Genomic DNA, 115,343 nt, shown 5'->3' with positions numbered 1-115,343 from the left:
TATGGTGGCAAATAAGTATCTTTAGTGACTAACACTGAAAACTCTTTACCGGAGTTAATTGTAATCGTTGGCTTTAAATTCATCGCACGATCGGTGATCTTACCACCAACCTGTGATGCTGTTTGACCAAGACTTTGCAACACAGAGTTCTGTGCCACATTACCATAGTTCGCTGTACAGTTACCATTAGCATCACACACTGTTGCGTTAGATTGTGTCGCTACCTGTGCTGCTACTGCTGGTACATTAAAGACTGTTGACAACGCTGCTGCACCGATTAACTGCCCCCAGTGATTATCCACTTCATCAGCAAGACCAGAGACACCTGAACCATCCATGCCTTGCTGGTTTGGCAAGATGATCGATGTACCATCTGGGCGAATCAAACGAATAAATTTCACTTGAACACTCGTGTCTCCATAAACAGTACTTGAATTATATTGACCAATCAGCGAGCTCCCTCTTGGAATTAAAAGAACCGTACCGGTTAGAGTATCATAAACATCTTTAGAAACACGCGCGACAATGGTACCTGGCAAGTCAGATACAATCTTTGTCTGCAAAATCGCTGGAATAGAGTTACCTGCCATGATTACATTATCTGAAATAGGCTTTTGAATGGTGTTTTCATTAGTAATATCTTTTGCCGTTAAACCACCTTTCATAAAATTTTCACGCTGCTCTTCTGGTGTTTTGGCAGCCTGTTGACCGTCTTGTTTCGTTTTGTCTTGATTCTGACTATCTTGTGGGATTGGTCGTGGTGCGCCACCACCAAAGAAAATCGGCGCATTCATTGCTTCGCGATCCATGGGAGAGTAAGTTGGCTCTGCTGACTTTTGTGGACTTCTTGGTTGATTTTTTAAACTATTAATTTGTGTTTGTAACTCTTGCAATTGTGAACGCTGTTGATTAATCATACGCTGAAGTTCAGGATTTTCTTGCTGTACCATTTTAACAGGTTGATCCATTCCTAACCGCTTACGAATCGCTTGTGCATCTTTATAACTAGATAACTCATTAGAGACTTTAAGGCTAGTGCCTGAAGAGTTCGCACTAAGATTAGAGCTATTCATGCTCGTTGAGCTTTTTTTGGGCGCATTAATCGAAAAAATAAATGCCACAATAATAATTAAAAGCAAACCACCACCAACAACAGTGATTAGCTTTTTGTTTAGCTCTGACGATTTTGGCGGTGATGCCCTTAATCCCAGTTTATCTTGTTCTTTCTTAGCCATAATAACCCTTGATTATGCTTACTTTTGTGAAATCTCAACAACTGTTTCACCCGACTCTTTGGTGCCTGCTTTCAGATAGGCGTTCTTAATAACCGTATCAATCACCATATAGTCACCTTTCATCCGCCAGTTAAAGTTTGCCGTACCATATTCACCATCATTTGACTGAACAAATGGTACTGGCATGGTAGCATTACTTACCACTACCTCATGCGGGAACTTAATAAATGTCTGATGACCTGAACTAAATATCTGCTCTGGATACCATTTCGGTGTCTCACCTTTTAACATACTCCAATTATAGTTGAAACTCATGTTGGATAAACTTAAATCAAGCCCTGCGTTTTGCTGTGGTGGTGGTAACAACTTGCTATCACCAGCAGCGGCATTCATATCACCTAAATTACCCCCATTAAATCCTTGCACCATCGAACTTGGATATTGCCATTTAACCGATACCATCGCCTGATCTGGATCTACCGATTTTAAGATCAAATGATAAGTACGCTTATTGGTGGTAATAATCATTGAATTTGTCAAATCTGACTTTTGTGGTTTGATCAAAATATGCCAACGTAAATCTTTACCTTCACCACTATAGGTTGAAGCAATCTGCCAGCGAAGGGTATCACCAGCAGCTTGTGATATAATCTTCTCACCTGGCTCAAATACCACATCGGTAATATTTAAAGGCGCCGTATAGATCGTATACATTGCCCCGGGCATATAGCCATAGGTCATCATCGCATTGAAAAAGTCACTTTGATCTGGGAATTGCTGTGCGTCTTTATTCGCTTCAGCAACCGCTGCTTCTTTGGTTAGAGCCGGTTTCTGTACGGCCTTATCAGCTTTGCTATTTGGCACAGGACGAAGCTGACCTGGCATCGGTACTGGAATGTATTCACGCACCACTTTAGTCCCAGCGTCTGCAGGCTTTGCTTGCACAAATTTACCCGAGTCAATGTCACCTTGATAACTACTTGTTGCACAGCCTGCTATTGCAATTGCAGTAAGTGGTAATAAACAGCTAATTTTATTTAATTTCATTGACTTGATCCTTTTTCGCTAAATGAGAAGAAACCTATTTTTAAACCCAGTGGATTAATTACCATCTGATTTAATGTCTTCGGTGGCGTACTGGGTGAGAAGGTAAATATCCCACTATATGTTTTGACACTTTCTACACCACCATCTTTGTTATATGTCGTTGACTGGAATGTCACCTCAAAGCTATTATTACTTGCTTCATTGGCATTTGTGACCACCGTAGTAATTGTTTTATCACCGATTAGTTTAAGCGGATTAATCGCCTGATAGACTTGCTTTAGCTGATCTTCTGCTCTACCGGAAACCGCTAATAGAGCTGACTGCCACTGGCGATTCAAAACCACAGGGTCTAAAGGAATTTCCGTAATGTTTTTAATAAAGTCACTGACAAAAGCGATTTTTTGCGCAACAGTAGGCGTATAGCTTTGCGAAGCAGTTTGAACATTGACAACGCTCTCTTGAGGTTTTACTTCAGCAACATATACATACATTTGCTGACGATTCGCCTCAATAATAATGGCAAGTAATAACAAAACGCAAACGATCAAAATAGCAATTGCTGCCATCATCCAATTACGTGCTTGCTTTTTTGCACTACCAATGCGTGACTCCCATTCTTCATAAGCCTTTTGATAGTCTGTTTTTTGCACTTTCTGCGCCTTTTGCATTTCTTTTTCCATCTACAATAACCTTTCAATTGCTAGATTTTGAATATAGATTCCTAATGGATTAAGCTTTACTTGTTCCTTTGCTGTCAGGGGACGATGACCAAACTGCCCAGAGACTTCTAATATCGCCTTACCACTTTTATCCACCAATTCTCCACTAAAATTTAGCGCATTCACCCTAAACTTATCAAACGTTGCTGCTTCAAGATCAATTTTGGAAATGCCCAAAACACCTTGTTTTAAAGCAAGTTGCGAGTCCTCATCCAAGAAGCTATGATAAATACCACCAGCTTGACCATTCACAAGAAGCGACTTAATAAAACCGGCTAACACCGTTTGACTGACGGTATAATTAGGACTTAAAAATTCAGGAGGTGATTTTAAAAATCCTTTACTGGTGACTTGTTCAACCAATATCTTATAAGGAATGGCGTTTAAATAACCCACTAAAATCAATGACAAAATAAAGCTAAGGCTCACACCACAAAAAAAGACAACACGCCAAACATATGCCTTATGAATCAGCTGACCAATCGGTTTATCAAACAATTGATTTTGCTTCTGAAAAGGAGTAATGACTTCAGTTTGTCGATATGACAACACTTCTTTGCCAAAAGGAAATCCGCTAGGTTGCATCTATCCCCCCTTTATAGTGATCCTTGACAATCTCATATGCCCAATCAAGCCCTCTGCCATGAAGATAACTTTTTAAGAAATAATCATAGCCCTTATGTTGTGCAAGTATTTCTCTAATATGCTTACGATCTTCAGGACGGCTGACTGCACAAAAAGCCAATGCGATTGGACCAAGCCCCAAATCAAACAAGCAATTGCCTTTATGTGACTGGAAATAATACTGACGTTTTGGCATCGAATGTGCCAAAATTTGAACTTGCCTTAAGTTAAGCCCAAGGGACTCATAACCTTGTGAAACTGCTGGCTCCATCGCACGATCATTGGGTAAAAAAATGCGTGACGGACACGATTCATTGAGTGCTGATACCAGCGGTGACTTAACTGCATCATCCACTGATTGTGTAGCGAAAATAACCGATACGTTAAGCTTTCTTAATGTTTTTAACCACTCTTTAATTTTTGATGCAAAAACCGGGTGATCCAAGAATAACCATGCCTCATCAAGAATCATCAAACTAGGCCGACCATCAAAACGCTTCTCAAGAATATGAAAAATATAGGCTAACACGGGTGCAATAATATTTGGCATTGCCATTAAACGTTCCATCTCAAAGCACTGCCAATTAGCATCGCTAAAATGCTCTTCATCGCAATCTAATATCTCGCCATATGGACCACCTAAAACATAGGAATCAAGTGCCATTCTCAAGGCTCGGTCTTGCACGAAAGAACGAAGACCTGTCAGTGTACGCTGCTCTTTGGGCACTTCAGATAAGTTCATTAACGCAAGCCAAACTGTTTCTTTAACTTCAGGTGTGATTTCTACTTTTTCATTTTCTAAAAGCCCAATCACCCAGTCATGTGCCCAAACACGTTCCGTATTTTGATCTATTTCTGCTAATGGCTGGAAGACCAACCCTCCTTTACCAACATCTCCTACTTCATAGAAATGCCCTTTAACACCCTGCGTTAACGCAAAGAAACTGCCACCTTTATCAAAGATAAAAACTTGTGCATTGTCATAACGCAAAAACTGCGCCGCCATCACGTTTAAGAGTACCGATTTACCGGCACCAGTTGGACCTAAGATCATTTGATGGCCCACATCCCCAATGTGGTTAGACAATCTAAATGGGGTATTACCGGCTGTACGTGCATATAACAAAGGCGGTGCTTTTAAATGCGCATTAATTTCAGGCCCTGCCCAAACAGCTGAGAAAGGTAATAAATGTGCTAAATTCAAGCTGTGCATTAGCGGTGTACGCACATTAGCATTAGCTTGCCCTGGAATTGATGACAACCAAGCTTCAACTGAATTAATTGTCTCTGATACAGTCACAAAGCCAAGACCATTAACAACACGCTCTACTTCACGCTGCTTCTCATAGACTTTATCTTTTTCGGTATCCCATACGGTGACAGTTGCCGTGTAATAACCAAACGACACTAAATCATCTGACAGCTCAGAAAGTGCTTCATCAGCATCATTAGATTTTTGCACAGCAGCACTATCAACCATTGCACTTTCGCTTTTTGACATTACTTCCTTTAAAATGGTCAACCCACCTTTGCGCTTCGCAAACCACTGACGTTTATAGCTTTTAAGCACTTTCTCGGCATCGCTTTTATCTAATGGCAAAAAGCGTGTCACCCAGCGATATTGCAATGGCAAATGGTTTAAGCCATCTAAAATTGCAGGCACTGATGTCGTTGGGAACCCTAAAATAGAAATCGTTTTTAAATAGTATTGACCTAGCTTTGGTTCAAGTCCACCAAGTAACGGTGTATCCGCTAACACGCCATCTAGGTAACTGGGATTATCCGGCACATTGACTTTATGCGACCGTTCTGAAATACAATTATGTAAATAACTTAATGTCTCTTCATCACTTAGTTCTGCAATTTCATACATGTAATCTTGCATGATATCATACAACTGGTTAACCGTTGCTGAGAAATAATTCATGAGCTTCTTGTAACCTGCATCGTGCTCATCATCACCTTTCTTCTCTTTAACAAAAAGGCCAGAAAGCTTAGAAACTGACTCTTTTTGTGGCAAATATTGGAAGGTCAAAAAGTACTCGCTTTCGTAGTTTTCACCTTTGCGCTCAAAGAGATCTTTACGCTCAACATCGATTAACCAGCTCACAGGATCTGGAAAATAATTCTCTGAAGGATAGCTCATTGCCGCCTTGCGTCGTGCCTCGACATACAATGCCCAACCAGAGCCTAAGCGCTTCAAGGTATTGTTAAGACGCGCGGTAATTGATACCAGCTGCGACTGTGTTGAGGACTCCAAATCCGGCCCCCTAAACGCAAATGTTTTTTGAAATGAACCATCTTTATTCAATATCACGCCTTTATCGACAAGGACGGCCCAAGGCAGTAAGTCACTTATTCTGTCAGGCTTCTTCCTATACTCTGCGATATTGAACATATTAGCTATACACCATAATAATTTCGTTGTTTAACATGACGCACCATAACTTGAAAAAACTGTGGATCTTTCTTGGTCATCAACACGGCAACAGTATGCATAATTATGAAAATAGGAATACCATACCAAGACTGCATACCTAGAACAATAGCAGCCCCCAAAGTACCATTTAAAATAAAAAACTGTCTGGGCACACCCGCTGTTAAAAGTGGTGTTGTCAATGAATTATGTATTTTAATCACAAACCCAGGAACCGCCATTGTCATGCATCCTTTTTATTGATTGATTATTTAGTTCTATATTCTTTAAGCTATCAAAAATTAAAATATTAAACCTGACCCACGGTTAAACAGTCCAGAAATCAAGCTTGCCGCAGTAAAGGCAATTGCCAGCCCCATCACCACTTGAAATAGGCGTCTAACACCGCTACCACCCTCACCAAAGGCAATACCAAGCCCCGCAATTACGATACAGATCACACCTGCCATTTGTGCAATAGGACCTGAAATCACATCCATAATCTGCTGCAATGGACCGGTCATGGCTGAAAATGCATTATTTTGCGTATCTGTTGCAAAACTTACTGCCATAGTTAATGGCAACATCGACAATACAAACAGTGTACGCTTCAAAAACTCAAGATAATGCTTCATTCTTTATTTCTCCTTTTAAAAGGGTTCCTGACTAAATGTTTAAGGTTATATTAGTCAAATATATCGGCAAATCAAGAATTGGATGCTGCAAAATACTATAAATATGCGATTAAGCGATGTATAACTCACATGCATAAATAGCAATTTCAGACATTATCACAATGCCAAATGGACATTACATTCTCTTAACATTTCTGCTTTTGCACCAAGAAGATAAACATTAAGCAGTATTTTTTCAGCAGCAAGTGTGACATCGTAATCATCAGACTGTATATACAATTCAATGTTTTTAAGCTCAGCGTCATTAGATGATGCCATTAGCTCTGTGAGCAAGGCCTCCACTGTTGCTACTTGCCTCTGTGGCAAGGACAACTTGAATGACTTAATATTTTTATCAACATACTGTGCAATAGGCTCAATTGATAGTGCATTAATTCTTAATTGATCATTATACGCATCAATACTTACCTCACCTTCGACAATGACTGTTTCATCAATGGATATCAGGTGTTTGACTGCATCAAATAACTCACTGAAAATCACTAACTCCAATCGCTCACAACCATCATCTAACTGTAAAACCCCCATTAACCTACCAGACTTTGTTTTACGCTGCACCATAGCAACCACCACACCTGCCAGTAGGACTGATTCTTTACGTGTTGTTGGGGTAATACGACTTAATGGCTGTATGTTAAAGTGTTTAAGCCAAATTTTATCTTCATCTATTAAATGCCCTGATAAAAACATGCCTAATACTGATTTTTCAAAAATTAGCTTATCTTTAGTGCTCCAGATAGGAACGCTTATATGTGATATATCACGCACTGTATCATTTGAGGCGCAAGGCTCGCTAAAACCAAACAAATCAAGCTGACCACTGTTCTCCATCTGACTTTTTTGCTCTGCTACTTTCATTGCATCCTCAATCGTCGCAATAAGTGTTTGCCTATTTTCAGCAAAGCCATCCATTGCACCTGCATAGATAAGCGCTTCACACACACGCTTATTGGCTTTGCGTGTATCAACACGTGCGCAAAAATCATATAAATCTTTAAACGCACCACGTTGCTGACGTTCCTCTAAAATACCTTCAATTGCGGCAAAACCTACCCCTTTGATCGCACCAAGACCATAGACAAGCTCTGTATTTTGATTCACGGTAAAATAATAGTCACTGACATTAACATGCGGCAAAATGAGCTTTAACTGCATCTTTTGACACTCAGAAATAAAACTCACTACTTTATCGGTATTATCCATATCTGATGATAATACTGCCGCCATAAAAGCTTCTGGATGATGTGCCTTTAAGAAAGCAGTCTGATAGGAAATCAAGGCATATGCTGCAGAGTGTGATTTATTAAAACCATACTTCGCAAACTCTTCCATCAAATCAAAAATTGAGCTTGCAAGTTTTGCATCAATACCATTTTCAGCCGCTCCTTTTTCAAAGGCTTCACGCTGCTTTGCCATCTCCTCTGGATTTTTTTTGCCCATCGCACGACGCAATAAATCAGCACCTCCCAACGAGTAATTTGCCAGAATTTGCGCAATCTGCATCACCTGTTCTTGATATAAAATCGTACCATAGGTTTCTTCTAATACTTCTTTCAAATCAGGATGCGGGTAGCTAACTTCTTGTCTGCCATGCTTACGATTGACAAAGTCATCCACCATCCCTGACCCTAAAGGCCCTGGACGATACAACGCCACCAAAGCAATAATATCTTCAAAACAATCCGGCCTTAAACGTTTAATAAGCTCTTTCATACCGCGAGACTCTAACTGAAAAACACCAGTTGTTTCTCCATTTTGCAATAATTGAAAAGTTTTTTTATCGGTCATCGGTATCAAAGCGATATCAAGCTCAGAGTCATTTTGTAAATGCCTTTGTTTATTAACAATCTTCAAGGCATTATCAATAATTGTTAAATTTCTTAAGCCCAAAAAATCAAACTTGACTAATCCTACTTCTTCAACATCTTTTTTATCAAACTGTGTTACCAATTGCTTAGTACCCTCTTCACAGTATATCGGTGAAAAGTCTGTTACTTTAGAAGGTGATATCACAACCCCTGCTGCATGTTTACCAACGCTGCGCGTCAAACCTTCAAGCTTTAGTGCAATCTTAATAATTTCATCCGCCGTTTCATCTTGTTGGCACAAATCATGTAATGGCGTTTCAGGCGCACAAGCATCTTTAAGTTTAATCCCTAGATCGTTTGGGATCAATTTAGCAATCCTATCAACAAAACCATAAGGTTGTCCAAGCACACGCCCGACATCACGCACCACTGCTTTTGCCGCCATTGATCCATAAGTGATAATTTGGGAGACACTCTCACTACCATATTTTTGTGCGACATACTCAATCACACGATCACGACCATCCATACAAAAATCAATATCAAAATCAGGCATGGATACCCGCTCAGGGTTTAGAAAACGCTCAAATAACAAACCATAAGGAATAGGGTCAATATCAGTAATTTTAAGTGCATAAGCGACCAATGATCCAGCGCCTGAACCCCGCCCTGGTCCCACAGGTATATCATGATCTTTTGACCATTGAATAAAATCAGCAACGATCAGAAAGTATCCCGGAAACCCCATCTGACAAATGACATCGATCTCAACTTGCAAACGTGCCTTATAGCTTTCGATAATAGCAAGCTTATCCTCATCTTTTTTGCCCATCAGGATAAAGTCAAAGCGCTCTTGCAAACCCTTAAAAGATACTTCGGCAAAATACTCAGCCTCCGTCATCCCTTCAGGGATATCAAAGCGCGGCAAAACCGCATCACCTAGATTGAATGAGACATTAGCATTTTGTGCGATGTATACACTATTGTTCAAACTTTGTGGGATATCCGCAAACAACGCACACATTTCAACTGCTGATCGCAAGTATTGCTTAGATGTATACTGGCTTTTACGCGTTTGATCTAAAAGGGTATAACCTTGATAAATACCAACACGCACTTCATGCTCTGAATAATCATCTTCATTTAGGAAACGTACGTCATTGGTTGCCACAACAGCAACTTGATGCTGTTGCGCTAGCACAACAGCCTTTTGGATGTATTCCTCTTCGCCGTCATAACCTAAACGCTGAAGCTCAATAAAAAAATTCTCTTTCGGAATAATTTTAAGATATCCCTTTAAAACATGCTCTGCCTCAGTGTCTTTTTGTGATAAAAATGCATGTGCAATCTCACCCTTAACACCACCACTTAACACAAAGACATGCGTAAAGTCAAAACTCGCTAGTGTGCTTTTAGGCAGTACTGGGATACCATTGACCCTATTGGCATAAAGATAGGCATGTGAAATCAAGTCGACAATGACTTGATAGCCTTGATTATTCTTCGCAATCAACGTCAATGGATAATTAGCACCATCGACCTCAATCCAAATCTCACTGCCAAATATTGGCTTAATTCCGCTGGCAAGTGCAGCCTTATAAAACTTCACTGCAGCAAACATATTACACATATCAGTTAATGCAACGGCTGCCAACTCACGCTTAACACATTCCTCAAGCAATGGTTTAATGCGGATAATACTATCCATCAACGAGTATTCACTATGCAGTTTCAAATGAACATAACGTGCCGACATAATCCTACTCTCTACTGATTTTCAAATACGTTAGTAATGGTATCAAATTTAACAGACGCTGACCTATCTTTAAGCGCTTTAATTTTTAATTCATACGCTGAAACGACGAATTGCTGCCAATTGCTATTAAAAAACTTCAACTCTTCGTATTTAGATAATACTTCATTAACATAATGCATCACCCGCGGCAAATAACACAGATAATTGTTACGCTTATTTTGAATGTCTTGACGTGTGAAAATTCCCAAGCATTTTAAATGACGTTGTAGTCCCATCAAATCAAACCAACGTCTAAACTTAAACAAGGTTATTTCCTGGTTTAGCAAGCCATGATCTTTTGCCATGTGATAACATGACGCCACACTTTGATCAATAAACTGCTTTGGCAAAGTTAAATAGCAGTCTTTTAATACCGACACTAAGTCATAGGTAATTGGGCCATTGACCGCATCTTGAAAATCGATCAATCCTAAACTCTGATCTGACAAATACATTATATTTTTGCTATGGAAATCTCTAAAAACAAAGACACTTGGCTGCTCCAACACATTCGTCACAAGTATTTCCTGCAGTTGATGATAAGGTACTTCTAATGCTTCCAAGGTCTCAGCATCAAGTCCAAGCCATTGCCAAAACCATAGTTTCATCACACCCATCTCAGAGATAAATTTTGTTTTTTCATAATTAGGAAAAAGCGCCTTATCAATATGCCAAAATTTTGGAATCAACGACAATACGCAATCATATTGGCTAATATCTCCTTGGGTATGCACAGCATCATAAAGTTGAGTATCTCCAAAATCATCCAATAATAGAAAACCACTTTCCTGATCATAGGCATAGCATTCAGGGGTGCATAACTTGAAGTAACGCAAAAGACGTGTAACTCTAAAAAAGACATCAGGTTTTTCGCGATCCAAAGGAGCATCCATCACTACATAGCTTTTATTTTCTAGATTGACGCGATAATATTGACGAAAACTTGCATCACCAACAATCGGTACTAACGTTGGCTCTGTATTGGGAAATAGTGTTTTTAACCATTCAATAATCAGTAAAAACCTAGATTGCACGACTTTTTCCTAGAAATCTAACCACAACGCGATAGAATAGCAGTAGTTTTGGTTTGATGAAACCTAGAATTCCTAGCAAATAGGCAAAAGGATACTATTTATTCAATGAAAAAAAGAACAAATCTGCACCGAAAAATTTTGCCTTTGGCAATGCTTTGCGCTATTCCGGGTATTAGCCTTAGCAAAATCACGATTGAAAATCCTTTGCAAAAATCATGGCAATGTAGCGCCAAAGGCGACACGTGGAAATGTGTTGAAATCAATAACACCAATGCTGATTTATTCAAAAAAGGGGTATTGCCAAAAGAGAAAAAACAAATTATTGCAGATGCTTTGGGCTGGGTACCGACCAATGATCCCAATAATATTTGCGGTGGCTATTATTATCAAGCACCAATTAATAAAAATCCTTCAAATGAAGCCAAAATTAATGCTCAGCAATATCAATACGCGCGTAGCGGCACAATCACTGCCGAGGGCGCTGTTGAAGTCAACAAAGGCAATCAATATCTTGCTGCTGATAAAGCTGTTTTAAAACAAAATAAAGACAAAAAGATTGATCAAATTGATTTAACCGGCAATGTTAATTTAAGTCAACCGGGACAGCTTGCTATTGGTTCACAAGGACAAGCGAACATCAGTAGCAATACAGCAACACTTAATGACACCTATTATTTGATTCGAGTTCGCCAAAAACCTGGTGGCTCAATGGCTAATTTAACCGCTGATGAGGTTAATAATAAAGCTGATAATTTCACAGGGTATGCCCATGGTCATGCCAATAAAATCATTCAAAACAGCAAGACCAATTACACCCTAAAAAAAGCAACTTATGCTACAGACAGTCCGTATGGTAATGACTGGATGCTAGGTGCTACAACCATTGACTTAGATCGAAAATCCGGATTAGGTACTGCTTATAACACATTGTTTTATGTCAAAGATGTGCCCATTTTGTACTGGCCCTATATGACGTTCCCAATTGATAACCATCGACGAACAGGGTTCTTGTATCCAACAGCAGGTTATAATAACAACTCAGGCTACTATTTATCCACACCTTTTTACTGGAATATGGCCCCTAACTATGATTTATTGTTAACACCAACTATTTATAACCATCGTGGCATCTTGCTTGATGGCAACTTCCGTTATCTGACTGAAACACAAAATGGTAATCTTGATGTGCAATATATGCCACATGATAGACGTAATAATACTGATCGCAAGGCGCTTTCTTTTACTGACAATGGTCAATACGGCAGAAACTGGTCAAGCCACATCAACTACCAATATATTGGTGATAAAAATTTCTATAATGATTTTGATAGTGATAATATTGGCCTTTCAACGCAAACCTTGCTTGATCGCCAAGCCTCTGTGAGCTACAACGATCCACATTGGACTTTTAATACTACCGTACAATCCTATGATGTCATTGATGATACGATGTTTCTGGCGAACCGACCTTATTCAACCTTGCCACAAATCAATGCCAATGCTGCCTATCCTGGGCTTTTTCCCCATATGGACTTTAACTGGGACAACCAGTTTACTTATTTTGCAAAGCCTGGCTTAAATGGCGTATCACAGGTTGGTGGTCAGCGTTATTATAGCGCCCCTAAAGTAAGCTTCCCTTTGCAGAAAAGCTGGGGGTTTTTCACGCCATCAATTACCCTGTCTGAAACGGCATACTTCTTGCAAAACAGAAGTGCTGCAAGCACCACAGGATTTAGCCAAAATCAGTACCCTGAGCAAAGCATCATAAGAAGCTTGCCTATTATCAATATTGATACAGGCTTATATTTTGATCGCAAATTTAGTTTTAACAATCATAATTACACACAAACGCTAGAACCAAGGCTATTCTACACATACATACCTTATCAAAATCAAAGTAATATTCCGCTATTTGATACGTCATTAAATAATTTTAGTTATGCCTCTTTATTCCAGACAAATACCTTTACTGGGGTTGATCGCATTAACAATGCCAATCAAATCTCTTATGCCCTTGAAACTTCAGTCAATGATCAAGACACTGGCATAAACGTGCTAAATGCCGGCATTGGGCAAATTCTTTACTTTGCAGATCGTAAAGTTTCGCTGTGTTCTGGTACCAATGCTGATTGTGTTAATTCATATGTACCTTTTCATGATAGCACTACCTCTGATATTGCAGCATTTTTTAACTATCGCTTTTTGCCACACTGGCAGCTGATGACCTCAGCTACTTATAATCCACAGAACAACAATGTCGATTCACAAACTTATCAAGTCCAATACATGCCTGACAATAATCACATCTTTAATGTGGCTTATCAGAACATTAGAAATAACTACGCAGCGTTAACACCTGCACAAATTCAAGCTGGCACATTGCCTGACCCATTATCGCAAGTTACCTTCTCAAGCATTTGGCGCCTGACACCGCACTGGTCAGTCACAGGTCTTTGGAGCTACGCATTTAATTCAAGGCACACGACGAATATGTTTGCCGGCATTCAATACGATGCTTGTAGCTGGGCTGTACGTTTGTTGGCACAACGTTATGTCAATTCATCAAGTGACCCAAATAATCCAACCAATATCACAGGGCCATTGACTAATGCTTTTATCGTCCAATTTGAATTAAAAGGTTTAGGTGGTAGCAGTGAAAGCTCACTTGACCAGCGTCTGACCATGATTCCAGGTTATACACCAAATGGTGGTTTTAACTAACGCTGAGAAAAACTATTCAACACCTATACCCATCGTAAATCATTTTGCAGTGCTTAATCGCTGAAGAAGTTTTTGATGATTTTGAGTGATTGAAGTGCAGATAATAGCTAGAACTATTAACAAAATTCAATCACTCAAAAGTGCTAACAATTCAATAGCAGAAATAGTGTAAAATGGTTTGTGATGGGTATAACTATAGGTATATAATGCTCAATATTACTAAGCTTTGATTGACTTTTTCATGCACTTACGCACTAAATTTACAGCCCTTGCCAGCACACTTATACTTAGCTCTTTAGTATTTGCTGACACACCTCCTGCCCTGTTGCAAAAGCCTGAATCTACGCATACGCAAGGTACGGCGATCAAAGGTAAACACTTGATTAATGAAATTGTCGCTATCGTTAATAATCAAGCGATTACATTAGACCAATTAAATATTGAAGTGGCTAAGACCAAAGCACAGCTTGATAGCAATCCCAACGCACAAATACCAGATGACCTGACATTGCAACGTCAAGTCTTGCAACAACTGATCAACCAAACAATTGCACTACAAATGGCAAAACGCCAAGGTATTACTGTTTCAGATGATGAAGTCAACAACTCGATTGCCAAAGTAACGGCGCAAAACGGGATCACATTGGCACAACTAAAGCAGAAACTTAAAGCATCAAATTTAGACTACAGCACGTATTATAAAACAGTAAAAGAGCAGCTAATCATTAACAAACTACAACAGCGCGCAGTTGCAGGGAAAGTCTATATTTCACCAACTGAGGTTGATAAATACATCAAAAAGCATTTTAGTGATAACCAAACTGAGTATTTAGTTAACAATATCGTTTTATCATTACCTGATAACCCTACAATTGAAGATCAACAGAAAGTAATCACACATGCCAAGGAAATTATTCAATCCATTAAAGATAAGAAAATAACGTTTGCTGATGCTGCTAAAAAATACTCGCAAGCTGGCAATGCCAGTAGTGGTGGTTCATTGGATTGGAAAACTATCAACGCATTGCCTAGCATCTATCAAAATGAAGTTGAAAGCCTACAAAATGGACAAATTAGTGCACCATTTATTGCCAATGGCAGCGTTCAAATCATTAAACTTGCAGATAGTAAGACACCTGAGAGTGCCAAACATTTCATTGAGCAATATCACGTTCAGCAAATCGTTATTAACACTTCTCCTGTTGTGACGGATAGTGATGCTAAAGCCAAATTGATGCGCATTCTAACTGCACTTGATAATGGTCAATCCTTTAGCGATCTTGCCAAAGCAAATTCTGATGCACCTGATAACGCCGATAATGGCGGTGACATGGGATGGATTAGCTTAAATAGCCAACCGCCAGCATTAGCACAAGCAATTAAAGCGGCTAAGCTAAACAAAGTAAGTACACCTTTCAAAGTAAATAATAATTGGCAAATCATTGAAGTGCTTGCAAAACGTAAACAAGACGACACTGCCAATTATCAAAAAGAACAAGCAATGATGGCCTTGTTTAATGAGAACGCGCAACAAGCTTTGAAAACCTGGATGTTATCATTGCGCGATAGTGCTTATGTTGAAATTGTTGATCAAAACTTGAATCTTCCAGAGGCATAAAAACATAAACACAAGAGACATACAATGCACAAAGCCAAAAAGTCTTTAGGGCAAAATTTTTTACAGGATGAAAGCATTATTGCCAATATTGTTCATCAATCTGGAATAAAAGCAGATGATGATGTCATCGAGATTGGCCCTGGTCTTGGTGCATTAACGCGCCACATTCTCAAAATTACCCAAGCCATCCATGTTGTCGAACTTGATGAAGATATTATCCTACCATTAACAGCCGCTTGTGCAATGTATGGTAAGCTTTCTATTTGTCAGCAAGATGTCTTAACGGTTGATTTTAACACCTTTTACCACGGCAATAAAATAAAGCTCATTGGCAACTTGCCATACAATATCTCTTCGCCCATTCTTTTTCATTTAATCAAGTATGCACATCTTTTTAAAGATATGCATTTTATGCTACAAAAAGAGGTAGTTGACCGTGTTGCTGCTCCTCCCTCTGAAAAGAATTATGGTCGGTTAAGCATCATGCTGCAATACCACTTTAAATGTGAAGCATTATTCACCGTTCCGGCAACTGCATTTCATCCAAAACCCAAAGTGGAGTCACGCATTCTTCGCTTAACACCTTATAGCGAATTGCCATTTATCGCTGAAGATTACACGCTTTTTGCTAAGGTTGTTAAACAAGCTTTTCAGATGAGGCGCAAAACCTTGCGCAATAATCTCAAGGAACTTGTTCCTGCCAATGAACTGGAGAATTTACCTGTTGACTTGAACCTGCGCCCTGAGAATCTAAGCGTGGCAGATTTTGTTAAACTCAGTAATCACATAGGAGAAGCAGTATAAATGGCAAGTTATGTCATTGGCGATGTTCAAGGTTGCTACGCCGAATTGATGCAATTAATTGATAAAATACAGTTCAACCCAGACAAAGATAAGCTCATTTTTACAGGTGATCTTGTTAATCGTGGACCACAATCGCTTGAGGTCTTACGTTTTGTTAAGTCTTTAGGCAAATCTGCCAAAGTAGTATTGGGTAATCACGATTTGTATCTTCTTGCCATAGCTTATGGTTATTTAACAACCACTAAGAAAGATACACTTGGTCCCATTTTAGCGGCAGAAGATAAAAATGAACTGCTCAAATGGTTACGTCAACAACACTTTCTTTACAGTCATAAAAAGCACTTAATCACTCACGCAGGCATTGCACCAATCTGGTCACTTAAAAAAGCCAAGCGTTTGGGATTGGAGCTAGAGTTTGTGCTACAAACTGATATGTGCTTTCAGCTTTTTATGAGTAACCTATTTGGTAATGAGCCTGATCTTTGGCAAGATGATTTAGAGTCTATTAACCGTTGGCGCTGTATTGCAAATTATTTCACGCGCATGCGTTTATGTGATCAAGAGGGTCGCTTGGACTTCTCTTTTAAAGGTGAACTCAAAAACAAACCTAATCATCTTGATGCATGGTTTAATATTCCAAATGCCAAAATTGACGCTAAATACACACTTATCTTTGGACACTGGGCAGCACTTAATGGTGTAAGCAACAACCCGCGCTGCATTGCGATTGACACAGGCTGTGTTTGGGGAGGCAAATTAAGTGCATACTGTATTGATACACAAGAAATTCATCAGGTCAATGCGATTAGTTTAATAAAGGAGATTGAATAAATGGCAAAAATACTAGTTATTCATGGACCTAACCTTAACTTACTAGGTCAACGTGAGACAGACATTTACGGCACTGCAACATTGGATAGCGTAAATAACAAACTTATTGAACTTGCCGAGTCTAAAAAAATGTACTGCAGCTGTTTTCAGTCAAACCACGAAGGCACAATTGTTGATCAATTACAACAAGCCCAAGGTAATTATGATTTTATTATCATTAATCCTGCTGCTTATACACACACCAGTGTCGCCATCCGTGATGCGTTACTCGCCATCAACATTCCTTTTATTGAAACTCACCTATCAAACCCTGCCAAACGCGAGCTTTTCCGCCACCATTCTTACCTATCTGATATTGCTTACGGCATTATTTCAGGAATGGGCGCTACAAGCTATGAACTAGCAATGCATGCGGCAATTGATTACTGTCAACACAACTGCATATAGCAGTTTACAAACTTTAAAGTATGGAGCAAGCCTAAAAAGCAAAAACAACGCGTGACATTTCGATCATTTGCCGCAACAATGTCTGGTTGGAATGAGTTAAATAATAGTTAAATCTAAACAAAGGTTAATTAAAACAGATGGATATTCAAAAGATTGAACAACTGATTGCATTGATTGAAAAGTCAAATGTTAACGAAATTGAAATCAAAGAAGGCGAAACATCTATTCGCATCACCGGTAGTCAGCCGCAGCCAGTCCACGCTTTATCCCCTCAGCAATTTATTCATCACGCCCCCGCTGCTATGCCACAACAGCCTGCTGCTGTTGAGTCACAAATTCAACAAGCTACTCCTGCAGAAAAACCTGCTGACAGCCTACCACAAGGCAAACAAGTGAAATCTCCAATGGTAGGCACCTTCTATCAATCGCCTTCACCAGGTGCTGCTGCTTTCGTAAGCGAAGGCCAAGCAGTCAAAGCAGGTGATACACTATGCATTATTGAAGCAATGAAAATCATGAACCAAATCGAAGCAGATCACTCTGGCACGGTACTTAAGATTCTTGTTGAGGATGGTTCACCCGTTGAATACGATCAGCCACTTTTTATTATTGGTTAGATCAATCACTTATTGATAGAAACAAAAACAGTTTTAAACAGGTTTAATATGATTAAAAAACTCTTGATTGCAAATCGTGGTGAAATTGCACTAAGAATCCTTCGTGCATGCCGTGAACTAGGCATTAAAACCGTTGCCGTTCATTCGACAGTTGATCGCGATTTGATGCACGTGAAACTTGCTGATGAAACTATTTGTATTGGTCCGGCAAGTCCAGCACACAGCTATTTACATATCCCTGCAATTATCGCTGCCGCTGAAGTTTCAGGTGCTGATGCAATTCATCCAGGATACGGATTTTTATCAGAAAATGCTGACTTTGCCGATGCAGTTGAATCAAGCGGCTTTATATTTGTTGGCCCTAGGGCAGAAAGCATTCGTGTCATGGGAGACAAAGTAGCTGCGATTAAAGCAATGAAAGAAGCAGGTGTTCCTTGTGTACCAGGCTCCAATGGCCCTATTAGCAAAGATCCGCAAAAAAACCTTGCGATGGCTGATGACATAGGCTATCCAATCATGATCAAAGCAGCCGGCGGCGGTGGCGGTCGTGGTATGCGTGTCGTACGCAAAAAAGAAGATTTATTAAAGTTTATTGAAATGACACAAGCTGAAGCGAAAATGGCTTTCAATAATGACATGGTTTATATGGAGAAATTCCTTGAGAACCCACGTCATATTGAGATTCAAGTCTTTGGTGATGGTGAAGGTAATGCAATTCACTTGTTTGAACGTGACTGCTCAACACAGCGCCGCCACCAAAAAGTTATTGAAGAAGCCCCTGCTGTAGGTCTTACTGATGCGCAGCGTGCCGAGATTGGCAAACGCTGTGTTGATGCCTGTGAAATGCTTAAATACCGTGGTGCTGGAACTTTTGAATTCTTATATGAAAATGGCGAGTTTTACTTTATCGAGATGAACACGCGTATTCAAGTTGAACATCCAGTGACTGAATCGATTACTAATATTGATTTAATCAAAGAGCAAATACGCATTGCTTCAGGTGGCACCCTGACATTTAAACAAGAAGATATCAAAATTATAGGTCATGCCATTGAATGCCGAATTAACGCTGAAGATCCTGAGAAAATGATGCCTTGCCCCGGTAAGATTGAGATCTATCATGCACCAGGCGGCCCTGGTGTGCGTGTTGACTCACATATCTACTCTCAATATTTTGTACCACCTAATTATGACTCAATGATTGCTAAAGTGATTGTCCATGCGCGCACACGTGATATTGCTATTCAACGCATGCAAAGTGCACTTGAAGAGATGATTATCAGCGGTATTAAGACGAATATTCCACTACATCATAAGATTCTTGGTGAACGTGACTTCCAAAACGGTGGCACCAATATCCATTATCTTGAAAAAATGTTAGCACATGATAAAGCATAAGATATGTTGTGGAAAGAGCTATCCCTTACCTGCCTTAAAGCTAATCTTGAAGCATTAGAAGACTATCTCCTAGCACAAGGCGCCTGCTCTGTAACCTATCAAGATGCAAAAGACCAACCTATTCTTGAACCCAAAGCAGGTGAAAATCCTTTATGGGATGAGGTGGTTTTGGTTGCACTCTTTACTGAAGAATATCAGCTATCTGACATTGCTGCGTCACTTGATGAAAGTGCATTAAAGGCTAACGTTATTGGCAATATTCAAACACGTGAGTTTGCTGATCAAGATTGGACACGCACATGGATGGATGATTTTAAACCCATGCAATTTGGACATCGTTTATGGATTTATCCAAGCTGGTGCACACCAGAAATGCATACTCATGATCAAGTGAATATTCTTCTTGATCCAGGACTTGCCTTTGGTACAGGTACACATCAGACCACAGCATTATGTCTAGCGTGGCTTGAGCATAATATCGCTGCCAAAGATCGCGTGATTGATTTAGGCTGTGGTTCAGGTATTTTAGCCATTGCCGCCAAGAAACTTGGCGCACATGACGTCGTTGCCATCGACAATGATCCACAAGCGATTCTAGCAACACACGCTAATGCTGAGAAAAATGGTATTAATGCCAACTTTACTGCCTATTTACCCGATAAAGCGCCTAAGTCACTCAAAATGGATGTTTTGATTGCCAATATTCTTGCAGGTATCTTAATCGATCTTAAAGAAATTATCGCTGATTTTATTAGACCTCATGGCAAGCTTGCTTTATCAGGTATTTTACAAGAGCAAGCGGATGATATTATTGAGGAATTCTCACCGTATTTTGAATTAAACAAACCGATTTTCAAGGATGAGTGGACATTAATTTCAGGCATTCGCAAGTCATAATAAAGCATGAAAATTGGCGCCTTTAATTCAAACAACATTTTGTTCCTGGCACCGATGGCAGGTGTTACTGACTTACCATTTCGTAAGCTGTGTAAAGCATATGGTGCCGGTTGGGTCGTCTCAGAAATGGTCTGGTCACATACGCATCTTTATGAAACACCCAAAACACAACGTCGCATTGATCATAGTGATGAAGTTGCCCCCAAGATTATTCAAATTGCAGGCGGTGATCCTGATATGCTTGCTGAATCAGCTGTGTTAAATGTTGAGAAAGGTGCTGATATTATTGATATCAATATGGGTTGCCCTGCTAAGAAGGTCTGCAATAAATTAGCAGGTTCCGCGTTGATGCAAAATGAGCAACTGGTTGATGAGATTCTTTATACAGTGGTCAACGCTGTTGACGTACCTGTAACCTTAAAAATTCGTACCGGGTGGAGTAAAGATAATAGAAATGCCTTAAAAATTGCGCAAATTGCAGAAGATGCTGGCATCCAAGCGCTTACTATCCATGGACGCACGCGCGATCAGAAATACAACGGTGATGCTGAGTACGATCTTATTGCTGAGATTAAACAACGTATTAATATTCCCATCATTGCCAATGGTGATATCACCACACCTCAAAAAGCCAAAGAGGTGCTTGATTACACCCAAGCTGATGCACTGATGATTGGCAGAGGCGCACACGGTAACCCTTGGCTATTTCAACAAATCAATGATTTTTTGCACACTGGTAGCTATCAACAAACACCTAACTTCACACAAAAACTTCGTACCATCATCGAGCATGTTAAAGCCATGCATGCTTTTTATGGTGATTACATGGGTGTGCGTTTTGCGCGCAAGCACCTTACTTGGTATTTTGAGCAAGTCACAACGTTTGATCTGACAAAAGAACGCCAATACTTTAATAAATTAACAACCCCTGAAGCTCAGCTTAATTTTTTAGCCAACGATCTTTTAGCCTAAACGTTGACTAAGCGCCAGTCAAAGCCATTTGTCGTCTCTATATCACCCTTCGACTTTGCTCAGGGTGCGGTAAAGATTTAGTTGATGCCGAAAATGATTTCCGAGCGGTATAAAATCCGCTATCCTAACCCTTATAATTTGCATTACTCACCTAAAGTTAAAATGCTTATCAATTCTGACACAATTGCCGCAATTGCCACAGCACCTGGAAAGGGTGGCGTGGGCATTATTCGTATTTCCGGTAAAGATGCCTATGCAATTGCCCACAAGATAACACAAACGCCACTTAAAGCAAGACACGCCCATTTTTTACCATTTAAAAACACAAATAATGAAACACTGGATCAAGGCATTGCATTATATTTCAAAGCACCAAACTCCTATACGGGAGAGGATGTTGTTGAACTGCAGGCCCATGGTGGTCCTGTGGTGCTAAACCTTATCTTGCAAGCAGTTATTGAACATGGAGCGCGTCTTGCCAAACCCGGTGAGTTTACTGAGCGCGCCTATCTCAATGACAAAATTGATTTAGCCCAAGCTGAAGCCATTGCCGATATGATTGACGCTTCATCTGAGCAAGCTGCTAAATCAGCGATGCGCTCATTACAAGGAGACTTTTCTCAGCATATTGATACCTTGGTTGAATCTTTAATCCATCTACGTATTCATGTTGAAGCAGCGATTGACTTTCCTGAGGAAGAAATCGACTTTTTGGCTGATGAACATATCAAAACACAGTTATTACATGTACAAAAGAATGTTGACTTAGTACTGCATAACTCCAAACAAGGCGCACTATTACGCGAAGGCGTTGAGATCGTTATTGCAGGCAAACCAAATGCGGGAAAATCAAGCCTTCTAAATGCATTAGCTGGTAAGGAAAGTGCCATTGTTACCGATATTGAAGGCACAACACGCGACACCTTACGCGAATATATTCAGATCAATGGCATACCTGTACATATTATCGATACTGCAGGATTGAGAGTTAGTGATGATGTGATTGAGACCGAAGGTGTAAGACGCGCGCTAGAGGCAATTAAAAAGGCTGATCATATTCTCTTGGTCGCTGATATTAATGACACCAAGGATAAAAAGATCACGGAGCTTGCTCCTGAGTTTTTCACGCATATTCCATCACATATTCCAATTACCTATATTTACAATAAAGTGGATTTAAGTAATATCAACAGCGAAAATCACGACAATCACCTCTATATCTCGGCTAAGCATGATATTGGCATCAATAAATTACGCGATTATCTGCTTAAAGCAATTGGTTATGAACAAACAACTGAAGGCGTCTTTACCGCGAGAAAACGTCATATTAATGCCTTAACAAAAGCAAAAAATCATCTAGCGATGGCTTTTAGTCACTTAACACATAAAGATGGTGAACTATTAGCAGAAGAGTTAAATCTTGCACAAAAGCAACTTTCATCGATTACTGGGGAGTTTAGCGCAGATGATCTGTTAGGTGAGATATTCAGTAGTTTTTGTATTGGGAAGTAGACTCAAACACTACAGCATTTGATTGATACCGCCAACGTAAAGATAAAATAATTGCAGAAATAAGCATTGATATGATCCCTGCAATAGTTATACCAATCAATCCCCAGTTAAAGCTAAAGCAAAAAACATAAGCCAAAGGAATACCAATCAACCAGGCCATAATAATGCTAAGCAACATTGGAAAACGCACATCTAAAATACCTCTTAAACTACCAATTTTTATTTCGATAATGGTGTCTAGCCAAATCCTTGAACCCGTTAAGATTAGAATCATCGTGGCCAAACTCAAAAGCTTTGGATTAAACCCATGATTATATCCGGCATAAAGAACAATTAATTGATGCGGCAATAGTATAAACAAAAGCATAATGATCGAAGAAAATAATAACCCAATACATAAAATCACATTAGCATAACGTGAAATATCCGCTTTATTTTTAGCGCCATAGGCTTGTGATAATAAAATAGAGCTTGTTTGGGATAATGACAGAATGGGTAGTACTAATAGTAAGAAGTATTGATTAACAATTTGCTGAACTGCTAAGTCGGTGCTTCCTAACCAACCCACAATGATCGTTAAAGCAAGAAAACTCAATAGATCACTTACTGACTGTAGCGCGATTGGAAGGCCAATATTTAAAAGCTTTTTGATAAACTGTAACTCAAAAAAACCATGACCTTTAGAAGGTGAAAATAATGCATACTTTTTAAAGTAGCTGTTTGTCACAATGTAGAAAATATATATCGACAAACAGATAACTGCCCAAGCAGTATATGCAAAAGCAAGACCTTGTATTCCAAAATGCGGGAAACCAAGCTTTCCAAAGATCATGCAATAAGATAACAAAGGTATAATAAACAACCCCAGGAAACTCATGATAACGACTAATCGCTTGCGATCTACAGCAATCACAAATTGTTGCATCACAATCACAAACATAAAAATAGGGGCTGCAAAAACATATGCGTTGAAATATTGCTGTGCAATCTCTACGACTGCTTTTGGCTGCCCAAGAGCAAATAATAAATGATTAACATTCAACAATATGAGAACCACAACAATGCTTAAAGCGAATGCAAGTGCTAAGCCATTTCTAAAGCTTTTGGCACACAGCTCAATATTCTTTGCACCAAAGCCTTGAGCTGCCATTATACCAACAGCGGTAATAAGGGATGCACCCATCATAAAGATTACCCCCTGAATAGAAGTAATATAAGCACTTGCTGCTAACGCTTTACAGCCTAAGCGGGCTACCATGATCATGCCAATAAAGACTGTTAGCATTTGCACAAAGCGTGTCATACCAACAGAAAAACTGACTTGTAAAGTCTTTTTAATTAGTTGATTCAGAGGTGTATTAGATTGCTCCATGGTGTCGTAGTAACCTTAAGTAAAAATATTAATTGTTCTGAAAAATATAGCTAGCTCATGCTACCAAGAAGACACTAAGTTACTAACATACTGCTCATTGTTCACAAGCGGTGTAGGCAAAACATGAAATCGCTGCCATAATTTAGATGTATTTGATAATCATCAAATATCTAGACTAAGCCACATTGTTCATCTTAATAACATCCTTTATGTTGAGGGAGCACGGACACTTTAACGATGCTATTGTATTCAATGCTAAGTATAATGCAAGGATAGCAGCTGCGTAATAGCACTAGCGAATTGAATCAACTACAAATTCTGTGCTTTATGTTGTAGATAGTGATCAACAAGTACGATTGCCAACATCGCTTCAGCAATTGGCACACCACGGATGCCAACACAGGGGTCATGTCGCCCTTTGGTAATGACTTCACATTGAGCGCCATGAACATCAATTGAGCGACCAGGCACCAAAATACTTGAAGTGGGTTTAAAGGCAATGCTCGCCAAGATATCCTGTCCTGAGGAAATCCCGCCTAAAATGCCACCTGCGTGATTAGTTAAAAAGCCTTGGTCTTTAATGTATTCATCGCGATGCTCACTCCCTTTTTGCTTAACAACATCAAAGCCATCACCAATTGCAACCGCTTTAACCGCATTAATACTCATTAATGCTTTGGCAATATCAGCATCTAAGCGATCAAATACCGGCTCACCCAGTCCAATAGGTATATTGCGCGCAACAACGTTAACCTTGGCACCAATAGAATCCCCTTGTTTGCGAATGGACTGCATCAACTCCTCAAGCTGTGGAATCTTTTCAGGTTCAGCACAGAAAAAAGGATTTTGCGCAATAGCACTTTGATCTTTAAGCTCAAGCTCAATATCGCCAATTTGTGAAACATAGCCAAAAATCTCACTATTAAACTTCTCTTTTAATATCTTTTTGGCAATCGCTCCTGCTGCCACACGCATCGCCGTTTCTCGCGCTGATGAGCGTCCACCACCACGATAATCGCGAATACCATATTTATGAAAATAGGTAAAATCAGCATGTCCTGGACGAAACTGATCTTTGATCTCTCCATAGTCTTTGGATTTCTGATCCGTGTTCTCAATCACTAAACCTATGGGGGTACCCGTTGTTTTGCCTTCAAATACGCCTGATAGAATCTTTACTTGATCAGGCTCGCGTCGCTGTGTTGTAAACTTTGATTGCCCAGGTTTACGCCGATCTAAATCTACTTGAAGATCCTCCTCACTCAACTCAAGTCCTGGTGGGCAGCCATCGACAATCGCACCTAAGGCTAAACCATGACTCTCACCAAAGGTGGTGACCTTAAATAAAGTTCCAAATGTATTACCTGGCATCTTGATATCCCTTTGTAAACACGGATCGATAATTCACAAGCTCATCATAGGTCAATAAGAACACTCCGTCTCCTCCATCTTCAAAGTTAAGCCATGTGAATGGCACACTTTGAAAGGCTTCTTGCAAGGCATATTGGCTATTGCCAACCTCTACGATCAACACACCACCTTCATTCAGATAATCAAGTGCTTCAACTAAGATTTTACGCGTAATATCCAAGCCATCGTCACCTGAGCCTAATGCTAATGCTGGCTCTTTTAAATATTCTTGTGGCATCGAAGCTAAATCATTCATATCAACATACGGCGGGTTGGATATAATCAAATCAAATTTTTGCCCTGTTAAACTTGCAAATAAGTCTGACTGTACAGCAGTGACACGCTGTTCCATATCATGTTGTTTGATATTGCGCTTAGCCACCTCTAAAGCATCTTCTGAGATATCACTTAACACCACTTCCGCGTCAGGGAACACATGTGCTGTCGCAATACCAATACAGCCACTTCCAGTACATAAATCTAGCACTCGGTGCACCTTGTTATGATTCACCCATGGCTCAAACTCATTACGAATTAGCTCACCAATTGGCGAGCGTGGCACGATAACCCGTTGATCAACATAGAACTTCATTCCAGCAAACCATGCCGTTTTTGTAAGATATGGCAATGGCACACGATCAACCACACGTCTATAAACCCATTTAATTACTTTCTGACGCTCAAGATGCGTTAATCGCGCATCTAAAATGCGATTATCAATATCCAGTGGTAAGTAAAGTCCTTGCAACACTAAGTGCACTGCCTCATCCCACGCCGAGTCAGTGCCATGCCCATAAAAAAGCTCGGCTTCTAAAAAACGAGATGTCGCCCAGCGCAAATAATCACGGATTGTATGCAAATCCTGCGCCAATGCGTCGACATTAACATCCCCACCAAATATATCACTCATTTAACCTTAACTCCTTTTCCAAGTTGTCCCAGTGCCAACATCTTCAAGAATAACACCACTATTGTGTAATTGCTCTCTTATCGCATCTGCTTTTGCATAATTTTTCTCACGTTTCGCCTCTAATCTTTCAAATATTAACGCTTTAATGTCTTCAGCAGTTAGCTCACCAGATTTTGTATAGTGGAAATAATCATCAGCTTTACAGTGCAATATGCCCAACACCGAGGCTAACACCAACAATAACTTAGCAAAGCCTGCTGCCTTTTGCTGATCACTCGTACGATATTTATTGATTTCTTTGGCAATAGCGAATAATACTGGCAAAGCTTCTGGTGTATTAAAGTCATTATTCATTGCTTGTTTAAAGTCATTAACATATTGCTCTGCTTCAACTATTTCTCTAGTATTGTCAGTGATTTCAATACCACGCAATGCCGTGTATAAGCGCTCAATTGCTGCTTTTGCCTGATCTAAATTCTCTTTAGAGTAATTGATTTCACTGCGATATTGCCCAGAAATTAAAAAGAAGCGCACCACTTCAGGGTGATACTCGGCAAGCACCTCTTTGATCGTGAAGAAGTTATTCAATGACTTTGACATCTTCTCATCATCAACTTGTACCATACCAGAATGCAGCCAGTAATTGGCAAAACTGCAACCATTAGCTGCTTCTGATTGTGCGATTTCATTCTCATGATGTGGGAAACGCAAATCTGAGCCGCCCGCATGAATATCAAAATTCTCCCCCAAGAGCTTTTTAGACATCGCTGAGCATTCAATATGCCAACCGGGGCGACCTTGCCCCCATGGTGAATCCCAACTGGGCTCACCGGCTTTGGCAGCTTTCCACAACACAAAATCTAAGGGGTTTTCTTTTTGTTCATTACTTTCGATCCGTGCACCAACACGCAAATGCTCCAAACTCTGCTTACTTAATTTGCCATAGTCTTTAAATGCTTCAACGCGATAATAAACATCGCCATTGCCCGGTGCGTAAGCAAATCCTTTGTCAATAAGCTTTTCAATCATCTTACACATCTCAAAGATCGTTTGTGTTGCGCGCGGGTCAAAGTCAGGCCTTAAAATATTTAAACGATCTAAGTCGTCATACATACTTTTGATCGTGCGCTCAACAAGTGCATCAGTTGGCTCACCATTTTCATTCGCGCGCTTAATAATCTTGTCATCAATATCGGTGATATTACGCACATAAGTCACATCATAATGACAAAAGCGAAAATAACGCACGATGACATCAAAGGCGATCTGCGTACGTGCATGTCCAATATGACAATCATCATAAACCGTCATACCACAGACATATATTTTTAATTTTTGTGGGCTAATCGGCTGAAAAAGCTCTTTTTTTCCAGATAATGAATTGTATAGATAGATACTCATGAATCTTGCATTGGCATGGTTATAATAAGCTTATGTTACCATCGCCTTAGCAAGGTTGAAATACACAATTCACAATTGTATCATTTTATGCTTTAAGCTCTGGCGTCTGCTGACCGATATCATTATAAAATTCTTGCACAAAATCCTCAAAACGGTCTTCATCTAGCGCGTTACGGATATTCTTCATCAAGCGCTGATAGTAAGTAATATTATGAATCGTATTTAAACGCGCACCCAGGCTCTCTTTGGTTTTATCTAAATGATGCAGATAACTTCTTGAGAAATTTTTACAAGTATAACAGTCGCAACTTTCATCCAAAGGTGAGGTATCTGTTTTATATTGACTGTTACGAATACGGATAACACCGCTTTTCACAAACAAATGCCCATTTCTGGCGTTTCTTGATGGCATGACACAATCAAACATATCCACCCCTCGGCGCACTCCTTCCACTAAATCTTGTGGCTTACCAACACCCATTAAATAGCGCGGCTTATCTTCAGGCATCTGATGTGCTGTATGATCTAAAATACGAATCATATCAGGCTTTGGCTCACCAACTGACAATCCACCAATCGCATAACCGTCAAAGCCAATATCCGTTAAGGCTTTTAAGGATTGATCACGTAAATGCTCATACATTCCACCTTGAATAATACCAAATAAAGCTGATGGATTATCCGCATGGGCTACTTTACTTCTTAATGCCCAACGCATTGATAACTCCATTGACGCCTTTGTTTCAAGCTCTGTTGCTGGATATGGTGTACATTCATCAAAGCACATCACGATATCAGATCCTAGATCACGCTGAATCTGCATTGAGATCTCAGGATCTAAAAACACTTTAGCGCCATCTAAAGGTGAGCGAAAAGTGACACCCTCTTCGGTAAGCTTTCTAAGCGCCCCTAAGCTAAACACCTGAAAGCCACCAGAGTCAGTTAATATCGGTCCTTGCCACTGCATAAAATCATGCAAATCACCATGCATTTTGACAATCTCGGTACCCGGGCGCAGCCATAAGTGGAAAGTATTGCCAAGTAATATTTCAGCACCAGTTGCTTTAACATCTTCAGGAGATAAAGATTTAACCGCACCATACGTTCCTACCGGCATAAATGCAGGTGTTTGCACCTGCCCACGATCAAACGTCAAGGTGCCGCGGCGCGCCTTGGCACTTTTTTTTAATAAAGTAAATTTCATATTATGGCTATCACTATCAGCAATAAAGGGCTCATAGTATACCCATCACAATTCATTTTACAGAATTTTTTGCTTTGTATTTTGCGTGCTTTTGATGATTATTCTAAAATAACGATCATATCTTCCAAAGGACGCGCAATCACCGCTTGTGTTTCCGTCTCTAATATTGGACGCTGCATTAATTTAGGCGTTTTTAATAAAATTTTTACAATCTCATCATCTGAGAGCTTTTCAACGTTACTGATATTTAAAACTTTGAAATCATCATCTCCACGACGAATAATTTCATGCTTAGCAACGGTTAACTTCTCTAAAATGCGCAAGATATCTTCTTGAGATAACGGGGTATTGAGATATTCAATCACCTCAATTTCATAATGATTTTGCGTTAAAAATTCTAATGCCGCACGCGATTTGCTGCAACGGGGGTTGTGATATAGCTTATACATATGTTGTATTCTAAAGTTTACTTATTTGTAATACCGCAATGCTAAACTACCATCGCTTGATCAACAATAGTTTTTCCATTACATTATTTTGTGTAATCTCTTGAAACACTTGCCATATAAGGCTTTGAAAGTGGTAGCTACGACTGGACTTGAACCAGTGACCCCAGCATTATGAATGCTGTGCTCTAACCAACTGAGCTACGTAGCCACAACAGGGAGGAATATTAGCAAGATTGGTTTTGTTGTCAATGATTTTTTTTATTTTTATCCCACACCCGCAAAAGTAGCTGATAGATGCTGATTTTTTCTGGGATTGTGTCTATAATGTCCGCCTTATTGCTGCAGCAAGATTAAATGGCAAACAGTTTTATCACTGCTTCCATATCTAAAAGATGTTGTTGTAATAATGTATAGACGAAATACGAGTAAACACAAAGTAGGAACATTTTAGATGTCTGATGGTAGAAATAAACTGAATGATTTTTCATTATTAAAATCATTGGTCGGTGGTAAAAGCATCAAAGATAAAACAGATCGTTTACGTAAAGCACATGCGGCAAAACGCAATGAGACAAGTGACACAAAAACAACAAGCTCAACCCATAGGCCAAACACCGCTACCAAGCAAGCTCATCAGACAAGACAGGAGCGCGTCAATCAGCCACGCACACCGTTTCGTATGCCGCAATATGGCCAAAAACAACATGAAGAACTAATTGTAGATATGCCGGATGTTCAAGAAGATGAACTGATCATTGAAATCGATCTACAAAAAGAACTATATAAAGAAGAACAACGCCTATTTAAATGGCTTTGTACACGTTTTCCAAAATGCTTCAATCCGCGTGATAAGCGCCCTTTAAAAATTGGTATAAGTGACGATATTGAAGTCATTTATTATAATGAACACTTTGCACCCATCGATCCATATGTTCTGAAAAAAGTGATCAAGCGCTATGTAGGTGATACTCGCTATCAACGCTCAGTCCTTGATCACAAACAACGCTTTAACCTTTATGGCAAACCTGTTGAGACATTTAGTGATGATCATATTGCCTATGCTAAACAACGTTTAGATGAAATTGCTGAAAAAGCATACTTACGTTCTCAAGGTATTGATATTAAAACCTATTACCAACAAAAACGTGAACAAGAGCAGCAAGAACAACAAGAAAAGCAGGCGCTAGAACAAACTGAAAACAACAGCCAAACAACTGATGCTGACGCTCAAACTAACGATGCAAAAACGAATTCGTAATGTTTCTCTCTCTTTTATACATCTTCCAATTTTAATCTTTCATTACTACTGACTTAAGACAGTCAAAGTTACTAAGTACTATATGTTTAGCCACTACACTTTGATGACTTTTAGAATGCGATAGCTATTTCACCCATTTTACAGAATTTCTTGCCTTCTTTTTTGTAGCCTCTGCTTGTACTTGATTGAACACTTGATCAATAAATGCTAAATTGGACAAACGTTCTATTTATTATGCCTTTATTTATGACTAATGATAATGTATACACTAGCAAGCCAAGTATCTTACTGTTAAGCATTGTTAGCGTATTGCTTGGCTGTAGCTACTTTATGGCATCAGATATGTATGTCCCAAGCCTGCCAAGCATGAGTCATGCGTTATCTGCAAGCTCGAGTATGGCACGCATAACAATTGCTGCATTTTTAATTGCTTTGGCCTTATCTCAACTTTTTTATGGACCAGCTTCTGACAAATTTGGACGCAAGAAAATCATTTTTATTGGCGCAGGTATATATCTAATTGGCAGCTTAATCTGCATGTTTTCTTGGAATATTTACACACTTATTATTGGTCGAATCATTCAAGGGATAGGGACAGGTGCTTTGCTGTCATTATCCCGAGTCATCGTTCAAGATGCGGTAAGCAAGGATAAGTTTATTCATATCATTGGCTGGCTAAGTCTCTTTTATATGTTAGCTCCAGCGGGTGCACCAGTACTTGGTGGCTTAATTGAAACCTACTTTAATTGGCGTGTCAGTTTTCTAATGATGTTTATACTCGTCGCAATAATAGCTTTAATTATTGCCACACTTATGCCAGAAACTCACCCGCCACATAAAAGAAATATGAATGCCTTAATACCTAGACATTTGCTAACAAACTATCTTGAAGTGTTAAAGCATGCTCCTTTTGTCATATACACTCTTTGCATGATTGCTGGTTTTTCTGGAATTGTAAGCTTTTACACTGTGGGACCTTTTATCCTCATTAATAAATATGGTATGAGTCCACAGAGTTTTGGCTTTCTGTCTATTGCGATCATTGGCTGCTCCTTCATTGCTCGCTTATATATGTCAATAATTTCGCTTAAGAAGTTTGGCGTAATAAAAACACTCTTTCAGGGATTATCTTTAATGGTATTAGCCAGCACTATATTACTTATAAGTTCGACATTGGGATTTGCGCACCAGAGGATGCTAATCACTTGTGTGACACTTTATGCTATGGGCAGCAGTATAGTAGGTCCCACCGTTGTTGGTGTTGCCCTTTCCTTCTTTAGTCACAAAGCAGGCGCTGCTAATGCTGTTTATGGATTCTTGCAAATGTCTGGATTGTTCCTAGTAAGCTCAGTTGCCGCCATCATCCCTGCTGAAATTATTGGTTATGCACTGATTATTTTTGTGATGTCATTTGTCGCTCTAATGCTTTTGAGCATCCTTACTTTTAAGCAATATAGGATTTCACTGCATAAAACAGCCTGTGCTTAATAATTCTCTACATTCTCAACGCATAGACTTGACAAGCAAAAGTACTTGGCAGGATACTAATGCAATAAAAATATATATCTACAGTCACGTGATGTTGCCTATTCTTGATAAATTTTCTACCGAACATAGCAACTGCCAACAGTTTACGAAAGACCTAACTAACTCAGGCTTTCAAGGTGACATACAGCACGACTATGCCACCCGGATCAGCAGTTCAATTGATAACAGTATTTACCAGGTAATCCCAGAGCTTGTGTTGTTTCCCAAAGAACACGCCGATGTTCTGAAAATTTTCACCTTGGCAAATAGCAAAGACTACCAAACACTAAAGTTTAGCGCGCGCGGCGCAGGAACTGGCACCAATGGCCAATCGCTAACTTCTGGCGTCATTATCGATACCAGTCGCTATATGAATAATATTATAAAGATTAATCTAGAAGAAAATTATGTTATCGTTGAGCCTGGTGTTGTACTAGATCAGCTCAACGAGGCGCTTGCACCACATCAGGTGTTTTTCGCACCTAATTTATCACCAAGTAATCGCGCTACGATCGGTGGCATGGCAAGCACAGATGCCTGTGGAAAAGGATCACGCATTTATGGACGCACCAGTGAACACTTACTGGAATTAGAGTGCGTACTAAGTGACGGCGAGGGTGTGTCATTTGAAAAAATAGACGCAAATAACCTAAATGCACTTATTGCCAAACACAGCAAGCGTAATGGGCTATTAGCAGATATTTATCAATCAGTGGCAACAGAAGTCATTGGCCAATATGACAAAATCACCGCACAATTTCCAAAGCTTGATCGCTTTATGACAGGTTACAATCTTGCTAAGTGCTATGATCCACATGAACATCGTATCAATCTTAATTATCTGATTTCAGGCGCTGAAGGCACACTGGCATTTATTACCAAGCTTAAACTAAAACTCACCGCCATTCCAAGTCATAAAATCTTATTCGCCATTAGCTATAGTGACTTTGATCTGGCGTTACGCGATGCCAAAAGCCTATTAAGCTTAAACCCTGCGGCAATCGAAACCATCGATGATAATATTCTTAAAATTGCCAAAGAAGATGAGATTTACCCACAAATTCGCCCTATGCTTGAAGTGCATGCTAATCATGAAATTGCCGCAATTAATCTGATTGAGTTTATTGCCCATAGCAAAGAAGAACTTAGTACTTTAACACAGCAAGCTCAAGAATATTTAGACAAGCAAGAACGTCGTTTTTATCTTGCGACTGATAGTGATGAAATGGCTGTATTATGGGAGCTGCGCAAAAAAGGTGTTGGCTTATTGGGGGCAATGAAAGGTTCTAAAAAACCGATTCCATTTATGGAGGATACCGCTGTCCCACCTGAAAACCTTGCTGATTACATTGTTGAACTAAGAGCACTTTTGGATAGTTACAATCTGCGTTATGGGATGTTTGGTCACGTTGATGTTGGCTGCTTGCATATGCGCCCAGCTTTGGATATGAACGACCCGAAAGATCAAGCGCTGGTTGTCAAATTAACCAAAGAGGTCAATGATCTTGTTAAAAAATACGGTGGCGTTTATTGGTCAGAGCATGGCAAAGGCTTTAGAAGTGAGTATGTCAAAGACTACTTTGGTGACGAGCTACATACTTCTTTACAGAAGATTAAAAAAGCATTTGATCCATATAACAAACTAAATCCAGGTAAAATTGTTGTGCCTTTTGCCAGCAATGATGAACTGGTTAAAGTCAATGGTCCCTTTCGCGGCACCGAAGATGCCAAGGTTGATAGCAACACCCAAAAGCTATTCTCTGGCGCATTTGATTGTAATGGCAATGCCGCTTGCTTAAATTACCATCCTGATCAAGTGATGTGTCCATCAGCAAAAGTGTCACATAACTGGGTATACTCACCCAAAGGGCGTACCGCGCTTTTACGTGAATGGTTAAAACAACTTGCTGAAAAAGACTATCAACCCAATCCATTTTCTGTTGATTCATCCAGTAAAAAACAGAACGTCAATAAGAATGACTTCTCTTACGAGGTCTATCAATCGCTTGATAAATGCTTAGGTTGCAAAGCATGTGCAACCGCTTGCCCAATTAAGGTAGATATTCCATCGATGAAACCGATGTTTTTAGCAGAATACCACAAACGCTACAGGCGCCCATTAAAGGACTATGCGGTTAAATATGTAGAGCAAACAGCTAAATGGCAAAGCTTCTGCCCTTCTTTAATAAACTCAGTGCAATCAATGCCTGTTATAAAGTATTGGTTAGAAAATAAACTTAAGCTTGTTGACGCACCTCTGCTTTCTAAGGAAACACTAAAAGCAGGTCTTAGAAAACGCAATGCACCCAATTTTAGTATTGAAAACTTGAAAGCCCAAAAAGTGCGTAACACACACAAAATAGTCTGTATTGTTCAAGATGCGTTTACTAGCTTTTACAACGCTGAGGTTGTCTTGGCAGTATATGATTTATTGACAAAATTGGGCTTCTATGTTTTTGTATTGCCCTTTTATGAAAATGGCAAGGCTGCACACGTTAAAGGGTTTTTAGCTCACTTCCACAAAAAGGCTGCACGTGCTACTGCCTTTTATAATCAAATTGCTCGTTTAAATGTTCCACTCATAGGCATTGATCCAAGCATGACCTTGGTTTATCGTGATGAATATCGCACGGTGTTAAAAGACCAAGTGCAATTTAAAGTTGAACTATTACAAGAATGGCTTGTTAAACAGCTGCCAACCATAAATATTACAGCCAAAGATCATGCGACAACATTGTCTTTACTAGCCCACTGCTCAGAGCGCGCACTTGCCGCAGTATCGATGCTTCACTGGCAAAAAATATTTAAAGCCTTTGGCGCTAAGCTCATGATTGAAAAAGTTGGTTGCTGTGGCATGGCAGGCACTTTTGGACATGAAAAAGATAACCTTGCATTATCCAAAGAGATTTATGCTTCAAGCTGGCAAAAGAAAATAGATGTGAACAGTCAAAGCAAGCAATATCTTGCCACTGGCTTCTCTTGTCGCTGTCAGGTTAAACGTTTTAGTCACAAACAATTACAACACCCTGCTGCTCTTCTTCTAGAATTGATCAATTAGGTTCTGTGAACCAAAAAAACTACGTTGTACTGTGCTATTTCTGCTCATTTTCATTTTCTCCTTAAAATCAAAGTTAGCACTAGATATACTGCTTTAGCGTTGATGCAAATGATGTCATTTGAGTAAATTTTCAAGTGAATAAGTGAATATCTAAACACTCCTATCAAGTTCTTTTATTATACTTGGCCTATATGAGGTCACAACGTTGATTTCAACATAAACTAATGTACAATACAGGCAAATGAAATTATCAAGTGTAATACAATAACTAATGATATGGGTCAGGGAAAAATAAAACACACAGACTCTTTGAATTTATCGGTTGAAAACAGTCAAATTTTTCGAATAGGAAATCTCATTAATGATTAAGAAATCAGATCTTACTAAAGTTAATTTTCCCTTAGAAAGAGCTTGTTTTGGTTGTAGTCCAAACAATCACTTAGGCTTGAAATTGGAATTTTATTTAGACTCAAACAGAAAAATGTTTAGTTTTTACAAACCGAATCCTCATCATGTTAGCTGGGGTAAAATAATACACGGCGGAATTTCAGCTACCATCTTAGATGAAATTTCTGGCTGGATAGTTATGTTTTCAAAAAAAATGATGTGTGTAACATCTACATTTGAGATTAAATATCATGCACCTATTGTTATGTCAGATGAATACACAGTAACAGGAAAGATAATTGATGAACAAAATAAATCCATAATTGTTGAGTCAGAAATTCTAGATAATCAAGATAAGATATATGTTTCATCTACTGCAAAGCTCATTACTTTAAGTCCCAGAAGAGCAAGGATGATGGAGATTATATCTCCAGAGGATTATGATCAATTAGAAAATTTCTTTAAAACGATATAACCAAATAATTACAAGTCTTTGACAATCACCACACAATTCTCATCCTGAGAGTGAAATATAATAATCAATTTTTCTAAATGATTCTGAATACTACACTTACAGTTGATTGATTATATTAAGCAATTTAGCCACTTCCAAAACTAAATTTAACGCAATAACCGCTTTAAAAACATAGAGATATTCAACATAACAGAGCTTATATTCATTGCGTTTATTCTACAGACTGATTAATTAAGCAGCTTCCATGCACTTTTATCTGCAAATAAAGCTCTTAAAAGTTTGTTATTTAAAGTATGTCCTGATTTATAACAATTAAAATGTCCCAAAATAGCACCACCAACATAAAAATCACCAATTGCATCAAGCAGTTTATGTTTAACAAACTCATCTGGGTATCTTAGGCCTTCAGGATTTGCTATGCCTTCATTGGTGATACCTACGGCATTATCAAGCGAGGCACCTTTTGCTAGATGATTCGCATGCAAATAATCAAGCTGTTCAACAAAACCAAAGGTACGTGCTTTGGCAACATATTCTATATACTCATGTTTATCACCTGAAAACTCAACAACAAGAGGAGTTGCTGCAATCACTGGGTGATCCCATTTAATTTCAAAGCGATAGCTTGTCTGTTTACAGGGCAAAATCTCTGCAAACTTATCCTCTTCGCTTACGCGTATGGGCTTTAACACCTTGATAACTTGACGTTTTTTATCTTGTGCTTTAACACCTGTTTTTTGCAACTCTTGAACAAAGCTAATACTACTACCATCCATTACCGGTAACTCTGGCGCATCGATTTCAATTACCACATTATCAATCTCAAACATGCATAAAGCCGACATCAAATGTTCAATCGTTGAGACAGTTATGGTTTTATCATCAGGAGAGACAAGCAATGTACACATTACTGCTTCAGTGATATTAAACGGTGTAATTTTAATATCATGCACTACTGCTAAATCAGTACGACGAAAAACAATTCCCTGATCAACATCTGCAGGTAACAGGCGCATATTCACATTAACCCCTGAATGCAAGCCAATACCTTGAATTTCAATATTGTTATTAATCGTGTGTTGCAGCACATTTTCCTCCATGCTTTTGGCAATGATAAAGACTATATAAAATCCGGGCTAAAAAAGCTAATTAATAACACTATCAACACAATTAAACTAATTACAACATAGCACTTATTGTGCTCGCGCTTAAAGCTATAAGCGGTAATTGCGACACGTACGATAGGGTTGATTAAAATAAGTAATACACCTAATTGCAATAATGATTTAAGACTACCGTGAAATGCTGTTGAGATAATTAAATTGATATCTTCTAAGTGTTTAGGCTCACCGTGGAAAACATGAGATAAATGCATAATTCCATCATGATTAATAAGATAGAGCACTTCAGCAACAAAAACCACTGCGATAGAAATAATAATCGACACCATCATCACCATGACAATCATGGCTGACTGCGTTTTTTTCGACTTATTTGTATTTTCTGTCATAAGCGAACCCCTAAGCCATTTAAGATCATTTGCACACCAATAATAGCAATCAGTACCAAAAATACTGTCTTTAAGGTTTTCACTGGAATAATAGGCAATAGCTTGGCACCCAAAAATGCCCCTACGAAAACACCTAATGCAACCGGAGCTGCAAATAATGGTTCGATATAGCCGGCTTTAAGATAAATACCAACACTTGCCGCGGCTGTAATGCCAATCATAAAATTACTGGTCGCGGTGGTCACTTTAAAAGGGATTTTCATAATTTGATCCATTCCCAAGACTTTAAAAGCACCTGAACCAATTCCTAAAAGTCCTGATAATACACCAGCAATCCACATAACGACAAACCCAGGAATTACACCAACCACTGCATAAGATGCTATTTTGTCTTTTATTTGATAAGTATCTGGAAGTTGTAATTTTTGTGCAAGTTTACTGGATTCAATGACTGCATTTTTTGGCTTGTTCAACAATGAAATCATAATGTTTAAAAGTAGCATAATACCAAAAATAAGTGACAATATATCTTTATTTATGACGACAGCAAGGCTTGCACCACAGATCGCACCGATCGTTGTTGCTACTGACAAAAACATACTAATACGGATATTGCTTATCCCATCCTTAAGATAGGAAATCGCTGCCCCTGACGAAGTGGCAATCACCGATGTTAATGCCGCTCCCATTGCGTAACGAATATCAATACCAAATCCTAGCACCAAAAATGGCGTGATTATCACGCCACCACCAAGACCAGCCAATGCACCAAGAACTCCGGCAAACATTGAAGCAGCTATAACAACAAGTTCAAATACAATAAGCTCCATCTTTATGTCTCTATAAGATTACACTGTGCACGACATCTTTATGATAAATAGTCATTATTGGTATGCCGAAATGGCGGCTGATTCATCCAGTTTAAACCCCTTTGGATCACTGATAATTCTATAATCACCAGCAATGACTTCATTTGCAGTTATTGACGTGATTTCACCTAAGCCAGGTAACACTTTGCCAATATTGGCAATAGTGAACGTACCATTGCTTGCTTGCAGTACTAAGCCATAGCTATTAGCAGAATAAATTTTATAATTTGTTGCTGTTTTATCTGCCGTTTTCGGCATTGTGATGATCGGTTGTATATTAACGCTTTTATCATTTGATGCATTGTTGGCACTTACTTGTGCCAACTTAGCTGAAAATTGTTTTACCAAATTATCACTGACTTTATCTAAGCTTTTGGTCTGCTTTTGAATTTCATCTATTTTCATTTGTATTTGCTGTAACTGTGTTACCGCTTCAGTATTGCTGTTTAAAACCATCTGCTTTAGCTCAGCAATTTTGACATCAGCAGACTTTCGCACCTGCTCAGCTTCCGTATGAATAATGTTTGATAGGGTATTTCTAATGGTACCTGCTTGCTCCTCGATATGAGACTGCAGCACTTTTTGATGTGCTTGGATTTCTTTTTGATTACTGATGATAAACAATTGAAATACCAATATACACGCAATACCTACACCACCTAACACCATTAGCTTTTGCTGTTTTGTTAGTGGCGTTTTGCCCTTTTTCTGATTTGATACTTCAGTATCAAACGCATCATCTTCTATCTTTGAATCAGACGCTTGATCTGATGCTTTATTATTTAATGAACCAAATAACTTTTTCATTGCAGCTTAGTCCTTATTTATCAATGCCAATGCTAAGTATAGAAATTATTTCGAGCATCGCCTAGCAGTTGATGGTGATTTATGATTTTTTGTTTATACTACAGCAATACAAATTAGGAAAATGACTTGATAAGGATTTTAAAAAAATGAAATATAATTTTCTAATACGGCTGTTTCACTTACTGATTGCTATTGGTGTAATCTTACAATTATTTATTGGTTTTTTCTTTGATGGTTTGTTTGCTAAACTCAATGGCGCATTTTTTATGACCATACATAAATCGATTGGTTTATCTTTAGCCATATTGATTATTCTGCTACTCATTACCCGTTTATTATCAAAGAAAATCCCTTACCCAAAAGCCATGTCACCTTTACATATTTTTGTAGCCAAACTTGTACACATCGGTCTTTATCTTTGTGTGTTTTGCATGGCAATGACAGGACTTATTGCTTCGCAGTTATTCCAAAGTCAATGGCAATTTTTCTATTGGTTTAATGTGCCTATATTGTTACCACGAAATCCAGAGCTTGGTCGTGAAATCTTCAGCTGGCATCCTTGGGTTGCCTACATCCTACTGGCACTTGTTGTGCTGCATATTTTAGCGGCACTCTATCATAAGTATATTGCTAAAGATGGGATTGTTAAAAAGATGTTATAAGTCAAACTATAGCTGTTCCATTTATATTTTACGTATTAACAAACATCTGCTTTGGTAAAGCGATAACCCACCCCTGACTCTGTGGTAATTAATGGCTGCTTAGTGCAGGCGGCGAGCTTTTTCCGTAATTGTCCGACATAGATACGCAAATACTGTACCTCATCGGCAAAATACTCACCCCATATCTGCTGCAAGATTTGATTTTGCGTCAATAATTTTCCAGCATTCTGGCAAAACACACTCAATAATAGAAACTCTTTTTTCGATAGGTGAATCACTTCATCATTGATCATCACACGATGATCGGCGATATTAACACGCATATTTTCAAATTGATAAACAGCCTCTGATTTTTTACCTTCTGTTTTAAAAGAGTCGATAAGATCAAGGTTGCGCTTAATACGTGCAACTAGCTCAGGCATATCAAACGGTTTTCTAACATAATCATTGGCACCATTCTCAAGTGCTTTGACCACTTCATCACTATCACTTCTAGCAGATACGACAATTACCGGCACATGCATGTGCTTAACCCTTAGATTTGCCAACCAGTTTTGGCCATCCTGATCAGGCAACCCTAAATCTAATAAAATAAGATCAGGATGTTGTTGGTTTAAAACATCTGTGGCATGCTCAGCACTCACTGCATCATACACATCATAACCCAGCACTAGTAAGGTCTTTTTTAAGAATTTACGAATTTGTGCTTCATCATCAATCAATAATATTTTCTTATTCATGTGGATTCACTATGGGTAATTTAACAACAAATGTACTGCCTTTATTAGTCCCTTCACTGATAGCATAAATCTCACCATGATGAGCGCTAATAATATCTTTACAAATGGCAAGACCAAGTCCATGCCCTTTAGTATAACTATCTGATTTTTTGAGTCGATGGAAAATTGAAAATACACTCTCCAACTCTGCAGGCTTAAGTCCAATACCTTGATCACTCACTTCAATAACTGCCCAAGCACTCACCAACTTCAAACGTATTGTGATCTTACTATTTTCAGCACTAAACTTGACGGCATTGGCAATAAGATTAGTCAAAACTTGATCTATCAACATTGAGTCCCCATTGATAAAAAGTGCTTTATTCATGCATTGCAGCTCAAACTGATGACTTGCAAAGCGCTTTTCAGCAATAGCAAACCCCTGATTGATTAATGTGTTTAGATGCACGCTTTGCTTATTAATGGTGACACCTGCGCTAAACTTCAGCATCTGTAAAATATGATCGATATATTGATCTAAGCGCCTGCTTTCTTCTAAAGCAAGATCCAACATCTCAGCTTTATCTTCTTTGGAAAACATCTTCTCATAACTTAACACACTGGATAACGCCCCCGTGATTGATGCCAACGGTGTCTTTAAATCGTGTGACACTGATGATAGGAGTGTTTTTTGTAGTTTCTCTTGTTCTTTCAAAATCATAGCTTCCTGTTCTTGTTGCAATAAACGCTGCTGTAGCAACGCATTGGCAACATGTGATAGCATCGTTTTTATCAATATCTGATCAAATAAAAAAGCTTCAACTTTATATTCAAACTTCACACAAATAGCAATAATGCCAAGCATGCGCTCATCGACAATTAATGGCTCAAAATACCACGGTAATGCGCTGAAGGTTTGCGTGCTTTTACCACAGGCTGTTTTATTACTCCAACACCAATGCATTGCTGCATGCTCTTTATCACTGAATTGGCATGAATTAGGAATTATTTCATATACTTTGTGATCATCAGCAACGATAAACGCAAACTCATAATCAAAGTATTGTGCTAATGCTGCCAAAAATCGCTGATAAAATGACTGATCTTTTTGCTTGATCGTAATTTCATTTGAAAATTTATAAAGCATTGATAACGTTTTTTCACGTGAACGTAACGCCTTTAATGAGTGACGCATACGCGCAGTTAATTGACTGACGACCAGCACAACCAACATAAATATAATAAAGGTGATCACTTGCGAAAAGGTACCAATCGTAAATTTAAAATTAGGGGTCAAATACATATACATGTACATCACAAAGCTTAGAATTGACGAAGCAATCGACGCTTTAAGTCCATAACGATAAGCGCATAATATCAAAACTAGTACCAAAATAAGCGACTGCCCAGATAAACCGACAAAATTCATCCCAAAGAATATAAAAAGCCCTGCCACAAATGTAATTGCTAAGGCTTTAATTATATTCAGCCATGTTGCAGTGCCTCTTTGTTTAGCTTCTTTGAATCGTAAAAAAAGATCAGAAACTCGTGCTTTGTGCGTACTGACCACATGAACCTGCTTATGCTCACTATGACGAATAACATCATAAACAACTGAACCCAACAACCAATCCAGCCACTTAGCACGCTTTGATTTACCAATTACAATATCAGTGACATTGTGATCATTAGCATAGCGAATAATCGCTTTTGATAGACTACCACCTGAGATATGTTCTAATTGATAACCCAACTCAAGTGCCAATGTTTTATAACGCCTAATTTCTCGTAATTTAACACGCGATAGTTGCTTTTGTGGATTGTGGATAAATATCGCTAATAATCGCGCATTCGCGATCGTGGCAAGCTGTTTTCCTTTTCTAAGCAGCCTTGGCGTTGACGCATCATAAGCACAACAAACTAGAACACAAGGGGATGCGGCAATATTAGCATATGGGTCATAGAGCTTTTTATATGAGCGCACATCTTCACCAACATGCGAAGCGGCTAAACGTAGCGCATAATCTCTAAGTATCGCAAGATTGGTATATTGGAAATAGCGTGATAAGGCACGCTTTGCCATTTCATGATGATATACACGCCCCTCATTTAAGCGTTTAATAAGCTCTTCAGGCGTGATATCAACAATCATCAGCTCATCTGCAGACTGAATAAAACTATCAGGAACAGTTTCTTCAATCGTTACCTGAGTAATCTCCTCGACTTCATGGCTGAGACTTGCAATATGCTGGATATTAATCGCAGTATAAACATTAATCCCTGCTTCTAGAATTTCAATAATGTCTAAATAGCGCTTTTTGTTACGTTCCGTTGCAAGATTTTTATGCGGCAATTCATCTATGATCACCGTTTCTGGCTTACGCTGGATAATCGCATCAACATCAAGCTCATTAAATACTTTGCCTTTATAAGATATTGCTTTTAGCGGAATTTGCTCAAGACCGCTAACTAGGTCTTCCGTCTCTTTGCGTCCATGTGTTACCACCAAACCGATAGCCACATCATGCCCTGTGTGTTTGAGTTCTTGGGCACGCGTCAACATCGCATAGGTTTTACCCACGCCAGGAGCAGCCCCTAAAAAAATCTTTAATCGCCCACGCCTAGATTTTACCGACTTATTTGCAAGATTTAACAAAGCATCGACTTTGTGACCTTTGGGATTTCCATGAGGCTTGATGTACTCATTTGACATAGGATTTTCCCCTAAACAGCATATGGAATAGTTTAACCCAACTTTTGTTTAAATGTTTGCAGTGCTAAGTTTAATTTAAGCACATTAACCGTCGCTGGATTAAATAGATGATGCTCTGTATTATCATCAATCAGTTGAGTAACTTCAGCAACCGATAAATGATTGACCTTGGCGATATATGGCGCTTGATACTTAGCTGCCATCAATGAAATATCTGGATCTAAACCACTGCCTGAGGCAAATACTAAATCAGCTGGTATTTTGCTATTGCCATATTTTTGCTGTAAACCCTCGATTCGCGCCTGTACACTTTTAACTAAATTTACATTATTAAGTGCCATACTCGTACCACCTGAGGCAAGCCCATCATAGTTATTTGCTGATGGTCGAGATTGAAATAAATTATCCGCAAAATTTTGTCCAATCAGGCTTGAGCCGATAATCTGCCCATTGTATTTAATCAATGACCCCTGCGCTTGATCTTTAGCAAGGACAAAACCAATACCAGTCATAAGTAATGGATAAAAAATACCTAAGATAATCGTGAAAAAGAGCATTGCTATAAATCCACGACGCATTTCATAAAACATAACCATTCTCCTATACTAAGCCCACGGCTGTGATGATCATATCGATTAATTTAATGCCGATAAATGGCACTAAAATGCCACCTAAGCCGTATAGTAATAAATTTCTTTTAAGAAGCTTATGTGCACTAATACTAACATTTTTAACACCAACCAATGCCATCGGAATCAAAAATACGATAATGAGGGCATTGAAGATCACTGCCGATAAGATGGCACTCACCGGTGAATGTAAATGCATGATATTAAGTGCATTTAAGCTTGGGAAACTTGTCACAAATAACGCAGGAATAATCGCAAAATACTTAGCAACGTCATTGGTGATACTAAAGGTTGTCAACGCGCCACGCGTCACCAGAATCTGCTTACCAATGCGCACGATATCAATCAGCTTTTTAGGGTCTGAATCCAAATCCACCATATTGCCCGCCTCACGTGCTGCGGTTGTGCCACTTGCCATCGCAACCCCTACATCGGCTTGTGCTAAAGCTGGCGCATCATTGGTACCATCGCCACACATTGCCACTGTTTTGCCTTCTTTTTGCACCTTTTTGATGTAGTCCAGTTTATCTTGCGGTGAAGCTTGTGCGATAAAGTCATCAACGCCAGCTTCAGCAGCAATTGCCGCTGCGGTTAAAGGATTGTCCCCCGTGATCATCACCGTTTTAATCCCCATTTTTCTTAACTCATCAAACTTCTCTTTTATCGCGGGTTTAATCACGTCTTTAAGATAAATCACACCCAATAATTCACTATTTTGACAAACTGCCAATGGTGTCCCCCCTTCTTCAGCAATACGTTCAACCATCAAGATAAAGCTAGGACTTACGGTATCTGGCAAGTGATTACCCAAATGCTTGGTAATGGCACTTACCGCACCTTTACGAATATTAAACGCGTTATAATCAATCCCACTCATCCGCGTATAGGCTGAAAATGGAATCATCTGCGCGTGAGCTAAATCAATATCTTCACGCTTAAAGCCAAAGCGTTTTTCGGCAAGCTTGACAATAGACTTACCCTCTGGCGTCTCATCGGCTAATGATGACAACCATGCGGCATAGGCTAAGTCACGTTCACTAACACCATTAATGACTAAAAACGCTGTGGCAAATCGATTGCCCAGTGTGATCGTACCGGTTTTATCCAACAGCAATACATCAATATTTCCCGAAGCCTCGACAGCACGCCCAGAAAGTGCAACAACATTGGTTTTCATCAAGCGATCCATCCCCGAGATACCAATCGCGGACAATAACCCTGCAATCGTTGTTGGAATCAAAGTCACAAATAAAGCAATCAATACAACAACAGATAGTGTTACATGACTAAATTGCGCCATTTCATATAATGAACAAACAGCAATGATAAAAATCAACGTCAACCCTGATAATAAAATCGTTAAAGCAATTTCATTCGGCGTTTTTAAACGCTTGGCATTTTCTACCAAAGAAATCATCTTATCCAAAAAGCTCTCACCTGGATTAGAGGTAACACGAATTTTGATTTCATCAGAAATTACTCTAGTGCCTGCCGTGACGGCTGAGCTATCAGAGCCTGCTTCTCTGACAACCGGTTGCGACTCTCCGGTAATTGCCGACTCGTCAATAGTCGCAATGCCTTCGATCACCTCACCATCTGCCGGCATAAAATCATCGGTTTGCACCAAGACAATATCACCTGCACGTAATAACTCAGCAGCAAGCACTTCAATCTCACCACTCTCATTATAACGCCTGGCACTTAATTGTGATTTCGTGGCACGTAGACTATCTGCTTGCGCCTTGCCTTTACCCTCGGCAATACTCTCAGCAAAATTGGCAAATAACAGGGTTATCCATAACCATAAAGTGATTTGCAATGTAAAGCCAATCTCTTTACCACTAATAAAAGCTTGCACTAGATATAGTGAACATAGAATCGTGACGACATAAACACAAAACATCACCGGATTGCGATACATCTCTTTAGGATTACACTTTATAAATGCCGCTTTAATCGCCGGCATGATTAATGCTTTTGAAAAGATTGATCCATTTTGATGTGCCATTTTCATAAACTCCAAACTATAAAAAAATATCAATGATCTAAAAGATTAAAACGTAACATAATCAAGAATCGGCCCCAGTGACAACGCCGGAAAAATAGTAAGACCTCCGACGATCAAAATGGTAAATAACACCAATACGCCAAATAAAACACTTGTTGTTGACAGTAAGCTATAACCGGCTTGATCCGTGGCACGTTTTGTTGCAACCAAGCTGCCTGCAAGCATAATCACCGCAGCAATAGTCACAAAGCGCCCTAATAACATTGCTATACCAAGGGTGACATTAAAAAATAATGTATTGGCATTTAAGCCCGTAAACGCGCTACCATTATTATTAGCCGCAGACGTGTAAGCATATAAGATCTCGCTAAAACCGTGTGCACCTGTATTAGTAAGACTTGCATAAGTACTTGGTAACACGGCAGCAATTGCAGTAAATACAAGCACACAACATGGAGAGATAAGCACACCAAGCATCACCCACTTCATTTGTGTGCCTTCAATGCGTTTACCTAGTAAACTTGGGATCCTTCCAACCATTAATGATGCAATAAAAACGCTTAATAACATAAATAGTAAAAAGCCATACATCCCCGTGCCAACACCACCGATAATAATTTCACCAAGCGCCATATTGACCAATGCTACTGCTCCACCAATCGGTGTGTAGCTATCCAACATGCTATTGACACCACCGTCTGAAGCTGATGTTGACACCGTGTTATAAAGCGTCGATTGGAAAATGCCAAAGCGCATCTCTTTACCTTCAAGATTAGCTAAATGCCCAGACTGTCCATAGATATCAGCAATATGTGCACTCTGTGGATTTGGCATGCCTTTTAATTCAGCATAAGTCATTACAGTTAATGAGGTTATAAATAACACGCCCATCACCGACAAAATGAACCAACCTTGTTTGGTGTTTCCTACCCATTTACCAAAGGTATAGGTCAACGCAGCGCCAATGGCAAAGATACTTAATACTTGAATAAAATTGGTTAATGCCGTCGGGTTTTCATAAGGATGTGCCGAATTAGCATTAAAAAAACCACCACCATTAGTCCCAAGTGATTTAATCGCCTCTTGTGATGCCACAGGACCTTGCGGGATAATTTGTTCAGCGCCTGATAAGGTGTGCACATGCACGTAATACATTAAATTTTGTGGCACCCCTTGCAATATATAAACCATCGTAATGACGATACAAAGCGGTAATAAGATCCAAAAAATCGCCTTGCCCAAATCTGACCAGAAATTACCAATCGTTGCTTCATTACTTCTCGCAATGCCACGAAATAAAGCGATAGCCACCGATATCCCCACTGCTGCTGACACAAAATTTTGCACAGCTAATGCTGACATCTGTGATAAGTAACTGACACCAGTTTCACCGGAATAGCTCTGCCAATTGGTATTTGAGATAAAGCTTACTGCGGTATTAAATGCCTGATGCCAGGTCATATTCTCAATATGCTGTGGGTTTAAGGGCAAAAAGGCTTGCAGCATCAACATAGTAAATACAAACAAAAGCACAAATGCTGAAAACATGAACAGACTCAATAAATACTGTTTAGCGCTTTGCTCTTTATTAAGGTTAGCACCGATTAATTTGCTATACCCACGCTCAAGTGGTGAAGCAAACCAATCTAAAAACGTTCTTCGTCCATGATAAACATTGTAAATATATACCCCTAAGGGCTTGGTGAGAGCTAGTACTGCACCAATAAAAATAATGAATAACCAAATATTGTGATACATACTTTTACCTAAAACTGCTCTGGGAAAATTAAAACAATAATCATATAAATCGCTAATACAGCCATTACTACACCTGAAAATATTGTCATCTGAAACACCTCGCTTAATGTTGACAATAATTGCTCAAGCTAAATTGTACTGGTGGATAGAATAAAAATTCGATAGGACTTTTGTTGGGAAATATAAAAAAAATATAAATTCCTAATACACCACACAAAACGAATAAGTAACGTAAAACATAAAAATGTATTTAATTTACACAAACATTTGACACGTGCAACTTATTGATTTACCTTAATGTTCACGCGAACATTGAAATAGAATATATGATCACCCAAGAAGATATTGCCAAACAACTCCATTTATCACGCACAACAGTTGCACGCGCCTTAGCAGGTAATGCTAGCATTAAACCTCAGACGCGTGAAAAGGTTATTGCACTGGCAAAAAAACTAGGTTATCAAAAAAATCTTATTGGTAGTTCATTAGCCAGTAAGACACCTAAAAAAATTTATGCTTTCCTCATTGAATCAATCAATGAAGATTATTGTTTAGAAATGATTAACGGTCTAACAAAAGCCATAAATGAGTTTAAAAACTACAATTTCTCTCTCAAGATTATTAAGACAGATATCAATGCGCCTGATAAACAGATCAAACTATTGCAAAAGACGATCGAGCAAGAGTCTCCTGACGGCATTATCATCATTCCACAGCATAAAAACCAAGTGAATCAAATCATTCAACAAAATGCCAACATCAAATTTATGACGTTAGACATCCCAATCTCAAAGCATATCGCACATATTGGTAGCAATTATGTTAAGTCAGGAAAAATCACAGCAAATATTCTGTCCCCCTTGCTACGCGATAATGAAAAAGTACTGATACTTGATACTGAAAGCGACAACATTTCCTCTAAGCAATACCTACAAGGATTTTGTAGCGAAGCTAAAACAAGAAATATCTCTACTGAGGGTCCCATTTATTTTGACCATATCTTGCAAAGTACTGACATCCTCATAGATAAATATCTTACCGATAACGTCAAAGCAATTTACAGCAGTCGCTATCTTGCAGAAATTGTTACTGCAGTAAATAAAAAACGTCCTGATATTCACTTGTACATTATAAGTAATGGCATGAGTAGCAGTATCAAACAACTTATCAAACAAGGATATATTTTAGCAAGTGTTAAAGAGAATCATATTGAACAAAGCTATCTTGCCGCTAAACATTTGTTTTTGACTCTACATGGTGAATATCTTGATTTTAAGCATAACGTATTAGTCAAAAGTGAGATTATTTATAAAGAAAACTTAGCATAAAAAATTTTTCACCATAATGTTCGTGCGAATACTACGATGGAAAATCATAAAATTCAAAAAATGAATAACACAAAACATTAAAATGAGGTAAAAAAATGAAAGGCATATTTTCAGCCCTTATGGTGGCATTTGATGAACAAGGCAACATTGATGAAGGTGGACTAAGGGAAATTATTCGCTTTAACATTGATGTCCAAAAAGTTGACGGCTTATATGTTGGCGGTAGTACTGGCGAGAACTTTATGCTCTCAACTGCTGAAAAGAAAAAAGTATTTAGTATCACCAAAGACGAGACTAAGAATAAAGTCACCTTGATTGCACAAATCGGCTCACCTAATCTGCAAGAAGCAATTGAACTTGGGCAATATGCCACTGAATTGGGTTATGATGCAATTTCAGCTGTGACACCATTTTATTACAAATTTGATTTCGCTGAAGTCAAAGACTACTATCAATCAATTGCACATGCCATCAATAATAAACTAGTAATATATAGTATTCCCATGCTCACAGGCGTAAACATGAGTCTTGAGCAATTTGCTGAACTTTTTGCAATTAAAAACGTTATTGGGGTGAAATTCACCGCAGCTGATTTGTTTTTATTAGAGCGATTGCGCCATCAGTTTACGAATAAGATGATCTACTGCGGTTTTGATGAACTGTTGTTACCCTGCGCAGCTATTGGGATTGACGGCACCATTGGTAGCACCTATAACATCAACTGCGCTCGCGCTCGTGGTATATTAGAAGCTGTTGATAACGGACAATTACAACAAGCACGTAAACTGCAAAACGAATGCAATGACATCATTTCTAGCTTGCTAAAAGAGAGCTTCTTTCAATCGCTTAAAACAATGCTTAATCTTCATGGTGTAGGTGCAGGGGTATGCAAAAAACCATTTAAATCGATCAATGATAAAAGACGCAATGAGCTAAAAGAACTCAAGGCACAGTATTTCTAAATCTTAAATCGTTACAAAAGCTAAATCGCAGACTAAACACTGGAGTGTAAACATGAAAATAGAGCTAGGCATAGTCAACTATTGCGTGTTGATCATATATTTACTTGGCATGCTTGTCGTTGGTATTTATTTCTCAAAGCGTAGCGGCAAGGATACAGATAACTTCTTTAAGGCAGGAGGTCGCGTTCCAGGCTGGGCTGTCGGCATTAGTATCTTTGCAACCACACTAAGTGCGATCACTTTTATGTCAATTCCAGCACTTGCTTATCGCCAAAACTGGGTAATAGGTTTTAATAACTTAGCTATTGTTGCAATTGCACCTCTTGTGGTGATTTTTGCTGTACCCTTCTTTAGAAAGCTTAAAGTGACGAGCGCTTATGAGTATTTAGAATATCGTTTTAATGTCAAAATGCGTTTACTTGGCAGTATTGTGTTTATGATCTTTCATATTTTCCGTGTTGCGATTGTACTGTATTTACCAACTTTAGCTCTCGAATCTGTAATCAATATCAACCCTATTTTTTTAGCGGTTTCCATTGGTGTTTTATGTATTATCTATACTTTTTTAGGTGGGATAGAAGGCGTTATTTGGGCTGATGTTATTCAAGGCATTCTGCTCTTAGGCGGCGCGCTATTAATCATCGTTTTCTTGATTGCTAAAATCCATAATCCCGGGCATGAAATATACCACGCTATTGCCACGGGGAAGCTATTAACAAGAAGTAATTTTGATCTGAGTCTATTCCATGCGACAATTATTGGTATCTTTATTGGGGGAATCTTTAACAGTCTTTATCAATATATTGGTAGTCAAGATGTTGTACAAAGATACAATGCAACAAAAGATATTAATGAAACAAACAAAGCTATCTATTTAAATGCCAAACTTGCTTTCTTAGTTATTTTCATCTTCTTTGGCATGGGCACCTTACTTTTTATTTACTATCAACAGCATAGTGCTGATTTACCAGCGGGTTTTAATCTTGACTCTATCGTACCTTATTTTATTGTGACACAAATGCCAATTGGCATTGCAGGCTTTATTATCGCTGCCGTTTTTGCTGCAGCACAATCAACGATTTCAAGCAGCTTAAACAGTATATCTGCGTGTTTCGTTACCGACATCACCGAACGTTTTTTTAAAAACACATCAGAAAAAACAGCCGTACTAATCGCAAGATTTGTAATTATTATTGCTGGAGTTATTGGTACCCTCATTGCGCTGTATATGACGATAACCAATCAGGCACACCTACAGATTTTCTTTCAGTCCATTTTAGGCTTATTTGGTGGACCGATTGCAGGCGCGTTTATTATCGGTATATTCTCCAAGCGCGTTAGTGGTAATGCCGTATTTTGTGCGGTACTCATCAGTGTTATTATTCTTTATTTTGTGAAACAAACTGAGATTTATTTCATGTACTATGGACTTGTTGGTGTACTCTCCAGTGTGTTTTTAAGTTATTTACTGAGTTTTATTTTTCGCACATCCAAAACAGTGACAGGCTTAACATATGCAACCGTTGATGAGCCCATAGTGAATAACAAAATTACCTAAACAGCTAGCATGGAATCAAAAACTTCCTCAACACCGAACACCACAACATGATTTGTGATGGGTACAGCAAATATTTCATTATTTTTAAAAATTAGACGTTGACATCTAATCGGAAATCTATAGAATTCCTTTCTGTCGCCGACATGGCTCAACTGGTAGAGCAGCCGACTTGTAATCGGCAGGTTCCGGGTTCAAGTCCTGGTGTCGGCACCATCAAAAGCGGAGTGGTAGTTCAGTTGGTTAGAATACCTGCCTGTCACGCAGGGGGTCGCGGGTTCGAGTCCCGTCCATTCCGCCAAGATATCTAGATGTTTTTTTCAGACATACACCCACTTAAGATAATTGCTTAATTTGCATGTATTAAAATACCTGTTAGACTTTAACCCAATAGTAAATCACTGAAAGATATATGAAGTTAGCTAACGAAGATGATACCCTCAAACTACCGATCAAAATCCGAGATCACAAAGGACAACTAACAATCATCTATATTTCTTATTCAGATGATGGTATTACCTTTAGCTATCTTGAAATGTCAGCAACCTACCCTGAAGAGCTTAATATCCACGGCTGGCTTGAGTCTGTTACCAAAAAGAAGATTTTACATTTTCCTAAAAACCTTGATTTCATTTATGAGGAATGCGAACAAAACCCTGAGAATGTATTAAACATATTTCATCATTATTTCTCAGCAATTCGCTATTTGTGATAAGGATGACCTTGTAAAATTGTCCACGCGCGATAGATCTGCTCAACAAAAATAATGCGTACCAGCGGATGTGGGAACGTCATCTTCGAGAGAGAGATTTTCTCCTTTGCTAAGCGCTTAATCGAATCATCGATACCATCTGGACCTCCGATTAAAATCGCAATATTTGGCGTATTTTGCTGCCAGCTTTCCATTCTTTGCGCAAACGCATCAGTGCTGATAAGCTTTGACTGTACATCTAAAATAACCAAATGATCCTGCTCATTTAGTTTGGACAATGTTGTTTTCGCCTCCTGTGCCAACCAAGCATCAACAGAGCCCGTTTTTGTACGCTTGGCAATTGGTAATTCAATAACTTGTAGCTGAATTGAGGATCCGGTTAATCGTTTTTGATATTCATTAACACCCTCTTGCACCCACGCAGGCATTTTCTCACCTAAGGCAAGTAATTTAATCTTCATGGTTTGACTCGAGTAAAACAAAATGATTTGTCACGCGAAAACTCTGGATTAAAGACATAACCATCATAATCAAAGCCCTTAAGCGCCTCTACATTATTAATATTATGATCAATAATATAACGCACCATTTTACCGCGCGCACGCTTGGCAAAAAGTGCAATGGTTTGATATTTACCTTTATGAAATTCCTTAAAATCCACCTCAAGCCATGTTGTTTTAATCATTTTCTTATCAATCGCTTTACTATATTCATTTGATGCCAAATTAACGATCGCTTGGTGATTATGCGCCTTAATAATGTCGTTTAGTTTCTGTGTTAAAGTTTCTCGCCAAAAATCGTATAACAGTACACCATCAATATAAAACTTGGTCCCCATTTCCAAACGATATGCCTGAATTAAATCCAATGGTCGAATCAGCCCATATAAGCCCGATATCATCAACAAATGCTCTTGTGCATAATTGATTTGTGCTGGTGATAAGGTCAATGCATTCAACCCTCGATAAACATCTCCTGTAAAAGCAAATAGCGCCTGCTTGGCATTGTCTTTACCATAGTGTTTACTATCAAAGTTTATATACATATCAAAAACACCTTCAGCCAGCTTGGGGGATATTTTCATTAAACACGCAAACTCATCTGGTGTGTAATGTTTAAGCTTATCCACAAGCTGAGTAATTTGCTCAGCAAATAATACTTTACTAGTGAGACCTGTTGGTGCATTCTGACTAAAGTCCTGACTTTTTGCGGGTGAGATAAGGCTTAGCATAATGGTTTTTCCGTTTTGAAAGAATTTCCAACATTGTAACAAAACTCGCCATCAATAAAACATAAAATACCAATCGACAAAATATTCTGGTATAACAAGCAATTAAGTTTTCAAAAAACTAACGACTGACATGAAAATATTTTACCATTTTAAACTGACTCTTATGCTATTAATCATAACTCAGTTTGCTTTTAGCTACAGTCCTAAAGCAGGAGATTTATTCTTTCAGGATTTAAATTGTGGCAAATTATGTAACGCAATCACCAATGTAACCTATGGTTATGGAAACACACAGGTGTCACACGTCGGTATGCTTGTTTTTATTAAAGGCAAACCTGAAATTATTGAAGCCATTGGTAAATCAGTACACTTGACCTCTCTGCATGATTTTTTAATGCGCAGCGTTGATGAAGATAGTAAACCTCGCGTGATGGTCGGACGCTTAAATGCACAATACCAACCGCTAATTAAAAAGGCGATTAGCTATGCATTATCATGGCAAAGACGTCCTTATAACAATGACTTTAGCTACAACAATGAGCTTAAAACGTTTTACTGCTCACAGTTAATCTATGATGCTTTTATGTTAAGCAATAACAACACACCGATCTTCGCACTTAACACGATGACTTTTAAACAAAATGGGCAAACTCTGCCTGAATGGCAAAGCTATTTCAAAGACATTAATAAACCAATTCCTGAGGGTGATAAGGGTACTAACCCAGGTATGATGTCACGCTCCAAGCATCTTGAAATCATTTATCATTATGGTAAGTTAAGAAAGGCATAGAACAATTATTTTTTACGCTTAACAAACTATGAATGTTCTAAGTCAATTGTCATTGATTCAAGTATGTTCTTATGAATGATGCCATTTACCATAATTAAAGATAAATTATTCTTATTCTGAAAAAGCTCTGGATCTGACAAGGGATCTCCAGCCACAATTAGTAGGTCAGCATATGCACCCTCCTTTATAACACCAAGCTTCCCATCTTCTCCAAGCACCTTGGCATTATTGAGTGTTGCTGATGTAATAATATTTTGTAAACTATCAAATTGAGCACGCTCAGAAATTTCTCTAACCTGATAAGGCTGAGCATCTGGTCCCCATAAATCAGTTCCTAGCAAAATTGGCACACGATATTTTTTTGCCCATTGGTAGACCTCCTTTCCTCTCTCAATCGTATGTTTCAGGTTCTCTACAATTGATGGACTTAAGTTTTCTTTTTGAGCAGTTTCCACTCTCTGAATTAGTGAAATAAAAGTTGGATCATAATAAACATCTTTTTGAGCCATCAGCATCATAGTCTCTTCTTTAATAAAATTAGCATGCTCAATTGATCTGACTCCTGCCTCAAGAGCCATTTTAACTGACTCATCAGAATAGGCATGTGCCATTACATAAGTGTTTCTGGCACTTGCTTCACGCACAATTGCTTTTAATTCTTCTAGTGAATATTCATATTGTGTTGCATGTGCCGCTGATGGAAAGACCACGCCACCAGAAACGAATACTTTTATCTGATTTGCACCTTTCCTAAGCTCTTCTCTTACCGCTTTTGTAACCTCTGGTACACCATCAGCTATCTTAGAAAGAACGGAATGCGGCCCAATACAACCACAAGGATCATTAACTTCTTCAAGATTTCGAAAATCAGCACCACCTCCAGTCATTGTTAAAGCTTTTCCTGAAATATATGCTCTAGGCCCTATTATTTTCCCAGATCGGAGTAATTTTACTATGGGATAATCAGCCCCGCCTGCTTCACGAATTGTTGTAAAACCTGATAGTAATGTATTTTTTAAATATTGTTCTGCATATACAGTTATTTCTTCATCACTTGCATCCCTGTTTTTGGGTGTAAGATTTAGCCCTGTGATGTGAGAGTGGGCATCAATCAAACCAGGCATCACTACTTTATTATCAGCATCAATTATATTAGCATGAAGATTTGTAGGGAAATCCGTGCTTATTGCATCAATTTGATTATCTTTTATTAAAATCATTTTACCATCTACATATCCACTGCAATCTTCTTTCATAACTCTTGCATTTTTAATTAATGTAAAATTATTCGTAGACATTCATATACCCCTTTTTAGTTCTCACCTAATACTTAACTTATACGCTTTTATTTGTGATTTTTTGCTTTCTTATCCAAAGAAAATAAGAAAATTATTAGAATTAAGCAAATAACAGAAAAAATTAAAACAACACTCGCTAATGCGCTTATCGACCTAATCCCAACCCCGCCAAAAATAAAGGTACAAATACTTGATAACAAAATAAAGCATGCACCCATAAATGCATTTGCGCTGCCTGCTTTATGGGCAAAAAAACTAATGCAAAGCGCAAAAAAATTAGGAAAGACAACCCCTCCAGTCAACATACTGATAAACATAAATACACACAACATCCATAAATGCTGACCAAATATAAGTGGAAGCAATACCAAAACAATACACGATAGAATTGAAACAGGCATTGCAATATACATTTTATAGAGATTAAATGTTTCACTATAATGCAAAAAAAATCGATTGAGCATATTCCCGATAAACCAACCAAATCCCATTAAAAGCGCTGTCTTCCCAAACGTAATTGATGAATACCCTAAAGTATTTTCAATCACAAATACACCAACAACACTAAAGATAACAAGAAAGGAATACAGTAATCCTAAACATATCGTGCCTAATGCAAACCTACTATGGCATGCCATCTCAACATATCCCATAAAAATTGACTTTAACGAAAGCTGCGTTTTTTGCTTAATGGTTTCTCGATACATAGAAATTGTTAGCAAGCACATGACTACCCCATAAATGCTCAGAAAATAAAAAGGTGACTTCCAACCTAAATAATGCTGCAAGTACCCCCCAATAAATGGAGCAATTATAGGTCCTAATGCCCATATTATCGTCATATAATTTATCATCTTCTTATATTCACTGCCTGTGAAAACATCTGGAATAATTGCTCTGGCACTAACACCTACTAATGAAATAAAAGCACCCTGCAACACTCTGAATAATAAGAACAAATAAAAATTTGTTAATAACGTCATAATATAGGAAACAAGGACAAAACCAATTAACCCAATAAGTATTGGTTTTTTCCTGCCAAATCTATCTGTAATAGGGCCGGCGAATAACTGAAAAACACCAAATGATAATAAATAAAATGATATAGAATATTTGGCTAGCACCTCTGAGACAGCAAAAGCACTGGCAATCGCTGGTAAAGAGGGTGCATATAAATCAATACACAAACCTGACATCGGCACAATAAGAAAACAAACCAGCGCAAATTGAACTTCGTTTAAACGCACAAATCTCACCTCTATTATTGTTGATCTCTCCATTATAGAGTAAAACCTCTCTTATGATAATCTCAATAAAAGTTAATCATTTTTAACTACTGGTTAACAATTTCAATTAAAATCAACCAGATTGAACTTTATAAGATCTATGCATTAGCAATATAATGTCCTTAGCAAATGCCTCTCGTAAAAGCGGAGTCCTCAATAATGCCTGATCACTATTCTCTTTCATTAAGCAATATGGAAGCTTTTATAACTGTCGTGCGGCTTGGTTCATTTAGCAAAGCTGCCAAACACTTGGGTGTTAGCCCCGCTGCAATTAGCAAGACTATTCGACAACTTGAAGTAAGCATCGGTACAGCACTTTTGATGCGTACTACAAGAAGTGTGAAACCAACTTCAGAAGGACACACCCTTTATCAACAATTTAATAAAGTCATTGTTGAAATTGATATAGCAAAAGAAATTATTGAGCATATCAATGACACACCAAACGGCGTGCTTAAGATAAACTGCAATCCGATGTCTTATGAGAAATTTCTACTGCCAGTTATTATTATTTATCGACAAAAATTCCCTCATGTACAAATAGAGCTAATTCATCATGAACGCCCCATTCATTTCAATGATTTTTCTATTGACATCATCTTTGGTTCCAGCTGGATCATGCAAGAAAATATCATCGCACGAAAAATCATGACGACTCGGGATATCTTATGCGCATCACCTGATTATATTAAAAAGCATGGCTTACCTAAAACACTCACAGAGCTATTAAGAAAGCCTCATCAATTTATAAAACATGCTGGACGTCCACACTTAATTCGAGGAGCTGAGGAAATTGAACATCTCAACATTGCCATGATGATCAATGATATGGAGTTCATTAAAAAAGCGACTATCAAAAGTTTAGGTGTGGCACAATTCCACGAATATTTTGTTGAAAGTGAAATTAAAAACAACCAACTCGTTGAGATTTTATCAAATGAATATAATCCAGAGATTGACTTGTACATCTTCTACAAAAAGGATCCTATCGTCCTCCCTAAAGTGAGGCATTTTATAGATATTTTTTCGCGTTATTTCGACAGCGGATAAAAGCTTAAATAAACTTTAGCAAGCTTGAAATAATCCGATCCTTTTCATGCGCCAAATAAGTTTGGATTTCACTTTTCCCCCACACCACATCCGGCCAACAAAAATCGTCTTTTTTACGTCCGATTACATGAATATGCATTTGTGATACGACATTGCCAATTGTGGCAACATTGACCTTATCGACGTGTAAATCCTCTTTTAGAAAGCGGGATAATGTATTGATCAAGGCATTGACTCTTAGCTGCATATCCATATCAAGCTCAAACCATTCAATTGCCGTCACTTTAGGCACAATTATAAGCCAAGTCACAAGTGCATTGTTTGATAATCGTAATTGAACATCACCAAAATCTTTGATTAGACTACTAGAATCAGCCAGAGCTTTATCGAGCACAAAAGCTGTCATACATCTTCCTTATCTTGTCTAAATCCGCTTGTGTATCAACTCCAGGGGGCGTTGAAATCCTTGCTTCAGCAATTGCAATTTTTTGATTATGCCATAACACACGTAATTGCTCTAAGGACTCGATTTGCTCTAATGGACTTTTTTCCATTTGCGTATATATCTTTAGAAATCCTGCGCGATAAGCATATAAACCAATATGACGATAATGCTCTCCAAGCTTAATTTTCTCTTGATCAAACACACTGCGCTGCCATGGAATTGGTGCTCTTGAAAAATATAACGCATATTGCTCACGATTAAAGACGACTTTTACACAATTTGGATCATGTACCTCACTTTCATCAGCAATTTGCTCACACAAAGTCGCCATCATGGCTTGTGATCGATCTGCCAACAAATCTGCTGTTTGAATAACATTTTCCACGGGGATTAATGGCTCATCTCCTTGAATATTAACGATGATATCCTCATCAGCAATTGCTAATTTTTGTACCGCTTCAGCTAAGCGATCAGTACCTGATTGATGATCTGCTGCCGTCATACATACTGTAGCGCCAAAACTATGTGCTATTTTTTGAATTTCCTCACTATCCGTCGCAATCACGACTTGTTCAAACCCGCATTGCAATGCTCGTTCATAAACATGCTCAATAATAGGTTTACCTGCCAAATCAAGCAGCAACTTGTTGGCAAGACGACTGGATTTAAGACGCGCAGGGATAATAATATGGCGCTTACCCATAGTGTTTTACTTCTTCCAGTGTTAGTTTTTTCGCTTCTTCCAACAGCATTCGCGGCACACCATCAATAATAGGATAAGCCAATTTATCCGCTTTACATATAAGCATTTTGTTTTGCTTATCGTATATCAATGATGATTGACACTCAGGACACACTAAAATACTTAATAAACCTTGATCCATTTGTTATGCCTTAATTACAAAAATAAATTCATTATCTATGTTAAACTGTTCTAAGATATCATAACCATTGATCTTACACCAAGCAGGAATATCATGCTTGACACCGGGATCCGTGCATATCACCTTTAAGTGTTCGCCTTTACCCATTTTTTTTAAGGCATTTTGTGTTTTAATCACGGGCATCGGACATAATAAGCGACGCAAATCTAATTCAAGGTTAATTTCCATCAGACATACCACGCTTGCTCTACTTCATCAATATTAAAGGGCTTAACAGTATGCTCACGCGCAACACCATCAGGATAGGCAAAACGTACAGTCACTTCATCTGCATTTCGCCCTTGTGAGAAACGTGCAATGATTCTTGCGACAAATGATTCATCTTGAGGATCAAAACTGCCATCAATCAAAGTTAATGGTCCACCATGGCTTTCAACGGTAATATGCGGAAATTGACGCTTGTATCCATTTAGGAAGTTATTCTCACCTTCTTCGCGGGCAATAATCAACTTAAACTCAGGCTTTGGACGCAAATGTCTACCTACTTTTAGCAACATAATGTCATCAAAGTCATAATCACGCTTGTCATTACGCCCTTTCCACAAATCAACCAGCTTATCTGAGTATTGCTTATCTGTTAGAAAGCAACAACCACCGGCAGGTGTTGCATAATCAACAAAACCATAGGAACTTGCCAATTCAAACTGTGGCGTTCGATTGCGCCCATGAAAACCAAATAGTTTCTCACGGTCAACCCAACCTTCGCGCTCAGGTTTGGTTTCTGGTAGGTTTTTAGCACATAATGGACGCAGTAACAGATCATCAACACCTGATTGCTTTTGAATAACAGGCATTGTGTCTTTACGTTGAGACATCGGACGCTGGCCAATCACCTCACCAGTAATAATGAAATCAAAACCATTTTCTAGCGCCCATTCTTTGGCTTTTTTAACCATGAAAATCTTACAATCCAAACACGGGTTCATATTAGCACCATAGCCATATTTGGGATTTAATAGCACATCTTTGTACTCTTCAATTACATCGATAATATGTAGTTTTATCCCAAGTTGCTCGGCCACCCATAATGCGTTATTACGCTTTTCTTTGCTTTGATCCTTTTTACGAATAGCATGCGTATGTCCTTCGACACAAAACCCAGTGAAAAAGTTAATACCCTCCACATGAATTCCTTGATCAGCAATCACTTTGGTCGCCAACATAGAGTCTAAACCACCGGAAATAAGCGAAACCGCCTTATATTGCTTAGATTTTTCTGAATGAGAATTATGTAATGATGTCATTTATTTTTTTGTGTCTACTTTAAAATTTGCGCACATTGTACGCGCTATAGACAACTTTTTCATTATTCAAATGAAATTTTCTATTATTTTTTAACAGGACACACCAACCTTGAGATTACCATTGTTATCTAGTAAACCAAAATGCATATTGTATTGTGAAGTTGTATTCACTCCATACCAATCATCAAACATTGAATAGTAATACACGACAACTTTGTTCTGTTTTGCCCATGCAGAAATAAGCTCAAAGTAAGCATTAGCATTATCCAACCCTTGTTGGCACTGTTTTGGCTCTACAGGCACATTGACAACCCAACCATACGTTGTAGGCCAACCTGTCTCTGTCACAACAATTTGTTTACCGGGATATTTAGCAGCAACTTTTTCATACTGCTGTTTGAAACTGGTAAAAGCATCAGCTGGTGTTAAGGACTGACCATTTAACTGTGGTTGATTGTATTTATCCGGGTTATTCCAATCCCACTGAGGATATATATTAACCCCAATAAAGTCACTATCTTTTGCAATTTCTAAAGCAGCCAAATTAGTTAACCAAAAAGCTGTTGTTTGCGCTGTTCCTACTGGCACTAAAGGGTGATCAGTTTTCACTTGTTGTAAGTATTTAATGATTGTTGCTTTAGTTACTGAATCATAATCTTCGTTACCAATTAACACACCAATAACCGTCTGATTATTATTTTTCTTAAGATAGGGGTCTACAAATTTTTTATAATCTGATTCTACCCAACTTTTATTAACATACTGATCATCAATGTATAGCCCTAGCAAAACGCTTAGACCCTTGATATGATCTAGTTGATTTACCAGAACGACTCCTCCTCCATTATACGCAGCGTAATAGCTACGAATTGAATTAAAACTCCCGCCATCTGGCATTTTATAACCTTTAATATCATCTAAATCCTGATTTACTGAGTCAACTGACGGCTTTGTGCTTGCATGCAAAGCATTATAGGTTACTCCTATTGACTGATATGGTATCTGATTTGCCATAGCATGTGTTGCAGTAACAGACAAAGATGTTAATAACGACAATTTAATAACTGTTTGTTTCCATTGATTCATTTTTAAACTCCATTGTTATCAATACACCACACTATGAGATATAGCACAGCAATCATCTAATGCAATAATGCGGCGACAGAAATCTAAACAATAAACATTAATAAAACCTTAAGATACAGTCCAAACTCATATCAGTTTATAAACCTACTACAGAAAGAACATGATTCAAGTTACTAGAAAGCTGCTTTTACCCACTGAATCTCACCATTGGTAATACCAATAACATCAAAACGACATTCGACATCCTGGTAGTGTGGATATTGTTGCAAAAAGACTTGTGCTGTTTTGCGCAGTTTGACCTGTTTGGATTTTGTCACCATTTCTAATGGCGAACCGAATTGGGATGATGTACGCGCCTTCACCTCAACAAATATCAATACATCAGCGATATGACCAATTAAATCGATCTCACCTAATGGTGTCAGAAAATTCTTAACAATTAAGGTAAAGCCATTATTTTTCAAAAACTCTAAGGCTTCCTTTTCCGCCTCACCGCCAATAAATCGGCTCATCTAAGCAATGCCATTATGACGCAATAGCGCATCAACCGATGGTTTTTTTCCTTTAAACTGCTCAAATAGCTCTGCTGCAGGTGCAGAGCCTCCTTTTTCCAAGATAATTTGCATAAACTTATGACCAATTACTTTATTCAAAACAGACTCACCCTGTTCAAACTCAGCAAAGGCATCACTGGATAACACTTCAGCCCACTTATAGCTATAATAACCTGCCGCGTAACCACCTGCAAAAATATGCGAAAAACTATTTTCAAAGCGGTTAAACGCTGGCACTTCTAGCAATGCCGTTGACTGGCGCACATCTTCTATCACCTGATGAATATCTAAGCTTTCAACATTACTTTGATGCAGCTGCATATCAAATAGTGCAAACTCAAGCTGACGCAGCATTGCTAAGCCTGATTGATATTGACGTGAAGCCACTAGCTTTTGAAATAACTCTCTTGGCAAGCTTTCTTTTGTTGTGACATGTTGTGATAACAACTGTAACCCTTCTTCACACCAACAAAAATTTTCCATAAACTGACTTGGCAACTCAACTGCATCCCACTCAACACCATTAATGCCCGAAACAGGTAAATGCTCAACTTGCGTTAATATATGTTGCAAAGCATGCCCAAACTCATGAAATAAAGTTAACACATCATTATGCGTCAATAGTGCATCAACACCTTTTTTAGCAGGCATGAAATTACAGGTAACATAAGCCACAGGTGTCTGTACTGACTTATCCAGACGCTTATAGCGCGTACGACACTCATCCATCCATGCCCCGTCACGTTTGTGTGCTCTTGCAAAGAAATCGACTAAAATTGCCCCACGAAGTCGCTTATTTTCATCATAAAACTCATATAATTCTGTTTGAGGGTGATATTTATCCCAGACATCGCATTTTTTTGCTATCACACCATAGAGTGACAACAACACACTAAATAAACCTTTCATTACATGATCTAAGGGAAAATAGGGACGTAATTCTTCAGAGGTGAAATCATAACGCGCTTTTTTCATCTTATCTGAATAATACACGCTATCCCAAGGTTTAAGTTCATCATCTAAACCACGCGTTTTGGCAAATGCTTTGAGCTCTTGGAGTTCTTTTTGCGCATGCGGTTTTGCCTTAGCTAGCAAATCATGCATAAAATGCATCACTTCATCAACTGAGGTTGCCATCTTTGTCGCAAGCGAAACTTCAGCATAGTTTTCAAACCCCAGAAGGCGAGCTTCTTTTGCTCTTAAGCGCATAATTTCTTGCATAATCTTGACATTATCAAAGCTCTTATCCTCTGCTTGATCTGAGGCGCGTGTAACATACGCTTTGTAGAAAATCTCGCGCAACTTGCGATTGTCCGCTTGCTGCATCACGGAAATATAGGTTGGTGCGTCAAGTCCCAAAACAAACCCATCTTTGTCTTCTGTTTGCGCCTTTAAGCGAGCCTGCTCTTTAACATTGTCTGATAGGCCTTTTAATTCATCTTCATCTAATGTGTGATAATGCCACGCCATCGTCGCATCAAGCACATTATTCTCAAAATCACTCTGCAATTTGGCAAGCTTAGTTACCACTTGCTCAAATTCCTGACGCTTATCCCCTTTAAGATCTACGCCTGATAATTTAAAACTGCGAATAGCATCATTAATCGCCTTGATTTGCGCTTGATCCAAAGATTTATCATGCTGTAAAACATACTGATATGCTCTTAACATACGTTCATCTTGTGCCGTCTGCGTTGAATATTCAGAAACTTTCTCAACACAATGCTGATAAACCTCGCGCAACTGTGCTGTATTTTTAACCGCATTTAGATGCCCCAATGGACCAAAGGTCTTGCTAAGCTGATCTTCCGCCTCCTCCAAAGGATAGATAAAATTGTCCCAGGTATAATCATTCTGCTTAAGCAATTGCTCTTTTAAATCACGACAATATGTGATGCAATTTTCTACTTCAACCTTGGCATTATTGATATCTATTTGTGAAAATTTAGGTAAATCTAATGTCTCTACATCATGCATATGTATGTTCCTTGGCATAAATTCTTCATTCTGCTAAGGCTTTATAATACACTTATTTCACTGCGAAAAAATATGAAAAAAGCACTTATCAACAATGTCTGCTGATCTTAACACTTATTTGATGGGTTTTGTGATGTTTATCATCCCAATGCTATTTGCCATCACTCTGCACGAAGCTGCACACGCCTATATTGCCAAATTGCGAGGTGACCAAACTGCTTATCTTATGGGACGAGTCACTTTAAACCCAATTAAGCATATTGATATTCTTGGTACCATCATTCTGCCAACGGCAATGTTTCTGTTAGGCACTGGATTTTTATTTGGCTGGGCCAAGCCTGTACCGGTTAATTTCAATCACCTTAAAAAACCACGCCAGGATATGATTTTAGTGGCAATTGCCGGACCTTTAGCTAATTTCATCATGGCAATTATCTGGTTTTTGTTGTGGAAATTTGTACCGAACTTTGGCTTTCACCAAATGGCACAATTCGGTGTGGTACTTAATTTGATGTTAATGGTATTTAACTTGCTCCCCATCCCACCACTTGATGGCAGCCGCGTTATCAGCGCATTATTGCCTTATAAAGCGACCCTACAATACAACCGCTTAGAGCGTTGGGGATTTTTGATCGTGCTTTTGCTGCTATTTATCCCCTTTGGCCAATCAAATCTACTTGCAAGCATATTGTTACCACTTATTAACAAACTCTATTTATTCATTCAATTTATCATTTAAATTTGAAGGCCCAAGCAATGCAATTAGAACATGAAAAACCTGACACACCTATTTTTGTTAAACATTATAAATCTGGCGAACTGACACTATCACAGCAGACACTTTGCCACAGTGTAATCATTACACCAAAGCAGATTGTTAATGATAACTGGGCAGTCCAATTTATGGGTGAGCTTAATCTTGAAGCCATTGAACCACTGATTGAGCTTGATGCACATGTTTATCTTCTTGGCACCGGAGCAACATCACAGATTCCGCCACAAGCAATTATTGCAGCCTTTGCTCGCCTGGGAAGATCGATTGATTTTATGGACTCAGCAGCAGCATGTCGCACTTTTAATATCCTTGCAAACGAAGGACGTCACGTTGTTGCTGGTATTATTGTTTAATAAGCAATCATCATTAGCTATTAACACTGTGATATTCCCCATAAATCATTTTTTTCTACTTTTAATTAATTTTTTTCTAACCTACTTGATATCTTTTTGCCATGCGCTAGGATATAGTTCTATAGTAATTAGTGACTCTTATAGGTTCATACAACAGAAGGAAGACAAAAATGAGAAAAATTACACTGCTTGGCATTGTTTCCAGTGCCGCTTTACTATCTGCTTGCGCCACCTCACCTCAAGCCTCTGCGCCACAAAGCACAGATGCATCAGTCAAGGCGATGTCAGCACCAACAACTGTAAGCACAACAAAAACAGCAAGTAGCAACAGCGCATTGCCAAGCTCAACTGTTAAGTTAAGTGCTAAAGATGGACGTTTGGTTGCAAAAATCTACACCGACTGGAATAGCGCAAAACAAGGCGACCTTAAGCTTCACTGGGTTGCACCAAGACAATCGCATTGTATAAGCACCACTTTCCCAATCATGAAATATAAAGAAACTAATGATTACTCTTGGGCTTACAGAACACTTGAACACCAAAGTGCTAATGGCGCAATTTCATGCCCTGGGGTATGGAAGGCTGAAGTAGTTTACACGCCAACTAAAGCAGTTGTTGGTCAAGCTAAACTAAACGTTGCTGCGACTCAACAGTAACTTTCCTATCTATTAATACTTTTTAAATATTCACCCATAAGTGCGCACCGTACTTTGAGCGTAAGTCAAAGCGATGCACTGAGCATCAGTCGAAGTGGGTAGCTTGGGAAAATCTTCACAAACTACTTTACAAGTAAACACCGTAAAATGATTCACGATGGGTATACACAATCAAAGTGGGCAGAAATATGGTCATAGCTTTAAATTCTACAAAAAATTTAATCTGACCTTGCTATTACTCCTCTCAAAACTTAAGCATAATAATGTGTCTTCATCTAATTTTTGATGGAAATAATATAGCTCTTTAGCATTTCTATCCTGACATACACCATGTTCATCCACTTCAAAAACATAACGATTAAGACCATTGGCAATCCCCTTGCCGGTGAGTTTAAGACTTGCCTCTTTATATACCCACAACCAGTAAAACACATTTCGTCTTTCTATTTCATTTTGCTTGAGCGCAATCAGCTCATACTCACTCTTGGCAAAATATTGCTTTGCTATTTCCAACACATCCACTTTTTCTTTTTTGGTCTGCACATCAATACCAACACGTTGCCCTTTGCCAATTGCAATAACGACGTAATCACGCGTATGACTAATATTAAAATCAATTGCTTCATCAACAATAAAGGGACGTCCATTGCCAGTTTTCGAGAAATTTAACTGAGTTACATCAACATCTAAAAGCGCACTTAACAGCTTATAACGTAACCACTGCGATGCGATATATTCAATACGCTTTCGCTCAAGCTTCAAATCTCTGGCATCGTTTTTAATTTCAAGTGGTAACACATTAAGCGCTGCTGCCGCATCAAAGTTGTTTAAATTAAGAACATAGATATCAATCATCATTATAATTTTATTTATCAGATACACTTTAGCTTGATCATTAAATTAGAAATTTAAACGTAAACTTACAGAAATGAAAGTCTTTCACGCACTTGAAGTACCTTAAATATAGTGTTTAATCAAAAGCGACTACCCAACTGCATGCCGGCGGTATATAATTAACACAGTTTACTTAATTGGGAATATCCACCATGAAACAGAAACTACGCTACATTGCTGATGCCATCTTCTTTCTGGCTTGCATCACCTTTATTGCCACACTTACCTCTGTTTTTTACTTCAACAACTTTAGCATTATCGTTAAAGGACATGTTGTTTACTGGGTTTATGCAGCACCCTTGGCATTATTCTTATACGCTTTTTTACGTAACCAGTTATTAAGGGACAAGCCAAATAAAACAAATTCCAAAAATCCGCTTGAACCGACTCAAAAAACGAGCTAACGTAACCTCACACATTGCTTTTCACAAGATTCTAATATGAGAGTATCGCAAACCTTACTTGCCACAGAAAAAGAGACTCCAAAAGACGCCGAGCTAATCAGCCACCAATATATGTTACGTGCCGGCTTAATTCGCAAACTTGCCTCCGGGATTTATCAGTGGTTACCCACTGGCATGAAAGTATTACAAAAAGTTCAAACAATCGTCCGTGAAGAGATGGATAAAGCAGAAGCCTGTGAGATTTTAATGCCTAGCATATTACCTGCTGAGTTGTTACAAGAAACACATCGCTGGCAAAAATTTGGTCCTGAGCTTTTGAAAATACGAGATCGCCATCAACGTGATTTCTGCTATGGTCCGACGCATGAGGAGCCAATTGTTGACATTGCACGCAAAGAAATTAAAAGCTATAAGCAATTACCACTGAACCTATATCAAATTCAAACGAAATTTCGCGATGAAATACGCCCACGCTTTGGGGTGATGCGCGCACGTGAATTTATTATGAAAGACGCTTATTCATTTCATACCAACTATGATTGCTTAGAAGATACCTATCAGAAAATGCATCAAGCATATTGTAATATTCTAACGCGAATGGGACTTAAGTTTCGTGTCGTTAATGCCGATGCTGGCGCCATTGGTGGCAGCAAAACACATGAGTTTCAAGTTCTCGCCGCTGCCGGAGAAGACATCGTGTGCTATAGCAATCAAAGTGATTATGCGGCAAACATTGAAATGGCGGAATACTTAAAGCCAGATTTAACCACACGAAAGTCACCTTCACAGTCACTTGAGAAAATAGCAACGCCTGATTTAAAAACAATTAGTGATATTTGTCAGAAATTTAATTTACCTCCTGAAAAAACGGTTAAAACCATTATTATCAAGGATAGTGATAATACGCTTTTTGCTTTAGTGTTGCGCGGGGATCATGAGTTAAATGAGATCAAAGTCGAAAAGTTATCTCAAATCAACGCACCTTTTACTTTTGCCACGGAAGTAGAAATAAGCCAAGCATTTAATGCCAATATCGGCTCTTTAGGACCGCTTAATGCACCGATTACAGTAATTGTTGATCATAGCGCTGTCATATTACATGACTTTGTGTGTGGTGCTAATGAGGATGGTTTCCATTTCTTTGGTGTAAACTGGGATCGTGACATTAAAAACTATCATGCTGCTGATATTCGCAATGTTGTTGCAGGGGACCTTTCTCCTGATGGCAGAGGTACACTTGAACTCACAAGTGGTATTGAGGTTGGTCATATCTTCCAATTAGGTGATCATTACTCCAAAGCAATGAATGCAAATATTTTAGATGAGAATGGCAAGAAACAAGATCTTATTATGGGCTGCTATGGTTTTGGTGTCACACGTATCATTGCTGCAGCGATTGAGCAATCTCATGATAATAATGGTATTATTTGGCCAAGTGAGATAGCGCCTTATGATATTTCGATTATTCCAATGAATATGCACAAATCAAGTAAAGTATTTGAAATTGCCAATAAACTTTATAATGATCTTAGAGCCGCTGGTTTTGATGTTTTATTTGATGATCGCAAAGAACGCCCTGGTATTATGTTTGCAGATGCTGATTTAATCGGATCTCCACACCAGCTTATTATTGGTGAGCGTGGACTAGAAAATGAAACCATTGAATACAAATGTCGTAAAACACAACAAAAATCTGAGATTTCCTACACGATTGATGCGATTTTGCAAAAAGTATGCACCAAGCAAACCAGTAAAGCAAAGTTAAGCCCATGTTAATAAGTTGATGCAATTTAGATAGGGGATCTCGTTTGCAAACTATTTTGCTTTTACCTTATCCTCGCTTACAATAACACGCATTGAAAATACATTGCCATAGAGCTTTATTATGTCAAATGATCATCCTTTTGCTGCAGATGCACTAAAAACGATTAATCTAGAAATTGAAACACTTCAACACCTTAAAAAACACATTGATAATAACTTCATTGCAGCTTGCGAGTTGATTCTTAAATGTCAGGGCCGTGTGATTATTATCGGTATGGGTAAATCAGGACATATTGCTTCTAAAATTGCGGCAACCCTTGCTAGCACAGGAACGCCCTCATTTTTCGTGCACCCAGCCGAGGCGGGACATGGTGATTTTGGCATGATTACGCGTCAAGATATTGTCATTGCCATTTCAAACTCTGGTTCAACACCTGAGCTCACCTCATTAATTCCAATGATTAAACGCCTAAATATTCCACTTATTGCCATCTCAAGCAAACCACAATCAGCACTGTCACAAGCTGCAGATATCGCCCTTAATCTTGGGGTTGAAAAGGAAGCTTGCCCTCATAACTTAGCGCCAACATCCAGCACTACAGCAACGTTAGTATTAGGTGATGCATTAGCAATTGCGCTATTAAATGCCAAAAATTTTAGTGTTGAAGACTTTGCCAACTCACACCCTAGTGGCACATTAGGGAAACGCTTACTATTAAAAGTCTCTGATTTGATGAAAACAGGGGCATCACTGCCTATTGTGACTAGTCAACACACATTAGATGATGCTATTTTAGAAATCAGCTCTAAAGGTTTAGGGATGACACTTGTATCTGATGATTATAAAACATTAAATGGCATTTTTACCGATGGTGATCTACGTAGGATTTTTCAACAATCCCTTTACCAAAAGGGACTTAAAATTGCTGAGGTTATGGGCAAAAATCCCAAAATAATCACTGAAGATGCTATGGCAATTGAAGCGCTTAGTCTTATGAATCAATTGAAAATTACCACACTCGCTGTTTTAAATAATCAAAACGAAATTGCTGGTGTTATCCACATGCATGACTTGTTGCGTGAAGGCATTGCTTAAGTAGCTAACTTTAACTACCCCTCACCTGCGCTGCACAACCTCTCCCGCATGGGGCGAGGTAATCGTTGCTGCAACTTTTTTTTCATTATTGCTAACTTGAGAAATCCAAGACAAAAATATCATACTTTTTGATTTTAGCTTTCAAAGTCGCGACACTTATGCCTAAAACTTCAGCAGTATTGCTTAAGTGAAACCCTGTATACGCTAAGGTCGCCTCAATTAAACCACGCTCAATTTCTTCAGTGACTAGACTTAACATAAAACGTGGCTCATCTTGCGGATTACGTTTTGCCTCTTCATAGCGCATTTCAGCAATGGCATAAATAAATCTTTCTATATTACTACTCATGATGAATATCCTTATATAAATCTTTACGTTTCTTGTACTTTAAAGATAGAAGCAAATTTAAAGCTTGCATAAAGAGATCAACACTTTGATGCTTGAGTTTTCGCTGAAATCGCTGTAATCAAATTGCCATATTTTGATGTCGCATAGACGCACAGCTTTGCTATCATAGCTTGTATTTGAATTGAAATTAGCGACTTTATGATGCACTTAGAGAGAAAACAAAATGCCTTTAAACTCCACACAAACTACACCCCAGCAGGAGATCAGCCAACGGCAATTGTATCCTTAACTCAGGGTCTAAAAGAGGGTTTAAAGCACCAAACACTACTTGGCGTCACTGGCTCTGGCAAAACTTACACAATCGCCAATGTTATTCAAAATGTTCAGCGTCCTACGTTAATTCTTGCACATAACAAAACACTTGCCGCACAATTATATGCCGAGATGAAACAATTTTTCCCAGAAAACGCTGTTGAGTATTTTGTATCGTATTATGATTATTACCAACCCGAAGCCTACGTTGCTGCATCAGATACTTATATCGAAAAAGACTCATCGATTAATGAACATGTTGAGCAAATGCGCTTATCTGCAACTAAAGCAATTTTAGAGCGACAAGATGTGATTATCGTTGCCACCGTATCAGCAATCTATGGCTTAGGTGACCCTGAGCAATATATGCAAATGCTACTTCACCTTAAGGTGGGTGAAGAAATTGATCAGCGCAGTATTTTAAGGCGCTTAAGTGACATGCAGTATCATCGCAATGATATGGACTTCTCACGCGGAACTTACCGTGTGCGTGGTGAGGTTATCGATATTTTTCCAGCGGATTCCGACAAAGATGCTGTTAGAGTTGAGCTATTTGATGATGAGATCGAAAGTATTAAACACATTGATCCACTCACCGGCAAAATCACTGCCAACACCTATCGCGCGACAATATTCCCAAGCACACATTATGTCAGTTCAAAAGAACGCCAACAAAGCATGGTTGAAGAAATCAAAGATGAACTACGTGAGCGCGTTACTTATTTTCAAAAAGAGAACCGCCTAATTGAAGCACAACGTATTGAGCAACGGACATTATACGATATCGAAATGATTAATGAGTTAGGCTATTGTACAGGAATTGAGAATTATTCACGTCTTCTGTCAGCACGCGCCCCCGGTGAGCCGCCGCCAACATTATTGGATTATTTACCACAAAATGCATTTATTGTGATTGATGAGTCACACGTTACAATCCCACAATTTGGTGGCATGTATAAAGGAGATCGCTCACGCAAAGAAAATCTTGTTAACTACGGTTTTCGTCTGCCTTCAGCTTTGGATAATCGCCCACTAAAATTCCACGAATTCGAGGCCTTAGTTACCCAAGCGATTTATGTTTCAGCAACACCTGCTGATTATGAAAAAGCACACCAGCAGAATATTGCCGAACAAGTTGTGCGCCCAACGGGATTACTTGACCCATTGGTTGAAGTAAGGCCTGTCAGTATCCAAGTTGAGGATGCATTATCTGAGATTAACAAAGCAGTGCTCAAAGATGAGCGCATTCTTATCACGACACTAACTAAACGCATGGCAGAAGATTTAACAGATTATTTATCTGAACATGGTGTAAATGTGCGTTATCTTCATGCGGATGTTGACACCGTTGAGCGCGTTGAGATTATTCGCGATCTACGCATGGGCGTTTTTGATGTGCTTGTTGGTATCAATCTATTACGCGAAGGTTTAGATATGCCTGAGGTCAGCACGGTTTTAATCTTTGATGCCGATAAAGAAGGTTTCTTAAGATCAGAGCGCTCATTGATCCAGACCATTGGCCGTGCTGCACGCCACGTTAATGGTAAGGCCATTTTATATGCCGAGGTAATTACCGGATCAATGCAGCGTGCGATAGATGAGACAATGCGACGACGGAATAAACAACAACAATTTAACACTGAGCACGGCATCACCCCAACCTCGATTAAAAAGAAGATTGGTGATTTATTAGAGTTATCACCTGAATTTAGCAAAAAGACGGCAAAAAATAATGCACGTAAGAAAGTTAAAGATCTTGCAATTGATGAAATTCTTGGTGTCAAAGAAGCCGTAACTCTCGTTAAAAAACTTGAAAAACTGATGAAAGAACATGCACGCAATCTTGAATTTGAACAAGCCGGACAAATGCGCGATCAAATCAGAACCATTAAAGAAAAGTATTTATTGTAGGCACTTATTGATTTTATTTATAACTTAAATAGCGCTTTTTTCATAGAGTTTGAGAAAAAACCTACCTATCAATGGTTAATGTCTCACATTTTTATGCTACAATCTCTGCATCTTTAATAGCTATAACGGTGTACGATGCGATTTCTACTATGTTTTGCAACATTCATGGCAATGTTCTATAGCAGCGGCCATACAGCAGAACGCATAATCACAGAAATGAATATCCCGAACACGCTATCCTTTATTCCACAAATTGTAAGAAATCATCCGATTGTTGCGCTTGTTATTGCACTTATTGTTATCTCTTATCTTATATTAAGTATTTGCAAATTCCTCAAAAGCAAATAATACTAATCTGAAAGGGCACCGTCAACTTAATTCCCTCGCAGCTGATTCCCTTGAACTCATTGCAAGTTATTAATTTTTCTTAATGCCTTTAAAATTAAAATAAAGACTTGTTACCATAGCCTACTCATTCCATTCAGATGATACTTTCAAGGGCACCGTCAACGTTAATAGTTGCTTATATTAACGATGGCTATAAATGGTAAATTCTCCATAAGTTGTTACAATCCTAAATATTAATTCAAGTCATTGGCTATAGACCATGCTAAAACAATCATGCCAGCAAATAATGGATGAAGTGGCTACCCTTTTTTTAAAAAAGAAACACTCCATCTATAAAATTCTACTGATTTACAGCAAGCGCATCGATAAGCTATTGATAGAATATTTTCCGCAACAAATAGCGCATATTTCTCTGATTGCCATTGGTGGCTATGGTCGTCAGGATCGCGCTTTATATTCAGATCTTGATTTATTGTTTTTAGCAGAAAATGATAAGACATTAGAAAATACTGACCTCTTAGCATTTATTCAGCAATTACAAAGCTTGCCGATTAAAGTTGGCTATTCAACCCATAACATCAACAGTGTCCTGCAACATGCCAATCATGAGACTAACTTACTCACTGCACTTTTGGATGCGCGTTTTATCTGTGGTAATAAAACCCTATTTGATACATTTAAATCATCCGTTGAGCGCAAACAAAATCTCCCCGTTAGTCGAGACTTTATTTATATCAAATATGCTGAACAAGTTGCCCGTGATAGTAACTTCCCGATTAATCAACAACCCGATCTTAAAAATACCGTTGGTAACTTGCGCTACTTGCAGAGCATTCATTGGCTGTTGATTTACCTTCACCCCAATGTAAATCTACACTATCTTGTTGATCATCACTATATTACTAAAGACGAGTTAACAAGCTTGAGTAAGGCGCATCGCCTACTTTCTGCCATTCGTTTTTATTTACATATTCTGTATCAACGCGAGCAAAATTCACTACTCATTGACAAACAACTTATGATTGCTGAATTCTTTGGTTTCAAACACAGAAAGCCACATAAAAGTATCGAGCTATTCATGCAGCATTATTATAACAGCATTCGTCACGTCAAACTTATTAATCGCATCATTTTTCATGAATTAATGGCCGCACAAGTCGTCAGCAAGAATATCACACTTAGTGAGGGTTTTAGTATTCATGGCGGTATTTTAAAACATACACAAAATAACTATCCCACGCACATAAATAATATTCTGATACCTTTTAAATACTTCTGCCAACACAAGGAAGTTAAAACACTTGATGCACATATCGTTCGCAATACACTACAGCTGCTTTCGCAATTAGCTAAGAAAAATCTACGTGTTAACCAAACACTGCAGCAACAGTTTTTAGCGATCTTTACTTATCCATACAATATTAAAGGTGCATTAAGTATCATGATGGATTTAGGAATCGTTGAAAAGATTATTCCTGAATTCGCTATTAGCAAAGGGCAAATGCAATTTGACCTATATCATCAATACACCGTCGATCGCCATACGATTGAAGTCATCAGTAACCTACGCACTATGCGCACAACACGCTTTGAACAAGAGTTCCCATTAGCCTATCATGTGATGCTTAAGCATCCGGCGCAACGATTATTATATATTGCTGCATTCTTTCATGATATTGGCAAGGGTTCTGGTGTTGATCATAGTAAGTTTGGTGCACGCCTTGTGCAAAAATATGCTGAAATTTGGCGCTTAAAGCAAGATGAAATCCACCTTTTATCATGGCTGGTCAAACATCATCTAGCATTTTCAGGCATGATCAAAAAAGAAGACATTTATGATGGTGCGGTTATCACACAATTTGCTCAATTTTGTCAAAGCCAATATTATTTAGATAGTTTGTTCCTTTTGACCATAGCTGATGTTAAAGGTACCAATCCCAAATTATGGACACATTGGCAACAGACAATGTTTGAGCATCTGTATACGCGCACTAGTAAACTGCTCAGAAAATCCGAAAAACTTACGCTTAAAGAACAAGTTAGGGATACGCAAAGAAAGATTCTAGCACAATTAGAATACGCCGATCAAAACATGGTTAAAACATTATGGCAGAGCCTACCGGCTCGCTACTTTACAGAACAAGCACTAGCAACTTTAATATGGCAAAATCACATCCTTTGCCAACATGTGATCGATAATAACCATACTCGCTCAATCTACACACACTTTGATCATCGTTTGAATCAAACACTATTACTTATTTTAAGTACTGATAAAGAGATTAGATTATCATCACTATGCTATCTATTATACAAAGCCAGCATCAATATCACTGAGGCAAGTTTTTTTAAACTTCCCAGTGATAAAATGCTTTATCAATTTAGTATTACCAATTTAAATTATCATCCTTTACAAAACGAGCAAGAGCTGCTGTGGCTAGAGCAACATTTAAAGACACAACTCACACATCACAAAATAGATTATACACCAGCGAAGTCAAATGCATTCGTTAATGACAAATCGACCACAAAGCGTCTTAAAAAAAGTGTGCAACTACTAAGCCCTAGACATAAAAACTATAGCAAGGTAATCGTTAAATACCCTGATCGACCAGGCCTCTTAGCCGCCCTTTGCTATTTTTTTGAAATACATCATCTTCATATTGCGCGTGCACGGATCCACACATCGGCATTTTCGGTTGAGGATAGTTTTTATATTACTGATAGCAATGATCAACCAATCACCAAGCAAAGCAGACGTCAATTACTAGCGCATAAATTTTTGAAATATCTAAAGTCGTTAGATGAATAAACTATTCTATCCCACCCATACTAACACAATGGTAACCTGCATCGACATATACCACTTCACCGGTAATCCCACTGGCAAGGTCAGATGCCAGAAACGCTACGGTATTACCAACTTCCATAATATCAACATTACGCTTAAGCGGTGCAACTTGTGCATTGTAATCCAACATTTTTCTAAAGCTCTTAATCCCAGATGCTGCCAATGTGCGAATAGGTCCCGCGGAAACAGCATTTGCACGAATACCTTCGCTACCCAGAGATAATGCTGTGTAACGTACAGTTGCCTCAAGAGATGCTTTGGCAATCCCCATCGTATTATAGCTTGGCATGGCACGTTCAGCACCAAGATAAGTGAGTGTCACTAAAGAGCCTTTACGATTCTGCATCATACTGCGTCCTGACTTTGCTAATGCAGCAAAGCTATAGGCACTAATATCATGTGCAACTTTGAAACCCTCGCGATTAACCGCTGAAATAAAGTCACCTTCAAGCTGGTCAGCTGGTGCATAAGCTACCGAGTGAATAATACTATCCAAACCATCCCATTTTTTACCAAGTTCAGTAAATACATTATCGATCTGCTCATCATTGGTGACGTCACACTCAACAAGAGCTGCAGGATTGTAGTGCTCAGTAAGTTTCTCAATACGCTCTTTAAAGCGCTCGTTTTGATAGGTAAAGGCAAGTTCAGCACCTTCACGATGCATAGCTTCAGCAACGCCATAGGCAATCGACTTATTACTTAATAGACCGACGATTAAAACTTTCTTACCTGTTAAAAAACCCATAATGTTTCCTTTTATTTGATTTGCTTAATTGGCGCTTATTATGCAACAATTTCTTAAATTGCGCAGCACCTAACGTAGCATACCTGTGCGTTTGTGTTACCATATTGCGCTATAACCATGGAATACGACACTAAAAATGAATAAAACAAGAAAAACCGTTCATCCGCGCGCTCATACTGATGCAAGTACGTATGGCAACGTCCATTTTGACCAATCGCGCGCTACTTGGAATATTTTTAAAGTGATGTCAGAGCTTGTCGAAGGCTATGAACGCTTAGATGATATCCAGCCGGCTGTGAGCATCTTTGGTTCTGCACGTCTACCAAGCACATCCCCGCATTTTAAAGATGCCGAGGAAATTGCCCACAGATTATCTAATGAAGGCTTTAGCATTATTACCGGTGGCGGTCATGGCATTATGGCAGCAGGTAACATTGGCGCATCAAAAAGTGAAGGCTTGAGTATCGGCTTAAATATTCATTTACCTTTTGAGCAAGTGCCAAACCAACATCAAGATATTTCTTTACATTATCGTTATTTTTTCACACGCAAAGCCATGTTCGTCAAACACTCTATGGCATATATTGGCATGCCTGGCGGCTTTGGTACATTAGATGAGCTTTTTGATATTGCCACCTTAGTGCAAACCAAGAAGAAACGGCATATGCCTATTATTTTATTTAACACAGAATTCTGGGGCGGATTAGTCCAGTGGATAAAAACAAAGTTAGTTGCCGAAGGCGTTATTAGCGAAGGTGACACTGAACTTTTGATTATGACAGACTCCATTGATGAAGTTGTTGAAATCATCAGCGAACATCATCAACATAATCAACGCAAAGACATTGATAAGAAGCCTGAGTTTATTTTTTAACATCTAAAAGAATTAGGAAATCACTATGGATTATTTTCATCAAGCAGTGATCAATCTCTATCAAAATATTTATTATGTTATAAGTGCATTCACTGTAATTGTACACATTGTCTGCACATTAGCCATAATCCGTGATTTAAGCAATTTCACCAAGCATAACGTTACACCACAAATGATGCCAAACTTTGCTTGGGTTATCACCGTCCTCATTACTGGTGTTTGGGGCTTGTTTATTTACTGGATTATGCATCACTCAAGTCTCTCGCGGCGCTAGTAACCAGCATTGAAATTCAATTCGAAAAAAATCAAAAAGGCTGAAAACACTAACTCACCAATAAAGACTAAGGTACAATGATAGTGCCTGTTCCAAATAGACAATAAGCAAAGGACGTAAAATGCAACATAATACTGAGTTTCTTAAGTTGGTCAATGATGCAAAAACACGCATCAAAGAATGTGATGTTTTTCACATTAAAAACATGCTTGATAATGATACATTAGATGGCCTCTTAATTGATGTTCGTGAAGAGTCTGAGTTTGCAAACGCACATTTACCTGGAGCTCATCACTTAAGCCGTGGCATTATTGAAGTCAAAATTGAGCAATTGATTCCCAACAAACAGCAAAAGATGTATTTATACTGTGGTGGTGGTTTTCGTTCAGCACTCAGCGCTGACAACCTTCAAAAAATGGGCTATGACAATGTTGTCTCTGTCGATGGTGGCTTTCGCGCTTGGGCTGGCAATGGTTTTCCATTAACTACAAAAGATGCATGATGTTTCGTATTGGTCATGGCTATGATGTGCACCGCATCTCCACTGAGAATAAACCATTAATGCTCGGTGGAATTGAGGTTAATGCACCCTTTTGTCTTGAGGCACACTCCGATGGTGATGTAATTTTACATGCAATTACTGACTCACTCCTTGGTGCTGGTGCCTTAGGTGATATTGGTCAGCACTTCCCTGACACAGACCCCAAACATAAAAATCAAGCAAGCAAAGATTTTTTAGTGCACGCGCAACACGGCATCCAAGCACTGGGCTATCACATTGCTAATATTGACGTAACTGTTATCGCCCAAGTGCCAAAGATTGCCCCTTATATTCTTGCAATGCGTCAATGCATTGCAACACTGTTGCAGCTTGAATTAAATCAAGTTAACATCAAGGCAACTACGACTGAAAAGCTTGGGTTTACCGGCAGAAAAGAAGGTATCGCCTGCCACGCGATTAGCCTTATTTATCAAAACTAGGAGTAAATATGCTTATTTCATTCATTTTAGGCATTATCGCCGCTTTCATTATTGGTCTTGTTATTGGATTAAGTGTACGTAAAAGTAGCAAAAATCTCACGACTGAATTAGAGGAAACTAAGAAATTACTTACCCACTATCAGAACACTATTAACGAGCATGTGCATAAAACACATGAAATCATGGAAAATATCTATCAGCAATTCTCTGAGTTGCAAAAACACTCTCAAGAATATAGTGTTAAGCTCAATCTTGATCCATCAAGACAGTCTCTTTTACAACCTAAAGCCTATCGTGATAAAGAAAAAAGCCATCAACTAAACAATGAACCACAGTACCCTAAAGATTATGCTTCCGAGAACTCTAAAGGCGAAGAAAAACAATGAGTCAATCTGTTGGCAGACTCAAAACATACAATGAAGACTTTCTCGTTGAGGAAGTCTTTGACTTTGATTTAACGGGTGAAGGAGAACATATCTGGCTTTTTGTCGAGAAGAATGGCTTAAACACGAAAGATATTATCCGTGCTTTGTCACAATATACGAATCTTAAACAGCGCGATATTGGTTACAGTGGTTTAAAAGATAAACACGCAATCACCCGACAGTGGTTTTCCTTATATTATCCTGGAAAAACTAAGATCAATTTTGATCACTTTGATTTAGCAAACTGCAAAATTTTGCGCACTAACAGACACAACAAGAAACTCAAAATTGGCAGTCACAAAGCCAATCATTTCACCCTTGTTTTGCGCGACTTAACATTACCGTTTTCAAAGATAGAGCCAAGAGTTAAGCATATCGCGCAACATGGCTTTATTAATCTCTTTGGCGAGCAGCGTTTTGGCCATGATAACCTACAACAAGCGCATGATGTTATTGATGGCAAAATCACACTTAACCCTAAAGATCATGGTTTTTTATTATCGGTTATGCGCAGCTTTTTATTTAACACTTATGTTGAATTTCGCCAACAAAACGATACAGATCAAATAGCGCTAATCGGTGATATTGTAGGGTTTAGCAATGGCAATAGCGTATTTCAGGTAACTGCTGAAAATCAAAGTGAAATCCAACAACGTATTGAATCCAAAGACTTAAGTATTGCCGCACCCTTAATTGGCAAAAAGCAAAAGCTATTCTTTCGTGATGAAGCATTACGCCAATATCAACAATTCACGCAAGCACATAGTAAATTTATCGATTACTTGACAGTGCATAGTCATATGCAATTTCGCAGCATCTATGCTTATGCACAAAATTTAAATTACACGCATAATGCACCAGAGAACACCTTAACACTTACCTTTAGTTTAGGTACAGGGACATACGCAACCGCATTAGTACAAGCATTATCTGCATAACAGGGAGTATTGATCATGCCAGAGAATTATCCCATTGCTATCATAGGAGGAGGCATCTCAGGTGTCAGTTTTGCACACTTTGCAGCACTTCAAGGATATAAAAGCATTATCCTTGAACAAAGCCACAAGTTAGGCGGCTGTATTGAAACGTACCACAGTCCAAAAACACGCGATTTCTGGCTTGAGCTAGGCACACATACCATTTATAACTCTTACCAGCATTTGATTAGCTTTTGTCATGATAATGGGCTATTAAGTCATTTGCAAAAGCGCGAGAAACACCCTTTTAAACTACTAACATCACAAAACCAAATTGCGAGTGTTTTAAGTAAACTTAATCTTATTCGTATGGGGTTTGGGTTATCACTATTTAAATTGAGCAAGGCGGGAAATCGCACGATTGAACAATATTTTAGCTTTGTTTTTGGGCGTAACAACTATCAAAAAACCCTACGTTATTGCTTTGATGCCGTACTTTGTCAAAATAGCCAAAATTTTCCAGCTGATTTCCTTTTTAAAACCCGTAGCAAAGACAAAAGCCTGCCACGCAGCTTCACCTTTGACCGTGGCATGTCAACGCTATTTACAAAGGTAAATACTAAAAATACTCAAATCAACTTATCAACTGCTGTGAAAGCCATTACAAAACAAAATGATAGATGGTGCATCACCACTGATGATGGTGTGCTCACCGCAGATAAGCTGGTTTTGGCAACACCGTGGCATATTAGCCATCAGTTGCTTGCACAAACAAATCACCCACTTGCGCGTATTAAACATCAACCTGGTATTTCCAAGCTAACAACAACTGGTTTAGTCTTTGATAAAGACAAAATCAAACATATCAAACCCATCAATGGCCTAATTGGTATTAAACAAGATTTCTTTTCAATGGTAACACGTGACACACTAACACATGAGAAATATCGTGGTATGACGGTACACTTTAAAAACACAGATACACCCTACCAACAATTAATTGATATGTTTTTATCAAAACTTAATATTCCCAAAGATGCACTGATTGATATAAAGCACAAAGACAATAACCTACCGTGTTATCAATCACAACATCAAGATTTTATTGATGGGCTTAATAATGAACTGATAAAAGATAATAGCTTAGCACTAACCGGCAACTACTTTACCCGCTTGGCAGTTGAGGATTGTGTCAAACGCTCTTTTGACGAAGTCAAAAGGATCCTTCATTAAAAAATTAAAAGCGCTCAATTTTAAGACATATTTTTAAATGTTTTAATCCGCGAATCACGCGCGCCAAGTGCACACGATCTTTCACTTCAAGCATCGTCTGCACGATACCATATTGTGCATCAGACTCAAGGATATTAAAGCTTAAAATTTGCGCATCGTGCCGTGAGATATTAGCTGTGACTTTGGCAATTGCGCCTTGCACATTTTGCAAACTAATACGCAACTTCACTGGATAATAACCCGTGCAGTCTTTTGCCCATTGCGTTTCAATAATTTCATGCGTTTTTTTAAGCTTCAATAACTCATTACATTTGATTCGATGAATCATCAACCCTTTATCAGAAACCAAAACACCGGTAATTGGGTCTTCAGGGATTGGCGTACAGCAACTTGCCAATTGACGAAGATAACTATCATCAATCAGTAACTTCCGCTGTGAATCATAGCCCTTACTTTCTAATTGTTGTTTTTGTTCAACAAACCGTACAAAGGTGTTCGCTGAGAAATGCGCCTGTCCAATAGCGGCATGCAGCTCGGCAATGCACGGGAAATTAAATTCAACTAATGCCTCTTGTAATAGCTCTGCTGAAATGGTCGAAAAATCCATGTGATTTTTAAGTAGCGCTTGCGTTAGAATCTGCTGCCCAATATGTACAAACTCTTCATGTTCATGGCGCTTTAAAGCATATTTAATCGCATGTTTGGCGCGCGCTGTTTTAATAAACTCAAGCCAGGCAGGGTTTGGGTGTGCATTTGGTGAGGTAATAATTTCAACGGTATCACCATGCGTTAATACATAGCTAAGTGGTGTGATCCTGCGATTCACCTTCGCAGCAATACAATGATTACCAATATCCGTATGAATATGATAAGCAAAGTCAACGCAAGTTGCACTTTTTGGCAGTTCAATAATCTCGCCATTTGGTGTGAAAACATAAACCTCATCAGGGAATAAATCAAGCTTAACACTTTCAACAAAATCCGTTGATTTAGTAACGTGTTGCTGCAAATCAGAGAGTTTCTCTAGCCATTTTTGAGCATTATCATGACTTAATGACTTCGCCTTATAAATCCAATGTGCGGCAACCCCTTTCTCTGCTGTGTCATCCATCATTTTGGTTTTAATCTGCACTTCAATGGGCACACCATAGGGACCAAAAACTGTGGTGTGCAAAGACTGATAACCATTTGCTTTCGGTGTGGCAATATAGTCCTTGAAACGCCCAGGAATAGGGCGAAAAATCTCATGAATCGCACCTAAAATCATATAACAATCGCGTCGTGTTGGCGCAATAACTTTATAGGCATAGATATCCATAATCTCAGAAAATGACATCTCTTTATCACGCATCTTGCGATAAATGCTATATAGCCGTTTCTTACGCCCTGAAACCAGCTGTTCACTTTCTAAAAACTCAGCCAAGTGATGCTGTAATCTCTCCATAATTTTACGAAATAACCGATCGCGATGCTTTTGCGCATGTAATACTTTTGTTTTAAGCGTTTTATAGCGATAAGGATACATCGCTTCAAATGCTAGCTCTTCAAATGAATTTTTAATATGATGCATCCCCAGCCTGTGGGCAATAGGAGCATAAATCTCTAAAGTCTCTAATGCAATCCGCCGCCGCTTATCTGGTCTTAATGGTGCAAGCGTTGTCATATTATGCAGCCGATCGGCAAGCTTAATCAGAATCACGCGAATATCCTGTACCATTGCCAAGACCATTTTACGGAAGTTTTCAGCTTGCAACTCTGCTTTTGAGTGTGTTTCTATCTTGCTTAACTTAGTAACACCCTCGACTAATTGCGCGGTTTTCTCACCATAGCGCCTGGCTATAATCTCTGATGAAGTTTCAGTATCTTCAATCGTATCATGCAAAAGGGCGGCAATCACTGTTTCACAATCAAGTCTCATGCCCGCCAAAACACAAGCTACCGCCACCGGATGGGTAAAATATGGCTCTCCTGAGCTTCTAACTTGCAACTCATGCGCATCAGCACCAAACAAAAAAGCATCTGCCACCAAAGCACGCTGCTGATCATTTAGGTAACTGTGAATAATCTTATTCAACTTATAAAATAAAAACATCTGGCATAAGTGCTTTTTAATAATGATTTCAGTATAACGATAATTTACCTAAAGCCATACTGCTGCTGTGGCAAAACTAGCCAATTTCAATTTAAATGCATAAAATCCTGGTAAAAAATATTTATTTGTTTAGAATTACCCAGTTTTTAGATGCATATAAATATTTTAAGTCTATACTTTTTGCAAGGACTAAAAGCATTTTAAGCTTGGGGTTGTGCATGTGCTTTGCAAACGGTTGGTATAGGTTTAATCAGCTTTGGAAGATAAAGCGATATAATAAGGAGTAACTTTAACATGTTAATTTTAACAAGAAAAATTGGCGAGACTGTCATGATTGGGGACGAAGTAACAGTCACTGTTTTAGGCGTCAAAGGAAATCAAGTTCGTTTAGGCATAAATGCACCTAAAGAGGTGTCAGTACATCGTGAAGAAATCTTTGTACGTATCAAAGGTGAGCACTCATTAGGCGATATGGAATAATACATAACCATATTTGTAAAAAATGCTCAATTCAACTGGCAAAATTTTGTTACTCATTCAGACGTAAATATTTTGCAGTACTTATGTTTTATAGCTAAACTGATGAAATACCATCAAAAGGGGGAAGTCAGTTATGCAAAAGAAACTTTATATTATCGCAATAAGTATGTTGTTATTATCTGGTTGTGCGCAACTTGACAGTAAAAGTGAAACTGCTACTACTAATATAACAACATCACCGCCGTCAAAACCTGCTTCTGTCGCTAACGCTCCTTCCTTAGCAAAGGTAACTAAAACATCTCAAACAAGTGTTCCATCAGCAAATGCAAAGACGGTAAAAGTAGTTGCAAAAGCACATCAAACAAACACTCAAAAAACATCAACAATTGCTCGCGTTGTCGAGCATAATCAGCCAACGACCTATAAGGTAGAGATTGGCGATAGTCTATATAGCATCGCACGTAGAAATAACATTAGTCTGACCTGTCTTGCTAAAGCCAACAACATAAAAGATCCTAATCGCTTAGCGGCAGGGCAAAATCTCATCATTCCAAAACCAACTGATTGCTAAGCTTACCATGCGTCAATGTCTAAAGTATCTTGCACTATGCACAATAAGTGCGAGTGTCTCCTTAGGCTTTTGTCAAAACCTTAGTTTACAGCAGGCAGTACAGTATGCCATTGAACACGCACCAAGATTAAAATCACAGCAATTACAGCTTAATATCAGCACTTTGCAAAAAGAAAATACATTTGCTGCCTTTTTTCCAAAGCTTGATTTAGTTAGCTCATCAACAGCAAATGATACGACATATAGCGCAGTAAATAGCACAAGCTTTAATACCAGCAATACATTTGGCTTGGAATTATCAGAAGATTTTAGTCAAAATGGGATCAAAATTACCAACTATTACCAGGCCAAGATTCAAACAGCCATCGATCAACTAAACTATCGCTATACCAAAGATCAGTTGATTCAAGAAGTTGCTACAAATTTTATTCAATACTCACTCAGTGTACATAACCTTAAATTGCAAGAGATACTTTATCAGCAATATCAAACACAATATCTAACTGCCAACACCTTATATAAACAAGGACTTAAGTCACGATCAGATGAATTGAATTTAAAAACCCAGCTATTAAGTACTGAGATTACCTTAAAGCAACAAAAGCAAAACCTAAAAGTTGCCAAACAGAAGTTATTAAAGAGCATGGGTATTAGTGCTTTTAACCCTCAAGATCTCAATTTTAGCATATTAGCACTTCAGGATTTAAAAGATATTCCTAAAGCATTAACTCCCTTTTCTCAACAGTATTTCTATCAATACAAACTATTGCAATTGCAACAACAAAAAGATGATTGGAGTATCAATCAAGCAAAACGTAATTACTGGCCAAATACCGCATTATCGATCAATGGTGGTTATCAAAACCCCTATCCACAAAATGGCCTTTTTGGTGGCATTGGTGCACGCAAAGAGTTTAGCTGGAGTGCGACGTTAACCTTAAGTTTCAACCTATTTGATGGCGGCACTTTAAATCGCAATATTGTCATTGCTGAAGAAACCAAGCTTAAAAATCAATACAGTAACCAAAGCAATATGCTGGATGTGCAAAAAATGCTGGCAGATTTATTAAGCGACTTTAAAAATCAATATGAGACACTGCCAACGGCAATTGAACTACAAAAGTATGCTAAAGAAAGCTATGCCTCGGTGAAGCGTAATTTTCAAGCCGGCAGACAATCCTATCTTGATTTAATCAATGCATTAAGTAGCTTACAAACAGCTGAACAGACGATGCTTAATCTCTATGCGCAGTTATTAACTGATACCTATCAATATCATTTCTACAAAGGGGACATTGAGCGTTATGTTTTTAAAAATCATTAAATGGCTGGTGATTATTATTGTTGCGATTGCTATTGGCTATGTGTTTTATTATTATTTTTCTCCTAAGGAAAGTCATCGACTGGTAACAACAGATGTACCTTATACAGTCAGCAAAAAAACGCTGGTAAATAAAATATCCGCCTCAGGAGTTGTTAGCGCCAATAAAGAAACGGTAGTAGCAGCACCCTATGCTGGTTATATCCAAAAGATCTATGTCCACCTTGGTCAACACGTTGTTCAAGGCGACCCACTTGTCAGTATTGTCAGCTCACTACAATCGCCTGAGAAAGTCTACCCGATTAGAGCGCCCTATGCCGGGACAGTGGTATATATCAAAAAGTCTGAAGGTGAGTATGTCACCCAAGGTTCAGGCGGCACACAAAGTAGTGATTTTATTCTTAAAGTGGATGATTTATCTAAGCTTTATGTAACTGCAGATATTACCGAATCAAACATATTGCAAATGAAAAAAGGCTTAAAAGTAATGATCAAAGCCTCAGCTAGTAATAATATCCGTTTTACTGGCGTTATTACCAGTGTTGCCTTAGCACCTTCATCCAACAACTCAGGTGCATCGTTTAATAATTCAACTGAACAGACAACCTATCCAATTAAAGTGCTTATTACGACAAAGAATGCTAAGCTTTTACCGGGAATGAGTGTTATTTGTGATATTTATATTAATGAAAAGCAAGATGTCATTGCACTTCCCAAGCAGTATATTCGCATTAAAGATGGACATGATTATGTCAAACTTTCCAATGGTAAGATGCGCAAGGTTAGTTTAGGGATACAAACTACACAAGATGTTGAAATTACAAATGGTTTAGCAATAGGAGATCAAGTTGAACCAATCGATTACTTCAGTGGAGTATAGCTATATGCGCTTGGCATATGAGGTAAGTCAACTGAGTTTTAGCTATCATGCTGCGATGAAATCAACACCTGTATTATATGATATTAATATCAATATTCGACAAGGTGAATTTGTTGCTATTGTTGGCGCATCAGGCTCGGGAAAATCAACCTTGCTACATTTATTGGGTGCGATGCTTACATTTGAATCGGGTAATATCAAAATTCATGATGCATCACTAGCCCATGCTGATAGTCGTAAACTGGCACAAATACGTGCTAAACATATTGGTTTTGTCTTTCAGCAATTTCACCTGCTACCTAAGCTTAATGTGCTTGATAATATCCTATTACCGATGAACTACCCGATTAATATTGAGTATGATCGAAAAGCCTTAAGACAAAAAGCGCATGATATTGCCAAAGAGGTGGGTATTGCACATCGCTTGGATCATTACCCTAAAGAATTATCAGGCGGTGAACAACAGCGTGTAGCAATTGCCAGAGCCTTGATGCGTAACGCTGATATTATTCTTGCTGATGAACCCACAGGAAATCTGGATAGTCATAATACACAAAATATTATGGCACTGCTCACTAAGCTTAATCAATGTGGTAAAACAATTATTTTAGTAACGCATGATAAAGAAATTGCTGAATTTGCACCACGCACCATTGAGATTAAAGATGGTAGAGTACTTGCGGATATTAAAAAAAACAAGGAGAAAAACTCTTCTGCAAAGCAACATATGCAGGAAAATAAGGAAAATAAGGAAAATAAAGAAGATAAGCAAAATAGAGAAATCCAGCAAAAGCCAACATCAAGCACCAGTTATACACATGCTTTAATCATGCTTTTTGTATTAGCATGTCGCACATTGATGATCAAAAAAGGTCAAACACTGTTGACTGCTTTGGGTGTGATTATTGGTGTTGCTTCAATTATTGTCATGATGACGCTTGGCCAATATGCCAAAGATAAAATTTTAGCATCTTATGACAAATTAGGTGCAAAAACCGTGTTGTTTTATGCCTATAAGAACTGGATGCAATCAGCATCAGATCATAGCAACTCAGCATTTAGCCAATTATCGGTTAAAGATGATTTGACACCGATTAAACGCATTTTCCCACAGATCACAATGTTGTCGCCTTCAATCAGCAGCTATGCCACCAGTGTGGTTTTTAATAGTAACAAAGTGCATCAAAACCAGATTCCGATTCAAGGCGTTAACACATATTTTCTGCCTATTGTTAATACACCGTTAGCACAAGGCCATAATTTCTCGGCGTTGGATATTCAAAATGCAGATAATGTCTGTATTATTGGTCATGATATTAATCGTGCGCTTTTTCCCACGCAAAGCGCGATTGGTAATGTCATTCAAATCGGTAATTATGACGGCAGTTATACCTGTTTTGTCATTGGCGTGCTAAAGGAAAAATCAAGTGCAAGCAGTGACGCTTGGAATAATATCAATATGCAAATTCTCTTACCTTTTACGTATTTACAAAAGGTAAACTGGAGCTTTTTAGCACAATTTTATTTTAGTGTTGATGATGTGAGTTCTGTGATTCCAGTCAGTGATGCGCTTAAAAATTACTTCACAAGCAAATATGGCAATAGTGGCACCTTTATGGTGTCACCTGATATTGATCTTTTGCATAATATTCAAACATTTTTAAATATCTTCACCTTAATGCTTGCTGTAATCTCAATCGTATCTCTTATTGTCGCCGGTATTGGCATTACCAATATGATGCTGGCATCAATTTCTGAAAACTTATATGAAATTGGCTTATTAAAAGCCATAGGTGCAGGTGATCGTACGATTTTTTGGAGCTATCTTGTTGAAGCGATTCTGCTGTGTTTAAGTGGTGGTATTATCGGCTTTATTCTAGGTGTTGGCAGTTATGAATTAATCTTATATATCGCATCGAAATTCGTGCAAGAGATCCAGTTTATCTGGTTTATTTCACCATTTGCGGTATTACTGGCATTTATCTCTGTCGTCAGTTTGGGGGTATTAAGTGGCTTGCTACCTGCACGTAAAGCTGCATCTTTAGATGTTGTTAAATGTCTAAATCACTAAAAACCCACTTTAAAAACTTGACCTGTCTCAATGCCAGCAATTGATCTTAAATAAGCTTGGGCAGCGTCACTTGCAGATACTGATTTAAAACCAGGAAAGAAAGGGCCATAAGATGGTAATGCCTCAGTAATGACAGTTGGACTTACGGCGTTGATGCGCACCTGCTGACGTAGCTCTAAACTTGCGGCTTTGATATAACCTTCAAGCGCTGCATTAACCATCGCTGCAGAGGCACCAAGGGCAATGGGTTCACAGTTTAAAATCCCTGTCGTTAGTGTAAATGAACCATTATCATTAATGCATTTTAAACCTTCCTGCACTAAATTGACTTGCCCCATTAGCTTGTTATGAAGCCCAAGCATAAAATCTGCTTCCGTCATTTCGGCTAATAGCTTAAAGGTCACCTTGCCCGTGCTTGATACTAAAGCATCAAATGTACCAATCTTGTCATACATCGCTTTGATCGAGCCAAGATCTGCAATATCAACCTGAATATCACCAGAGCGCGATACTCTAATGATCTCATAGTTGTGGCTTTGTAATGTGTCACACACGCTTTGTCCAATGGTACCAGTGGCACCAACAACAATTACTTTTTTCATAAATATGTCCTCTTAAATTACATCATTAGGTTATAACAACTTTTCTATCTATCGACATCTCTATCAACATCAGTGGTCGCTGGCTGAGCATAAGTCGAAGTCACTATACGTGTCGAATTTATTAGCGCACCCTTCGACTTAAGCTCAGGAAGCAATTAGCCCTTTTGGGAGAAACTCAATCGCATTTCATAATCAAACATTATCATTATAATTATTGATTTATTTTTTTGATAGCCCTTTCTTTGCGCATCTATAAAAATTTCCCAATACAAGTAAACTCTTGCATTAAAAGAACTTCAATTTCTGCCACCAGTTTTTGTTATGAATATTTTTCTCTCGCTTTATGCGTTTAATTGCCAGAGAGGTTCTTAAATCATTTGGAGTTAAACGATGCGATGCAAAATCACGATTAGTCAATGGTGACTCTGCCACCTTAAACGCCGCATCAATAAGTTCAGAGCAAAACCATTTATCATGATCATCCATCCAATCACGGCGCCACAACCCAAGTCCTAAAGCTGATGAATAGTCATACTTCTTGCCAAGCTGACTATTTAGGAAGTTGGTAAGATTACTTTTTTGTGTATCGCTGATTTCCGTGCGCCATGTTTCTAGCATGTCTTGGGATTTGCGCAGGTCTTCATAACTGCGCTTGTAAACACCTAATGAACCATTACTACTATAGCAATCATCATCAATTCGCAACTCAACATGTGAAAAATGTGAACGTGTCACCCAACGTATACCATAACTTAGTGGGTGATATCTACGACCAAAGTAGATATGAATAATAGCCATGACGAAATCCTTGTTATGTTATCCATTAATCGCTTGGCAGCGCTTTAAAGTTTCCTTGCTATAGTTACACCATCCCCTATCGGTGTTAAAATAGATTCAACTCTTGCATCCGATTTAATATATGCATTCATTTTCCTGGTTGCTTCTATGCTCGGTCTATTAACTTCTGGATCAATCACTTTTCCATTTCTTAGCATATTGTCCAGTACAATTAAACCACCTTTTCTAATTAGTTTATAGCTTAGGTTGTAATACTCATAATACTCACTTTTATCCGCATCAATATAAACAAAATCAAAGCTATCACTATGACCGTCATCTATGAGTTTATACAAAGTTTTAATTGCTGGCGCTATTTCTAGTTGAACCTTATGATCTACTTTCGCTTCAATCCAATACTTTTTATATGCTTCTAAATTACTATCATCGACATCACAGGCGTATATTTTACCATCCTCTGGCAATGCCAAAGCTAAAGCTAAAGTACCAACACCTCTGAAAACACCAACCTCTATCACTTTTTTGGCACCAATCATTTTCATTAGCATTTGTAAAAATTGAAGTTGATCTGGTGCTGTAATCATTTCAGCATTATCATCATTTCTTGCCTGATCTAACATGTTATCTTGAATAGACGATAACTTTAACGTGTTATCTAAAATGTACTTATACAGTTCTTCGCTTTTCAGCAATGTTGATAAACTCATATTTTTTATTTCCTCCGGTAGTTATTTGTCCACGACCTAGACAATACATTAACCCGGTTAAGTTTATCACTTCTTAGCACAGTGTAAAGGATGTTTAATTCTTAGCAGCTAGCACCTTCTTGGCTTAGGATAACTAAAGAATCAAGTTAGCTATAGAGCTGTGCAAAACAGCTTTGAATGGGTTTATTGGTAGACACAAACCCTTGCTTTATTTTCCTTGTCAATCAATATGCATTTTGGGGGTATGCTATTTTTAAGCACCTAAAATAGCTTATTTCTCCTGGGGCAAGGTAAACTATTTTAAGCCGTTTGTGTCTTGCAAGTAATTATATTACAAAACAAAACCCTATACGAATAAATTATTTTTATAAGTTAAATAATTATTATGAATATAAAAATGCCCTATTTTTTTATTTAACCCTTGTCGCATATAGCTTGAACGTTTGCCTTCCTGATGCATTATGGTTTGTCGACGTCATGTAGGATGCAGGCAGTCTACAACCATGGATGGTAAGTTTAGGAAATAATAATACATAAAAAGCGTTTCGTTTTACAGAACCTAGTTTCTACGGCAGCTTTTCGTTATGATTGGCGAGATTTCATTTAGCAACCAAAGGATACGATACGATGCTTAAAAAAATTGGTGTGATATTTTCATTTATGCTGTTAGCGATGTCAGGCTTTCAGTTAGCTGAAGCGAAGCGTTTTGGTGGTGGTGCAAGCCATGGCTATAGTCGCTCAGCACCTACACAAACACACAATAGTACTGCTGCTGGTAACACTGCTCAGAAAAAAGGTGGCATGGGAACCTTTGGCAAGATTTTAACCGCTCTGGGGCTTGGTGCACTTTTTGCTTGGCTTTTTAGCGCGCATGGTATGACAGGATTGCTAATCGTGATTGCATTGATCGCACTATGTGTTTTCTTGATGCGTAGAAAAGCCATGCAACAACAAATGCAAAACAACAGTCATAATAATGCTTCACATAATCAAGCATCACCACTGCATACTGCTGCCAATGCCTTTACTACTAATGCACAAGAAACCTCAGCTGAGCACAATCAATCAACACAGCCAAACAATGGCATTATCAACGGCCAATTAGCTGATGGAACACCTGAGACAGTCTTTAATCACCAAGCATTAAACTTGTTTAACCAACTCCAAGCCTTAAATAACAAAGAAGGCCTTGAGAAGATTCGAAGTTATATCACTGAAGATCTCTATCACAGCGTATTAAATGATATCGAACACAACGATGAATTAGCGCAATTTAAAGATCTTAACTGCAAAGTGATTAGTTGTGATCGCCAAGCAAATCAATATATTGCAAGTGTTATGTTCGTAGGACAGGTTAAAGAAGATGCTCACAGCGACTGGCAAAACTTTGAAGAAATCTGGCATTTTGCGCGCAAAGATGGTGAGCATTTATGGCAAGTTGCTGGTGTTCAGCAATTCTAAGACAAATAACCGCAATATTTACAAGCGGTATAACGATCTTCGACACTAAACACCACAAAATGACTTAAGATAGGTAATAGCTACTATACACCTAAGAATGTCTTTATAGCTGCAGCAATAATTTTTCTAATTGGATTGATAGCAGCAATACCGCCGTGCTTACGACTGACGGTTCCGTCAACAGCAAGCTTAAATTCATTTGAAGCCACTGTATCATTGGTATCAAGAACCGCAAAAGAGCCAACCCCATTAGCAGAGAGGATATGCCCCGTTTGCAAATCTGTTTTATCCTTAGTATTCGCTGAGATAAACTTATTATACTCGCCATCTGGATCTCTTGGGTTAACAAAAGGCTTAAGTTTAGCAGGAAGCTTATTAGCAACTGCATTTAACAAACTGTGATCCCTAATAGCAACTACGCCTCCATTTTCTACAGAAAACAAGAATGACTGAATCGATATATGCGAATTGTTTTGCAAATAATGATAACTAGGATCCGTCAAGGTATTGGTTCTAGCATCAATATTCAACGCAGCTATGCCTAAGTTTGATGAATCCAACAACGTAATATTAGGACTTCTATTCACACTATCAACCGTAATTTCAGGGTTTTCAAGCGTGATAATACTACCAAACGCCAACTTACCTGAATCTGAAGATGCAAGAACAACTTTAGAATTCTGATCAACGGATGACAAGATAAAAGTCGAGTTTTTAGCTGCTATATGCGAGGATAGCCCAAGAGCGAATTTACCTGCTTCATTCTTTACTTTATTCTTTGCTAATAATGTATTGCTAAAACCTGAAAAACTTGCATGATTGACATCAATGTGCCCACCCATATCTGCTTCCAAAGCAACTGATCTAGCTACATTTGTCGTAAAGTTTAGATTATTAATCTCAACTTTAGGTGCATTGCCCGGGTTGACAATAACTGCCTGATCTGTGTTGATATTATCTGTTATTGTTGTTTGATTCTGATGATTATTTGTCTCACCTTGAATGGCAATATCTATAACAGGATATTTTAACTGTGAGAATGTTGGAATTGTAAGGCTACTATTTCTAGATTCGCTCTGCGTAAGCGTAAACTCTACTTTAACTGGATGTCCTGCCTTATAACCAGACTCTTCGACTTGTTGATTAATAAAATCAGCATTGATTTGACTTAAAGAGCTAACATTCAGCTTAATTGTATCAAGACTTTGATCACTCGCTAAAACTGCTTTTGTACTAAGACCAAACCACCCTTTTGTTTCAATATTAATTGTTGTTACATTATTTGGGAACATATAATAATGTAGCTGATTAGTTGCCCCATTAAAGACATACTGAATCTCGTTATTATTATTTAGCAAACATATCGACCACTGTTTTTTTGAATGACTTAACCACTTATAGTGCGTGTTAAGAAATGAAGCATTTTGCCGTGGTAATCGTATTAGTGGCTGACCAATACCATAAGTTGAATACAGAAGTCCGGATCGCAGATGTGCATTGTAATTAACAATAAGCTGTGATTCGCCTTGTGGGCAGCTGGCATTAGCCATTGCAACAGTTCCACCGAGCAATACACTAAGTATTGATGCTGATATTTTTTTCCTCATTTAAATCCCCCTTTTATAGATTGATATAATTCCAACATTGTAGTTATAAAACTACATTTTTATTGTAATACAAGAAATATAAATGTGATAAATAAATTTAATACAATCAGGTTGAATTTATTTCTATTATACTTAATAAATCAATTCTCTGCATCATAAACACCTTGATATAAATCGATCATTGAAACAGCTTTGCTATCATATTTTGTTATTGTAGAAGGCATGTTACTAAGATGGCATGTTAACTCAGTTTTTATCTGACAATCATAGGCATTTTCACATATAGGATTCCCACCAAGCGTTTTAAAAAAAACTTGTGGACTTGTCGTCGGATCATATTTTTTACCTTTGGCAATAAATTGTGTTTCTATTGGACTCCCTTTTATTGTTAATATTTCTGTTAGAGTTACTAAACATACATAGTTATGTTTATAGAAATTCAATTCGTCATGAGTAAAATTAAAATTCAATGTAATATTCTTAATATTCTTGGATAACTGCTTATCTCTATTTGTGATATCAAACTTGTTTTTATAGTAGACCACATAACCTTTTGGAACGGTTTTAGGAGGTGGTGATGTTGTGGAGAAATTTTGAGCCTTTACTACAGGATATGCCGCATACTTGCCACCCCTCGAAACTACCGTAGTACCACTACTAAAGTCAACCTGTGTTGTAAATTTTGACTCCATTGATAGGATTGGATCAGGTTTAAATATAACACTAAATTCTACATCTTGATGATAGCCCCCTGAACTGGAAGACGGCAAAGCTCCTACGTAACTCTTTAACTCAAGATTTAGTAAACTACTATTATGAATAGCCCCGCTAGATAATTTGTTTAACACATTGTTAAAGTCAGAGGTGGCAAAAGCGCCAGACCTATGCTTTTTCGTCGAATAAAGAATGGTATTCCCAGTATACGGAATTGGAAGTGGGAGCCCACTATTATAATTAGTAGCTTTACTAACAGCAAAGCCTTCATAATCTCCAGCACCTGAGGAACTGGACGCATGTGCCCAGTATGACTTTCCATCACTTTTCAAACCATCAATAGAAATATGGAAAGATATGATTTGATATGTATAAAGGGTATACACTCCAGTTTGATTAGCGTCAGATCCTACCCAATAAAAACCTGAACCCCCAAATGATAATTTTGTTTGATTACTATCCATAATTAAGCAGAGATATTCATTATTTGCAGAAGAAGATATAAAAGAGTACATATAACTAGTATCTCTAGCAGTGGCTGAAAGCGTATAAAACCCTGGACTACCAGTGTCATAGATCGGCTGCATCTCAAGTTTTTTAAGAACATTAACATTATTAGAGTTTAAAGGGCTGGGATTACTACCAACCTCCATCAAATGACAATTAGAAAACGCCGTTGCATCTAAAACTGATTCACCTGTGAAAGTTAAATATCTATAAGAGTAACTTAAATTTTGTAAAGAGATACAAAATAAAATAGCAATAAAAAACCTCAAGAACAAAATGCACCTCCCCATACTGCGCATAAATTTTCAGTATGATCTTGCGCATCACGGATTTGGAAACCAAGTCCATACTGATGATTAATCATCCGTCCTGTTGTACCAATAACTTCTCCTGCGTGAATTTCTTGACCTTCGTCGACATCAATAGCACTCAGATAATTATATGCTGATAAATGATGATCCGCATTTTGAACAATGACCATTTTGCCAAGTTTAGCCAGACCGACTCCTGCATAAATAACTTTACCTTGTGCTACAGCATATACCTCTGTATTGGCATTATTTGTTGCAATTAGACTTTCTTTTGAATGCGCAGATACTTCAACTGCTTTAATGCCTTTAACCGGTAGAAGCCACTGACGATTGCTTCTAAACGCCCTAGTGCGCGCATGAGCAATTGGCTTAGGTAGTTGCGCTATTTTATTAGGGTTATCTTGCTCTTTTACTGGGTTTGACACTTTTGCAACAACGACTGCTGTACTGGGCTTGGCAAGATGTGCATTAGATGGCTGCACAATCGTCGAGTTTGCATCTACTGCGCCTGATGCATTTAATGATTTATCAGAGACTTGTAATTGCTGATCTGAATCTAAATTTCCTTGAGGAATTTGCAGTGATTGACCAACCATAATACGATTAATATTCGTAATATTATTTTGCATCGCCAACGTATCAACATCCGTGCCAAACCTTGCTGCTATCTTGCTTAATGTATCTCCAGCAACAACGGTATAACTCTGTAGCTTAGAATGCCTTGAAGGATACTTAGCATAAGCATAGTGGGCATTTGCTTGTTGATACATTTGACTTGATAACGTTGAAATTGCTTGAAGTCTATCCATATCGGTACTGACATCATCTATCGATTGAACATTTGCAAACAATAAAATAGGCACATTTAAAAATGCCACACTCAAAAAACATGCAATTTGTCTTAACATTATAAAGCTCCTATTTTTAAGGTGTTTTGTACGCTTGAGGATCACAGCTCATCGTTGAGCATATATAAGAGTAACTATCATCAGCCAAACTATATGTTATACTTGATATAAATTCGTCTGGTGACTTGCATTTACTGAAATTAAGATCTGGAATCTTACCTGCGTCGTGCTGAGGTGAAACTTCTGTCTCCTGACAGGCAAAATGTGAAGATGTATTTGGCTCAGCTATTGAGTATGTAACACAAAAGCCAAACGATACCATGAGCATACATCCACTACTCGCCAATAATATATGTCTTATAATTTTCTTGCTTGATATTAGCATAACTGTCTCTCTCTTGAATAAATTTGATCAGTAGTGGCATTAAAAGCGTCTCTACTCTTAATGGATAATAAATAAAAAATACTTACGCATATAATCGCATAAAAAAAACCAAGATTTAAAAATAGATAAAATGAGATATAGCTTATAAAAAGTTGTCGCTTAAAAATCAAGGAATCAATAACGCACAAGGCCATAATAGCACACAGCAAGCAAAAGAAATAAAGTGCTATAGCCAAAATAATACTATAACTACAAACACCATAATCAATAACAACTAAAAATGCAGATAACGTAAAGACTGCTTCAACCAGCACATAGTCAAAAGCTATTTTGCACTGACAAGATTTACACCTTCCAAGTGTCAAAAAATAGCCAACAATCGGCAAGATATAATATGGCTTAATTGTCTTTTTACATTTTGGACAACGCGATGGACTAAATAAATATTCAAACCCATTCATTTGACCTAACAATAGATACTTAATCCGTGAAGCAAAGACCATCAAAGAGCCACTTAACACGTAAAAAATATAGCAGACCAATAAGCTTAACATATAATTTCCTAATGGCAGTTTGCACTTGATAAGCTAACTATCTCATCTTGGCATACCACTTGCGTAGGTTCGTACTTCGTTGTCGATAATGTGCCATCTGAATTAAAGTGTGGGTTCATAAAAAACTCTGTCATAATACAGTTTTTGATTAAATTACCAGAAGATATATGATCATTAATACCCTGAAAGTTAAATTGAGTCTGAGGATAAGACACTAAATGTGGAGTTTTGTGATACTGCGCACCAAAATAATCAATATCGCTTGGTTTATTATCTAATACAGCCTTAGCACAACTGGACTGACTTGGAGATGCTATCGAATAGATCGTATCCCCTAGCACCTGATCAAAAACAGATAATAGCAACGCACAAATAATAAATAAGGCTAAACTAAATTGATATTTCATATATTTCACCATCGACATAAACACTCGCTGACTTTATTTGGGACAAAAAGCCATAATAGCGCCTGATATTTGAAATTTTTTTGATCCCATTGAGGGACACGGATTAGTTGGCCCAACTTTACATAAGCCATTTGTCCCCATAATCATATATTGCAAGCTAGGAGATACCACACATGATCCTGAAGTAGGACATTTGCCACCCGCAGAAGTTATCGTTACAGTAGGATATAGTGCTGTAATCGGTAATCCACCAAGATTAACTTGTGAAATCAACACCATAAACTGTACTTGATCAGGAGTGCATGCGCCTGGTAAGTTTTTTATGTCTATCTTTTGTTCTTGTGGAGCGTAATTCGTAGAATCAAGAGAAATAGGATAGAGTTTAGTCCTATCATTATTAGCTTGGGTAGATATCACATAAGCTGCTGTCATCCCGATCCAACTCTTAACTGTTTTACTACAGTCAACTCTATTATCTATATGTGACTGTGGGACTCCGCTTAAAATACCAGTCTGATGCGTTTTATCGACACAGAACGAAATATCGACTTGTCCCTTATGTCCACTATCGCCTTTCATTGACACCAAAGACCAATAGCGGCCATATGTCTGATCTTTTGTAATAAATTTTTCAGCTTCCATCTTCTGAGTGAAATCAATTTTTGGTAGCGTCCCACTTTTTGACTGAGCATAATTTTTCACGGCAACAAATAGCTGATTAATCTCAGTAACTGAGCTTTGTTCTTGTGAAAATGAACGCGCTTTATTGATAAAGCTAAAAAAGATAACAATTAATAATCCCCCAATAACAATGACCAGTAGCATCTCCACGAGACTCATCCCATGCTGTCTTAGTTTGTTTCTCACCTCTCTCCCCTTTATCTTTATACTTACTTAAATATTTATCAGAACTTAAGCTACTTGCTATAGGTACGCATTTAATTGGTTGGTATAAATAATTTTATTTTTATCAATATCATATTTAGTTGCCCTACCAGGTGCTGTTTTCAGCTGGCAATCTCTCATTGTGTTACATAGGTAAATCACTGATCTATTAATATTAATCAACTTGAGATTATCTACCTCAATATAGAAATTAATCAATTCTTGTGGCGCTTTTTGAATATTTTTAGTCTTAAAGTGGTATATAGGCTTTTTAGTAGTGCCTTGTGTTTTATCTGGAAAATGCAGCTGCAATATTTGTTCAGTTTTATCTGTTATATAGCCACCCGTCTGCAAAGAATTAATGGTGCTCATTGTAGCCTTAGATAAACAATGTCTAGCAGAACCCCCATTAATAATACAGTTATGGTAATAGGCATTTACCCCCTCTAAAGCCTGTACAATAGCATAATCAAGTTGTGATATTTCGTTTGAAATTATGATGTCTCTTCGCAAAGATTCAATCCATCCAAAACCACTGGTAAGTACAAGAAAAGCAATAATTATAACAAGTAAACATTCAACTATGGTAAGTCCATGTTGATACTGTAGTTTTGGTTGCAGCAACATATAAACATCTCAATATATTTTTAATTTAATTCAAACAGTCATAGTAGTTTTATAAATTTCATTCATGGCTTACTGGAAACTTTATATTTTCTGCTAGTTCTTCTATGTCTATACTTATATAAATACCCTTACCCACTAACTCAAAATACCATATTATCTAAAGTCTTTCGAACCTTCCGCATAACCAAAATGTTTTGCAAACAATTATATCTTGATGAAAACGATCATTCTAAATTTAATGTAAAGTTATAGGTATCACCCGCTGATGAGCAATTTATGGTATTGCCTGTTGGTTGAAGCAAGCCACTATCAATCATAGAAGAGGCGAACATAGCTAATTTTCTACATAATCCCGACGGCGCAGATCTGCCAGATGTAGCTCCACCAGATACGGTTAACGTAGCTGTCGCCCCTGACGTTCCAGTACCTTTAGTTATATTTAAGTTTGCAATATATGGGTTCCCATAGGGATCAATTGTATGGGCAACACCCAAATCTGTTATCTGAATTGTAGTTATTGGAATATGTTTCATATTAGGACTATATAGATTCTCTGCTTGTGTAACTTGATCAGATAAATCCTCAATATACGTATTTATTCGTGCTGAATCCCTAGCATTTCCATAAAGGTAAAATGCAGCCACTAGAATAATTACCCCTATAATAATAGCTAAAAGGGTTTCGACAATTGTTAAACCTTTTTGCTTATTTCGCTTCTGCATTCTCATACTAATATTCATTATATCTCCTCTGAATAATTCTCTGTTTTGTTTGATTTTTTATAACCTAATTTGCCTCTAAGTTATTACAAGCTACTTAGTAGATAATTTATTTTTTTACAAATTATTTAGGAACTTTGTTACTTCTCAATTTTTAAGATGCCATATACTGACTTAACATATAAATTGCTAACATTCCCCATAAAATATTTACAAATGATAACCCAACAAGAACACCTCCTATTCGTTTAGCCTGCATAACCATTTTATTAACCAATTCACCACGCATATTTTTGCCAATCTGTTCACATTGATTTTCAAACTGATTGGTAATTGCCAATGATTTAAAAATCGCTGTTTCTTGCGGCGTAAAAAAAGTATTCGCAAAAGCCTCCTCTAGTGACACAATACCTTGCGCAATATTATGTTGTATTTTTCGGCACTGCATTTTGACATAGGGTGATCCTGATTTTAAAACCTTGTTGTTTGCCTCAAGAATTAGATTATTCGCTTTGAATAAGATCCCCAATTGCATCATATAATTAGCAGCATTCAATCGTTTATATAATTTAAATATCGGCAACTTATCAATCACTGAACGTTGCGTGCTAACAAAGAATCTCAATGTCAGATAAAGTGCAATCGCTAGTGCAATCAAACAAACAAGAACGACATAAAGACCACCATCTGTGTAAAAATGCCCCAATTGCAAATACCACGATACTGAAGTGGGCAACTCAGCAGCTGACTTGTTCTCTGGCAGTTGGGATAATAGCTGTGGAAAAATCGATAATACAAAATAACTTGTGAGCACGATAGAGCCAACGGCTAATGTCAGGCCATAAGTAATCTTACCCATAATCAACTTGGGTAAGGACGATGATTTACCCAGTGATTCAAGCATATTATGAAGCGCATGCGCAAAGTTGGCATTACTGCCACCTTCTCCTGCCTCGACAATATGCCCTGCCGTCTCGCCATACCAGAACTTAATCGCCTGTGAAAAGGCGATTCCATTCATTAACGAACGATTAATATCTCTATAGATATATTGCAATACCTTGTTTGTACAATAAGAAGGTAAAATAGATTTTAAGATAACATTGAGACTCAATCCATAATTAAGACAGTCATATATTACCGTCATAAAATTAAACTTATCTTTATGACTGAAGTTATATTTAATCCAGTATTTTTTTAGCACATCAAGTTTCATACAAATCCTCAAGTATTCATATTATATCTGCGATATCAACCGCATCTTCAACTGAAACATCACCTCTTAAGATAGGGTCAATCAGTTTGGCTTTAATATCTTGATTGTTTCTTGACAACTCTTCTTGCCACGTGTGCCAGTCGTTATTTTTGATATACTCAAACTCACGTTTACCCATATCTATTACCTCTGCAATCAATATTCGTCCCGAGATGCCTGTATTAGCACAATGCATACAATTTGAGTGTTCATTACGTTTGTAAATATTCTCGCCAAAATGTCTTATATGTAGTGGATTGTCATCTTTGACTTTACACTCTGAGCACAAGCGTTTAACTAAAGTCTGATAAACCAGGCACAATAAGAAATTAGGATCCAGTATGGAATATAGATCAAGCCCTAGATCCAATAATCTAAATACAATATTAATTGCCGAGTTGGTATGAATAGTTGTAATGACCAAATGCCCCGTTATCGACGCTCTTGACATAATTTTAGCGGTTTGCTCATCGCGCACCTCACCAATAACAATTTGATCAGGATCCATACGCAATGTCTGCCTTGTCAGCTCAAAGAAACCACCAAGCTCTCCACCTTTTGTTGGTACTTGTGTTGCATTACTGAGCTTTTTCTCAATTGGGTCTTCGATTGAGTAAACTTTACTTTTTTTCGGTAATTGACTAACTAACGAAGCCAAGGTTGTAGTTTTACCAGAACCGGTTGCCCCTGATACAATGATTGCACCTGCTTTTTTCCTGATTACTTTTTGCAAAACCTGCAGTTGATCTTCGGTATAACCTAGCTCAAGGAGACTTGGTATCTTTGTATCAACGGTTAATATCCGCATAACACAATCAAAATTTGGGTAAGGGTAAGCAGGGATACTTGCTAATCTTACCCGTATCATCTTATTATTCTTAAGCTCCAAATCCATCGATGCATCCATCGTGATCAGTGGGCTAAAATGCTCTTTTACATCATCACTTTCCCTATTAAAGGCGATATAACATATCTTAAAGGCATCATCTGTTGCTAACTCTCGATAAATAAGGAGCTCACCATTGATTCGAAACCTGACTTTTGACGTATCCTTACGCACCTCCATATGCACATCACTGACATCTTGCCTTACCGCATCATAGATAATCTCAAGGAGTAACTCACGTATCCTACTATCTTCATCTATTTCAAGCTGACTTTTATCCTGTAAATTTAATGCTAGCTGCGATGTATTAATGTCATAAAATTCATACAAATCAACTAAGCAACTTTGTGACACTACAATATACTTTTTCACCGCAATCGCATGCTTCGCCAGGATGTGCATGATCTTAATTTTGATCTCCGGCGTGCATTTATTATTCACAACAACCGTGCCATCCTGGAAAAGCAAGCAACTGCCCTCCCCAATATTAATACACCAATCAACCGTCTCTTTAAATAAGATCAGGTTTGTTGGTAGATCTTTAATATTGTCAACCAGATTTAAAAAGGTATTTTCTTGTAACATCTCTCTACCGCTAGTTTATAAAGTTAACATTCTCGTTGCATTGTAATTGGCATCAAATAGTACAACTAAGTGGCTAGCTATCTTTTTAACTTCAATACCATCAATCGTCTGACCTTGCCTCACAAGATAATCTTTGCCTTTTAAAGTCAGCAAAGCAGCATAACCAAGACCTTTATCATTCGAAATACCAGACAACGTAACCCTATTTAGCAGTGTTTGCGGTTGGTTATTCTCAATCGCAAGATTTGCGTGATTGTATTTTTGTAATAACTGTTGATTTTCAATTTGCATTTGTAAGTATTTATTCTGCTCAGTCATCAACTGCATCTTATAATTAAGCGCTGCGATTTCTTTTGATTGCTGTTCAAGTTTTTGAATTGTTGAGCCGCTATCGCTATTTGTCACTGCATATGCTGCATTTACAACCTGTGCCTGAGGCTTTTTAGCTATTTGTACATCATCATTATGCTTAGTCAAGCCACCTGTTGGTATTGTGGCGGACTGAACTTGACTTTGTTTAACCGTTGACATAGGCATACTGCTATTATCTACTGCAGGATTAGAACTAGTGGCAGCTAAACCAGACATAACAGCTGCTAAATATATGACTGGCACACACAGATTAATTTTTCTCATCATCTTACACTCCAAAAAACTCTATATTAATATCTATATCCCATAATAAATCATTTGAATTATCCAAAGGAGTTGAAGTAAAGCTGATCACTTTACTGGCAAATGATTGCGTACTTTGGATAATCGAAGCCACTTCATTCAAAGTTACTGCCTTAAGACTAAGCGTTAAATCTTCGGTTTTATAGCCTTGAAAACTTTTGACAACAGATAACTCATAGGCAATTTTATGCTTAAAATCTATCTTCTTAATAAAAGTAAGATAATCAATAACATTGTGATTGATCTCTGCTTTGTGCTTAAATAAATCACTGCTCTGTTCTTTATTTTGTTTCACCAAAAATGTAATAGATGCATGAGCTAAGCTTTTCTGATCATCCAACACAAGCGATAAGTGATGCTCTTTGGCTTTGCTGACAACATCTGACAATAACAGAGAGTCAACGAATTTAAATGCTAAGCCAAAGGTTATCGTGTTATTTTGATACGTTATAGAGTGTATGGTCGTCAACTCAGGATATGTGCTATTTATTTGACTGAAACCCTTAAAATAAGCTTTTACGATGTCATCTGCTAATATCATTGTGTCGACGTACTGATTATACATATCGACTACTTTTTTAGGTTTCGCTGTAAGCTTAGTCTTTTTGGCTTCAAAACGGTGCTGTTTAGCAATTTTCATTTTCATCGCTCTTAGCTTTGCAGCCATATCATCATTTGCGCTGGTGTGATGCGACAAAAAGTAATATCCAAAGACCAAAATTAATACAACAATAACCAGCAATATAGATAACTTTTTCTTATCCTTTAAAAATCCTACATTATGACCAGTGGCTATTTTTTTAAATTTAAACATGCCAATTGGTTTTAAGCTAGCCCCAATGCTTTGAGACAATTCAAACAGGTTAATTTCTACACCATTACCATTAATACCTGAGATAAGGCTCAGCTCATCCTCAGAAAGATTAAAGCTCTCTATCTCTAACGGATGTTCATCGTATCCTAGTAGAATATTGATTTGGCTAACACAAAATGCGATATTATCAACCTTACCTTCATATATTACCCGCCCACTTGCGATCGAGACAAGCGTAAAAAAACCGTGCTTATCTTTTTCAATGTATAGGTATTTTAAAGGTGATAATTTATATTCAAGAATTAATCCAGATAACAAATAGCCCGGTTTATCCGCATAATAAACTTTTTTAAACAGATCACTGTGACAATAATATTCATTATCTCCTGCATTATCGCTTATAAATTCCCTCAGCTGTGTTTTTGTTACAACATTACTTGGGATATCGATATCAAAATTAGGTAAAAGATACTGATTTTGTTTACTCTTAACACTCATACAACTACCTGTATACCATTATTGTTGAATATACGGGGTTATTAACAAGATGGTTTCATAAGTGTCTTGTTTGGTAGAATTTGAACCCAATATATTCGTTCCGAGATTTTTCAAATTGTTATACTCATTATCGTGGGAAATATAGCCTCCCATAAGTAAAGTTTGCCCATTATTTAGCATTGAAATTTGATTAAATTCTTTATTTTCAACAACTGGTAAATCAATTTCAGCTTGTTCCTTATCAACATTACCACTCTTTTTGATACCCTCAATGGTCGATAAGTCAACTGATATGCGCAAGACCACTTTATCATCTTGGATATGTGGCAAGATACTAAGTTTAATACCTGAAGAGATTGCACCCGGCTCTAAGCTTGCTTGTAGCAAAGGCCCCTCCCCACCTGAACTTGTGGTTGTATTTGTTGTCGTTACTTGTTTTACATAACCCGTTAGCATCGTCTGCGCTACCTGTGCCGCATGATTATTCAATGTCGTTACCAGTGGCTCTTGCGTTAAATACACTTGACCTTTAGTCTGTAAATATTGAATTAGTGAACTTGCGAGTTTAATAGAGCCTGTCGTCGAATTTACAGCTGCTCCAATCGTTGTATTGTCAACTAATGGATTGTAGTTACTTACGGCACTAAGGACAGTATTACTAAGACTCCAACCATTTTTGAGTTGTAATTGCTGAAAATCAATACCTCTACTAAAGCCTTTATTTAATTTTACCGTTAATACCTGCACCTTAAGTAGGACTTGTTTTGATATCATTTTATTGTATGCATTAACCCAGGCACCAATTTCTGCCAAGTTCTTTACAGCATCGGTCACGGTAACTACCGATGCAGACTGTTCAATGCTATAACTACCATTTTTAGACTCTAACTTCTCAACTGCATTTTGTACATCTCGCCAAATATCCACCTCTCCTTTGGCTGAGTTTTTTGAACCTTCGGATGAATTACCACTACTAGATGAGATTGAACTATAATCATCTTGTACAGTACCAAGTTGGTTATCGTTTTCTGAGGATATTTGAAACTGATTATTGCCAGGCATTGCATTAATATAGAAAGACTTAGTTGCATAATCATTAACAACAATCGAATTATTGTTCTTTTGGAAATATTTATTTAATCTTTCTGATAGAAAACTGACAAAATCAGACATACTTCCAGAAAAATTAATATCATACTTTTGCTTTTTATCAATCGATGAGTTATTAACAACAGAAACACCTCTTGCTGAAAAAACCAGCTGAACAATCTGATCAAAGGTCAAAGAACCATCAACTTTTACCTGCCCTTGCTCCCATAATGGTTTGTATTGAACATATGAGACATAGTTTTGGTCTAAAACTTTGACTTGACCGCCTTCTTTTTTGCTATTTGTCTTATCTGATTCTGCAGCTTTTACATGATTATCTATATTGCTCTTAGCAGCTGCTGTTTTCGCCATAACATCATCACCATATGGTGACATCATACTGCATGATGATAAAATCAAAATAATACTACAAAATGACGATTTTAAAGCAAGATGCTTAATTCTTTTTTTGTACATAACTCACCCACAAATTAAAATTATAAAAATTTTATTCAGCCCCAAAAACAAGACCACTATTGATTACTATTATTAAGCCAATTAATATTTAGATTAAAATATCAACCTATCTTAACAACGAGCACTTTGTTTTTATACATTGAAGCTTCAATCGGATAACCTTGAGCTATAAGCTTATTGAGTGCATCTTGTAAAGTATTTGCCTTGATTGTGAATTCAGAAGTAATGTTGACATCTTTACCTCCTTGAACGATCAAATGCCAACCAAATAACTCAGCAAGTCTTTTTAAATTAAATAATAATGTATTATCTGGCTGGATTTTTAGACTATACAAATAGTCTTCAGATGATGTTGAAACTGTCTTGTTATCGGCTACCGTACCCCCTACAGATGCTGTGTTGGCGTCTTTAGGATTGATGCTTTTGCCAGAGGCAGCCTGTTTGTCAATTTTAGCGTGATAATCTTGATCAACTGTAATGATTTTTTTACTGTTAACGGGATCTTTTTCAGCTGGAGCATTACCTGCTGCTATAGGGTTTGAATGGTTATCATCCCCATGCGCTAAAGCCTTTATTACACTTTTTCCATTGATTTCTTTGTTATTACTTGCTGAATTTTTTATTTTTTTGGCTTTGATATCATGCGATAAATGATTGCTATCTGTTGATTCTTGCTTTGCCACAGCAGCCTCAGCGTGAACATGCTCATGCTCACTAGCATCAGGTTTAATCGCTTTTTCGCTTATTTTTCTAACTGCTTGACAGTATTGCGCCCCTTTTCCAGAACAATTAAAATAATTACTCAAAAGTATAAATACTTCCTGTTGTTGTCTTAACGTCATTCCACCAAGATTAAGCTTGCACTCACCACTCATATTGCACACGCCAGATAGGCTTTGTTGACCATATCCAGTTTGGTAATCTGCTGTAAATTTATATAAGTTAGAATCAGATGCGAACCCTAAATTAAACAGACTCACCCCTGCAAGTACAACTCCCGCCAACTTAACCTTCATATATCTCCCCTTTTTTCTATTTTAATTTCTTATCTTATTTCCTAGTAATAAAATCATTTATATGGAATTTTTGAAATACAATCTTGATAACTCCCACTTATAGGTGCAGACCCCACTTGCTTAACTCTCATATCTTCCCCTTTCTCATCTATCAATTTCTTATTTCTTAAATTTCCTAAGAATAAAACTCATCTATATGAAATTTTTGAAATGAAATCTTGGTAACCCCTCTTACCCGAAGACTTTATACAGGTTTTTTGCGCATTACAAGAAACTTAAAATATACGCAAGTGTAAAATAATGAAACCTTATGTCCGCTTCAATCTCTGGATTGTAGTCATTCCAAAGGATTTCTATGCATTTTAATTCACAATTATGATGGAAAGTTTTAGTAAAATTTCTAAAATTGTAGGCAAATTTCTATTGATCAGCATATTTTTAGCGCATAAGCGCTGCTTCTGCTAATGGATGATTAGTCAATAAAAAGCGCTTTGGCGTTTCTGCTAATAAATATCCTTGATAAGGTTGTCCTGCTTTAAAGTACGCATTGTAGTTATTCTCATCAGTAAATACAAAAACACGGCGATTACTTTGCCATACTGGCCAGAATTGCGCTGCAGTTCTTAGTGTCTTCTCAGCACCTGAGTTTGGTAGCTTTGCAGTATTTGCAAGCTCGCCTTCATTGGCAACAATCCATGTCAAACGATCTAAATAAAACTGTGCGTCATAGTAATAACCACCATAATTTGCAACAACTGCATGCGGATATGTTTTCAGTAAGGGCGCGACAATATGCGTCAGTGGACGCACGCTTTTCTGTGCAAAATACTGCGAACCTGACCAACCTAAATTCAAAATAATCATCATCGCACATACAAACCATAACATAATGGCTTTAAGGTTATTACGCTTTAAATAAATAAATCCAGCAATTGCAGTCATAAGAGATACGAGTGCCGCTGGCCAATAAAAGCCTGCAATCTCACTAAAGAACATCGCAAACTTAGGAATAAATGGCAAGATCACAAAAGCACAGGCAATGATAATAAAAAACACCAAAGCAACAATAACGCTCGCCTTGGTTGACTTAGGTAATGTAGATGCATTAAGTATCTTGTCAATGCGTCGCGCGATTAAGATGGCAATGGGAGTTACTATCGGAATTAAATAACCCATTAAAATCGATTTCGAAAAAGCAAAAAACAGCAAAATTGCCATACCCCAGACAAACAAAAACCACTCATTCTCATGCCGCTTACGCATTTTAAACTTAGTTAATACCGATTTAAATACTTGTGGTAAGAAACCAAACCAAGGGAAAAAGCCAACAATAAAAATACCAAAATAAACGAATTTGCTCATTTGTCGTCCCTGGTCATCTGTAGCATAACGCAAGATTTGCTGGACAATAACATAGTAATGGAAAAACTCAGGATGCTGATGATTAACTGCAACAATCCAAGGCACTGAGATAATAAGGACGATGACTAAACCTAGATATAAACGATAATCCAATAACAGACGATACTTACCAATGATAAGCGCCCATAAGCCGATAATCATCATCGGAAAAACAATACCAATTAACCCTTTGGTCATCACTGCAAGCCCTGAAAAAATAAAGGCATTCAATAACCATACATTGGCTTGCCAGCTTGTTTGACGATATTGTCTTGACGCCCAGAACGATAGCATAGTCACCGTTAGGAAAAAGGCAACACCAGCATCAAGGTTTAAATAACGCCCCCCGCCTAAATATAAAATTGACGTCCCAGTAATCAATGCCGCCCACAGTGATACGCGGCGCTTTTGATAGACAATACGACAAACAATATAAACAAAACACACGCCAATAATGGATAACACAGGATTAGGCAGACGTGCTGCCCAGATATTAAAGCCAAAGATTTTTAAGGATAACGCCGTTAACCAATAAATCATCGGCGGCTTTTCAAAATAAATCACTCCATCCAAGTGCGGTACGATGTATTGATGATTGACCACCATTTCACGCGCAATTTCAGCATAACGGCCCTCATCAGGTGTGAAAAGTACTGGCACACCATAAAGACACAAGGCAATCGCCATAATGATTGTTATCAACAGCAAATCACACCAAAATACGCGATCCATTTGCCAGCGAAGGCGGTTTAGCTTTTTTCCCATCGTTTCTATAACCTATATTTGAAGCATTTGAAGCTCAAAATATTATATACATATCAGGTGATATTTTACAGTGGCATACACCACTCATAGGGTATTTATACCGCTTGTAAGCCATTTTGCAGGCGGTATATTACTTTCTCATTTCTTTAGCAATTTTATCTAAGAGTCCATTGACAAAACGATGACCCTCTTTGGTGCCTAACTCTTTCGCCTGATCAACGTATTCGTTTAAAACCACCTGATAAGGTACATCTAAGCAATCGATTAACTCATAAGCACCTAAACGTAGAATCGCCAAATCAATGGGATTGATTGACGCCAAATCATTAGTCGCATAATGATTAATTTTCTGATCGATCATTTCTTTATTTTGATCAACACCATCGATTAAGCGATAGAAAAAATCCCACTCTACAGGATGACGATCAATATTGTCGGCATAAAACTGAAGTTTCAACTCATTGACTTGCGTATTTGCCAATGATTGCTGATATAAAGCCTGCACGGCATGGAAACGCGCACGTCTGCGCTCTTTGACTTTTAGTGACATTGGCAAAACCTTAAAAAATGCTAGCTCCGTTAAAATACGATCGCAAATTATACCCAATCACCAGATAATGTGATAGCGCTAATTATTTTTTTATTAAACTTTGACTGGCGATTACTGATTTAAACGATTATTAATCTATACTCAACATGAGTTCTCGATGGAACACAGTAAGGATAATTTATGGCAAAACACATTACTCGCCCAAAAGGCACATTTGAGGAAGTCATCACCTTAAAGGCGCATACGCGTCTGATCAATGCTATGCTTATCTTAATTGCTATTTCATCGATTTTATTAAGCACACTTTCGCTATTTCGTGCTTTTGATAGCGGTTGGTCACTCAAATACATCTTAGATTTATTTTTAAGTTTTGCTTTAGTTATTTTGATGTTTTATCGTACCAGACTACATAATCAAACTAAATCACATATCATTCTGCTTGTTGCAGTGATTGCAATTGTTAATGATTATTTGTTTTATGGTTTACTATCGCCAGTGAGCATTATCTACGGTCTTGCTATCGTTTATGCCTTGAGTTTCTATGCAGAAAAAACCGCACTTATTTTCTCAAGCACAATACTTATTGCCGTTGCGATCATCACCTGCCTGCATATCATTCTTTGGCACAATAATCATAACCAATTGATGACTTACATCGACTCTATCTACTCCTGGTTGTTATTAATTGGCTTAATGATATTTAGTTTGTTATTTATTAGTTTTGTTATTATTTCAATGCGTCGCTTAACGTCGCGCTTATTACAACATGTCAATGACCGCAATGCATTACTGAGCAAAAAAGCCGTGCTTTTAGAAAAGCTCGCAATGACAGATAGTCTGACTGAAATTTATAATCGCAGAGCTTTTTTGGATATCGTTAAGAAGCTACTCCCCATCGCAAAGCATCATCACTATATCTTAATGATCGATATTCGCCAGTTCTCCCGCATCAATGATACATACTCACATGATACTGGTGACAAGCTACTGATTGCTTTTTCACAGCGCTTAGTTCAAGTTGTGCCTAAGAAAAGCATTGTCGCACGCACCGGTGGCAATGAATTTAGCATCCTTATAACACTGCCCGTGGACGATGATATTCAGGCACTTGGCAAGAAACTACAACAACACATGCAACAAAACTATAGCATAGACTACAAAACACTAAGCATTACTACAACGCTGGGAATAGCACCATTTACTTCACAACTGCATTACACATTAAATTTGCGTCGCGCTGACTTGGCTTTATTTTATGCAAAAACGCACAAGAGAGAATATGTTATTTATGATGAAACTATTAATAACTTCTATCATACTGCGCAAACGCTCGAAAATTACATGTATGAAGCTTTTGCACAGAAATCTTTTTACTTTCATTTTCAGCCGCTTGTCGATGGACAAAGTGGCATAATCATTGGCTGTGAGAGCCTTATCCGCTTAAATCATCCTGAGCTTGGTACTATTCGTCCGGATATCTTTATTCCAATTGTTGAGCGCATGGGGCTTGCCGATAAACTCAATTATTACGTTGTGAATGAAGTGTTATGCTATTTTTGTTTGTTGGATTTAACCCCTTCTAAACATTTCAAACTGACACTTAATATTTCCCCCATTGTTTATAACTTTCCAGCACACATGCAATCATTGATTGAACAGATCAAACAACATCCAATTCCCAAGTGGCTCAATATTGAGTTTGAAATTACCGAATCGCAACTGGTACAGCACTTAGAAGGAAACACACTAAACATGAATCAAATGTTTACACAGCTGAAGATGCATAATATTGGGTTATCGATGGATGATTTTGGTACGCAATACTCTTCACTGAATCGTTTTATCAACTACAGTTTTAACACCATTAAGATCGACAAAAGCTTCACCCAACGCCTTGATCAACCACACAATCAACCCGTCATTGGCGCAGTTAAAGCAATTGTGCTATTAGCCAAAGAGCTCAATATCAACCTGATTGCAGAAGGTGCTGAGACAAAAGAACAAGTGAATAAACTAATTGAGTTAGGTTGTACTTGCATTCAAGGTTATTATTTCTATCGACCAATGCCGATTAAAGAACTGATTCAAACCTTCACTGAGAACTGGTCACAACACAATAATCAACCCCAGAGATAATACAAGCAGAATAAGCATTGCCAAGCCACCGGCCAATAACGGCTTACCACCTGATTTAAGCAAAACAACTAAATCGGTATTTAAGCCGACACCAACCATCGCCATCGCCATAAAAAAAGCTGAGATTTCAGCAATATAGTGGCTAATTGGTAAATCAGTTAATCGGTCTAACAGAGTAAACAACCCCAATGTATTAAGAACAATCATCACCAAAAAATATAAAATAAACTTGGGAAAATATTTATGCCAAGCAACTTTGTTTTGCACCTGGCCATCACCTTTATTTGCTTTATTGTGTCTAATACCGATTAACATCACCATCGGTGCAAGTAATAAAATCCTAACCATTTTAACAATTGTTGCTGTTTGTCCTGCAATCGCGCCAAAGGCAAAGCCTGCAGCCACAACTTGCGGGATGGCTTGGATTGATGTCCCCGCCCACACGCCAAATTGAAACTCACTTAAACCAAAGATGTGCCCAAATAGCGGCAAGACAAAAATAGCGATTAAGCCGTATAAAGACACAATCGTCATCGCAATCGCCACTTGCGTTTGATTGGCTTTAACAACAGGTGCTGCGGCGACAATCGCGGAACCTCCGCATATCGCCGTACCAATCGTAATCAGCGATGACATCTTCTCATCAACACCTAAGCATTTACATAACCATAGCGTAACAACATAAGCAACAAGAAGACAAATCAGATTGATCAATAATGCTTGCCCTGAGATTTTAAGCACAGAAAGCAAGTCAAACTTAACCCCCATTAATACAATACCTAAAGGCAAAAACGACTTTGCGGCAAAATTAGCACCTGGGGCAAGTTTCTGCCATAAGCGTGCTGAGCTGATAACGCCTTGTAAGTTTTCGCGTTGATACTCTGCTACCTTATGACGAAAAAAGACATTACCACAGATAACACCAATAATAATCGACAGCACCATTGGTTCTAATGGGTGCATTGCTAAGTTTTGATGATAGATCGTAAACGGTGCAAATGGTAAGTACGCAACAATATAGGCAATAACAACAAGCAATGCACAAAAGAAAAGCCCTATTATTTTGCTCATACTTGCCACATCCGAATCACATGACGCGAGGCATCTAATAACGGCACATCAACTTCGAAGATTTCATATTTTAGCGGCAGTGCTTCTAACATATCCTGTTCGACTTCAGCACCTTTCATTGCGATCATTTGCCCGTCAACTGCCAATAAATGACGACATAAACGCTCAAAATCAGCAATTGAGCTAAAAGCGCGTGAAATGACCGTGTCAAACAAGGTCAGTGGCTGATAATCTTCAACACGAATATTCACGGCGGTGACATTATCCAAGTCTAATACTTTCTTGACATGGCTTAGAAACCGCACTTTTTTGCCGACGCTATCAATAAGGACAAAGTTTACTTCAGGTAACAAAATGGCCAGTACAATTCCGGGCAAACCACCACCACTGCCGACATCCACAACATGTTGACCTTTAATAAACGAAACCACTGACATACTATCAAACACATGCTTGACCAACATTTCATCCCATTGGGTAATCGCTGTCATGTTATAGGTTTTATTCCATTTTTTAAGCAATGATAAATAGTCAATCAATTGATTGATCTGCGCATCATCAATAGTGAGATTAAACTTCGCTGCCGCCTGACGAATCTTGACCTTACTATCATCAAGCATATTATTTAGACAATCTAATGTAATCATTTTGCTTACAACCCCTTCCAGATTCTAATTTTCGTTGTTGAGTATATACCGCCGGTAAATCATTTTACAGTATTTAATCAACGATAATCCAATAACGCCAGACTCTGACATAATTGCCAAAACTTCAGCTTCACTGGCGATTTTAAAGCCTGTTTACGCATCACAATAGCTACCGTTACCGGCGTCATATCAGCAATATTCAACATTTTTATTTTACTGGCTAAGTGGTTATGTTCAACGACAACTTTAGGTAACACAGAGACACCAACACCAGATGAAACAAGTGATAAAATGGCTTCATTACCATCAACTTCGCCATATATTCGTGGCGAAATTTTTTGCATCATTTTGTGTATAGTACTATTGTTTAAAAATTGAGTTGGCATAATAAAAGGATACTGCGCCAAGATTTGATCAATAGAATGCAAATCACTGTCCTTTGATACGACTAAGACCATGCTAGTAATAAGCACAGGATGTGCGCACAAGCTAGCATCAAGCTTTTGATCATCAATAAATGAAATACCGGCATCCATCTGATTACTCGTAACCAAATTAAGCGCATTTTGTATTGACCCTGTTTGTAACTGCAACTGAACATTAGGATATCGCGCATTAAGCACCTCAATAATCCGTGGCAAAATCACATAGGACGCCGTCACCGTACAAAATACACGAATATCACCGCGTAACTTATCCTCATCTGGATGTAGTAGTGCAAATAGTTCATCATTGGCATCAAGCACCTTTATCGCAAAATCATACATACATTTACCGTCATCTGTCAGTGACACATTCCGATTATCACGCTCAAAAAATGTTGCTTCATAAGTTTCTTCAAGTTTTTGAATGACTCTTGTCACTGCGGAAGGACTTAAATAACAGCGCTCAGCAGTTTTGCTAAAGCTTAGCGTTTCCACTAATGTTTTAAATACTTCTAAACGCTTCAGATTCATAAGCCAGCACTCCAACATTCAACATTCAACAT

104 protein-coding genes, 3 tRNA genes and 1 pseudogene (1 of these 108 cut by a window edge) are annotated in these 115,343 nt (G+C 38.1%); 45 read left to right on the top strand and 63 right to left on the bottom strand.

The features are described from left to right. From DNK85_RS00950 to DNK85_RS00910, 9 genes are all read right to left on the bottom strand, one after another. Positions 1-1,235, bottom strand: the 5' portion of a protein-coding gene (locus tag DNK85_RS00950; RefSeq protein ID WP_119327712.1) for a TraB/TrbI/VirB10 family type IV secretion system protein. Its footprint begins 16 nt before the window's first position; the window shows 1,235 of its 1,251 coding nt (coding positions 1-1,235); the start codon lies at positions 1,233-1,235; the stop codon falls past the left edge of the window. An 18-nt stretch (positions 1,236-1,253) separates the two neighbouring features. Next, positions 1,254-2,282, bottom strand: a complete 1,029-nt coding sequence (locus DNK85_RS00945) for a TrbG/VirB9 family P-type conjugative transfer protein (protein WP_119327711.1) — start codon at positions 2,280-2,282, stop codon at positions 1,254-1,256. Then, positions 2,279-2,962 (bottom strand): VirB8/TrbF family protein, encoded by a 684-nt coding sequence (locus tag DNK85_RS00940; protein WP_119327710.1) that lies wholly within the window; start codon positions 2,960-2,962, stop codon positions 2,279-2,281. The genes DNK85_RS00945 and DNK85_RS00940 overlap by 4 nt, the downstream gene beginning before the upstream one ends. After that, the gene (locus DNK85_RS00935) at positions 2,963-3,586 is read right to left on the bottom strand and encodes a hypothetical protein (protein ID WP_119327709.1); all 624 of its coding nucleotides are present in this window, start codon (positions 3,584-3,586) and stop codon (positions 2,963-2,965) included. Next, on the bottom strand, positions 3,576-6,023 hold the full coding sequence (gene trbE / locus DNK85_RS00930; protein WP_119327708.1) for a conjugal transfer protein TrbE: 2,448 nt from the start codon (positions 6,021-6,023) through the stop codon (positions 3,576-3,578). The genes DNK85_RS00935 and trbE overlap by 11 nt, the downstream gene beginning before the upstream one ends. A 5-nt stretch (positions 6,024-6,028) precedes the next feature. Then, entirely contained in the window at positions 6,029-6,283 is a 255-nt protein-coding gene (locus DNK85_RS00925) for a VirB3 family type IV secretion system protein (protein WP_117002874.1), read from the bottom strand. Between the two features lie 60 nt (positions 6,284-6,343). Next, positions 6,344-6,676 carry a TrbC/VirB2 family type IV secretion system protein gene (locus DNK85_RS00920; protein WP_119327707.1) on the bottom strand — a complete coding sequence of 111 codons (333 nt, stop codon included), beginning with the start codon at positions 6,674-6,676 and terminating at the stop codon, positions 6,344-6,346. Positions 6,677-6,832: 156 nt separating this feature from the next. Continuing rightward, positions 6,833-10,300, bottom strand: coding sequence for a DNA polymerase III subunit alpha (gene dnaE, locus DNK85_RS00915; protein ID WP_119327706.1), 3,468 nt, complete (start codon positions 10,298-10,300; stop codon positions 6,833-6,835). An 11-nt stretch (positions 10,301-10,311) separates the two neighbouring features. Next, a complete protein-coding gene (locus DNK85_RS00910) occupies positions 10,312-11,373 on the bottom strand; it encodes an aminoglycoside phosphotransferase family protein (RefSeq protein ID WP_119327705.1) in 1,062 nt (353 codons plus the stop codon). 105 nt (positions 11,374-11,478) lie between these two features. Here DNK85_RS00910 and DNK85_RS00905 point away from each other — a divergent pair, with 105 nt between their 5' ends. The 10 genes from DNK85_RS00905 (at position 11,479) to mnmE (ending at position 23,190) form a co-directional block, all read left to right on the top strand. Continuing rightward, positions 11,479-14,094 (top strand): LPS-assembly protein LptD, encoded by a 2,616-nt coding sequence (locus DNK85_RS00905; RefSeq protein ID WP_119327704.1) that lies wholly within the window; start codon positions 11,479-11,481, stop codon positions 14,092-14,094. A gap of 241 nt (positions 14,095-14,335) precedes the next feature. Continuing rightward, the gene (locus tag DNK85_RS00900; protein WP_119327703.1) at positions 14,336-15,712 is read left to right on the top strand and encodes a peptidylprolyl isomerase; all 1,377 of its coding nucleotides are present in this window, start codon (positions 14,336-14,338) and stop codon (positions 15,710-15,712) included. A 24-nt stretch (positions 15,713-15,736) separates the two neighbouring features. Beyond that, on the top strand, positions 15,737-16,516 hold the full coding sequence (rsmA, locus tag DNK85_RS00895) for a 16S rRNA (adenine(1518)-N(6)/adenine(1519)-N(6))-dimethyltransferase RsmA (protein ID WP_119327702.1): 780 nt from the start codon (positions 15,737-15,739) through the stop codon (positions 16,514-16,516). Further along, positions 16,517-17,347, top strand: a complete 831-nt coding sequence (locus DNK85_RS00890) for a symmetrical bis(5'-nucleosyl)-tetraphosphatase (protein ID WP_119327701.1) — start codon at positions 16,517-16,519, stop codon at positions 17,345-17,347. It abuts the gene before it with no gap. Beyond that, entirely contained in the window at positions 17,348-17,794 is a 447-nt protein-coding gene (gene aroQ / locus DNK85_RS00885; RefSeq protein WP_119327700.1) for a type II 3-dehydroquinate dehydratase, read from the top strand. 137 nt (positions 17,795-17,931) lie between these two features. After that, on the top strand, positions 17,932-18,411 hold the full coding sequence (gene accB, locus DNK85_RS00880) for an acetyl-CoA carboxylase biotin carboxyl carrier protein (RefSeq protein ID WP_119327699.1): 480 nt from the start codon (positions 17,932-17,934) through the stop codon (positions 18,409-18,411). A 48-nt stretch (positions 18,412-18,459) separates the two neighbouring features. Then, positions 18,460-19,809 (top strand): acetyl-CoA carboxylase biotin carboxylase subunit, encoded by a 1,350-nt coding sequence (gene accC / locus DNK85_RS00875; protein WP_119327698.1) that lies wholly within the window; start codon positions 18,460-18,462, stop codon positions 19,807-19,809. 3 nt (positions 19,810-19,812) lie between these two features. Next, the gene (prmA, locus tag DNK85_RS00870) at positions 19,813-20,706 is read left to right on the top strand and encodes a 50S ribosomal protein L11 methyltransferase (RefSeq protein ID WP_119327697.1); all 894 of its coding nucleotides are present in this window, start codon (positions 19,813-19,815) and stop codon (positions 20,704-20,706) included. Between the two features lie 6 nt (positions 20,707-20,712). Beyond that, complete coding sequence (gene dusB / locus DNK85_RS00865; RefSeq protein ID WP_119327696.1) at positions 20,713-21,678, top strand: tRNA dihydrouridine synthase DusB; 966 nt, start codon at positions 20,713-20,715, stop codon at positions 21,676-21,678. Between the two features lie 162 nt (positions 21,679-21,840). Beyond that, positions 21,841-23,190, top strand: a complete 1,350-nt coding sequence (gene mnmE / locus DNK85_RS00860) for a tRNA uridine-5-carboxymethylaminomethyl(34) synthesis GTPase MnmE (protein WP_119327729.1) — start codon at positions 21,841-21,843, stop codon at positions 23,188-23,190. On the opposite strand, the gene DNK85_RS00855 is transcribed toward mnmE, so the two are convergent. From DNK85_RS00855 to DNK85_RS00825, 7 genes are all read right to left on the bottom strand, one after another. Beyond that, positions 23,165-24,562 (bottom strand): MATE family efflux transporter, encoded by a 1,398-nt coding sequence (locus DNK85_RS00855; RefSeq protein ID WP_119327695.1) that lies wholly within the window; start codon positions 24,560-24,562, stop codon positions 23,165-23,167. The genes mnmE and DNK85_RS00855 overlap by 26 nt on opposite strands. A gap of 309 nt (positions 24,563-24,871) precedes the next feature. After that, entirely contained in the window at positions 24,872-25,933 is a 1,062-nt protein-coding gene (aroC, locus tag DNK85_RS00850) for a chorismate synthase (RefSeq protein WP_119327694.1), read from the bottom strand. Further along, positions 25,923-26,882 (bottom strand): 50S ribosomal protein L3 N(5)-glutamine methyltransferase, encoded by a 960-nt coding sequence (gene prmB / locus DNK85_RS00845; protein WP_119327693.1) that lies wholly within the window; start codon positions 26,880-26,882, stop codon positions 25,923-25,925. Before prmB ends, aroC begins: the two co-directional genes overlap by 11 nt. Positions 26,883-26,888: 6 nt before the next feature. Continuing rightward, entirely contained in the window at positions 26,889-28,277 is a 1,389-nt protein-coding gene (cysS, locus tag DNK85_RS00840; RefSeq protein ID WP_456236541.1) for a cysteine--tRNA ligase, read from the bottom strand. Positions 28,278-28,368: 91 nt separating this feature from the next. Further along, positions 28,369-29,487: a tRNA guanosine(34) transglycosylase Tgt gene (gene tgt, locus DNK85_RS00835; protein WP_119327691.1), complete on the bottom strand. Its 1,119-nt coding sequence runs from the start codon at positions 29,485-29,487 to the stop codon at positions 28,369-28,371. A gap of 98 nt (positions 29,488-29,585) precedes the next feature. Then, positions 29,586-29,936, bottom strand: a complete 351-nt coding sequence (locus tag DNK85_RS00830; protein ID WP_119327690.1) for an ArsC/Spx/MgsR family protein — start codon at positions 29,934-29,936, stop codon at positions 29,586-29,588. Positions 29,937-30,067: 131 nt separating this feature from the next. Beyond that, positions 30,068-30,144 (bottom strand) — tRNA-Met (locus DNK85_RS00825). A 243-nt stretch (positions 30,145-30,387) separates the two neighbouring features. On the opposite strand from DNK85_RS00825, the gene DNK85_RS00820 reads away from it, so the two are divergent. From DNK85_RS00820 to DNK85_RS00805, 4 genes are all read left to right on the top strand, one after another. Continuing rightward, positions 30,388-31,194 (top strand): ProQ/FINO family protein, encoded by an 807-nt coding sequence (locus DNK85_RS00820; protein ID WP_119327689.1) that lies wholly within the window; start codon positions 30,388-30,390, stop codon positions 31,192-31,194. A gap of 246 nt (positions 31,195-31,440) precedes the next feature. Further along, positions 31,441-32,682: a Bcr/CflA family efflux MFS transporter gene (locus tag DNK85_RS00815; protein WP_162896447.1), complete on the top strand. Its 1,242-nt coding sequence runs from the start codon at positions 31,441-31,443 to the stop codon at positions 32,680-32,682. A gap of 91 nt (positions 32,683-32,773) precedes the next feature. Beyond that, the gene (locus DNK85_RS00810; RefSeq protein ID WP_119327687.1) at positions 32,774-35,779 is read left to right on the top strand and encodes an FAD-binding and (Fe-S)-binding domain-containing protein; all 3,006 of its coding nucleotides are present in this window, start codon (positions 32,774-32,776) and stop codon (positions 35,777-35,779) included. 361 nt (positions 35,780-36,140) lie between these two features. Further along, positions 36,141-36,641 carry a PaaI family thioesterase gene (locus DNK85_RS00805; RefSeq protein WP_119327686.1) on the top strand — a complete coding sequence of 167 codons (501 nt, stop codon included), beginning with the start codon at positions 36,141-36,143 and terminating at the stop codon, positions 36,639-36,641. A 227-nt stretch (positions 36,642-36,868) separates the two neighbouring features. On the opposite strand, the gene lpxC is transcribed toward DNK85_RS00805, so the two are convergent. The 4 genes from lpxC to DNK85_RS00785 are packed head-to-tail and all read right to left on the bottom strand — an operon-like array spanning position 36,869 to position 39,827. Next, positions 36,869-37,729 carry a UDP-3-O-acyl-N-acetylglucosamine deacetylase gene (gene lpxC, locus DNK85_RS00800; protein ID WP_235842337.1) on the bottom strand — a complete coding sequence of 287 codons (861 nt, stop codon included), beginning with the start codon at positions 37,727-37,729 and terminating at the stop codon, positions 36,869-36,871. A 32-nt stretch (positions 37,730-37,761) separates the two neighbouring features. Then, complete coding sequence (locus tag DNK85_RS00795; protein ID WP_119327684.1) at positions 37,762-38,151, bottom strand: DUF1634 domain-containing protein; 390 nt, start codon at positions 38,149-38,151, stop codon at positions 37,762-37,764. Then, positions 38,148-38,981, bottom strand: a complete 834-nt coding sequence (locus tag DNK85_RS00790) for a sulfite exporter TauE/SafE family protein (protein ID WP_119327683.1) — start codon at positions 38,979-38,981, stop codon at positions 38,148-38,150. The genes DNK85_RS00795 and DNK85_RS00790 overlap by 4 nt, the downstream gene beginning before the upstream one ends. A gap of 54 nt (positions 38,982-39,035) precedes the next feature. Then, the gene (locus tag DNK85_RS00785) at positions 39,036-39,827 is read right to left on the bottom strand and encodes a hypothetical protein (RefSeq protein ID WP_119327682.1); all 792 of its coding nucleotides are present in this window, start codon (positions 39,825-39,827) and stop codon (positions 39,036-39,038) included. 146 nt (positions 39,828-39,973) lie between these two features. Here DNK85_RS00785 and DNK85_RS00780 point away from each other — a divergent pair, with 146 nt between their 5' ends. Beyond that, positions 39,974-40,489 (top strand): cytochrome b, encoded by a 516-nt coding sequence (locus DNK85_RS00780; protein WP_119327681.1) that lies wholly within the window; start codon positions 39,974-39,976, stop codon positions 40,487-40,489. 35 nt (positions 40,490-40,524) lie between these two features. Here DNK85_RS00780 and DNK85_RS00775 read toward each other — a convergent pair whose 3' ends face one another. The 5 genes from DNK85_RS00775 to kdpA are packed head-to-tail and all read right to left on the bottom strand — an operon-like array spanning position 40,525 to position 48,316. Then, positions 40,525-41,229, bottom strand: a complete 705-nt coding sequence (locus DNK85_RS00775) for a response regulator transcription factor (RefSeq protein WP_119327680.1) — start codon at positions 41,227-41,229, stop codon at positions 40,525-40,527. Next, complete coding sequence (locus DNK85_RS00770) at positions 41,222-43,921, bottom strand: ATP-binding protein (RefSeq protein WP_119327679.1); 2,700 nt, start codon at positions 43,919-43,921, stop codon at positions 41,222-41,224. Before DNK85_RS00770 ends, DNK85_RS00775 begins: the two co-directional genes overlap by 8 nt. A 32-nt stretch (positions 43,922-43,953) precedes the next feature. After that, a complete protein-coding gene (gene kdpC / locus DNK85_RS00765) occupies positions 43,954-44,511 on the bottom strand; it encodes a potassium-transporting ATPase subunit KdpC (RefSeq protein ID WP_235842336.1) in 558 nt (185 codons plus the stop codon). A gap of 10 nt (positions 44,512-44,521) precedes the next feature. Next, complete coding sequence (gene kdpB, locus DNK85_RS00760) at positions 44,522-46,558, bottom strand: potassium-transporting ATPase subunit KdpB (RefSeq protein WP_119327678.1); 2,037 nt, start codon at positions 46,556-46,558, stop codon at positions 44,522-44,524. A gap of 45 nt (positions 46,559-46,603) precedes the next feature. After that, positions 46,604-48,316, bottom strand: coding sequence for a potassium-transporting ATPase subunit KdpA (gene kdpA / locus DNK85_RS00755; RefSeq protein WP_119327677.1), 1,713 nt, complete (start codon positions 48,314-48,316; stop codon positions 46,604-46,606). Positions 48,317-48,642: 326 nt separating this feature from the next. Here kdpA and DNK85_RS00750 point away from each other — a divergent pair, with 326 nt between their 5' ends. The 6 genes from DNK85_RS00750 (at position 48,643) to DNK85_RS00725 (ending at position 52,873) form a co-directional block, all read left to right on the top strand. Continuing rightward, positions 48,643-49,644 carry a substrate-binding domain-containing protein gene (locus DNK85_RS00750; protein WP_119327676.1) on the top strand — a complete coding sequence of 334 codons (1,002 nt, stop codon included), beginning with the start codon at positions 48,643-48,645 and terminating at the stop codon, positions 49,642-49,644. 95 nt (positions 49,645-49,739) lie between these two features. Beyond that, positions 49,740-50,606, top strand: a complete 867-nt coding sequence (locus DNK85_RS00745) for an N-acetylneuraminate lyase (protein ID WP_119327675.1) — start codon at positions 49,740-49,742, stop codon at positions 50,604-50,606. 52 nt (positions 50,607-50,658) lie between these two features. Next, positions 50,659-52,164 (top strand): sodium:solute symporter family protein, encoded by a 1,506-nt coding sequence (locus DNK85_RS00740; RefSeq protein WP_119327674.1) that lies wholly within the window; start codon positions 50,659-50,661, stop codon positions 52,162-52,164. 137 nt (positions 52,165-52,301) lie between these two features. Next, positions 52,302-52,377 (top strand) — tRNA-Thr (locus DNK85_RS00735). Positions 52,378-52,385: 8 nt separating this feature from the next. Then, positions 52,386-52,462 (top strand) — tRNA-Asp (locus DNK85_RS00730). A 111-nt stretch (positions 52,463-52,573) separates the two neighbouring features. Continuing rightward, a complete protein-coding gene (locus DNK85_RS00725; RefSeq protein WP_119327673.1) occupies positions 52,574-52,873 on the top strand; it encodes a hypothetical protein in 300 nt (99 codons plus the stop codon). Here the strand turns inward: DNK85_RS00725 and rlmH are convergent. Further along, positions 52,864-53,334, bottom strand: a complete 471-nt coding sequence (rlmH, locus tag DNK85_RS00720; RefSeq protein WP_119327672.1) for a 23S rRNA (pseudouridine(1915)-N(3))-methyltransferase RlmH — start codon at positions 53,332-53,334, stop codon at positions 52,864-52,866. The two genes, DNK85_RS00725 and rlmH, sit on opposite strands and share 10 nt — an antisense overlap. Beyond that, on the bottom strand, positions 53,331-54,104 hold the full coding sequence (yaaA, locus tag DNK85_RS00715) for a peroxide stress protein YaaA (protein ID WP_119327671.1): 774 nt from the start codon (positions 54,102-54,104) through the stop codon (positions 53,331-53,333). Before yaaA ends, rlmH begins: the two co-directional genes overlap by 4 nt. Positions 54,105-54,267: 163 nt before the next feature. Here yaaA and DNK85_RS00710 point away from each other — a divergent pair, with 163 nt between their 5' ends. Next, positions 54,268-54,894 (top strand): YiiX/YebB-like N1pC/P60 family cysteine hydrolase, encoded by a 627-nt coding sequence (locus tag DNK85_RS00710; RefSeq protein ID WP_162896446.1) that lies wholly within the window; start codon positions 54,268-54,270, stop codon positions 54,892-54,894. Between the two features lie 26 nt (positions 54,895-54,920). Here the strand turns inward: DNK85_RS00710 and DNK85_RS00705 are convergent, their stop codons facing one another. Together DNK85_RS00705 and DNK85_RS00700 are read right to left on the bottom strand one after the other, a co-directional pair. Beyond that, entirely contained in the window at positions 54,921-56,192 is a 1,272-nt protein-coding gene (locus DNK85_RS00705) for a metal-dependent hydrolase family protein (protein ID WP_208123110.1), read from the bottom strand. 47 nt (positions 56,193-56,239) lie between these two features. Then, the gene (locus DNK85_RS00700) at positions 56,240-57,439 is read right to left on the bottom strand and encodes an MFS transporter (protein WP_162896445.1); all 1,200 of its coding nucleotides are present in this window, start codon (positions 57,437-57,439) and stop codon (positions 56,240-56,242) included. 198 nt (positions 57,440-57,637) lie between these two features. On the opposite strand from DNK85_RS00700, the gene DNK85_RS00695 reads away from it, so the two are divergent. Further along, the gene (locus DNK85_RS00695) at positions 57,638-58,528 is read left to right on the top strand and encodes a LysR family transcriptional regulator (protein ID WP_162896444.1); all 891 of its coding nucleotides are present in this window, start codon (positions 57,638-57,640) and stop codon (positions 58,526-58,528) included. Between the two features lie 4 nt (positions 58,529-58,532). Here the strand turns inward: DNK85_RS00695 and DNK85_RS00690 are convergent, their stop codons facing one another. The 8 genes from DNK85_RS00690 to DNK85_RS00655 form a co-directional block, all read right to left on the bottom strand. Continuing rightward, positions 58,533-58,934 carry an HIT family protein gene (locus DNK85_RS00690; protein ID WP_119327667.1) on the bottom strand — a complete coding sequence of 134 codons (402 nt, stop codon included), beginning with the start codon at positions 58,932-58,934 and terminating at the stop codon, positions 58,533-58,535. Further along, positions 58,912-59,676 carry a 3-deoxy-manno-octulosonate cytidylyltransferase gene (gene kdsB, locus DNK85_RS00685; RefSeq protein WP_119327666.1) on the bottom strand — a complete coding sequence of 255 codons (765 nt, stop codon included), beginning with the start codon at positions 59,674-59,676 and terminating at the stop codon, positions 58,912-58,914. The genes DNK85_RS00690 and kdsB overlap by 23 nt, the downstream gene beginning before the upstream one ends. Then, positions 59,669-59,857 (bottom strand): Trm112 family protein, encoded by a 189-nt coding sequence (locus tag DNK85_RS00680; protein ID WP_119327665.1) that lies wholly within the window; start codon positions 59,855-59,857, stop codon positions 59,669-59,671. Before DNK85_RS00680 ends, kdsB begins: the two co-directional genes overlap by 8 nt. Before the next feature lie 3 nt (positions 59,858-59,860). Then, on the bottom strand, positions 59,861-60,085 hold the full coding sequence (locus tag DNK85_RS00675) for a sulfurtransferase TusA family protein (RefSeq protein WP_119327664.1): 225 nt from the start codon (positions 60,083-60,085) through the stop codon (positions 59,861-59,863). Then, positions 60,085-61,161, bottom strand: coding sequence for a tRNA (5-methylaminomethyl-2-thiouridylate)-methyltransferase (locus DNK85_RS00670; protein ID WP_119327663.1), 1,077 nt, complete (start codon positions 61,159-61,161; stop codon positions 60,085-60,087). The genes DNK85_RS00675 and DNK85_RS00670 overlap by 1 nt, the downstream gene beginning before the upstream one ends. Before the next feature lie 90 nt (positions 61,162-61,251). Next, positions 61,252-62,247, bottom strand: coding sequence for a glycoside hydrolase family 17 protein (locus DNK85_RS00665; RefSeq protein WP_119327662.1), 996 nt, complete (start codon positions 62,245-62,247; stop codon positions 61,252-61,254). Between the two features lie 173 nt (positions 62,248-62,420). Continuing rightward, on the bottom strand, positions 62,421-62,759 hold the full coding sequence (locus tag DNK85_RS00660) for a YraN family protein (RefSeq protein ID WP_119327661.1): 339 nt from the start codon (positions 62,757-62,759) through the stop codon (positions 62,421-62,423). Further along, positions 62,760-64,778 carry a M3 family metallopeptidase gene (locus tag DNK85_RS00655; RefSeq protein ID WP_162896443.1) on the bottom strand — a complete coding sequence of 673 codons (2,019 nt, stop codon included), beginning with the start codon at positions 64,776-64,778 and terminating at the stop codon, positions 62,760-62,762. A gap of 94 nt (positions 64,779-64,872) precedes the next feature. Here DNK85_RS00655 and DNK85_RS00650 point away from each other — a divergent pair, with 94 nt between their 5' ends. The 3 genes from DNK85_RS00650 to DNK85_RS00640 all read left to right on the top strand — a co-directional run bounded on the left by DNK85_RS00650 (position 64,873) and on the right by DNK85_RS00640 (position 66,562). After that, complete coding sequence (locus DNK85_RS00650) at positions 64,873-65,517, top strand: site-2 protease family protein (protein ID WP_235842335.1); 645 nt, start codon at positions 64,873-64,875, stop codon at positions 65,515-65,517. A 17-nt stretch (positions 65,518-65,534) separates the two neighbouring features. After that, the gene (locus tag DNK85_RS00645; protein WP_119327659.1) at positions 65,535-65,906 is read left to right on the top strand and encodes an Mth938-like domain-containing protein; all 372 of its coding nucleotides are present in this window, start codon (positions 65,535-65,537) and stop codon (positions 65,904-65,906) included. A 170-nt stretch (positions 65,907-66,076) separates the two neighbouring features. Further along, positions 66,077-66,562 carry a TUL4 family lipoprotein gene (locus DNK85_RS00640; protein WP_119327658.1) on the top strand — a complete coding sequence of 162 codons (486 nt, stop codon included), beginning with the start codon at positions 66,077-66,079 and terminating at the stop codon, positions 66,560-66,562. Positions 66,563-66,769: 207 nt separating this feature from the next. Here DNK85_RS00640 and DNK85_RS00635 read toward each other — a convergent pair whose 3' ends face one another. Next, entirely contained in the window at positions 66,770-67,420 is a 651-nt protein-coding gene (locus DNK85_RS00635; protein ID WP_119327657.1) for a 4'-phosphopantetheinyl transferase family protein, read from the bottom strand. A gap of 188 nt (positions 67,421-67,608) precedes the next feature. Between DNK85_RS00635 and DNK85_RS00630 the strand changes: the two genes are divergently transcribed. From DNK85_RS00630 to DNK85_RS00620, 3 genes are all read left to right on the top strand, one after another. Then, positions 67,609-67,860 (top strand): hypothetical protein, encoded by a 252-nt coding sequence (locus DNK85_RS00630; protein WP_119327656.1) that lies wholly within the window; start codon positions 67,609-67,611, stop codon positions 67,858-67,860. A gap of 36 nt (positions 67,861-67,896) precedes the next feature. After that, positions 67,897-69,636, top strand: coding sequence for a proline--tRNA ligase (locus DNK85_RS00625; protein WP_119327655.1), 1,740 nt, complete (start codon positions 67,897-67,899; stop codon positions 69,634-69,636). Between the two features lie 109 nt (positions 69,637-69,745). Further along, entirely contained in the window at positions 69,746-70,720 is a 975-nt protein-coding gene (locus DNK85_RS00620) for a KpsF/GutQ family sugar-phosphate isomerase (RefSeq protein ID WP_119327654.1), read from the top strand. Positions 70,721-70,811: 91 nt separating this feature from the next. Here DNK85_RS00620 and DNK85_RS00615 read toward each other — a convergent pair whose 3' ends face one another. Continuing rightward, positions 70,812-71,069, bottom strand: a complete 258-nt coding sequence (locus DNK85_RS00615) for a helix-turn-helix domain-containing protein (protein WP_119327653.1) — start codon at positions 71,067-71,069, stop codon at positions 70,812-70,814. A gap of 201 nt (positions 71,070-71,270) precedes the next feature. Here DNK85_RS00615 and uvrB point away from each other — a divergent pair, with 201 nt between their 5' ends. Both uvrB and DNK85_RS00600 read left to right on the top strand, forming a co-directional pair. Further along, on the top strand, positions 71,271-73,292 hold the full coding sequence (gene uvrB, locus DNK85_RS00610; protein ID WP_208123111.1) for an excinuclease ABC subunit UvrB: 2,022 nt from the start codon (positions 71,271-71,273) through the stop codon (positions 73,290-73,292). A gap of 607 nt (positions 73,293-73,899) precedes the next feature. Then, on the top strand, positions 73,900-76,452 hold the full coding sequence (locus tag DNK85_RS00600; protein WP_119327650.1) for a [protein-PII] uridylyltransferase family protein: 2,553 nt from the start codon (positions 73,900-73,902) through the stop codon (positions 76,450-76,452). 1 nt (position 76,453) lies between these two features. On the opposite strand, the gene DNK85_RS00595 is transcribed toward DNK85_RS00600, so the two are convergent. Beyond that, the gene (locus tag DNK85_RS00595) at positions 76,454-77,239 is read right to left on the bottom strand and encodes an enoyl-ACP reductase FabI (protein ID WP_119327649.1); all 786 of its coding nucleotides are present in this window, start codon (positions 77,237-77,239) and stop codon (positions 76,454-76,456) included. Positions 77,240-77,483: 244 nt separating this feature from the next. Here DNK85_RS00595 and DNK85_RS00590 point away from each other — a divergent pair, with 244 nt between their 5' ends. The 7 genes and pseudogenes from DNK85_RS00590 (at position 77,484) to DNK85_RS00560 (ending at position 81,943) form a co-directional block, all read left to right on the top strand. Then, complete coding sequence (locus tag DNK85_RS00590) at positions 77,484-78,113, top strand: LOG family protein (RefSeq protein WP_119327725.1); 630 nt, start codon at positions 77,484-77,486, stop codon at positions 78,111-78,113. 25 nt (positions 78,114-78,138) lie between these two features. Continuing rightward, positions 78,139-78,387 (top strand): hypothetical protein, encoded by a 249-nt coding sequence (locus tag DNK85_RS00585; RefSeq protein ID WP_119327648.1) that lies wholly within the window; start codon positions 78,139-78,141, stop codon positions 78,385-78,387. A 121-nt stretch (positions 78,388-78,508) separates the two neighbouring features. After that, a pseudogene (locus tag DNK85_RS00580) lies at positions 78,509-78,868 on the top strand (rhodanese-like domain-containing protein); the annotation flags it as partial. A 17-nt stretch (positions 78,869-78,885) separates the two neighbouring features. Further along, positions 78,886-79,368 (top strand): 2-C-methyl-D-erythritol 2,4-cyclodiphosphate synthase, encoded by a 483-nt coding sequence (ispF, locus tag DNK85_RS00575; RefSeq protein WP_119327646.1) that lies wholly within the window; start codon positions 78,886-78,888, stop codon positions 79,366-79,368. Positions 79,369-79,376: 8 nt separating this feature from the next. Then, on the top strand, positions 79,377-79,754 hold the full coding sequence (locus DNK85_RS00570; RefSeq protein WP_119327645.1) for a ZapG family protein: 378 nt from the start codon (positions 79,377-79,379) through the stop codon (positions 79,752-79,754). Next, positions 79,751-80,731, top strand: coding sequence for a tRNA pseudouridine(13) synthase TruD (truD, locus tag DNK85_RS00565; protein ID WP_119327644.1), 981 nt, complete (start codon positions 79,751-79,753; stop codon positions 80,729-80,731). The genes DNK85_RS00570 and truD overlap by 4 nt, the downstream gene beginning before the upstream one ends. A gap of 15 nt (positions 80,732-80,746) precedes the next feature. Then, positions 80,747-81,943: an NAD(P)-binding protein gene (locus DNK85_RS00560; RefSeq protein ID WP_119327643.1), complete on the top strand. Its 1,197-nt coding sequence runs from the start codon at positions 80,747-80,749 to the stop codon at positions 81,941-81,943. A gap of 4 nt (positions 81,944-81,947) precedes the next feature. Here DNK85_RS00560 and DNK85_RS00555 read toward each other — a convergent pair whose 3' ends face one another. After that, positions 81,948-84,035, bottom strand: a complete 2,088-nt coding sequence (locus tag DNK85_RS00555; protein WP_119327642.1) for a RelA/SpoT family protein — start codon at positions 84,033-84,035, stop codon at positions 81,948-81,950. Between the two features lie 294 nt (positions 84,036-84,329). On the opposite strand from DNK85_RS00555, the gene csrA reads away from it, so the two are divergent. The 5 genes from csrA (at position 84,330) to DNK85_RS00530 (ending at position 89,358) form a co-directional block, all read left to right on the top strand. After that, positions 84,330-84,515 carry a carbon storage regulator CsrA gene (gene csrA, locus DNK85_RS00550; RefSeq protein ID WP_117001530.1) on the top strand — a complete coding sequence of 62 codons (186 nt, stop codon included), beginning with the start codon at positions 84,330-84,332 and terminating at the stop codon, positions 84,513-84,515. A 133-nt stretch (positions 84,516-84,648) separates the two neighbouring features. Beyond that, positions 84,649-85,086 (top strand): LysM peptidoglycan-binding domain-containing protein, encoded by a 438-nt coding sequence (locus DNK85_RS00545; RefSeq protein WP_119327641.1) that lies wholly within the window; start codon positions 84,649-84,651, stop codon positions 85,084-85,086. Positions 85,087-85,093: 7 nt separating this feature from the next. Continuing rightward, positions 85,094-86,410, top strand: coding sequence for a TolC family protein (locus DNK85_RS00540; RefSeq protein WP_119327640.1), 1,317 nt, complete (start codon positions 85,094-85,096; stop codon positions 86,408-86,410). After that, on the top strand, positions 86,391-87,287 hold the full coding sequence (locus tag DNK85_RS00535) for an efflux RND transporter periplasmic adaptor subunit (protein ID WP_119327639.1): 897 nt from the start codon (positions 86,391-86,393) through the stop codon (positions 87,285-87,287). Before DNK85_RS00540 ends, DNK85_RS00535 begins: the two co-directional genes overlap by 20 nt. Beyond that, positions 87,256-89,358, top strand: coding sequence for an ABC transporter permease (locus DNK85_RS00530; RefSeq protein WP_162896442.1), 2,103 nt, complete (start codon positions 87,256-87,258; stop codon positions 89,356-89,358). The genes DNK85_RS00535 and DNK85_RS00530 overlap by 32 nt, the downstream gene beginning before the upstream one ends. On the opposite strand, the gene DNK85_RS00525 is transcribed toward DNK85_RS00530, so the two are convergent. The 3 genes from DNK85_RS00525 to DNK85_RS00515 all read right to left on the bottom strand — a co-directional run bounded on the left by DNK85_RS00525 (position 89,355) and on the right by DNK85_RS00515 (position 91,465). Then, positions 89,355-89,960: a short chain dehydrogenase gene (locus DNK85_RS00525; protein ID WP_119327637.1), complete on the bottom strand. Its 606-nt coding sequence runs from the start codon at positions 89,958-89,960 to the stop codon at positions 89,355-89,357. The two genes, DNK85_RS00530 and DNK85_RS00525, sit on opposite strands and share 4 nt — an antisense overlap. Positions 89,961-90,245: 285 nt before the next feature. Beyond that, on the bottom strand, positions 90,246-90,758 hold the full coding sequence (locus tag DNK85_RS00520; RefSeq protein WP_119327636.1) for a C40 family peptidase: 513 nt from the start codon (positions 90,756-90,758) through the stop codon (positions 90,246-90,248). A gap of 44 nt (positions 90,759-90,802) precedes the next feature. Further along, positions 90,803-91,465 carry an O-methyltransferase gene (locus DNK85_RS00515; RefSeq protein WP_119327635.1) on the bottom strand — a complete coding sequence of 221 codons (663 nt, stop codon included), beginning with the start codon at positions 91,463-91,465 and terminating at the stop codon, positions 90,803-90,805. Between the two features lie 627 nt (positions 91,466-92,092). On the opposite strand from DNK85_RS00515, the gene DNK85_RS00510 reads away from it, so the two are divergent. Next, entirely contained in the window at positions 92,093-92,926 is an 834-nt protein-coding gene (locus DNK85_RS00510; RefSeq protein WP_119327634.1) for a hypothetical protein, read from the top strand. Positions 92,927-93,009: 83 nt separating this feature from the next. Here DNK85_RS00510 and DNK85_RS00505 read toward each other — a convergent pair whose 3' ends face one another. The 16 genes from DNK85_RS00505 to nusB all read right to left on the bottom strand — a co-directional run bounded on the left by DNK85_RS00505 (position 93,010) and on the right by nusB (position 110,501). After that, on the bottom strand, positions 93,010-94,533 hold the full coding sequence (locus tag DNK85_RS00505) for a hypothetical protein (RefSeq protein ID WP_119327633.1): 1,524 nt from the start codon (positions 94,531-94,533) through the stop codon (positions 93,010-93,012). Positions 94,534-94,673: 140 nt separating this feature from the next. Then, positions 94,674-96,023 (bottom strand): hypothetical protein, encoded by a 1,350-nt coding sequence (locus DNK85_RS00500; protein ID WP_119327632.1) that lies wholly within the window; start codon positions 96,021-96,023, stop codon positions 94,674-94,676. Beyond that, positions 96,020-96,973, bottom strand: coding sequence for a peptidoglycan DD-metalloendopeptidase family protein (locus DNK85_RS00495; protein WP_119327631.1), 954 nt, complete (start codon positions 96,971-96,973; stop codon positions 96,020-96,022). The genes DNK85_RS00500 and DNK85_RS00495 overlap by 4 nt, the downstream gene beginning before the upstream one ends. Positions 96,974-97,291: 318 nt before the next feature. Beyond that, positions 97,292-97,801: a prepilin peptidase gene (locus DNK85_RS12330; protein ID WP_407919656.1), complete on the bottom strand. Its 510-nt coding sequence runs from the start codon at positions 97,799-97,801 to the stop codon at positions 97,292-97,294. A gap of 59 nt (positions 97,802-97,860) precedes the next feature. Then, positions 97,861-98,259 carry a hypothetical protein gene (locus tag DNK85_RS00485; RefSeq protein ID WP_119327629.1) on the bottom strand — a complete coding sequence of 133 codons (399 nt, stop codon included), beginning with the start codon at positions 98,257-98,259 and terminating at the stop codon, positions 97,861-97,863. A 33-nt stretch (positions 98,260-98,292) separates the two neighbouring features. After that, positions 98,293-99,126: a type II secretion system protein gene (locus tag DNK85_RS00480; RefSeq protein ID WP_162896441.1), complete on the bottom strand. Its 834-nt coding sequence runs from the start codon at positions 99,124-99,126 to the stop codon at positions 98,293-98,295. A 57-nt stretch (positions 99,127-99,183) separates the two neighbouring features. Beyond that, on the bottom strand, positions 99,184-99,771 hold the full coding sequence (locus DNK85_RS00475) for a hypothetical protein (RefSeq protein ID WP_119327627.1): 588 nt from the start codon (positions 99,769-99,771) through the stop codon (positions 99,184-99,186). Positions 99,772-99,995: 224 nt separating this feature from the next. Continuing rightward, a complete protein-coding gene (locus tag DNK85_RS00470; RefSeq protein WP_119327626.1) occupies positions 99,996-100,511 on the bottom strand; it encodes a type II secretion system protein in 516 nt (171 codons plus the stop codon). Positions 100,512-100,644: 133 nt separating this feature from the next. Further along, the gene (locus tag DNK85_RS00465) at positions 100,645-101,706 is read right to left on the bottom strand and encodes a type II secretion system F family protein (protein WP_119327625.1); all 1,062 of its coding nucleotides are present in this window, start codon (positions 101,704-101,706) and stop codon (positions 100,645-100,647) included. Between the two features lie 16 nt (positions 101,707-101,722). Then, the gene (locus DNK85_RS00460) at positions 101,723-103,216 is read right to left on the bottom strand and encodes a GspE/PulE family protein (protein ID WP_119327624.1); all 1,494 of its coding nucleotides are present in this window, start codon (positions 103,214-103,216) and stop codon (positions 101,723-101,725) included. Positions 103,217-103,231: 15 nt separating this feature from the next. After that, positions 103,232-103,855: a hypothetical protein gene (locus DNK85_RS00455; protein WP_119327623.1), complete on the bottom strand. Its 624-nt coding sequence runs from the start codon at positions 103,853-103,855 to the stop codon at positions 103,232-103,234. A gap of 1 nt (position 103,856) precedes the next feature. Further along, positions 103,857-105,203: a hypothetical protein gene (locus tag DNK85_RS00450; RefSeq protein WP_119327622.1), complete on the bottom strand. Its 1,347-nt coding sequence runs from the start codon at positions 105,201-105,203 to the stop codon at positions 103,857-103,859. A gap of 18 nt (positions 105,204-105,221) precedes the next feature. Then, positions 105,222-106,769 (bottom strand): type II secretion system protein GspD, encoded by a 1,548-nt coding sequence (locus DNK85_RS00445; protein WP_119327621.1) that lies wholly within the window; start codon positions 106,767-106,769, stop codon positions 105,222-105,224. Positions 106,770-106,870: 101 nt separating this feature from the next. Continuing rightward, positions 106,871-107,785 carry a hypothetical protein gene (locus tag DNK85_RS00440; RefSeq protein WP_119327620.1) on the bottom strand — a complete coding sequence of 305 codons (915 nt, stop codon included), beginning with the start codon at positions 107,783-107,785 and terminating at the stop codon, positions 106,871-106,873. A 438-nt stretch (positions 107,786-108,223) separates the two neighbouring features. After that, positions 108,224-109,951: a phospholipid carrier-dependent glycosyltransferase gene (locus DNK85_RS00435; RefSeq protein ID WP_119327619.1), complete on the bottom strand. Its 1,728-nt coding sequence runs from the start codon at positions 109,949-109,951 to the stop codon at positions 108,224-108,226. Positions 109,952-110,081: 130 nt separating this feature from the next. Further along, positions 110,082-110,501: a transcription antitermination factor NusB gene (gene nusB / locus DNK85_RS00430; RefSeq protein WP_119327618.1), complete on the bottom strand. Its 420-nt coding sequence runs from the start codon at positions 110,499-110,501 to the stop codon at positions 110,082-110,084. A gap of 180 nt (positions 110,502-110,681) precedes the next feature. Between nusB and DNK85_RS00425 the strand changes: the two genes are divergently transcribed. Beyond that, complete coding sequence (locus DNK85_RS00425; protein ID WP_119327617.1) at positions 110,682-112,637, top strand: putative bifunctional diguanylate cyclase/phosphodiesterase; 1,956 nt, start codon at positions 110,682-110,684, stop codon at positions 112,635-112,637. Here the strand turns inward: DNK85_RS00425 and DNK85_RS00420 are convergent. The 3 genes from DNK85_RS00420 to DNK85_RS00410 form a co-directional block, all read right to left on the bottom strand. Then, complete coding sequence (locus tag DNK85_RS00420; protein WP_119327616.1) at positions 112,608-113,708, bottom strand: YeiH family protein; 1,101 nt, start codon at positions 113,706-113,708, stop codon at positions 112,608-112,610. The two genes, DNK85_RS00425 and DNK85_RS00420, sit on opposite strands and share 30 nt — an antisense overlap. Then, the gene (gene rsmG / locus DNK85_RS00415) at positions 113,705-114,355 is read right to left on the bottom strand and encodes a 16S rRNA (guanine(527)-N(7))-methyltransferase RsmG (protein WP_235842333.1); all 651 of its coding nucleotides are present in this window, start codon (positions 114,353-114,355) and stop codon (positions 113,705-113,707) included. The genes DNK85_RS00420 and rsmG overlap by 4 nt, the downstream gene beginning before the upstream one ends. A gap of 77 nt (positions 114,356-114,432) precedes the next feature. Further along, entirely contained in the window at positions 114,433-115,311 is an 879-nt protein-coding gene (locus DNK85_RS00410; RefSeq protein ID WP_162896440.1) for a LysR substrate-binding domain-containing protein, read from the bottom strand. Positions 115,312-115,343: the final 32 nt, after the last annotated feature.

This window comes from Cysteiniphilum halobium, from assembly GCF_003574425.1.
Classification (GTDB): domain Bacteria; phylum Pseudomonadota; class Gammaproteobacteria; order Francisellales; family Francisellaceae; genus Caedibacter; species Caedibacter halobius.
The sequence above is the reverse complement of the archived record's forward strand: the minus strand, read 5'-3'. Positions and strand labels throughout refer to the sequence as shown.

Coding starts and splice junctions, on each gene's coding strand:
- DNK85_RS00945 (WP_119327711.1), bottom strand. CDS start 2,282: ATGAAATTAAATAAAATTAGCTGTTTATTACCACTTACTGCAATTGCA.
- DNK85_RS00940 (WP_119327710.1), bottom strand. CDS start 2,962: ATGGAAAAAGAAATGCAAAAGGCGCAGAAAGTGCAAAAAACAGACTAT.
- DNK85_RS00935 (WP_119327709.1), bottom strand. CDS start 3,586: ATGCAACCTAGCGGATTTCCTTTTGGCAAAGAAGTGTTGTCATATCGA.
- trbE (WP_119327708.1), bottom strand. CDS start 6,023: ATGTTCAATATCGCAGAGTATAGGAAGAAGCCTGACAGAATAAGTGAC.
- DNK85_RS00925 (WP_117002874.1), bottom strand. CDS start 6,283: ATGGCGGTTCCTGGGTTTGTGATTAAAATACATAATTCATTGACAACA.
- DNK85_RS00920 (WP_119327707.1), bottom strand. CDS start 6,676: ATGAAGCATTATCTTGAGTTTTTGAAGCGTACACTGTTTGTATTGTCG.
- dnaE (WP_119327706.1), bottom strand. CDS start 10,300: ATGTCGGCACGTTATGTTCATTTGAAACTGCATAGTGAATACTCGTTG.
- DNK85_RS00905 (WP_119327704.1), top strand. CDS start 11,479: ATGAAAAAAAGAACAAATCTGCACCGAAAAATTTTGCCTTTGGCAATG.
- DNK85_RS00900 (WP_119327703.1), top strand. CDS start 14,336: ATGCACTTACGCACTAAATTTACAGCCCTTGCCAGCACACTTATACTT.
- rsmA (WP_119327702.1), top strand. CDS start 15,737: ATGCACAAAGCCAAAAAGTCTTTAGGGCAAAATTTTTTACAGGATGAA.
- DNK85_RS00890 (WP_119327701.1), top strand. CDS start 16,517: ATGGCAAGTTATGTCATTGGCGATGTTCAAGGTTGCTACGCCGAATTG.
- aroQ (WP_119327700.1), top strand. CDS start 17,348: ATGGCAAAAATACTAGTTATTCATGGACCTAACCTTAACTTACTAGGT.
- accB (WP_119327699.1), top strand. CDS start 17,932: ATGGATATTCAAAAGATTGAACAACTGATTGCATTGATTGAAAAGTCA.
- accC (WP_119327698.1), top strand. CDS start 18,460: ATGATTAAAAAACTCTTGATTGCAAATCGTGGTGAAATTGCACTAAGA.
- prmA (WP_119327697.1), top strand. CDS start 19,813: ATGTTGTGGAAAGAGCTATCCCTTACCTGCCTTAAAGCTAATCTTGAA.
- dusB (WP_119327696.1), top strand. CDS start 20,713: ATGAAAATTGGCGCCTTTAATTCAAACAACATTTTGTTCCTGGCACCG.
- mnmE (WP_119327729.1), top strand. CDS start 21,841: ATGCTTATCAATTCTGACACAATTGCCGCAATTGCCACAGCACCTGGA.
- DNK85_RS00855 (WP_119327695.1), bottom strand. CDS start 24,562: ATGGAGCAATCTAATACACCTCTGAATCAACTAATTAAAAAGACTTTA.
- aroC (WP_119327694.1), bottom strand. CDS start 25,933: ATGCCAGGTAATACATTTGGAACTTTATTTAAGGTCACCACCTTTGGT.
- prmB (WP_119327693.1), bottom strand. CDS start 26,882: ATGAGTGATATATTTGGTGGGGATGTTAATGTCGACGCATTGGCGCAG.
- tgt (WP_119327691.1), bottom strand. CDS start 29,487: ATGAAATTTACTTTATTAAAAAAAAGTGCCAAGGCGCGCCGCGGCACC.
- DNK85_RS00830 (WP_119327690.1), bottom strand. CDS start 29,936: ATGTATAAGCTATATCACAACCCCCGTTGCAGCAAATCGCGTGCGGCA.
- DNK85_RS00820 (WP_119327689.1), top strand. CDS start 30,388: ATGTCTGATGGTAGAAATAAACTGAATGATTTTTCATTATTAAAATCA.
- DNK85_RS00815 (WP_162896447.1), top strand. CDS start 31,441: ATGACTAATGATAATGTATACACTAGCAAGCCAAGTATCTTACTGTTA.
- DNK85_RS00810 (WP_119327687.1), top strand. CDS start 32,774: ATGTTGCCTATTCTTGATAAATTTTCTACCGAACATAGCAACTGCCAA.
- DNK85_RS00805 (WP_119327686.1), top strand. CDS start 36,141: ATGATTAAGAAATCAGATCTTACTAAAGTTAATTTTCCCTTAGAAAGA.
- DNK85_RS00795 (WP_119327684.1), bottom strand. CDS start 38,151: ATGACAGAAAATACAAATAAGTCGAAAAAAACGCAGTCAGCCATGATT.
- DNK85_RS00790 (WP_119327683.1), bottom strand. CDS start 38,981: ATGGAGCTTATTGTATTTGAACTTGTTGTTATAGCTGCTTCAATGTTT.
- DNK85_RS00785 (WP_119327682.1), bottom strand. CDS start 39,827: ATGAAAAAGTTATTTGGTTCATTAAATAATAAAGCATCAGATCAAGCG.
- DNK85_RS00780 (WP_119327681.1), top strand. CDS start 39,974: ATGAAATATAATTTTCTAATACGGCTGTTTCACTTACTGATTGCTATT.
- DNK85_RS00775 (WP_119327680.1), bottom strand. CDS start 41,229: ATGAATAAGAAAATATTATTGATTGATGATGAAGCACAAATTCGTAAA.
- DNK85_RS00770 (WP_119327679.1), bottom strand. CDS start 43,921: ATGTCAAATGAGTACATCAAGCCTCATGGAAATCCCAAAGGTCACAAA.
- kdpC (WP_235842336.1), bottom strand. CDS start 44,511: ATGTTTTATGAAATGCGTCGTGGATTTATAGCAATGCTCTTTTTCACG.
- kdpB (WP_119327678.1), bottom strand. CDS start 46,558: ATGGCACATCAAAATGGATCAATCTTTTCAAAAGCATTAATCATGCCG.
- kdpA (WP_119327677.1), bottom strand. CDS start 48,316: ATGTATCACAATATTTGGTTATTCATTATTTTTATTGGTGCAGTACTA.
- DNK85_RS00750 (WP_119327676.1), top strand. CDS start 48,643: ATGATCACCCAAGAAGATATTGCCAAACAACTCCATTTATCACGCACA.
- DNK85_RS00745 (WP_119327675.1), top strand. CDS start 49,740: ATGAAAGGCATATTTTCAGCCCTTATGGTGGCATTTGATGAACAAGGC.
- DNK85_RS00740 (WP_119327674.1), top strand. CDS start 50,659: ATGAAAATAGAGCTAGGCATAGTCAACTATTGCGTGTTGATCATATAT.
- DNK85_RS00725 (WP_119327673.1), top strand. CDS start 52,574: ATGAAGTTAGCTAACGAAGATGATACCCTCAAACTACCGATCAAAATC.
- rlmH (WP_119327672.1), bottom strand. CDS start 53,334: ATGAAGATTAAATTACTTGCCTTAGGTGAGAAAATGCCTGCGTGGGTG.
- yaaA (WP_119327671.1), bottom strand. CDS start 54,104: ATGCTAAGCCTTATCTCACCCGCAAAAAGTCAGGACTTTAGTCAGAAT.
- DNK85_RS00710 (WP_162896446.1), top strand. CDS start 54,268: ATGCTATTAATCATAACTCAGTTTGCTTTTAGCTACAGTCCTAAAGCA.
- DNK85_RS00705 (WP_208123110.1), bottom strand. CDS start 56,192: ATGTCTACGAATAATTTTACATTAATTAAAAATGCAAGAGTTATGAAA.
- DNK85_RS00695 (WP_162896444.1), top strand. CDS start 57,638: ATGCCTGATCACTATTCTCTTTCATTAAGCAATATGGAAGCTTTTATA.
- DNK85_RS00690 (WP_119327667.1), bottom strand. CDS start 58,934: ATGACAGCTTTTGTGCTCGATAAAGCTCTGGCTGATTCTAGTAGTCTA.
- kdsB (WP_119327666.1), bottom strand. CDS start 59,676: ATGGGTAAGCGCCATATTATTATCCCTGCGCGTCTTAAATCCAGTCGT.
- DNK85_RS00680 (WP_119327665.1), bottom strand. CDS start 59,857: ATGGATCAAGGTTTATTAAGTATTTTAGTGTGTCCTGAGTGTCAATCA.
- DNK85_RS00675 (WP_119327664.1), bottom strand. CDS start 60,085: ATGGAAATTAACCTTGAATTAGATTTGCGTCGCTTATTATGTCCGATG.
- DNK85_RS00670 (WP_119327663.1), bottom strand. CDS start 61,161: ATGACATCATTACATAATTCTCATTCAGAAAAATCTAAGCAATATAAG.
- DNK85_RS00665 (WP_119327662.1), bottom strand. CDS start 62,247: ATGAATCAATGGAAACAAACAGTTATTAAATTGTCGTTATTAACATCT.
- DNK85_RS00660 (WP_119327661.1), bottom strand. CDS start 62,759: ATGAGCCGATTTATTGGCGGTGAGGCGGAAAAGGAAGCCTTAGAGTTT.
- DNK85_RS00655 (WP_162896443.1), bottom strand. CDS start 64,778: ATGCATGATGTAGAGACATTAGATTTACCTAAATTTTCACAAATAGAT.
- DNK85_RS00650 (WP_235842335.1), top strand. CDS start 64,873: ATGTCTGCTGATCTTAACACTTATTTGATGGGTTTTGTGATGTTTATC.
- DNK85_RS00645 (WP_119327659.1), top strand. CDS start 65,535: ATGCAATTAGAACATGAAAAACCTGACACACCTATTTTTGTTAAACAT.
- DNK85_RS00640 (WP_119327658.1), top strand. CDS start 66,077: ATGAGAAAAATTACACTGCTTGGCATTGTTTCCAGTGCCGCTTTACTA.
- DNK85_RS00635 (WP_119327657.1), bottom strand. CDS start 67,420: ATGATGATTGATATCTATGTTCTTAATTTAAACAACTTTGATGCGGCA.
- DNK85_RS00630 (WP_119327656.1), top strand. CDS start 67,609: ATGAAACAGAAACTACGCTACATTGCTGATGCCATCTTCTTTCTGGCT.
- DNK85_RS00625 (WP_119327655.1), top strand. CDS start 67,897: ATGAGAGTATCGCAAACCTTACTTGCCACAGAAAAAGAGACTCCAAAA.
- DNK85_RS00620 (WP_119327654.1), top strand. CDS start 69,746: ATGTCAAATGATCATCCTTTTGCTGCAGATGCACTAAAAACGATTAAT.
- DNK85_RS00615 (WP_119327653.1), bottom strand. CDS start 71,069: ATGAGTAGTAATATAGAAAGATTTATTTATGCCATTGCTGAAATGCGC.
- uvrB (WP_208123111.1), top strand. CDS start 71,271: ATGCACTTAGAGAGAAAACAAAATGCCTTTAAACTCCACACAAACTAC.
- DNK85_RS00600 (WP_119327650.1), top strand. CDS start 73,900: ATGCTAAAACAATCATGCCAGCAAATAATGGATGAAGTGGCTACCCTT.
- DNK85_RS00595 (WP_119327649.1), bottom strand. CDS start 77,239: ATGGGTTTTTTAACAGGTAAGAAAGTTTTAATCGTCGGTCTATTAAGT.
- DNK85_RS00590 (WP_119327725.1), top strand. CDS start 77,484: ATGTCAGAGCTTGTCGAAGGCTATGAACGCTTAGATGATATCCAGCCG.
- DNK85_RS00585 (WP_119327648.1), top strand. CDS start 78,139: ATGGATTATTTTCATCAAGCAGTGATCAATCTCTATCAAAATATTTAT.
- ispF (WP_119327646.1), top strand. CDS start 78,886: ATGATGTTTCGTATTGGTCATGGCTATGATGTGCACCGCATCTCCACT.
- DNK85_RS00570 (WP_119327645.1), top strand. CDS start 79,377: ATGCTTATTTCATTCATTTTAGGCATTATCGCCGCTTTCATTATTGGT.
- truD (WP_119327644.1), top strand. CDS start 79,751: ATGAGTCAATCTGTTGGCAGACTCAAAACATACAATGAAGACTTTCTC.
- DNK85_RS00560 (WP_119327643.1), top strand. CDS start 80,747: ATGCCAGAGAATTATCCCATTGCTATCATAGGAGGAGGCATCTCAGGT.
- DNK85_RS00555 (WP_119327642.1), bottom strand. CDS start 84,035: ATGTTTTTATTTTATAAGTTGAATAAGATTATTCACAGTTACCTAAAT.
- csrA (WP_117001530.1), top strand. CDS start 84,330: ATGTTAATTTTAACAAGAAAAATTGGCGAGACTGTCATGATTGGGGAC.
- DNK85_RS00545 (WP_119327641.1), top strand. CDS start 84,649: ATGCAAAAGAAACTTTATATTATCGCAATAAGTATGTTGTTATTATCT.
- DNK85_RS00540 (WP_119327640.1), top strand. CDS start 85,094: ATGCGTCAATGTCTAAAGTATCTTGCACTATGCACAATAAGTGCGAGT.
- DNK85_RS00535 (WP_119327639.1), top strand. CDS start 86,391: ATGTTTTTAAAAATCATTAAATGGCTGGTGATTATTATTGTTGCGATT.
- DNK85_RS00525 (WP_119327637.1), bottom strand. CDS start 89,960: ATGAAAAAAGTAATTGTTGTTGGTGCCACTGGTACCATTGGACAAAGC.
- DNK85_RS00520 (WP_119327636.1), bottom strand. CDS start 90,758: ATGGCTATTATTCATATCTACTTTGGTCGTAGATATCACCCACTAAGT.
- DNK85_RS00515 (WP_119327635.1), bottom strand. CDS start 91,465: ATGAGTTTATCAACATTGCTGAAAAGCGAAGAACTGTATAAGTACATT.
- DNK85_RS00510 (WP_119327634.1), top strand. CDS start 92,093: ATGCTTAAAAAAATTGGTGTGATATTTTCATTTATGCTGTTAGCGATG.
- DNK85_RS00505 (WP_119327633.1), bottom strand. CDS start 94,533: ATGAGGAAAAAAATATCAGCATCAATACTTAGTGTATTGCTCGGTGGA.
- DNK85_RS00495 (WP_119327631.1), bottom strand. CDS start 96,973: ATGTTAAGACAAATTGCATGTTTTTTGAGTGTGGCATTTTTAAATGTG.
- DNK85_RS12330 (WP_407919656.1), bottom strand. CDS start 97,801: ATGGTCTTTGCTTCACGGATTAAGTATCTATTGTTAGGTCAAATGAAT.
- DNK85_RS00485 (WP_119327629.1), bottom strand. CDS start 98,259: ATGAAATATCAATTTAGTTTAGCCTTATTTATTATTTGTGCGTTGCTA.
- DNK85_RS00475 (WP_119327627.1), bottom strand. CDS start 99,771: ATGTTGCTGCAACCAAAACTACAGTATCAACATGGACTTACCATAGTT.
- DNK85_RS00470 (WP_119327626.1), bottom strand. CDS start 100,511: ATGAATATTAGTATGAGAATGCAGAAGCGAAATAAGCAAAAAGGTTTA.
- DNK85_RS00465 (WP_119327625.1), bottom strand. CDS start 101,706: ATGAAACTTGATGTGCTAAAAAAATACTGGATTAAATATAACTTCAGT.
- DNK85_RS00460 (WP_119327624.1), bottom strand. CDS start 103,216: ATGTTACAAGAAAATACCTTTTTAAATCTGGTTGACAATATTAAAGAT.
- DNK85_RS00455 (WP_119327623.1), bottom strand. CDS start 103,855: ATGATGAGAAAAATTAATCTGTGTGTGCCAGTCATATATTTAGCAGCT.
- DNK85_RS00450 (WP_119327622.1), bottom strand. CDS start 105,203: ATGAGTGTTAAGAGTAAACAAAATCAGTATCTTTTACCTAATTTTGAT.
- DNK85_RS00445 (WP_119327621.1), bottom strand. CDS start 106,769: ATGTACAAAAAAAGAATTAAGCATCTTGCTTTAAAATCGTCATTTTGT.
- DNK85_RS00440 (WP_119327620.1), bottom strand. CDS start 107,785: ATGAAGGTTAAGTTGGCGGGAGTTGTACTTGCAGGGGTGAGTCTGTTT.
- DNK85_RS00435 (WP_119327619.1), bottom strand. CDS start 109,951: ATGGGAAAAAAGCTAAACCGCCTTCGCTGGCAAATGGATCGCGTATTT.
- nusB (WP_119327618.1), bottom strand. CDS start 110,501: ATGTCACTAAAAGTCAAAGAGCGCAGACGTGCGCGTTTCCATGCCGTG.
- DNK85_RS00425 (WP_119327617.1), top strand. CDS start 110,682: ATGGCAAAACACATTACTCGCCCAAAAGGCACATTTGAGGAAGTCATC.
- DNK85_RS00420 (WP_119327616.1), bottom strand. CDS start 113,708: ATGAGCAAAATAATAGGGCTTTTCTTTTGTGCATTGCTTGTTGTTATT.
- rsmG (WP_235842333.1), bottom strand. CDS start 114,355: ATGATTACATTAGATTGTCTAAATAATATGCTTGATGATAGTAAGGTC.
- DNK85_RS00410 (WP_162896440.1), bottom strand. CDS start 115,311: ATGAATCTGAAGCGTTTAGAAGTATTTAAAACATTAGTGGAAACGCTA.